We start from the raw sequence: 115,343 nt of genomic DNA, 5'->3' as shown, positions 1-115,343 counted from the left end.
GTCCGCGGATTGTCAAGGGTGCGTTTTCCGACCGGCGTGGACGCTGGCCAGCTATTGTCCTGAATCTGTCAGGTTTCCCGTCTTCTTCGGCGGCCATCGGTGGATCTAGGATCGATTCTCCTGGCGGGAGCGGTGAAGGAGCGGCGGCACGCGTGTACGAGTACGACGTGTTCATCAGCTACCTCCGCACCGCAGGCGACATCTCGGCGTGGATTCGCCACCATTTTCACCCGCGTCTCCAGGAAGTGCTCGACAACAACCGGTACGAAGACGTCCGGATTTTCTTCGACGACCAGGTCCGGGTCGGAGCCAGCTGGCCGGCGGAACTGAGTTCGGCCCTGCAACGCTCACGGGTGCTGGTTCCGGTCTGCTCGCCGAAGTACTTCCGGGACGAATGGTGCCTGGCCGAGTGGGCCTCGATGGAGGAGCGGGAAGCATTGACCGCCGCGCCGCCGAGGATGCGCCGGCGGCCCCTGATCTACCCGGTGATCTTCTGCGATTCCCGGCACTTCCCCGACTGGGCCCACGCGCGGCGCCCGCGTGACCTGCAGCAGTGGAACCACCCCTTCGAGCACTTCCAGACCGCGCCGGCCTACCTCGACTTCAACCAGCAGATCAAGCAGATCGCCGTGGAGCTGGAGGAGCTCATCGACCGGGCGCCGGAGTGGCGGGGCGACTGGCCACTGCGCACCCCGGCCCCGGAACCGCCGCGGCGGGCGCGGATGCCGAGGTTCTGACCGATGCCGGGGACGATCTTCACCTTTTACTCCTACAAGGGCGGCGTCGGCCGGAGTTTCACCCTGGCCAACATCGCCGTGCTGCTCGCCCGCTGGGGCCACCGCGTGCTCTGCCTGGACTGGGACCTCGAAGCCCCCGGGCTCGGCGACTACTTCCGGCCGCAGCTGCCCGCGCCGCCCACCGGGGGTGTGGTCGACCTCGTCGACGACTTCCGGCACGGCCGGTTCGCCCCGGAGGCGCGTATCCAGCGGCTGACCGACGTCGGCTCGCTCGACTTCCTCGCCGCCGGCCGGGACGCGCCCGGTTATGTCACCCAGGTGCAGGAAATCGACTGGGACGGCCTGTACGACGACGGCTTCGGCGAATACCTGGAGAAGTGTCGTGAGCGCTGGGTCGCCCGCTACGACTTCGTCCTCGTCGACAGCCGCACCGGGATCTCCGACATCGGCGGGATCTGCACGGCGCACCTGCCGGACCACCTCGTCCTGCTGTTCACCGCCAACCGGCAGAGCATCCTCGGCGCGGTGGAGGCGGCCCGGCGTGCGGACGCGGCGCGCAACCTCCTGCCGTTCGACCGCGCGCGGCTGACCGTGCTGCCGGTGCTGTCGCGGTTCGACAACCGGGAGGAGTACGACCGGTCCGAGGCCTGGCGCCGCATCGTCGTCGACGAGACGGCCGAGCTGTACCGCACGTGGCTCGACCAGACGGTCGAGCCGGCCACGATGGCCCGCCACCTCACCCTGCCCTACGTGTCCTACTGGAGTTTCGGCGAGCAGCTGCCGGTGCTGTCGGAGCAGACGCCGGGCGCGGACCAGATCGGGTTCGCCCTGGAGACGGTCGCGGCCGTGGTCGCCTGCCGGCTCGACCGGACCGATCTGCTGGCCGAAAACCGCGACGCCTACGTCGCTTCCGTCCGGGCGAGCCGGCAGGAGTTCAAGCACGATCTGCGGGTCAGCGTCCCGCGCACATCCGTCGACACGGCGAATGAGCTGGTCGCCGAACTCGAAAAGCGAGGCGTGCGCGCAGTGAAGTCTCTCTCGGGCGACCGTTCGCTGCTCGCCCGGGCCGAAGACGACGCCCGGCACCTGTGCCTGGTCGTCGACGGCAAGGTCAGCCGCTGGCAGGCGGCCGAGGTCGAGCTGTTCCTGCACCGCACGCTCGGTCAGGACCGCCGGGTGATCCCGATCCTGACCGCGGGCACCGAGGCGTCGTCGCTGCCGGGCTACGTCGGGAACCTCCGCTACCTGCGCCTGAGCGGTGCGCGGGGCCCGGCAGAGGTGGCCCGCGACCTGGTCGGCCAGCTGAGGGGCTTCACCCCGCTGGTCGACACCGACGACGACGCCGACCTCCCGGCGTTGCTCGGCCAGGCCCGCGAATCCCGCCTGCGCCCGTCCCGGTGGGACCTCGTCGACGAGCTGGTCACCGCCCTGCAGACGGCGGTCGGCGCCGGCGACAGCGGCCGCACCCGAGACCTCGCAACGGACCTCGCGGTGGCGGTGAAGCCACACGCCCCCGACGGCGGCGACCACCACCCGGCCCCACCGGAAGTCCGCCGGTCGATCGACTGGCTCCTGCGCACCCTCGACACCCGCGCCCGAACCACGACGCCACATCGGAAGGATCCCGGATGACCGACCGCTTGGGACACAGGCAGACCGCGGCGATGTTCACGCTCATGGTGCTGGGCCGCGAGGTGCCCAACCCGGAGCTGAAGGAACTGGTGGGCTTCACCCTCACCGGCAAGGAACGCACACAGCTGAACGACAGCGGCTACGTCGCCAGCGAGAAGGCGGGCCGCACATTCGTCCACCAGCTGACCGACAGCGGCTGGGCTTGGTGCGAGAAGGAGCTCGGGGCGAAGAAGCCTCCGCCGCCCCGGCCGCAGAGCACTCTCTGCACGGTGCTGTACCTGGTGCTGGGCGGGTTCGACGACTTCCGCCGCAGCCGGAACCTGCGGCTGGCGGATGTCTTCGGGAACTTGGCTTCCCCGGAGCCGGCCGAAGATCTCGAAACCCGGATCCGGGTCGCCTACCGGGAGCTCGTCCGGGAGCCCCGTGGGTGGGTCGCGTTGGTGGACCTGCGCCCGAAGCTCGGCGCATCGGCGGCGGAGGTCGACGTGGTGCTCAAGGAACTGAGCCGCGCCGGCAAGGCGCACCTGGTTCCGGAGGACAACCGCAAGGCGCTCACCGCGGCCGACCACGAGGCGGCGATCCGCATCGGCGGTGAGGACAACCACCTGCTCTCGATCGAGGCGTAGCGATGGACGAGCTGAAAGCACTGGCGACCCTGAGTTTCGACTGGGCGGACACCCCCGACCACGTCTGGCGGGATTCGCCCTACCACGTGGACGGCTTGCATACCGACGCGCTCGCCGCGCTCGACATCGGCATCCGCGAGGCTGTGTCGAGCGACGGACCCAGCCCGATCGGATTGGTCCTGCAGGGGTTGAAGGGGGTCGGCAAGACCCACCTGCTGGGCTTGGTCCGGCGCCGGGTGCACCGGGCGCGCGGGTACTTCTTCCTCGACGATGTGACCGCGGCGGAGGCGTTCTGGGAGAACACGGCCGAGGCTCTGCGCCGCGGGCTGGCCCGGCCGGACGATTCGGGCGAGTCGCAGCTGAGGAAATTCCTTCTCCGGGTTTGCCTGCGCGCCCACGTCGATGCCGAGGTCGAGGCCAGGATCAGGCATGGCCGCGGGCTGACCGTGGACGATGTCGAGGCGTTCGTCGACGGGGTGGAGTCGCTCGACGAGGTGGTCGCCGACGAGTGCGGCGATACGGCCCGGGCCCTCGTGCTCATCGCGAGCAAGGACCGCAGCGCCAAGTACATCGGTGAGGACTACCTCGACGGCGATGCCGAGCTGACCGCGGAAGCCCGCAAGTGGAACGTCTACTCGCGACCGAAACCCTCGCGGATTCTGGTGCAGGAGATCACGCGGCTGCTCGCTCTCACCGGCCCGGTCGTGATCGCGGTGGACCAGCTCGACACCCTCATCGCCCGATCGGTGCAGCGCACCGAGGCGATCGGGGACAGCGCCGAGGAGGATCTGCTCGTGGCGCAGATCGCCGACGGGCTCATGGGGCTGCGGGAAGTCACCCGCAAGACCCTCACCGTGCTGGCCTGCCTGCCCAGCACATGGGAACAGATCAGGACGAAGGCGGCGGGCACCGTAACCGATCGCTTCCGCGAAACGGTGGCACTCGGCCGGATCACGGATGCCCGAGTGGGTCGGGCGCTGGTGGAGAAGCGGCTTGGCGTGGCCTATCGAGCCATGGATTTCACACCGCCGCATCCGACTTGGCCGGTGGCACCCGTGGCGTTCGACGAACCCTGGGATCAGTGGACTCCGCGGCAACTGCTCAAACGCATCGGCGCGCACATCGAACTCTGTCTCCGGAGCGGGCAGGTCAGGGAGCTGACCTCGTTCGACGAAAAGGTCCCGGTACCCGTCGCGCCCACGCGTACCGAGGTGGAGAACGACCGGTTCGCCGAGCTCGATGCCGAGTTCGAGAAGCTGCAAGCGGAAGCGGATCCGGGCGCGCTGCTTGCCGAGAAGACCGTGGACAAGGTCATGCCGGATCTCCTCTCCGCGGCCTTGCGCTGCTGGGTCACCGAGGTGGGGGACGACGAGCTGGAGTGGACGTGCGAACGCCAGAACGGGCGGAGCGAGGTGCACGCCTGGCTGTCCCGGACTCTCGACGAGGCCGCGGATCTGCAGGAGCACTGGGCATTCCGGGCGATCGCGGCCCGTGATCCGCGTGCCGCGCTGAGCCGGTTCCGCAAGGCCCGTTCGGCCGCCGGGCAACTGCACGGGGCCGCCAACCGGCACCTCGTCATCCTCCGGGATGCCTGGGGCCGCGGTGCCAAAACCCGGGAAGAGGTCGAGAAGTTCGCCGCCGCGGGCGGGCGGACGATCCGGCTCTCCGATGCCGACGTGCGGAAGTTCTGGGCGTTGCAGAAGATGCTCGGCAGTGGCGGCCGCGAGCTTCACGAGTGGCTGATCGACCGCCGTCCCGCCAGCAGGTCGGACCTCCTGTCCGCCGTGCTGCCGGACAAGCCGTCCGCCGTCCTTCCCGAAAAGCCGTCCGGACGGCCCGCCGAAGCCACCCACCCCCCACCCGCCGACGGCGAAATCACCCTCGGCACCGTCGTCGGCTCCGGAGAACCCGTCCGCATCGAACTCTCCGCTCTCCGCAAACACGCCGCCGTCTTCGCCGGGTCCGGTTCCGGGAAGACCGTTCTTCTCCGGCGGATCGTCGAGGAATGTGCCCTCCTCGGCGTCTCCGCCATCGTGCTCGATCCGAACAACGACCTCGCGCGGCTCGGGGATCCCTGGCCGGAACCCCCGGACGGCTGGAAGAACGGCGATGCCGAACTCGCCGGGAAATACCTCGCCGACACCGATGTCGTCGTCTGGACGCCCGGGCGGGCCACCGGGCGGCCGCTCGCCTTCCGGCCGCTGCCCGACTTCGGGGGCGTTCTCGACGACACCGACGAGTTCACCGCTGCCGTCGAGGTGGCCGTGGCGACGCTCGCTCCCCAGGCGCGGCTCACCGGGGCTACCGCGAAAGCCAAGATCGGGCTCGCCGTGCTGCGGCAGGCCGTCACCCACCACGCGCGGACCGGGTCGCGCAGCCTGCCGGACCTCATCGAGCTGATGGCCGACTTGCCCGAGGGCGTCAGCAACCTCAACGACGCCAAGCGCATTGCCGCGGACCTGGCCGAAATGCTGAAGGCCGCGATGGTCAACGACCCGCTGTTCGCCGGCGGTGGCGAGCCGGTCGATCCCGGGACGTTGCTCACGCCGAAGCCGGGCAAGCGGGCTCGCGTCTCCGTGATCAGCTTCGTCGGGCTGCCCGCGGAGGAGCAGCGGCAGAACTTCGTCAACCAGCTGCAGATGGAACTGTTCGCCTGGGTCAAGCGCAACCCGGCGGGCGACCGGCCGCTGGGCGCGCTGTTCGTGATGGACGAAGCCCAGACGCTGGCGTCGTCGGGCAGCCTCACGGCGAGCACGCGCAGCACGATCGTGCTGGCTTCGCAGGCGCGCAAGTACGGCCTGGGGCTGCTGTTCGCCACGCAGGCACCCAAGGGCCTGCACAACCAGGTGGTCGGCAACGCCATGACCCAGTTCTTCGGCCGCCTCAACAGCCCGGCCCAGATCGCGGCGGCCAACGAACTCGCCCGCGCGAAGGGCAGCCCGGTCGCGGACATCTCCCGGCTGGAACGGGCGCAGTTCTACGTGGCGGGGGAGGCCTTCGGGTTCCGGCAGGTGGCGACCCCGCTGTGCCTGTCCCACCACCCGGCCAGCCCGTTGCGGCTGGAGGAGGTGATCGCCCGGGCGAAGGAGGACTGAGGGGCGGTCGATCCGGGCGGGGTTCGTTCGACGCAGGGGTAAGCGAACCCGACCCGAGAGGGACTCCCATGATCCGCCTCTACATGACCACGTCCCTCGACGGTTTCGTGGCCGGGCCGGACGACCGCCCCGGCCAGGAACTGGGCCGCGGCGGCGGCCGGTTGTTCGACTGGCTCGACCACCGCCACCGCGACGGCCCCAGCGGGCAGGTCTACCGCGAGGCGCTGGCGACCGGCGCGCTGATCACCGGCCGCCGCACGTTCGAGCTGGCCGGCCGGTGGGGCGGCGACCACCACGACGGCGTGCCGATCCACGTGCTCACCCACCACGTCGATCCCGCCGACACCCCGCCCGGCAGCGCCCGGTTCTTCACCGACGTCACGGCGGCGGCCGAGGAAGCACGCGCCGCGGCCGGCGACCGCGCGGTCATGGTGCACGGCGCCGGGGCCGCGCAGGCACTGCTGGCGGTGGGCCAGCTCGATGAAATCGAGCTCCACGTCGTCCCGGTGCTCCTCGGCGAAGGACGGCGGTTGTTCGCCGGCACGAAGGCCGAGCTCGAACTCGTCCGGCGCCTCGAGGACCGGGACGTGCTCCACCTGCGCTACCGGGTGCGGTGACCGGTCCCGGAGCCCGGGACCGGTCACGCGGATCAGTCCGCTTCCGGGAAGTGGATGTCGGTGACGTGCACGTCCACGACCTCGACGTCGAGGCCGAGGTACTGCTCGACGGCGCCGATCACGGCGACCCGGACCTGCTCGCCCACCGCCTTGACCGCGTGGCCGAACTCGAGCACCAGCGGGATGGTGATCCAGGCGACCTCGTCGGCCAGCTCGACGGTGATCCCGCTTTCGTCGACGCTGTGCACGCCTTCGGTCCGGGCGGCGATCCGGAGCACGATCTTGCCGACCACCCCGTCGGCGACCGTGGTGCTGCCCCGGGTACCCGCGGCCGGACGGCCCGCGGCCGGCGCGTCCTCGGTGACCGCTTCGGCGACGGGTTCGGCTTCGGCGGCCGGTTCGGCCTCCGCGACCGGTTCGTCGGCCGGCTCCTCGGCTTCGGCGACGGGTTCGTCGGCCGGCTTCTCGGCTTCGGCGACCGGTTCGGCTTCGGTCTCGTCCTCGGCGGTGTTGGGGTCCGTGTCGTCGTCTTCGGTGGCGGCAGCGTCTTCGTCGGCGGCGTCGGTGTCCGTCGCGGCTTCGCCGGAGTCCTCGGTCTCGGCGACGGCTTCGGCGTCCTCGTCACCGTCCTCTTCGGAATCGTCCGTCCCGGCCGAGTCGTCTTCAGTCGCGGCTTCGGCGGTTTCCGTGGTGGCTTCCGCCTCCGGTGCGGATTCCGTCTCCTCGGCGACGGCGTCCGCGTCGACGGTCTCGACGGCGGGCGCCTCGGCGACCACCACCGGCTCGGGCTCTACGGTGCCGTAGGCGTACCCGCCGGTGTTTTCGTTCTTGGGACGGCCGAAGATGCTGTTGATGACGTCGGACATGGTTTCCCTTTCCGGGCGCGACGACCTGTGGGGACGAGCAGACGGCGACATACTAGGGGCAGCGCCGTGATCCGCGGCACAGGGCCCCGGCATCGAGACTCGCTTGTGTCCCAACAGGTATCCCGCTATTCGGCGGGAAACGTTTCTTTCACGAAAACAGCCCGAGCGGGACACTCGACCCGAGCGCGCGATATCCCGCCGGGTTGAGGTGCAGGTGGTCGCCGACGTCGTAGGCCGGGAGCAGCTGAGCCGGCGCGGCGGGGTCGCGGGCCACCTTGTCGAAGTCCAGGAGCGCGTCGAAGTGCCCCGGCCCGCGGATCCACGCGTTCACCTTCTGCCGGGCCGCTTCGCGTTCCGGCACGTCGTAGGCCGTGTTGCCGCCGAACGGCGTGATCGTCGCGCCGTAGACGCTGATGTCCTGGGCGTGCGCGCGGACCAGGATCTGGTCGTAGGCGTCGATCAGCTGGTCGGCGACGGCCGCCGCGTCGGCCGGGGCCGCGGTGCCGATGTCGTTCACGCCCTCGAACACGATCGCCCACTCAACCCCGCTCGTCGACAGCAGATCGCGGTCGAGGCGGGCCAGCACGTTCGGGCCCAGCCCGTCCTGCAGGACGCGGTTGCCGCCCGCCGCCTCGTTCACCACGGACACCCCGTGCAACCGGGAAGCCAGCACGTTCGGCCAGCGGTCGTTCCCGTTCGTCGTCGACCCGCGGCCGTCGGAGATCGAGTCGCCGATCACCGCCACCGCGGACGCCGGGGAAAGAACCTCGACGCCACTGAAGAAGTACCAGTGGTCGACCGGGGTCGCGCCCGGCAGCTCGACGTCCGAAACGTGGTTGCCCGCCAGCAGGTACGACGTCGTGCGCGAACCCGGGTGGGAGGTGATCGACGTCGAAGCCTGGCCGTTCGCCAGGTACGCCGTCACCGCGATGTTCTCCAGGGCGCGCACCGGGAAGGGCAGCGGGTCGGACACGACCTGGGCGCCCTGCGGGACCACCGTCGACGGCTTGCCGTGGAACGTCACCCGGACCACGCTGCCCGGGACCACGGCGGATACCCCGGCCGCTCCGGAGAGCGGGCGCGCCACCGAGACCGCGGTCAGCGGCAGGGGCGCCCCGCCGAAGGCGTTGGAGAACCGCAGCCGGATCCGCGGGCCGCCGACGGTCACCTGCGCCGTCTCGCGCACCGACGCGTTGTCGAGCACCCGGTCGGTGCCGGTGAACGGCGCCGGCGGCAGGTTGCCCGGCTCGGTCAGCTGGGGCATCGACGTCCAGGTCGCCACCCAGTGCGACGGCGCGGGACGGCCGGAGGCACCCACGAAGAGGGCGGTCAGCACGACCAGGAAACCGATCACGAGCGGACGCTTCATGACGAGAACTCCGGGGCCAGGACCCGGTCGAAGCCGACGAAGCGGCGCGGCCCGGTCAGCGTGCAGTGCAGGGTGGCGACGATCTGCTCACTCGAGGTCCCCACCCGCAGCTCGACGTCGCCGGGGTCGACCTGGCGGCGGCCGGCCCGGCCGGTGTAGGACGTCAGGTCCGCGTGCAGTGCGATGTCGAGGACCGTCGTCTCGCCCGGCGCGACGGTGACGCGGCGGGCCGCGATCAGCTGGCGCTCGGGGCGGACGACGTCGGCCACCGGGTCGTGCAGGTACACCTGGACGACTTCGGACGTCTCCCGCCGGTGGTCGTTGCGCAGTGTCACCCGGACCCGGCACACGCCGTCGGTCGGCCAGAGCGAGCCGGTCGCGCTGACGTCCAGCCAGGTCACCGGGGCGTAGGACAGCCCGTGGCCGAACGGGAACAGCGCGGTCGGGTCCACTGTGGACACTTCGCTGCGGCGGCCGAGCGGCGCCGCCAGGTAGGTCGACGGCTGGCTCGCGCCGGCCGCCGGGAAGCTCACCGGCAGCCGCCCGGCCGGGTCGATCCGGCCGCTGAGCACGTCCGCCAGCGCGGGCGCGCCCTCCTCGCCGGGGTAGAAGCCGCACACGATCGCGGCCAGCCGGGGGAGCTGCCGGGACAGCTCGTACGGCCGCCCCGAGAGCAGGACGAGCACCACCGGCTTGCCCGTGTCCAGCAGGGCGTCGAGCAGTTCCTCCTGGCGGCCCGGCAGCCGCAGGTCGGGTGCGTCGCAGCCTTCGCCGGACGTCCCGCCGCCGAACAACCCCGCCCGGTCGCCCAGCACGGCCACGCACACCGACGCTTCCGCGCACGCCGCCACCGCCTCCGCGATCCCGTCGTCGTCCCCGCCGGTGACCGGGCAGCCCTCGGCGTAGGTGACGTCGTAGGAGGAACGCAGGGCCTCGAGCACGGTCGGCACCGAGACGCCGAACGGGACGTCGGGGTGGTGGACGCCGACGTGCAGCGGGAACGAGTAGCAGCCGAGCATCGCGCCGGGCGTGTCCGCGCGCGGCCCCACCACGGCGATCCCGGTGCCGGGCGACAGCGGGAGCGTGCCGTCGTTGTGCAGCAGCACGATCGAACGCTCGGCGACTTCGCGGGCCAGGGCTCGCGACTCCGCGTCGTCGAGGTCGATCTCCTCGGGCACCTCGGGTGCCCAGTCCGCGTCGAGCAGGCCCAGTTCGCACTTCTGCCGCAGCACCCGTTCGAGGGCGCGGTCGACGGCGGCGACCTCGACCGCGCCCTCTTCCACCGCGGCGAGCAGCGGCTCGCCGTAGCAGTCCATCGTGGGCAGTTCGACGTCGATGCCCGCGGTGAGGGCCTGCCGGGCGGCGTCGCCGCGGTCGGCCGCGACCCCGTGCAGCCGGTGCAGGAACGCCACCGCGAAGTAGTCGGCGACGACCGTGCCGTCGAAGCCGTAGGTGTCCCGCAGCAGGTCCGTCAGCAGGCTCGGGTCGGCGGCCGACGGGATGCCGTCGGTGTCGGTGTAGGCGTTCATCACCGAGCGGGCGCCCGCGCGCAGGGCCAGCTCGAACGGCGGCAGCAGGACGTCGGCGATCTCCCGCGGTCCGGCCGAAACCGGCGCCAGGTTGCGCCCGGCGCGCGAAGCGGAGTACCCGACGAAGTGCTTGAGCGTGGCGACGATGCCGGCCGACTCCAGGCCCGCGACGTACGCGCTGCCGATCGTCCCGACCAGGTACGGGTCCTCGCCGATGGTCTCCTCGACCCGCCCCCAGCGCAGGTCGCGGGCGACGTCGAGGACCGGCGCGAGACCCTGGTGCACGCCCAAGCCCCGCATGGTCCGCCCGATCTTCGCCGCCATCCGGCGGACCAGGTCCGGGTCGAAGGTCGCGCCCCACGACAGCGGCGCGGGGTAGATCGTCGCCTGCCACGCGGCCAGGCCGGTCAGGCACTCCTCGTGCACGACGGCCGGGATGCCGAACCGGCTGCTGGTCACGATCTGGCGCTGGGTGCGGGCGAGGCTGCGCGCCCCGATCACCGGGTCGACCGGCCGGGTGCCGAACGCGCGGGTCAGCTGCCCGATGCCGTGGCGGACCAGGTCGTCGAGGTCGACCGCGGCGTCGACGAAGTCGTGCTGGTGCGGCGCCATCTCGCCGCCCGAGTCGATGCCGACCCAGACGCCGTAGAGCTGGGCGAGCTTCTCGCGCAGGGTCATCCGCTCCATCAGGACGCGGACTCGCTCGCCCGGGTCGGCCGCGGGGTCGCGCCACGGCTCTCCGGCCGTGGTGGGCTGCGTGGTCAAGGATTTCCGCCCTTCGTCTGGGGAGGCGTGGGAACGGCTCAGGCGATGGCGCGGGTCGAATGCCGCACCACCAGGCCGGTGTCGAGGGTGACGTGGGTCGGCCCGACCTCGTCGCCGTTGATCAGCGCGATGAGCATCCGGATCGCCCGGTGGCCCATCTCGCGGATCGGCTGGTCCACTGTGGTCAGTGGCGGGCTGCAGAGCGCGGACTCGGGCACGTTGTCGAACCCCACCACGGACAGGTCGCCGGGCACGGTGAGCCCGAGCTCACGGGCCGCGCCGACGGTCGCGATGGCCGAAATGTCGTTCGCGGCGAACACCGCGGTCGGCCGGTCCGGCCCGGTCAGCAGGTCGTGGGCCGAGGCGGCGGAGACCTCCGGGTCGTAGGCGCCGATCCGGATCAGGTCCTCGTCCGGGGTGATGCCCGCGGCCGTCAGCGCGCGCAGGTACCCGGTCTTGCGCAGCTCGGCCGACTGCAGGTCGGGGCGGCCGGCGAGGAAGGCGATCCGCCGGTGCCCCAGCTCCAGGAGGTGCTCGGTGGCCAGCTGCGCGCCGCGCAGGTTGTCGGAGTCGATGGTCGGCAGGTGCGACGGCCCGGTGTGCGGGTCGACCGCGACCACCGGCGTGCCGGGCACGGCTTCCAGCGACACGGCCGGGGTGACCAGCACGGCACCGTCGACGAGGGTGCCGCTCAGCCGGGAGAGGTAGCGCTTCTCCCAGCCCACCGGGTCGCCGGTGCGCCCGCCCGCGGAGTAGACGACCAGTTCGAAACCGCTGCCGCGGATGGCGTCCGCGGCCCCCTTCAGCAGCTCGGTCGAGAACGGTTCGAGGTCGGCGACCAGGATCCCGATGACGTTCGTCCGGTGGTTTCTCAGGCTCTGCGCCACGAGGCTCGCCTCGTAGCCGAGTTCTTCGATGACGGCACGGACGCGCGCGAGCGTCGCGGCGGAGACGCCGTAGCGCTCGTTGATCACTTTGGAGACCGTGGCCACCGAGACGCCGGCCCGGGCGGCGACGTCACGGATGGTCACCCTCGAACTGGGCTGCATCGGCTCAGACTAACCATGGAAAACGTTATCGACAACGATTGACATCCCATTTGCCCGGGGAGCAGACTCTTCGCCAACCCGGGCGCAGTCGCCCCGTCCAACTCGGCCGAAGTCGTCAGGAGTGGACCCACGATGTCTCTGAAACACCGGATCCCCGTTCTCGCCGCCCTGGCGGCCGTCGTCCCGCTCGCCCTCGCCGGGTGCAGCGGGAGCGGCGACACCCCCGCTCAGCAGCAGCCGAGCGGCCCGGTCACGCTGACCTGGTGGCACAACGGCACCACCGACCCGATCAAGTCGGTCTGGGCGCAGGTCGTCGCCGACTACCAGAAGGCGCACCCCGAAGTCACGATCAAGGCCCAGCCGCTGCAGAACGAGGACTTCAACACGAAGGTGCCCCTTGCCCTGCAGTCGGCCGAGCCGCCGGACATCTACCAGTCCTGGGGTGCCGGCGACCTGGCCGGGCAGATCACCTCGGGCAAGGTCGCCGACATCACCGGCGACACCAAGGCGTGGATCGAGCAGGCCACCGGCAAGTTCGGCGAGAAGTGGCAGGTCGACGGCAAGCAGTACGGCGTGCCGTTCACGCAGCACTTCGTCGGCTTCTGGTACCGCAAGGACCTGTTCCAGCAAGCGGGCATCACCACCCCGCCGAAGACCATGGACGAGCTGAACACCGCCGTCACGGCGCTGAAGGCCAAGAACATCGCGCCGATCTCGGTCGGCGGCAAGGACCGCTGGCCGGATGCCTTCTACTTCAACTACTTCGCCATCCGCGAATGCTCGACCGCGGTGCTCCAGCAGTCGGTGAAGGCTGTCAAGCTCGAGGACCCGTGCTGGACGAAGGCCGGGCAGGACCTGAAGAACTTCCTGGCCACCCAGCCGTTCCAGACCGGGTTCGCCGGCACGCCCGCCCAGCAGGGAGCGGGCAGTTCCGCCGGTCTCGTCGCCAACGGCAAGGCCGCGATGGAGCTGCAGGGCGACTGGGAGCCCGGCACGATGTCGTCGCTGACCGAGGACAAGGACCTGGACTCGAAGCTCGGCTGGTTCCCGTTCCCGACCGTGGCGGGCGGGCAGGGCGACCCGGCGGCCGCGCTCGGCGGCGGTGACGGTTTCGCCTGCACCACGCGTGCTTCCAAGGCCTGCACGGCCTTCCTGCAGTACCTGGTCAGCGAGCCGGTGCAGACCGAGCTCGCCGCGAAGGGGACCGGCCTGCCCGTGAACGTCGCGGCCGCGAAGTCGCTGAAGACCGACGTGCTCCGGCAGGTCAACGACTACGGCACGAAGGCGCCGTACGTGCAGATGTACTTCGACCGGGCGTTCCCGACGGCGGTCGGCGCCGCGCTGAACGACGCGGTGGCCAACATGTTCGCCGGCCAGGGCACCCCCGAAGGCATCGTGACCGCCGTCAACCAGGCCGCGGCGGGCAACAAGTGACCACGGCGACGACCCCGGCGCGGGCGGCGGCGCGGCCGCCCGCACCGGCGGTCCACGCCCGGGCGAAACGCTCCGGCCTCGGCAAACGGCTGGAGCTGGTGGTGCTGCTCGGGCCGGCCCTGCTGGTGTTCGCCGGGTTCGTCCTGGTGCCGATCGGGATCGCCGCCTTCTACAGCCTGTTCAAGTGGAACGGCTTCGGCGCGCTCGACGACTTCGTGGGCTTCGACAACTACGCCGACGCGTTCAACGGCAAGGTGTTCCAGAGCGCCATCGTGCACAACCTGATCATCGCCGGGTTGTCGATCGTGGTGCAGCTGCCGCTGTCGATCGGGCTGGCGATGCTGCTCAACCGGAAGCTGCGGGGCCGCGCCGTGCTGCGCGCCCTGGTGTTCGCGCCCTACGTGCTGTCCGAGGCGATCACCGCGGTCATCTGGTCGCTCATGCTGCAGCCGGGTGCGTTCGCCGACCAGGTGCTCAAGGCCGTGGGGCTGGGCGGTGCCGTCCACCAGTGGCTGGCCGACCCGGGCATCGTGCTCTACACGATGTTCGCGGTGATCACCTGGAAGTACATCGGCTTCGGCATCATCCTGCTGCTCGCCGGCCTGCAGGGCGTGCCGGCCGAACTGCGCGAAGCCGCGGCACTCGACGGCGCGTCGGCGTGGCAGACCACCCGGCACGTCGTGCTGCCGCTGCTCGGCCCGACGATCCGGATCTGGATCTTCCTGTCGGTGATCGGCTCGCTCCAGCTGTTCGACGTCGTCTGGATCATGACCACCGGCGGCCCGGCGAACGCCTCGACGACGATGGCGACCTACCTGATCGACCACGGCTTCAAGCGCTACGAGTTCGGGTTCGGTTCGGCGGTGGCGGTGATCCTCTTCGTCATCTGCTTCCTGTTCGCCCTGCTGTACCAGCGGTTCGCGCTCCGCCGGGACACCCAGGGCGCCCTGACCAGGATGGTGGGCTGATGCGGTCCGGCAAGTTCGGCCTGTCGATGGGCTACCTCGCGGCGATCGTCATCGTCGGCGTGACGGTCGTGCCGTTGCTGTTCGTGGTGCTCGGCGGGTTCCGCACCAACGCCCAGATCAACACCGACCCGGCCGGGCTGCCCGGCCCGTGGGTGACCGACAACTACGCCTCGGTCCTGGGCTCGAGCGCGTTCTGGACGTTCCTGGGCAACAGCGCACTGATCGCGGTGATCGCGACCGCGCTCGCGGTCGCGCTCGGGTCGATGGCCGGGTACGCCCTCTCGCGGTACCAGTTCAAGGGCCGGGAGGCGTTGTACACGCTGTTCACCATCGGCTTGCTGTTCCCGCTGACGGTGGCGACGCTGCCGCTGTACCTGTGGCTGCGCCAGCTGGGCATGCTCGAAAGCTTCTGGGGGGTGGCGATCCCCGAGGCGGCGTTCTCGCTGCCGGTGACGATCGTGATCCTGCGGCCGTTCATGCACGCGATCCCGGGCGAGATCGAGGACGCGGCCGTGCTCGACGGCGCCACCAGGCTCGGGTTCTTCTGGCGGATCCTGTTGCCGTTGTCGACGCCCGCGCTGACCACGGTCGCCGTGCTGGCCTTCGTGACGAGCTGGAACGCCTACCTGCTGCCGCTGCTGGTGTTCAACGACTCCGGCCACTTCACGCTGCCGCTCGGCGTCGCGATGTTCCAGTCCCAGTTCTCCCAGGACACCGCCCGGGTCCTCGCGTTCACCGCCTTGTCGGCGATTCCGGCGCTGGCGTTCTTCGTGCTCGCCGAACGGCGGATCGTCGGCGGGCTGACCGGATCCGTGAAGGGCTGACTCAGGAGGTCTGCCGTGCCGTCCGAGGTCCATCGTCGTACCTTTCTGCAACTACTCGCTGTGGCCGGTGCGGCGGGGTCCGTAGCCGCGCCGGGCCTCGCCGAGGCCGGGACCGGTTTCCCGTTGGTGTCACGGGGAAAGGCCGCGACGATCGTGGTCGGCTCGGGCGATCTCCCCGGCGTGCGGCGGGTGGTGGGCGACCTGGCGGCCGACGTCGAACGCGTCACGGGCGTGCGGCCCGCGGTGTCGTTCGACGTCGTGCCCGCGCAGGGCCCGGTGGTCGTGGTCGGCACCCTGGGCCACAGCCCGCTGGTCGACGGCCTGGTCGCGGCCGGGAAGCTCGACGTCACCGGGATCGCCGGGAAGTGGGAGACGTCGCTGAGCCAGGTCGTCGACGGGCGGCTGGTGCTCACCGGCAGTGACCAGCGCGGCGTGATCTACGGCGTCTACGAGGTGTCCCGCCGTATCGGCGTTTCGCCCTGGTACTGGTGGGCGGACGTGCCGCCGCGGCGGCAGGCCGAGCTGCACCTGCCGCGTGAGCGGTTCAGCCTCGGCACCCCGCACGTGAAGTACCGCGGGTTCTTCATCAACGACGAAAACCCGGCCCTGGGCACCTGGGCCCCGGCGTACTTCGGGCCGGGCCAGGCACCCGGTTTTCCCAACGGCTTCAACCACCTCTTCTTCGCCAAGGTCTTCGAGACCATGCTGCGGCTGCGGGCCAACTACCTCTGGCCGGCGGTGTGGGGGCGCGCGTTCGCCGAGGACGACCCGCTCAACCACGCCACGGCCAAGGAGTACGGCATCGTCATGGGCACCTCGCACGAGGCGCCGATGATGCGCGGGATCGAGGAGTGGAACCGGCACGCGGTGCCCGCGGTCCGCGACGCGGCCGGGAACATCACGACGCCGGGGCACGACCCGTACGGCGGCACGGGGGAGTGGAGCTTCCGCCGCAACGGCGAGGCGATCAAGGCCTACTGGACCGACGGGATCCGCCGGATGGTCCGCGAGGACTTCGAAGGCGTCGTCACGCTCGGCATGCGCGGCAACGGCGACGTCGGCTTGCCCGACGGCGACGGCATCGAGCTGATGAGCGAGATCATCGCCACCGAGCGCGAAATCCTCGCCCGCGAGACCGGCCGCGACCTCACCACGGTGCCGCAGGTGTGGACGCTCTACAAGGAAGTCCAGCGGTACTGGGCCAAGGGCCTGCGGCCGCCGGACGACGTCATCGTCGTGTTCACCGACGACAACTGGGGCAACATCCGCAAGATGCCCGACCGGTCGCTGCCGCCGCACCCCGGCGGGTACGGGCTGTACTACCACTTCGACTACGTCGGCGGCGGCCGCAACTACAAGTGGGTCGACACCGCGCTGCTGGCGAACACGTGGGAGCAGCTGCACCAGGCGGCTGCCTACGGCAACGACCGGCTGTGGGTGGCGAACGTCGGCGACATGAAGGGCAACGAGCTGCCGCTGCAGTTCTTCCTCGACTACGCCTGGGACCCCGGCGCGCTGCCGGTCGAGCGCCTGTCCACCTGGGAGCGTTCGTTCGCCGAGGAGAACTTCGGTGCGGCCTTGGCGGCGGACATCGCCGGCGTGCTGCACGACTACGGGCGGCTGCAGTCGCGCCGCAAGCCGGAGCTGCTCAACCGCCGGATCACCGTGGACGCCGCCGGGACGATCACCTACGACGACCAGATGACGCCGTTCAGCCTGGTCGACTACCGCGAGCTGGACCGGGTCACCGGCGAGTGGCGCGACCTGGGGGCGCGGGCGGCGAAGATCGCGGTGCGGCTGCCCGCCGGGTACCGCGACAGTTTCTACGAGCTGGTGGGCTACGAGGTCGAGGCAACGGCCAACCTCTACGCGCTGCGACGGGCCGAGTTCACCAACCTGCTGTACGCGGCGCAGGGCCGGGCCTCGGCCAACGGCCTCGCCGCCGTCACGGAGGCCCGCTTCGCCGACGACCTCGCCCTGGCGGAGAAGTACAACACCGGCATCGCCGGCGGCAAGTGGAAGGGCTTCCAGACCCAGCCGCACATCGACTACGGCGACGTCGCCCGGTACGGCCCGAACGCGCCCTGGCAGCAGCCGGAGCTGAACAACGTGGCCCTGCCGGACGTCATCTTCCCGGCGGTGAAACGCCTGGAGCTGCCGGCCGCCGCGGCGCTGGGGGTCGCGGTCGACGGCTCCCCGGACGCGTGGCCGGGTGCCCCGGGGCACCCGGTGCTGCCGGAGTTCAGCCCCTACCAGAGCGCGCCACCCCAGTACGTCGACGTCTTCAACCGCGGCCGGGAACCGTTCCGGTGCACCGTTTCCACCGGTGCGCCGTGGGTGCAGGTGGAGCCACGCGGCGGCCGGGTCACCGAGGAGCTGCGGATGACGGTGCGGATCGACTGGGCCCGGGCGCCGAAGGGCACCACGACGGTCCCGGTCACGGTGACCGGCGCGGGCACGTCGGTGGTGGTGGACGCGGTGGTGCACAACCCGGTGTTGCGGCCCCGCGGGTTCGTCGAGGCCGGCGGGTACGTGTCGGTGGAGGCCGAGCACTGCAGCGCGAACGTCGGCGCGGCGGACGTGGCGTGGCGGCGGATCCCGGACATCGGGCGCACGGGCGCGGGGATGACGCCGTTCCCGGTGACGGCGGCGAGCCGGGCGCCGGGATCGGGGCCGCGGCTGGAGTACCGGATGACGCTGTTCACTACGGGCCCGGTGACGGTGTGGGCGTACCTGTCCCCGCGCAACAACGTGCTGCAGGGCGACGGGCTGCGGTACGCGGTTTCGTTCGACGACGCCGAACCGCAGGTCGTGAACATCACGAAGGCGACCGGAGCCGACGACACCTCGATGAACCGCCAGTGGGAGCGCACGACGTCGGACAACGTGAACCTCACCTCGACCCGGCACGTGGTCGAGGCGGCGGGCCCGCACGTGCTGAAGTTCTGGATGGTGGACCCGGCGGTGATCGTCCAGAAGCTGGTGGTCGACACGGGCGGCCTGCGGGCGAGCTACCTGGGGCCGCCGGAGAGCGTGCGGTGGCCGTGGTGAGCGCGCAGCTGCTCACCGCGGCACGGGGACGGTGGCCGGCGCCGCGCCCGCCGGCCGGTGGTCCCCGTTACTGGCTACCGCCGGCCGCCCGACAGGACGCGGTAGCCCTGGTGGGCCGGGGCCGCCGTGCTGTGGCGGACCACCAGGCTGGTCGCCAGCTCCAGGCGGTGACTCTCCGGATCCACGCCGCGGGCCAGGGAAATCGCCAGGCGGGCTCCGGCCGCCGCCATCTCCTGGAGGGGCTGGCGGACCGTCGTCAGCTCCGGGGTCAGCCAGCGGGCGATCGGCAGGTCGTCGAAACCCACCACCGAAAGGTCGTCCGGGATGCGCAGCCCCGCGTCACGCGCGGCCTCGTACACGCCGAGTGCCTGCAGGTCGCTGCCCGCGAACACCGCCGTCGGCCGGTCGGGGAGGGTGAGCAGTGACGCCAGCTCCCGGTAGCCCGACCGGACGTGGAAGTCGCCGCGGCGGACCAGCGCCGGGTCGAACGCCAGGCCGGCCGTCTCCAGCGCCGTGCGGTAGCCGTCGATCCGGGCCCGGCTGCACAGCACCCCCTCCGGCCCGCCGATCATCGCGATCCGGCGGTGACCCAGCTCGATCAGGTGCCGGGTGGCGGTCAGCCCGCCCTGCCAGTTCGTGGCCCCGATCGAGGGCGTCTCCGGCCCGGGCGCGCCCGCCGGGTCGACCACGACCAGCGGGATGTCCCGCGCGCGGAGTTTCGCCAGCTGCCCGCCGGTGAAGTCGGAGCAGACCGAGACGATGCCCACCGGCCGCCGGGCGAGCACGCTCTCCAGCCAGCTCTGCCCCGGCGTGTGCCGGCCCGACGAGTCGGCCAGCACCACCGCCATTCCGTTTTCGCGGGCGACGCACTCGACGCCGCGGATGATTTCCAGCGCCCAGGTGCTTTCGAGTTCGTGGAACATGAGTTCCAGCAGCCGGGAACGACGGGAGCGTTCGTCGGCCCGGCGCCGGTAACCGTATTTCCCGATGACCGCTTCGACGCGGGCACGGGTGGTTTCGGCGACGTCGGGCCGACCGTTCAGCACTTTCGAAACAGTCGGCACGGAAACACCGGTCTCGGCGGCGATCCGGGCGATGGTCACCCGGGATGCGCTCGGCTCGAGATCGTCGGACTTCGTTGTCATGCAGGAGATTCTAGGTCATCGAAACCTGATTTGAAACGGTTGGAAACTTTCGGAGCTCCATTGTCACGCGGAGGATGAAGATGTCGCGAAGAATTCCTAAGAAAACTGTCCTGATGGCGGTTGTGGCCACGCTGGGTATTGCGGTGTGGCAGGCGCCAGCGGCATCGGCGGGGCCGGCTTCGGTGCCGCTGCAATACACCACGAACCGTTACGTCGGCAGCGCGGTGGCGGCGGCGTACCTGGCTTCGGAAACCGATTACCGGGCGGTGCTCACCCGGGAATTCGACAATGTGACGCCCGAGAACGAGATGAAGTGGGGCACGGTCGAAGCCGTGCGGGGCCAGTACGACTGGTCCGGTGCGGACGCCATCGTCCAGTACGCGCAGACCCACCACAAGACCGTCCGCGGGCACACGCTGGTCTGGCACTCCCAGCTCCCGGACTGGGTCGCCGCGCTGCCCGCCGACGAGCTGCGCCGGGTCCTGCGCGACCACATCACCACGGAAGTCAAGCGGTACAAGGGGAAGATCCGCGCCTGGGACGTCGTCAACGAGATCTTCAACGAGGACGGCACCCGGCGTGACACGGTCTTCCGGCAGAAGCTCGGCGACGGCTTCGTCGCCGACGTGTTCCGCTGGGCGCACGCCGCCGACCCGCACGCGAAGCTGTACCTCAACGACTACAACATCGAAGGGATCAACCCGAAGAGCGACGCGGTCTACGACCTGGTGAAGACGCTGCGGCGGCAGGGCGTGCCGATCGACGGCGTGGGCATTCAGGGGCACCTGTCGATCCAGTACGGCTTCCCGGGCGAGTACCGCGAGAACCTGGCGCGCTTCGCCAAGATCGGCGTGGAGACCGCGGTCACCGAGGCGGACGTCCGGATCCCGACCCCGCCCGACGCGGCGAAGCTCGCCACCCAGGCGAGTTACTTCGGGCAGCTGTGGGACGGCTGCCACGCGGTCCGCAAGTGCGTCGAGTTCACGACGTGGGGCTTCACGGACCGGCACTCGTGGGTCCCGGACGTCTTCCCGGGCGAGGGCGCGGCCTGCCTGTTCGACGAGAACCTGCGCCCGAAGCCGGCGTACTTCGCCCTCAACCCCTGACCGGACCGGGACGCAGCCCGCGTTCGGTGAGCGCGGCGAGGATGCGGGGGACCGCATCGAGGGTGGCCGGGCGGCCTTCGTGCATCAGCACGACGCCGCCCGGCTCCACCTGCCCGGCCGCGGCGACGATCTCGTCGGCGGTGCAGCCGGCCCAGTCGCGGGTGTCGACGCTCCACAGCACCTCGGTGAGCCCGTGGGCGGCGATCGTCGACGCCACCGCGGCGTCCGTGTCGCCGTAGGGCGGCCGGAACAGGGCCGGCCGCAGCCCGGTCAGCCGGGTCAGGAGGTCCTGCGTGCGCCGGACCTCCTGGTCGCGGTCGGGAGCGGGCAGCGTGGTCAGCTGCGGGTGGGTCCACGTGTGGTTGCCGATCGCGTGCCCCGCCGCGGCGATCGCCCGGACCAGGTCCGGGTGCGCCGCGGCGTGCTCGCCCCACAGGAAGAACGTCGCCCGCGTGCCGCCGAGCGCGGCCAGCAGCGCCGGGGTCGTCTCGGGGTGCGGGCCGTCGTCGAACGTGAGCGCGACCGTGTCCATCCGTCCAAGATCACCCGCGCCCGCGGCGGCGGGCAAGGACTTTCGAGCCGTTATCGGGCCAGCGCCGCCAGGCGCTTCGCCGTCGGCCAGCGCACGTTCCACGCCCAGCCCAGCTTCTCGAACGCCCAGATCACCCGGGCGGAGATGTCGATCTGCCCGCGCTGGGCGCCGTGGCGGGCCGAGGTCGGGTCGGCGTGGTGGGTGTTGTGCCAGGACTCGCCCATCGACAGGATGGCCAGCGGCCAGAAGTTCGCCGACCGGTCGCGGCTGGTGAACGGGCGCTCGCCGATCATGTGGCAGATCGAGTTCACCGACCACGTCACGTGGTGCTGGAAGGAGATCCGCGCCAGGCCGGCCCAGAGGAACGCGGTCAGCGCACCCCACCACGAGAGGGTGATCAGGCCGCCCAGCAGCGGCGGGAGCAGCAGGCTCAGCACCACCCACAGGGGGAAGAGCCGGTCGACGACGCGCAGGTCGCGGTCGGCGGCCAGGTCCGGGGCGAACCGGTCGACGTTGGTCTTGTCACGGCCGAAGAGCCAGCCCATGTGCGCGTGCCAGAAGCCGCGGGCCAGGGCCACCGGCGACGTCCCGAACAGCCAGGGCGAGTGCGGGTCGCCCTCCCGGTCGGAGAAGGCGTGGTGACGCCGGTGGTCGGCGACCCAGACGAGCACCGGCCCCTGCGCGGCGAGGCCGCCGGCGATGGCCAGCGCGATCCGCAGCGCCCGCTTCGCCCGGAACGAGCCGTGGGTGAAGTAGCGGTGGTAGCCGACGGTGATGCCGAGCGTCGACACCACGAAGAACGCGCCGCCGAGGGTGAGGTCGAGCCAGCTGACGCCCCAGCCCCAGAACACCGGGACGGCCGCGGCGAGCGCGAGGAACGGGACGAGCAGGAAGGTGCGGATGGTGAGCAGCTCGGCGACGGTCTGCTTGCCGTCGAGCACGGGTTTGGGGGTCGGACGGGCAGCCTTCACAGAGGCGGTCATGCGGTACTCGTTTCGAGGTCGGCACGCGCGGGAGGGGGGCCCGCGCGGCGGCCGGGGAGCGGGAACACCCGGCGGTCAGCGGTCTGCGGGGGCCGGGCTCGTCGCCGCTCCTGCCGGCGATCGGCCTCGACGGCCACGGGCCGAGGGGGAAACCGGCGGGCCGCCGACGTCCGAGGGCCCCTCGACCCCCTCCACGTTACCGGACTGTTGTGAATCCGCAGTGTGGGCGGAACGAGTAAGGCCCCCGCCCCGGGAGGGGGCGAGGGCCTTAGGGTGCCTCGTGGCTCAGATGACGCTCACGCGCTGGGCCTGCGGGCCCTTCTGGCCCTGGCCGATCTCGAACTCCACGCGCTGACCCTCGTCGAGCGACTTGAAGCCGCTGCCCTGGATCTCGGAGTAGTGGACGAACACGTCCGGACCCCCGCCGTCCTGCGCGATGAAGCCGAAGCCCTTTTCGCCGTTGAACCACTTGACACTGCCCTGAGCCATACCCATACCTACTCTTTGTTGTGAGCCTGGATGTCCCGTTCGGACACCCGGTCTCGGCACCATCCTCCCATTACCGGCCCGCAGTGGCCACCCCCGGTGGTCAAACTCCCCAATCGGGGCGCAGCGGCATGCTCATCCCGCCCTCGTTGTCCGTCCGCACCCCGAGGATGTGGTGCAGTTCGATCTCCCGCCGTTCGAACGCCAGCCGGCAGGCCGCGAGGTACAGCGCCCACACGCGGCTGCGCCCGGCCCCGGCTTCGGCGACCGCCTCGTCCCAGTGCTCGTCCAGGTTGGCGCACCACCCGGCCAGGGTCTTCGCGTAGTGCTCGCGCAGGTTCTCCGAGTGCCGCACCTCCAGCCCGGCGTCGTGCATGGCCGTGACCAGCTCACCCGGGGATTCGAGCTCGCCGTCCGGGAAGACGTACCGGTCGATGAACCCGCGCGACCGGTGGGCGACGCTGGAGTCGGGGTTGGTGATGCAGTGGTTCAGCATCCGCCCGTGCGGCTTGAGCTTCGCGGCCAGGAAGCGGAAGTAGCCGGGGACGTTGCGCGCGCCGATGTGCTCGGTGAGCCCGATCGAGGAGATCGCGTCGAACCCCGTTTCGGTGACGTCCCGGTAGTCGAGGTGCCGGATCTCGGCGCGGTCCGCCAGGCCCAGCGCGACGATGTTCTTCTGCGCCCACTGCGCTTGTTCACGCGAAAGGGTGACACCGAGGGCCTCGACGCCGTAGTGCCGGACGGCGTGCGCGACCATCCCGCCCCAGCCGCAGCCGACGTCGAGCAGCCGCATCCCCGGCTGCAGGCCGAGCTTGCGGCAGATCAGGTCGAACTTGTTGGCCTGCGCTTCCTCCAGCGTCGCGTCCTCGGTGGGGAACACCGCGCAGGTGTAGGCCATCGACGGGCCGAGCACCAGTTCGTAGAACCGGTTGGACACGTCGTAGTGGCTGGCGATGGCCTCGCTGTCGCGCTGCTTCGAGTGCCGCAACGCGGTCAGCCCGCGCCGGAACCGGCTCGGGTGCTCCTCGGCCGGCGGCTTGACCGGCCGCAGGTGGCGCGGGCCGAGCTTGCGCAGCAGCCACAGCCGGTCGGCCGGGGTGAGCTGGTCGACCTGGGCCGCCAGCGCGTGCAGCGCCGTGTACAGGTCGCCTTCGACCTCCAGCGCGCCGGCGACGTACGCGCGGGCGAGGCCGAGGTCGCCGGGGGAGGACATCAGGTAGTCCAGCGCCAGCGGGGACCGCACCCGGATGGCCACGGGGGCGTCCGCCGGGCCGCTGCTGCTGCCGTCGTAGGCGGTGATCGACACGGTGGCGCGCGGTCCGAGGAGCCGCTCGAAGACCTCGCCGACCGTGGGGCTGTCCTGGGTCACGTTCGTTCCTTTCACCGGCGGCGGACGCACTTCTCGTAGAGGCCGAGCAGCCGCTCGCCCGGGTCGTAGGCCTGTTTGAGCGCGCGGTAGGCGTCGCCGTTGTAGAGCCGCCAGAACTCGTCCTCGGTGTAGAAGCTGTCCGAGTAGAGGGACTTGTGCCCGCCGAGCCGGGTCACCTCGGCTTCCACCATCCGGTTGTGCACGCCGTCGCGCTCGCCGGGTTCCAGCGGCACGGCCGACCAGAACCCGAAGTTGACGTACAGCTCTTCGGGGTCCAGTTCGTACAGCGGCCAGCGGACGCCGCCGGGCCGTTGCCGCAGCGGGCAGATCCAGACCGGGCTGATCGGGATCTCCCGTTCGAAGAACGCGAGGAACTCCGCGGCGCGGCCGAGCGGGACCTCGATGTCCTGCACGATCGTCTCCTCCGGCGGCAGCCGCCGGAGTTTCAGCAGCCGCTCGGCGATACGGAACCGGCGGTCGAGCGCGACGACCTTCCAGTAGACCGACGACCGGAGCAGGCGGCGGCCGAGCAGCAGCCGCGGCAGCTTGTGCTGGACGCCGAACGCGCGTGAGCACCAGAACCAGTCGGTGTCCCAGCGCCAGAGGTAGTCGCGGACGGTGAGGTGGTCGGTTTCACGCCGCCGGATCGACTTGTAGTAGATGTCGAGCCACGTGTAGTCGCTCGTCGCGGGCGCGGTGGCGGTGAACTTCGCCAGGGTGAGGTAGAGCTCGTCCGGGCCGAAGACGGTGCCGTCGACGAAGTCGTGTTCGCCGCTGTCGCAGGCTTCGCGCAGGGCGGCGAAGTAGGTGTCCCGGTCGTGGTGGCGGACGTGCCGGAGTTCCACGAACGGCTGCACCGGCTCCAGGAGGATCTTCAGCCGCAGGGCGTAGCCGAGGGTGCCGTAGGAGTTGGGGAAGCCGTGGAACAGGTCGCGGTGCTCGTTGTCCGGCGTGGCGACGACGATCCGGCCGTCCCCGGTGAGCACCTCCAGCTCGAGCACCGACTCGTGCGGCATGCCGTTGCGGAAGGACGAGGACTCGATGCCGAGGCCGGTGACCGCGCCGCCGAGCGTGATGGTCTTCAGCTGCGGCACGACCAGCGGCATCAGGCCGTGCGGCAAGGTGGCGTCGACGAGCTGTTCGTAGGTGACCATCCCTTCGACGTCGGCGGTGCGGGTCCCGGGGTCGACGCGCAGCACGTGGGTGAAGCCGGAGACGTCCAGTCCGGGGTGCTTCGCGGCGGCCCGGGAGCGGAACAGGTTGGAGGTCCGCTTCGCGAGCCGGACGGTCGTTTCACCGGCGATCGCGGTGAGCTGCCGTCTCAGTGCGTCGACGCGGGCTTCGTGCGCGGGGAACGGCGGGGCTTCCGGCGCCCCGGCCTGATCGATGGTCACGAGCACGATCCTGCCTCACGCCGCCGACGGGCGCACCGTGCCCACCGGGGCCGGTTTTTCCGGGCGTTCCGGTGGTGGGAACGGTTCAGGCGGCGGCGGGCAGCCGGGGGTCGCCTTCGAGCAGGTCCGCCGCCTCGGCCAGGAACGCGTCGGCCTTGCGCAGCCGGTCGGCCGTGCGCTGCTCGATCGCGGCCAGTCGCTCGGCGCGGCGCCGGGCGTACTCCGTCTCGCGGGCCATCTGTGCCCGGGCGTCCTCGAGTCTTCGAGCTGCCGTTTCCTCCGCTTCGCGGATGATCGCCGCCGCTCGTTCCCGGGCCGTCGCGACGACGCCGTCGGCTTCGGCGTGGGCCAGCTGGAGCAGGTGCCGCACGCGGTCCCCGACGGCGGCCGGGTCGGCGGGGGTCCGGCACAGGCGGTCGGCGCGGGCCCGCAACGCGGCGTTGTCGGAGCGGGCCTGTTCGAGGCGCTGCGCCAGGCTCTCCGCCTCGGCGACCGCGGCGTCGCGGTCGGCCGTGAGCAGGCGGATCTCGGTGAGGAGCTCGTCGATCCGCTCGTCGACCTGCTCGCGGTCGTAGCCGCGGAACGTCAGCGCGAAGCTCTCCGGCAGGGGGATCGTCATGGCCGGCGCAGCAGCGCGGCGAGTTCGCCGGCGTCGCCCGCGGTCCGGAGCGTCACGGGATCGGGCCGTCCCACGGTGTGGTCGTCCTGGTGCAGGGCTTCGACGAACCGGGCGACCCGGTGCGGCGGCGGGGCGACGGCCGGCCCGCCCAGGTAGCGCAGGACGATGAGGTCTTCACCCGAGTGCGTCTCGATCGCCGCCGCCCAGCCGCGGACCTCGTCCCAGAGCAGGGCGACGTCGCGGTCGGGGTAGTGGGGCAGCCGGGTGTCGAGGGCGACGTAGGCGGAGATCGGGCTGTCGTGGTCGAGCGTGCACGACTCGAGGCCGATGCCGAGCTCGGCGGTCACGTCGCGGAGGTAGCCGAGCAGGGCGGGGACGGCGGGGTGCTGGTAACCGGTCGGGAGTTCGATCGATGCGGTCACGGGGGTGGGTCGCCTTTCTCTTCGGTCACCTCGGTTCTAACATGTCATCGGATCGATGACAAGCAAGATGTCGCCGGATAGACGACACCGGTGCCCGGTTCGCCGGGATTGAGGGGCGGCACCCCGGGGTACCCGATCGAGTGATCGCGGAGGATCCCGCGGCGGGACGGGGAAAGCGAGGCGGCGTTGAGCATTCTGATCGACTTCGAGCGCGACACGGAGTTCTCGTTCGAGCGGCGGTTGCGCGGCTACCTGGGTGCGGTGGCCAGGGCCGTGGGGGTGGGACTGGAGTCGTGCACGCTCGACCCGGGCACGCCCGCGGCGGCCTACATCGCGCTGGACTGGCGCTTGTCCCGGTTCCCCGGCCACGACCTGGCCCTGGTGTGGGACGAGGTCCACGGCTGGGCGGCGGCGATCGAAGACGGCACGGCGACGGTCCTCGCCTACCTGGGCGGCGAGGTCCTCCCGGAGCCCCGCGCGGTGGTCCGTTTCCTGGCGGCGGTCCGCGCGGACGACCCGGACGCGGGCACCCCGGAGGCCCCGGTCCTCCGCGAAGCGGGCGACCACGAGCAGCTGCTGAATCTGGTCCCGGAGGTGGCGCCGGCCGGCCGCGGCTAGGCACACTGGGGCGGGTGGGGGAACTGACGGCGGAGGCCGTGGTCGACCAGCTGGTGCCGGCGACGCCGCGCGTGTCCCCGGACGGCCGGTGGGTGGTTTTTTCCAGCGCCCCGGTGGGCCGCGCGGGGCAGCACCCGGTGAGCACCCTGTGGCTCGCCCCGGCCGACGGCGGTGAGCCGCCCCGGGAGTTCGCGCCGAGCCCGGCGGAGGACCGGGAACCGCGCTGGTCGGCGGATGCCGGGCAGGTCTACTTCCTGTCGGACCGCGCCGAACGCGGCACGGCGCAGCTGTACCGGGCGAGCCGCGGGGGTGGCGCGCCGGAGCGGCTGACGGACTGGGGCACGGGTATCCGCGGCTACGTGCTGCTGCCGGACGACGATGCGGTGGTGCTGATCGCGCCGGGGGAGAAGGAGCGGGCGGCCGACCCCCGGGTCCGGGTGGTCGGGGCGGGTCGGACCGGTCCTTCCCAAAGCGGCCCGGTCGACCGAAGCCCCGAACCACCCCCGATCGCCGAACCCGACCCATCTCCTCGACCCATCTGGGACACCGTCGAACAACCCGGCCGGCTCTGGCTCCTCGACCTCCGCACCCTCTCCGTCCGCCCGCTCGGTGACTTCGGCTCGCGGCACGTCGTCGAAGCCGCCGTGCGGCCCGACGGTGCCGCCCTCGCCGTGCTCACCTGGTCCGCCGCCGACCGCGAACCCGGGATCTTCGAACCCGCCCTCCACCTGCTCGATCCCGCCACCGGTGCGCGGCAGGAGCTCGGGGTCCCGGCGCTGGAGGCCGCCTCGCTCACCTGGTGGCACGACGGCACGGGCTGGCGTCTCGCCTACCTCGGCCTCACCCCACCCGGCCTGATCGGCGGCGACGCGATCTTCGACGCCGCCGGTCACCGGAACCTCACCGCCGGGCTCCCCGCCTGCCCGATCGAACTGGCCGGCGACGGCCCGCTGCTGGCGCTGTTCGCCGAAGGCCTCGACACCACGATCCAGCGCTTCGATTCCGGCACCTTCACCGAGCTCACCCGCGCGACCGGCAGTCTCCAGCACCTCCACGCGGGCGGCGGGAAGGTCGCCGTCGTCGCGAGCACCGCCACCGAGCCCGACGCCGTCCACTGTGGACCGGCGAACGGCCCGCTCGCCCGCCTCGGCGAACTCCCGCTGCGCGGGATCCGGTGGGGCACCCAGGAACGCCTGTCCTACCAGGCCGAAGACGGCTTGGAGCTCGACGGCCTCCTGATCCTCCCGCCCGGCCGGACCCGCGCCGACGGGCCCTTCCCGCTCGTCACCCTGGTCCACGGCGGCCCGTACGACCGCTACGCCGACCGGTTCCAGCTCGGCTGGTTCCGCTGCGGCCAGTGGCTGGCCGCCGCCGAGTTCGCGGTGTTCCTCCCGAATCCCCGCGGCGGCCTCGGCCACGGGCACGCCTTCGCCGCGAGCGTCGCCGGGGACGTCGGCGGTGCCGAGTTCACCGACCTCCTCACCGGCATCGACCTGCTCGTGAAGGACGGCGTCGCCGACGAAGACCGGCTCGGGATCGCCGGCGGGAGCCACGGCGGGTTCATGGCCGCCTGGGCCGTCGCGCACACGGACCGCTTCAGGGCGGCCGTCGTCAACGCGGGCGTCATCGACTGGCCCCTGCTCGCCGCCACCGGTGAGCACAGCCGGTTCGAGCTCGCCCTCGGCAGCCGGGAAACCAGCCCGATCACCCACGCGGACCGGATCGCGACCCCCGTCCTCCTCGTGCACGGCGAGGACGACACGAACGTCCCGCTCTCGCAGGCCGAACTCCTGCACCACGCCCTCGGCGACCGCGAGCACGAGTTCGTGGTCTACCCCCGGGAGGGCCACTCCCTCCGCGAACGCGGCCACCAGCTCGACTTCCTGCACCGCACCCGCGCCTGGTTCTCACACCTGCTCGCCTAGCTTGTACTCGGCCCCGCCGGTGAACGAGAACCCGTCGGCGCCGACCGTGACGTCGGCTTCGCGCGGCTCGGCCCGGGCGACGACCGGCTGCACCCCGCCGTCCAGGTCGAGCACCGGTGACGCGTCGGTGTACCAGCTCGGCACCACCGGGTTGCCCCACCAGTCGCGGCGCTGGTTGTCGTGGACGTCCCAGGTGATCACCGGGTTGTCCGGGTCGCCGGTGTAGTAGTCGTGCGTGTAGATCTCGATCCGGTGCCCGTCGGGGTCGCGGACGTACAGGTAGAACGCGTTGGACACGCCGTGGCGGCCCGGGCCGCGTTCGATCGTCCCGGGCTTCCGCAGCGCGCCGAGGTGGTCGCAGATGTGCAGGATCTGGTGCCGCTCGTGCGACGCGAACGCGATGTGGTGCAGCCGGGGGCCGTCGCCGCCGGTCAGTGCCACGTCGTGGACCGTCGGCTTGCGGAACATCCAGGCCGCGTACACCGTGCCCTCGTCGTCCTGGATGTCTTCCGAAACGCGGAAACCCAGGCCCTCGTAGTACTTCCGGGCCGCCGGGACGTCCGGGGTGTCCAGGTTGAAGTGGTCCAGTCGCGACAGCGCGCCGGCGCCGTGGACGTCGTAGCGCTGGGTGAACCGCTCGACGTGCCCGGCCTCGTGGAAGAACTCGACCGGGAACCCGAGCGGGTCGAGCACGCGCACCGCCTCGCCGATGCCCCGCGTCGCGCCGGCCGGCCGTCGTTCGACCCGGCAGCCGAGCCCGTGGTGGTACACCTCGGCCAGGTCGAGGTCGGCCGGCGTGCGCACCCGGTAGGCCAGCACGCCCAGCGCGGGTTCGGGACCTTTTCGCAGCACCAGCGAGTGGTGCAGGTACTCCTCGAAAGCCCTCAGGTACAACGCGGAATCATCTTCGTGGGTGACGACGAGCCCGAGCACGTCGACGTAGAACGCCCGTGACGCGGCCAGGTCGGTGACGACGAGTTCGGCGTAGGCGCAGCGGATGACGTCCGGTGGGGTGGCGGTCATGACTGTCCCTTCCGGCCACTGCCGAACCGGGCCGTGTGCACCGGCCCGAGCGAGACGTGGATGGCCTGCTGGTGGGTGTAGAAGTCGAGCGAGCGGTAGCCGCCTTCGTGGCCGAGGCCGGACGCCTTGACCCCGCCGAACGGCGTCCGCAGGTCGCGGACGTTGTGCGAGTTCAGCCAGACCATCCCGGCTTCGACGGACTGCGCGAAGGTGTGCGCCCGGGCCAGATCGGTCGTCCACAGGTAGGCGGCCAGGCCGTACTTGACGTCGTTCGCCAGCGCGAGGGCCTCGGCTTCGGTGTCGAACGGCGTAAGCGCGACGACCGGGCCGAAGATCTCCTCCTGGAAGATCCGCGCGGTCGAAGGCACGTCGGCGAAGACCGTCGGTGCCACGTAGTTGCCGCTGTCCAGACCGGATGGACGGCCGCCGCCGGCGAGCAGGCGCCCTTCGGTCTTGCCGAGCTCGACGTACCGCATGACCTTGTCGTAGTGCTCGGGATGCACCAGGGCGCCGACCTCGGTGGCCGGGTCGTGCGGGTCGCCGACGACGATGTTCGCCGCCCGTTCCGCGTACCGGGCACAGAATTCGTCGTAGATCGGGCGCTCGACCAGGATCCGGCTGCCGGCGGTGCAGCGCTCGCCGTTGAGCGAGAACACGCCGAACAGCGTCGAGTCGAGGGCGGCGTCGAGGTCGGCGTCGGCGAAGACGATCGCCGGGGACTTGCCGCCCAGTTCCATCGACATGCCCTTGAGGTGGGCCGCGCAGTTGCGGTAGATCGTCTGCCCGGTGGTGGTCTCGCCGGTGAAGGAGATCAGCGGGACGTCCGGGTGCTTGACCAGGGCGTCGCCCGCTTCCTCGCCGTAGCCGTTGACCAGGTTGAACACCCCGTCCGGCAGCCCGGCCCCGGCGAAGATGCCCGCCCACAGGCTCGCCGAGAGCGGCGTGAACTCGGCCGGCTTGAGCACCACCGTGCAGCCCGAGGCCAGCGCGGGCGCGAGCTTCCAGCTCTCCAGCATGAACGGCGTGTTCCACGGCGTGATCAGCCCGGCGACGCCGGCCGGCTTGCGGTGCACGTAGTTCACCTGCCGCCCGGGCACCTGGTAGGTGTCGTCGGCCTGGGCGACGACGAGGTCGGCGAAGAACCGGAAGTTCTCGGCCGCCCGCTGCGCCTGCCCGAGGGCCTGGGTGATGGGCAGGCCGGTGTCGAACGTCTCCAGCTCGGCCAGCCGCCGGTCCTGGGCTTCGACGGCGTCGGCGATCCGGTTCAGGATCCGCGCCCGGGCCCGCGGCAGCATCCGCGGCCACGGGCCCTCGACGAACGCCTGGCGTGCCGCGGCCACCGCGCGGTCGACGTCCTCGGCCTGGCCCGCCGCCGCGGTCGCATAGGGCGTGTTGGACACCGGGTCGAGGACGTCGAACGTCTTGGCGGAGACGCTGCCGACGAGCTCGCCGCCGATGCAGTGCTTCAGCTCGCCCGGCAGTCCTTCCGGGACGTAGTGGGTCATTGCTTTCCTCCCACGGTGAAGCCTTCGGCCGGCGAGAGGTACTTCGCGCCTTCGGCCATGAGGTCCTTGATGCGGGCGACGCCGGATTCGGTCGGCGGGATCAGCGGCGGCCGGACGTGCCCGGAAGCGATCAGCCCGCGCTGCGCCAGCACCCACTTGCCGGGTGCCGGGTTCGTCTCGACGAACAGCAGGTCGACCAGCGGGTGCAGGCCGTAGTGGAGCTCCCGGGCCCGCTCGTGGTCGCCCGCCTGCCACGCGGTGTACATCTCCGCGCAGGCGGCCGGGGCGATGTTGGCCGTCGCGCTGACGAACCCGGCGCCGCCGAGGGCCAGCAGCGGCAGGCAGAGCAGCTCGATCCCGGACCAGACGAGCAGTTCCCGGCCGCAGAGGTGCAGCACGCGGGAGAAGTGTTCGAAGTCCTTCGTCGTCTCCTTGATCCCGACGAAGTTCTCGCACGAGCGGTACAGCCGCAGCACGGTCTCGGGGGCCAGGTCGACCGCGGTCCGGCTCGGCACGTTGTAGGCGACGATCGGCAGGCCGGGGAACTCCCGGCAGACCGTGCGGTACCAGACGAAGAGGGCGTCCTGCGTCGGCCGGGCGTAGTACGGCGTGATGACCAGGGCGGCGTCGATCCCGGCGTCCTCCGCGAGCGCCGTCAGCTCCAGGGTTTCGTCGAGCTTCGCCGAGCCGGTGCCCGGCACGAACGGGACGCGGTCGCCGACCGCCGCGGCCACCGTCCGGATCGCTTCGGCGCGCTCGGCCACCGTCTGGGAGCCGGGCTCGCCGGTGGAGCCGCCGATCGAGATGCCGTGCGTGCCCGAGGCGAGCTGCCAGCGCACGAGGTTCTTCAGCCCGTCGTGGTCGACGGCACCTTCGGCGGTGAACGGCGTCATCAGCGGCGCGATCGACCCGCGGACGGCCTGGGGGTCGGAGCGGAAGCGCATGGGTTTCCCTTCCTGCGTCAGTGGCGGCAGCCTTCGAAGAGCACCGCGTGGAAGCCCCGGTTGAGGCCGGTGAACCGGGCCGGTTCGAAGGGCCCGAGGCAGCCGGCCGGCTCGGTGTCGAGCGCCCGTGCCCGGGCCGGCGCGCCGGAGGTCAGCAGCGGCGCGGCGGCGTAGCCCTCGACGAGCGCGAAGGTCTGCCGGTAGCCGGGGGAGAAGGTGCCGTCGGCGATCCGGCTCCTGATCCACTGGTAGGCGATCCGCGGCTTGCTCAGCGCGGTGCCGGTCACCGTTTCGCGCGCCATGCGGCGTACCTTCCGCGCCAGTGCTCGTCCATCGGGTAGAGCCCTTCGACGCGCTCGCCCGCGGCGACCTGTTCGGCGATGAACGTCTCCTGCCGCTCCTGTTCGATCGCCGCCTCGACGACCTCTTCGACGAGGTCCGGCGGGATGACCAGGACCCCGTCGGCGTCCCCGGCGAGCACGTCACCCGGGCACACCGCCGCACCGCCGCAGGCGATCGCGACGTCGACGTCCCACGGCACGTGCCGCCGGCCGAGCACCGCCGGGTGCGGCCCGGCGTGGTAGGTGGGGATGTCCAAAGCGGACACCGCGGCCAGGTCGCGGACCCCGCCGTCGGTGACGATCCCGGCCGCGCCGCGCACCTGCGCCCGCAGCGCGAGGATGTCGCCGACCGTGCCGGTGCCGCGTTCGCCGCGGGCCTCCACGACGAGGACGTCGCCGGGGCCGAGGCTGTCGATCGCCTGCTTCTGCGCGTTGTAGCCGCCGCCGCGGGCCTTGAACAGGTCTTCGCGGTACGGCAGGTACCGCAGGGTCCGCGCGCGGCCGGTCAGCCGGGTGCCCGGCCGGGTCGAGGTGAGCCCGTCGATCGACACGGCGTCGTACCCGCGCTTGCGCAGCTGGGCGGACAGCGTCGCGGTGCCGACGGATTCGATCTTCTCGCGGAGCTGCGGAGTCAGCTCGAACCCCGGTCCGGCCGTCCCGTACGCGTCCGCGCGCTGCTTCTCGTCGACCCGGGGGAGTGCGCCGTACGGTCCGAACGGGACGGTCCCTTCGGCGATGGTGGTCACCAGGCGGCCGGTGGTGTGGCCGCCGCTGTCGACCTCGACCTCGACGACGTCGCCGGGGACGGCGACCGACGCACCCGCCGGGGTGCCGGTCAGGATGACGTCGCCGGGTTCGAGGGTGATCAGCTGCGAGAGGTCGGCGACCAGCCGCCCGAAGGAGAAGAGCAGGTCACCGGTGGTGTCCTCCTGGACGAGCTCGCCGTTGAGCCAGGTCCGCAGCCGCAGCGCGGCCGGGTCGAGGTCCGCCGCGGGCAGGACGCCCGGGCCGAGCGGGGTGAAGCCGTCGCCGCCCTTCGAACGCAGGTTGCTGCCCTTGTCGGCGTACCGGAGGTCGTAGACGCCGAAGTCGTTGGCCGCGGTGACGCCTTCGACGGACGACCAGCCCGCTTCGGGGGTGACGCGGCGGGCGGTGTGCCCGATGACCAGCGCGATCTCGCCTTCGAACCCCAGCAGCTCGGTGCCGGCCGGGCGCTCGAGCACCGCGCCGCTCGCCGCGACGGACGTCGGCGGCTTGAGGAAGTACGACGGCTGCTGCGGCACCCGGCCGCGCTGGGCGGCGCGGGAGCGGTAGTTCAGGTGCAGCGCGATGATCTTGCCGGGCCGCGCGATGCCGGTCATCGGGGTTCCTGCCTGCCGGAGCGGAAGTGCGGCGTTGTATACGATAACTGATACGATCTTTGGCGACAACAGCCGCCGGCGTGTGAAGCCCGGTCCGATCGGGCATTCCGCGGGCATGACGAGAACCCGCGCCTACCGCGACGGCGTGCTGCACAAGGAAGACTTCCCGCTCGCGGACGTCTCCGACTTCCTCGCCGAGCCCGGTACGGCCGTGTGGGTCGACCTCTGCGAGCCGTCGGAAGCGGACCTGGCGGAGCTGGCCGGAGAACTGGGCCTGCACCGGCTGGCCGTGGAGGACGCCGTTCAGGAGCACCAGCGGCCGAAGCTCGACCGCTACGCCGAGCACGCCTTCCTCACCGCCTACGCGGTGCGGTTCGACGCGGCCGCCGGGGACCTCGCGACCTCCGAGCTGGCGGCGTTCCTCACCGCGCAGGCGCTGGTGACGGTCCGCAAGGACGACGGGTTCGACATCGAGGCGGTGGTCCGCCGCTGGGACGAGAACACCGAGCTGGCGAAGTCCGGCGTGCCGTTCCTGGTGCACGGCCTGCTCGACTTCGTCGTCGACGGCCAGTACGAGGCCGTGCAGGCGCTGGACGAACAGGTCGAAGGACTGGAAGACCTCGTGTTCGACGACCGGCCGGACACCTCGGTGCTGCAGCGGCGCTCGTTCCGGCTGCGCAAGAGCCTGACCCGGCTGCGCAAGGTCGTGCTGCCGATGCGCGAGGTGATCAGCTCGCTGATGCGCCCGGACCTGCGGCTGGCCGACGAGCTGACGCGCCCGTACTTCGAAGACGTCCACGACCACGCCCGGCAGGCGGCCGAGCAGACCGAGTCGTTGCGGGAGCAGGTGACCACGATCCGGGAGACGCAGCTGAACCTGCAGGGCAACCGGCTCAACCTGATCATGAAGAAGGTCACCGGCTGGGCGGCGGTGATCGCGGTGCCCACCGCGGTGACGGGGTTCTACGGCCAGAACGTGCCGTACCCGGGAAACGGCACCCCGGCCGGCTTCTGGACGTCGACGGCCGTGGTGCTCGTGCTGTCGTTCGGGCTGTGGGGGTTGTTCAAGAAGAAGGACTGGCTCTGAACCTCGAAGCTCCACAGTGGAGTGTCCACTGCGGACGCCCGGCTGCGGGCGCGACGAAGCTCCGCGACGTCGGGGAGAGCACGTCGGCGGAACCCGTGCCGCCATTCAGCCGAACGGGTCAGTGTGGCCGGATGGCCTGGCAGGAAAGGAAAGGCTTCGAGGACCGCCTGGGGTGAGCACGCGCGGACACGGGCGCGGCTGGTTGCTCAACCGTTGCCGTCCAGTTTAGTGCAGCTGCACTATGCTGAGCCATCCGGTGTGCAGACAGCGGGGCGGCGCCGAGCGCCGGCAAACCAGGAAACGGGTGGCGGATGGGTGGGGCAATGGTCGAGGGGGCGCGCCCGGGTGCCAACGGGGCAGTCGCCGGAGTGGGCGAGGCCGGCGAGCAGGAGCTGCGCCGGCTGCTGGCCGGCCTGACCGCCGTCCGCGACGGCGACTTCGGCATCCGGCTGCCCGGCGGGGCCGACGGCCTGCTCGGCGAGATCGCCACGGTGTTCAACGGCATGGCCGACCAGCTTTCGCTGTTCACCTCCGAGGTCACCCGCGTCGCCCGCGAGGTCGGCAGCGAGGGGCAGCTCGGCGGCCAGGCGAAGGTCCCCGGCGTGTCCGGCACGTGGAAGGACCTCACCGACTCGGTGAACGCCATGGCCGGCAACCTCACCACCCAGGTGCGTGACATCGCGCAGGTGGCGACCGCGGTGGCGAAGGGCGACCTGTCGCAGAAGATCGACGTCGACGCGCGCGGCGAGATCCTGGAGCTGAAGGACACCGTCAACACGATGGTGGACCAGCTGTCGTCGTTCGCGGACGAGGTCACCCGGGTGGCGCGCGAAGTCGGCAGCGAAGGCCGCCTCGGCGGCCAGGCCCAGGTGCCCGGCGTCGGCGGTGTCTGGCGCGACCTCACCGATTCGGTGAACTTCATGGCCGGCAACCTGACCGACCAGGTCCGCAACATCGCCCAGGTGACGACGGCGGTCGCGAAGGGTGATCTGTCGCAGAAGATCACCGTCGACGCCCGCGGCGAAATCCTCGAACTCAAGAACACCATCAACACGATGGTGGACCAGCTGTCGTCGTTCGCCGACGAGGTCACGCGCGTCGCGCGAGAAGTGGGCACCGAAGGACGGCTGGGCGGCCAGGCCGACGTCAAGGGTGTCTCGGGCACCTGGCGCGACCTCACCGACTCGGTGAACTTCATGGCCGGCAACCTGACCGACCAGGTTCGCAACATCGCCCAGGTCGCCACCGCGGTGGCGAGCGGCGACCTCTCGCAGAAGATCAACGTCACCGCCCGCGGCGAGGTCCTCGAACTCAAGGACACGCTGAACACGATGGTGGATCAGCTGTCCGCGTTCGCGGACGAGGTCACCCGGGTGGCGCGCGAGGTGGGTACCGAGGGCCGGCTGGGCGGCCAGGCCGACGTCAAGGGCGTCTCCGGCACCTGGAAGGACCTCACCGAGTCGGTCAACGTCATGGCCGACAACCTCACCGCGCAGGTCCGGTCGATCGCCCAGGTCACCACCGCGGTCGCCCGCGGTGACCTGTCCCAGAAGATCCGTGTCGACGCCCGCGGCGAAATCCTCGAGCTGAAGGACACCATCAACACGATGGTGGACCAGCTGTCCGCGTTCGCGGACGAGGTCACCCGGGTGGCGCGCGAGGTCGGCACCGAGGGCAACCTGGGTGGCCAGGCGACCGTCCGCGGCGTGTCCGGGACCTGGAAGAACCTGACCGACAACGTCAACGTCATGGCGTCCAACCTGACCGGCCAGGTGCGCTCGATCGCCCAGGTCGCGACCGCGGTCGCCCGCGGTGACCTGTCCCGGAAGATCACCGTCGAGGCCAAGGGCGAGGTCGCGGCCCTGACCGACGTCATCAACACGATGGTCGACACGCTGTCCGCGTTCGCCGACGAGGTCACCCGGGTGGCCCGCGAGGTCGGCACCGAGGGCATGCTCGGCGGCCAGGCCCGGGTGCCGAACGTGGCCGGCACCTGGAAGGACCTCACCGACAACGTCAACTCGATGGCGAACAACCTCACCGGGCAGGTCCGCAACATCGCCCAGGTGACCACCGCCGTCGCCCAGGGTGACCTGACCCGCAAGATCGACGTCGACGCCCGCGGCGAGATCCTCGAGCTCAAGACCACGATCAACACGATGGTCGACCAGCTCTCGGCGTTCGCCGCGGAGGTCACCCGCGTGGCCCGCGAGGTCGGCAGCGAGGGCCGTCTCGGCGGCCAGGCCGAGGTCGAAGGCGTGTCGGGCACCTGGAAGCGGCTGACGGAGAACGTCAACGAGCTGGCCGGGAACCTCACCCGGCAGGTGCGCGCGATCGCCGAGGTCACCAGCGCGGTCGCCGAGGGCGACCTGACCCGGTCGATCACGGTCGACGCCTCCGGCGAGGTCGCCGAGCTGAAGGACAACATCAACTCGATGGTGGAGTCGCTGCGCGAGACGACGCGGGCGAACCAGGAGCAGGACTGGCTGAAGTCCAACCTGGCCACCATCACCGGGCTGATGCAGGGCCGCCGCGACCTCGCCGTCGTCGCGGCCGCGGTGATGGACGAGCTCGTCCCGCTGGTCAACGCCCAGTACGGCGCGTTCTACCTGGCCGACGACACCGCCGAGGTCCCCGAGCTGCGGCTGGTCGGCGCCTACGGCCACCCGGACGACGGCGACGGCCCCGCGGTCCGCTTCAAGGTGGGCCAGTCGCTGGTCGGGCAGGCCGCCCGCAGCCGCCGCGCGATCGCCGTCGACGACGTCCCGCCCGGGTACGCCACCATTTCGTCCGGCCTGGGCAGCACCGCGCCGGCCAACCTGATCGTGCTGCCGATCGTGGTCGAGGACCAGGTGCTCGGCGTGATCGAGCTGGCCTCGGTGCACGGCTTCACCACGGTGCACCGGGCGTTCCTCGAACTGCTGATGGAGCAGATCGGCGTCAACGTCAACAGCATCGTCGCCAACGCCCGCACCGACGAGCTGCTCGGCGAGTCGCAGCGGCTGACCGCGGAGCTGCAGGCCCGGTCCGAAGAACTGCAGGCGCGGCAAGAGGAACTCCAGTCCTCCAACGCCGAGCTGGAGGAGAAGGCGGCGCTGCTGGTCACGCAGAACCGCGACATCGAGACGAAGAACCTGGAGATCGAGCAGGCCCGCCAGGAACTGGAGGCCCGCGCCCAGCAGCTGACCCTGGCGTCGAAGTACAAGTCGGAGTTCCTGGCCAACATGAGCCACGAGCTGCGCACCCCGCTCAACAGCCTGCTGATCCTCGCCCAGCTGCTCGCGCAGAACCCGACCCGCAACCTCACCGCCAAGCAGGTCGAGTACGCGGGCATCATCCACTCCGCGGGCTCGGACCTGCTCCAGCTGATCAACGACATCCTCGACCTGTCGAAGGTCGAGGCCGGCAAGATGGACGTCACGCCGGAGCAGGTGTCGCTGCGCCAGCTCATCGACTACGTCGAGGCGACGTTCCGGCCGATGACGTCGCAGCGCAACCTCGACTTCCGGATCACCGTCGCGCCCGGCTCGCCGACCGAGCTGCTCACCGACGACTCGCGGCTGCGGCAGGTGCTGCGCAACCTGCTGTCCAACGCCGTGAAGTTCACCGAGGTCGGCGGGATCGAGCTGCACATCGAGCCGGTGGACCCGGAACGGCTGCCACGGCCGTTGCGCGTGCACGGGCCCGCTGTCGCGTTCCGGGTCACCGACACCGGCATCGGGATCGCCGAGCACCAGCTCGAATCGATCTTCGGCGCGTTCCAGCAGGCCGACGGCACCACCAGCCGCAAGTACGGCGGCACCGGGCTCGGCCTGTCGATCAGCCGGGAGATCGCCCAGCTCCTCGGCGGCGTCATCACGGCCGAGAGCACGCTGGGCGAGGGCAGCACGTTCACCTTCTCGCTGCCGGTCGCGCGGCCGGACTTCGCGCCGCTGCCGGCCGGGGAGCACCCCGGCACCGCCCTGGTGACGACGGATTCCGGCACCGCCGTGGCGTCCTCGGGCCCGCGGCCGTACCGGCGGCTGCTGGTCGTCGAGGAACGCCAGCACGGCCTGCTCACCCTCGTCGCCGAGAGCGCGGCGGCGGACCTGGCCGACAGCCGCGACATCGGCCTCTCGCCCGCCGACGTCGAAGTCGTGACGGCGGTCGGCACGCAGGAGGCCGCGGCCGCCCTCGCCACCGACGCCTACCACTGCGTGGTGCTCGACCTGGACCTGCCGGACCGGACGGCGTTCACCTTCCTCGACGCGATGCAGGGCGACAGCGCGCTGCGGCTGGTGCCGGTGCTCGCGCACAACAGCCGCCGGCTCGACGTCGAACTCGAACAGCTGGTGCAGTCCCGCGCGGACCGGCAGTCCCTTGAGGTGCTGTCCGGGCTGGACGAACTGCGCGAGCGGATCGCCCTGCACCTGTCGGCCGAAGAGCCCGGCGCGGTGCTGCCGCTGGTCCGCCCGGACGAGCCGGCCGCGCCGGTGCGGCCGGCCGACGTCGACACCACGCTGGCCGGGCGCACGGTGCTGATCGTCGACGACGACCCGCGCAACGTCTACGCGCTGACCGGGATCCTGGAGCTGCACGGCATGCAGGTGCTGCACGCCGAGGACGGCCGCAAGGGCGTCGAAACGGTCGCCGCGCACCCGGGCATCGACCTGATCCTGATGGACGTGATGATGCCGGAGATGGACGGCTACACCGCGACCGCGAAGATCCGCGCGATGCCCGAGCACGCCGGCATCCCGATCGTCGCGGTGACGGCGAAGGCGATGCCGGGGGACCGGGAGAAGAGCCTGGCCTCGGGCGCGACCGACTACGTGACGAAACCGGTGGACGCCGACGATCTGATCACCCGCATCAAGCGGCACGTGACGGCGTGATCGGGTGACGACCGAGAACGAGATCGTCCCCGTGCTGCCGCCGCCCGCCGAGGTGTCGGCCAACCTCGCCCGGCTCGCCGACACCGTCGCGCGGCTGCGCGGCGAGGTCGACCACGCGCACGCCGTCGCCGACGGCCGTGCGCTGATCGAGCTGGCCAAGGGCGTGCTGATGGAACGCCTCCACTGCACGCCGGCGGACGCCGCGAGGCAGCTGGAAACGCTGGCCGAACGCTCCGGCATGACGCCGCTGGCGTTCGCCGCGGACGTCGTCGGCGAGGCGGCCGAGGACCGCATCACCGAGGTGACGCAGGAGTTCCTCGCCCGCGCCGAAGGCGAAGAGTCCGTCGCGGTGCGGTTGCGCACCGCCGAAAGCGGCGTGCTCGCCGCCGGGGACACCCAGCGCGTCGCGGAGTCCATTTTGGAGCACGCGCTGCGGCCGATGGGCGCGACCGCGGTCGCGGTGTGGCTCGCCGGGCCCGACGGCTCGCTGACCCTGGCCGGGTCGGCGGGTTTCTCGGCCGAGGAGGCGGCCCGCTGGCGGTACGTCCCGCCGGGCGTGGCCACGCCCGCCCGCAGCGCGCTGATCGAACGCGACACCGTCTGGTTCCCGACGCTGGCGACGGCCGGGCTGCCGTCGGTCGGGCAGCACACGCTGTCCGGCGGCGGCCGCGTCGCGGTGCCGACCGGCACCGGCGGCCGGATCATCGGCGTCGTCGAGATGTGCTGGCCGGAGCCGCTGCCCGCGGAACCGGGCCGCCAGCGCCGTCAGCTGGAGGCGCTGGCCGAGCTGTGCGCGCACACCCTCGACACGTGGGACGGCGTGATCGCGCCGGTCGCCGCGGACGGCTCCGGGGACTTCCTGAGCGAGCTGGTCGACTTCATCGACGGCCTGCACGACCCGGCCGTGCTGCTGTCGCCGTGCCTGGACGGCGGCGATTACCTGAGCGACTTCCGCATCCACCACGCCAACGTCCGGTTCGCCGACCCGGGCGGGCGGCCGCGCAGCCGGATCGTCGGCACCCGGATGCTGGAGTCCTACCCGCTGGCGGCCGAGGAGAGCGGCCTGCTGGACAAGATCCGGCGCGTCTACGCCACCGGGGAGCCGTTCCGGGCCGACAGCATGGCGATCACCACCCTGGTCGACCAGGTGCCGCTGACCGTGCTCACCGACGTCAACGTCACCCGGTTCGCCGGGAACGTGCTGCTGATCCTGCGCATCCAGGACGACGCGGCGAAGCTCGCCGTGCTGCTGCAGCACGCCCAGCGGCTGGGCCGGATCGGCGGCTTCGAGGAGAACGTCGTCACCGGGGCGATCACCTGGAACACCGAGCTGTTCGCGCTGTACGGCCTGCCGCCGAACGCCACGCCGTTGTCGCTGCACGACCTGGCCGCGAACGCCCACCCCGACGACGCGCCGGCGATCGGCCGGTTCCTGCGGGCAGTGCTGCACCACAAGCGCCCGTCGTCGACGGCGTTCCGGCTGCAGCGCTCCGACGGCGTCGCCCGGCACATCCGGGTGGTCGCCGAGCCGGTGGCCGACGGCCGCGGTGAGCTGGTCGCGGTCCGCGGCGCCTACCAGGACGTTTCGTCGCAGCACTGGACCGAGGTGGCGCTGGCGGCGACGCGGGACAGGCTGGCCGAGACCGAGCAGGAGGCGATGGAGCGCAACCGGCTGGCGCTGCAGCTGCAGCACGCGATCATGCCGCCGGCCAAGGGCCCGATCGACATGCCGGGCCTGCGCGCGGCGGTCCGCTACCGCCCGGCGGAGAAGGAACACCTGGTCGGCGGCGACTGGTACGACGCGGTGGCGTTGCCGACCGGCGAGGTCCTGCTGTGCGTCGGCGACGTGGCCGGCCACGGCATCGACGCGGCGACGGGCATGGTGAGCCTCCGCAACGCCCTGCGCGGCCTCGCGGCGACCGGCGCCGGGCCGGGTCAGCTGCTGACGTGGCTGAACCTGGTGGCCTACCACCTGACCGACCACGTCACGGCGACGGCGGTGGCGGCGGTGTACGACCCGGCCAGCCGCCGGCTGCGCTGGGCCCGGGCGGGGCACCTGCCCCCGATCGTCCGCCACCGCGACGGCACGGCGACGACGTTGCCGCTGATCCGCGGCTCCCTGCTGGGCGCGGTCCGCGACGTGGCCTACCAGGAGGACGATCTGCAGCTGGCCGAGGGCGACATCCTGCTGATCTACACCGACGGCCTGATCGAGCGCCGCGACCGCCCGGTCCAGGATTCGGTGTCCCGCCTGGTCACCCTGGTCGACGGCCACGACGGAGGGCTGGAGCACCAGCTGGACCGGCTGCTGACCTACAGCACGGCGGACACCGACGACGACACCTGCGTGGTCGGCATCGAGGTGATCACCGTCACGGATTGATGGCCAGCACGAGGAAGCCCGCCAGCAGGACCAGGTGCACGCCGCCCTGGAGGCGGGTGGCGCGGCCCGGGACCACCGTCAGGACGCTGACCACCACCGTCAGCGCCAGCAGGACGATCTGCGTCGGACCCAGGCCGAGCAGCAGCTGACCCGGCAGCCACACGGACGCCAGCGCGATCGCCGGGATCGTCAGGCCGATGCTGGCGATCGCCGAGCCGTACGCCAGGTTGAGGCTGATCTGCATCCGGTCGCGCTGGGCCGCGCGGACCGCGGCCAGGGTCTCCGGCAGCAGCACCAGCAGCGCGATCACCACGCCGACGAACGACTGCGGGAAGCCGGCCGCGCGCACGCCCGCCTCGATCGCCGGTGACTCCACCTTCGCCAGCCCCACCACCGCGACCAGCGCGACGAGCAGCAGGACGAGACTGCCCAGGGCCGCCCGGTCGGTCGGCGGGTCGGCGTGGTCGTCCTCCTTGACCGCGCCGTCGGCCGCCACCGGGAGGAAGAAGTCGCGGTGGCGGACCGTCTGCGTCAGCACGAACGTCCCGTACAGCACCAGCGACGCCAGCGCGGCGAACGTCAGCTGGGTGGGGGAGAAGGCCGGCCCGGGCGTGCTGGAGGTGAACGCCGGCAGCACCAGGCTCAGCGTGGCCAGCGTCGCGACCGTCGCCAGCGCGGCGCCGCTGCCCTCGGAATTGAACAGCGTCGAGCCGTAGCGGCGGGCGCCGACGAGCAGCGAGATGCCGACGATGCCGTTGGTGGTGATCATGACGGCCGCGAACACCGTGTCCCGCGCCAGCGAACCGGCGTCCGGGCCGCCGGAGACCATCATCGTGACGATCAGCGCGACCTCGATGACGGTGACCGCGACCGCGAGCACCAGCGAGCCGAACGGTTCCCCGACGCGGTGGGCGACGACCTCCGCGTGGTGCACCGCGGCCAGCACGGTCGCCCCCAGCGCGACGGCGACGACGGCCACGAAGACCGGGCCGAGGTCGCGGCCCCAGGACAGCGCCAGCACGAGCACGCCGAGCACCGGGGTGACGGAGGTCCAGGACAGCAGGAAGGATCTCAGCGCGGCGACCATGTCTCCACCCTGGCACACCGGCGCGGGTTCCGCTGTCCCGTAAGGCACTTCTCACATCGTCCCATGTGGACGGTCGACTTGGACCAGCCGTGGTGCGGCCGTCAGCACGTGCCGGCGGAAGGTTTCGCTCAACGGCGGGAGTTTCCGGCCGGTCGCCCAAGCCAGGCCGATGTCGCGCGCAGCGTCCACATCGGTCAGTTCGAGGTGCGGCGCCGGGAACGCCGCCGTGTGGGGCAGGGGCAGCACCGAAACCCCGAGCCCGGCGGTGACGAGCCCACGCAGCGTTTCGACCTCGTCGCCTTCGAACCCGGTGCGCGGGGCGAACCCGGCCTCGGCGCACAGCCGCTCGGTCGTCTCCCGCAGCGCGTAACCCGGGCGCAGGAGGATGAACGTCTCGTCCGCGACGTCGGCGAGGCGGACCCGGCGGCGTCCCGCGAGCCGGTGCCGCGGCGGGACCGCCAGCCGCAGCGGCTCCACGAGCAGCCGGGACCAGTGCAGCTGCGGGTGCCCGGGGTCGCCGCTGGTGATCACCAGGTCCGCGGTGCCGTCGAGCAGCTCCGCCTCGAGCCCGGCCTCGCCGTGCTGCCGGAGTTCGAAGCGGGCGCCGGGGTGCTCGTGCAGGAAGCCACGCAGCACCTCGGGCACGAGCCAGGTGCCGAACGTGTGCAGGAACGCCAGCGGGACCACCCCGGTGCCCGGCGCGACGATCTCGCCGACCTCGCGCAGGCCCTGGTCGAGCTGGTCGAGCACGAGGTCGACGTGCCGCCGGAAGGCGTGCCCGGCCGGCGTCAGCCGCAGCACCCGCCCGGACCGGCGGAACAGCTCGGCGCCGGCGTCGCGCTCGAGGCGGCGCAGGGCCCGGGACAGCGCGGGCTGGGTCAGGTGTCCCCGGGCCGCGGTCTCGGTGACCGTGGCGCCGGCGGCGACCTCCCGGAACAGCCGCAGCGTCTCGACGTCCATGCATCCAGTGTATGGATTTTCAGCCAATCAGGCATTGGACGCATTGATCGCCGCGGGGCAGGGTGGAGGTATGGCTACCGTGGCAGAACAACTGGTCAGGACCCTGCGGGACGCGGGCGTCGAGCGCATCTACGGCATCGTCGGCGACAGCCTGAACCCGATCGTCGACGCCGTCCGCCGCACCGACGGCATCGACTGGGTGCACGTGCGCCACGAGGAAACCGCCGCCTTCGCCGCGGCGGCCGAGGCGCAGGTCACCGGCAAGCTCGCGGTCTGCGCGGGCAGCTGCGGCCCGGGCAACCTGCACCTGATCAACGGCCTCTTCGACGCGCACCGCTCGGGCGCCCCGGTGCTGGCGATCGCGTCGCACATCCCGTCGAACCAGATCGGCACCGGCTTCTTCCAGGAGACCCACCCGGACCGGCTCTTCGCCGAGTGCAGTCACTTCAGCGAGGTGGTGGCGGACCCGGCGCAGCTGCCGCGGCTGCTGCGGATCGCCACCCAGGCCGCCGTCGGCAAGGGCGGCGTCGCGGTGCTGACCATCCCCGGCGACCTCGCCGACCGCAAGGCCACCGGCCCGCTGACCGAGCGGCTTCCGCTGGTCACGCCGTCGCCCGCGGTGCCTTCGCCGGAGACCGTCCAGGAGCTGGCGGACCTGCTGAACTCCGGCGAGAAGGTGATGCTGTTCGCCGGCGCGGGTGTCCGCGGCGCGCACGACGAGGTCATGGGGCTGGCGGAGAAGCTCGCCGCGCCGGTCGGGCATTCGCTCGGCGGCAAGGAGTGGATCCAGTACGACAACCCGTTCGACGTCGGCATGAGCGGCCTGCTCGGCTACGGCGCCTGCTACGACGCGATGCACGAAGCCGACCGGATCGTGTTGCTGGGCACGGACTTCCCGTACGACAACTTCCTCCCGCAGGCGCGCACGATCCAGCTCGACCACGACGCCTCGCGCCTCGGCCGCCGCACGCCGCTGGAGCTCGCGGTGCACGGCGACGTGAAGGAAACGCTGCGGGCGCTGCTGCCGCTGCTGCGGCCCCGGGCCGACCGGGCGTTCCTCGACCGGATGCTGCGTGAGCACGTGCGGAAGCTGGAGAAGGTCGTCGGCGCGTACACGACGAAGATCGAGCACCGCCGCCCGATCCACCCGGAGTACGTCGCCTCGGTGCTCGACGAGGTCGCCGCCGACGACGCGGTGTTCACCGTCGACACCGGCATGGGCAACGTCTGGGCGGCGCGCTACCTGACCCCGAACGGCCGCCGCCGCGTGCTGGGGTCGTTCCGGCACGGCAGCATGGCGAACGCGCTGCCGCACGCGATCGGCGCGCAGCTGTCCCAGCCGGGCCGCCAGGTGGTGTCGCTGTCGGGCGACGGCGGGCTCGCGATGCTGATGGGCGACCTGCTGACGCTGCCGGCGTACGACGTCCCGGTGAAGGTGGTGGTGTTCAACAACGCCACGCTGGGCATGGTGAAGCTGGAAATGCTGGTGGACGGCCTCCCGGACTTCGGCACCGACCACGCCCCGGTGAACTTCGCGGCGATCGCGGCGGCGTGCGGCGTGTTCGCGGAGCGGGTCGAGGACCCGGCCGACGTCCGCGGCGCGCTGGAGAAGGCGTTCGCCCACCCGGGCCCGGCGGTGGTCGAGGTGGTGACGGACCCGAACGCGCTGTCGATCCCGCCGCGGATCACCGGCGAGATGGTCCGCGGGTTCGCGCTGGGCGCGACGAAGACGGTGCTCAACGGGGGTGTGGGCAAGATGGTCGACCTGGCCCGGGCGAACCTGCGCAACACCCCGCGGCCGTAGTCCGGTCCACAGTGGACGGTTGGTCGGCTACCCACCGTGGTGATCGACCACTCGTTCGGCTGCTGGGACGGAGGCGGGTTGCCTTTTACCTTCGAGGAAGCGCTCGCCGTTTCGTCGTGGGAGGTGTGCCGGCGTGCTCGTGGCTCTCCAGCGCACCGGCCAAGACCGGGTGCTGCCCCCGGCGGTGGGGCATCTGGTGGAGTTGCTCCGTTCGTGGGGGCCGGGCCCGGACCACCTGACGGGCCTGGCGCTGGTGGGGGTCAGTCTGCCGAGCCGCCTGGGCGCCCGGTTCGTGGACGCGCTGGTGTTCACGAGAACCGGAGTGGTGGTGATCGCGGCCCACGCACCGGGACCGGCGGAGTGGCCGGGCCCGGGAGACCGGACCGGAGCAGCGGTGGAGGCGGCGAAGGGCGCGCTCGCCGGGCATGAGGGTGGGCGGTATGTGACGGGGCTGGTCGCGGTGGTGCCCCCGCCGCTCGGCGCCGGGCCCGGCCCGGCGGCAGCGCCGCCCGAGATCCCCGCCCCAGCGTCCGAGCCGCTCGTCACCGGACCCGAGTCTCCAGCACAAGCCATCCCCGGTGTCGCCGTCGTCCTCGCTCATCCCCGCAGCCTGCGGCGGATCATCAGCCAGCACAACCGGTGGCGGACCGTCTGGTCCGCCGACGACATCCTCGACGCCTGCTACGCCCTCTCCCTCGCCCACCTCGCCCCGCCCCGGGCTGCCCTGCTCGCCGATGGCTTTCCCGCGCGGCTTCCCGTCCGCTCGCCGGTGCCCGAACTGCCCGCCGTCGTGCCCATCCCGGCGGAACCGCCGCCCGTGGCCGAAGAGGAACCCGCCTGGATCCCGCCCGTGCGCGGGCCCGGCTCCGCCGTCTTCCCTCGGCCGCGGCCGATCCGGCAGGTTCCGTGGGGCCTGGTCTTCGTGCTCACCGTGCTCGTCGCCGCCGGGGTGGTGGCCGCCGTGTTCGTGGCGCAGGTTTTCCACGGCTCTTGACCCGAACGGATCGCGTCAACTACGCCGTCTGCACCGTTTCCCCGGGCCCTCTGCTGGGCACCTCCCGGTAGATGTGAAAGGGGTTCACGATGCCGCGCACCCGAGCGCTTGTCCTTCTCGCCGTCCTCGCGGGCTCGTCTCTCACCGGGTGCAAGCTCGCCGACGGGCTCGCGACCCAGGCACCCGCGACGGCCGCCGCCCCGCCGGTGTCGCCCACCGAGGCGCGCAGCCAGCTCGCCGCGCTCAAGGTCGCCGTGCGCGGCACCATGGACGGCTACAGCCGCGACGAGTTCCCGCACTGGGACAAGGTCGACGCCAACTGCGACGTCCGGGAACAGGTGCTCAAGCGCGACGGCAAGGACGTCAAGACCGACGCGCAGTGCGCCCCCAAGTCCGGCACCTGGGTCAGCCCCTACGACGGCGAGACCTGGCACAAGGCGTCCGATGTGGACATCGACCACGTCGTGCCGCTCGGGCAGGCGTGGATCAGCGGCGCCAAGTCGTGGACCAGGCAACGGCGTGAGCAGTTCGCCAACGACCTCGTCCGCCCGCAGCTCAAGGCCGTCACCGACAACCTCAACGAGCAGAAGAGCGACAAGGCCCCGGACGCCTGGAAGCCGCCGCTGGTCTCGTACTGGTGCACCTACGCCACGGACTGGATCGTCGTCAAGACCAACTACGGCCTCACGATCACCGTCCCCGAAAAGAAGGCCCTGGAGACCATGCTCGACCACTGCTAGAACGACCGGGCCGTGGCCACCGCCTGGTCCGCATAGGACTGTCCGAACAGGACCGTGTGGACCAGCAGCGGGAACAGCTGGTGCAGCCCGATCCGGTCGCGCCAGCCGTCCGCCAGTGGCGTCGCCTCGTCGTAGGCGGCGATGACGCGCTCGAGGTGCGGGCAGCCGAACAGGTGCAGCATCGCCAGGTCCGTCTCGCGGTGCCCGCCGTGGGCGGCCGGGTCGATCAGCCACGCCTCGCGCCCGTCCCAGAGGACGTTGCCGTTCCACAGGTCGCCGTGCAGCCGCGCGGGCGGCTCGGCCGAGGCCGGGATCCGCGCGCAGGCCCGCTCGAACAACGCCGCTTCGGCCGGGCCGAACGTCCCCGCGTCCACCGCCAGCCGGACGTAGGGCAGCACGCGGTCCGCCGCGTACCAGGCCGCCCAGTCGTCCGCCGGGACGTTGGCCATCGGGGCCCGGCCGATCCACGCGTCCGCCGGCCCGTCCGGCGGCGGCGCGCCGAACGCCGGGGCGCCCGCGCCGTGCAGCCCGGCCAGCCCGCGGCCGAAGCGCTCCGCCGCCTCGGCCGACGGACGCCCCGCCGGGACACGGTCGATCACCAGCTGGCCGGCGTCGTGGCTGCGCACGACCGGCACCGGTACCGTGCCCGCCGCGGCCAGCCAGCGCAGGCCCGCCACCTCGGCCGCCGTCGCGCCGGGCGCGTGGCCCCGCTTGACCACCACGTCGCGGTCGTCTCCGGACTCGGTCATGTCCCGCACGGTACCGGCGCGCTACGGTGGTTGCCGGAGACAGGGGGAGACGACGGTGACGGTGCAGGTCCGGGAATTCGAACAGCTGCTCGGTGCGCTGGCGGAGGTCCAGCGGTCGGAAGCGCGCGACTACTCGTCGTTCAGCGTGCGCGGCAAGCGGTTCGGCTACTTCTGGCCGCGCACCCGGACGGTCGGCCTCAAGCAGACCGTGTCCGAGCAGCTGGCGCTCGTGTCGGAACGCCCGGACGTGTTCGAGGTCCAGTTCACCGCCGGCGGGTTCGGCTGGGTGGTCGTGTACCTCGACGGCATCGACGCCGACGAACTCGCCGAGCTCCTCTACGAAGCCTGGCGGCTGTCGGCCCCGGAGGAACTCGTCGCCGAGGTGCCCTTCACCAGGATCGCCCGCGCGTAGAGCAGGTCGAACCCCTGCCGCTGCGCGTTCTGCTGCGACTTCGACCCCGGTAGCGTGGTGACGATGGCGACGTCGCACCCGGCCGCGGTGGCCGCGGCGAGCCGGGTGCGCAGCAACGCGGTCTGGACGCCGCGGCGGCGGTGGGCGGGCACGGTCGCGGCGCCGGCGAACTGCGCGATCCCGTCGGTGACCCGGAAGCTGGCGCCGCCGGCGAACTCGCCGTTCCGTTCGGCGGTGTACCGCCGGACCCCGGCCATGTCCCGCAGCGCGTTCACGATCGTTTCGGGGGTGAAGTCTTCGTGCGAAGGCAGGCCTTCGGCGTCGGTGACCATGGAGGCGTCGGCGATGGCGGCCAGCCAGGTCTCCAGCTCGTCGTCCCGGCACGGCCGGACCACGCCGCCGGCGGCTTCCACCGGGCCGCCGAGGCGCCGGCCGAGCACGTTCTCGTACGACTCCAGCCGGTAGCCGCGCGCGGTCAGGAACGCCCCGACGGCGGGATCGGCCAGGTGGGACAGCTCGACCTGCACCGGAGAGCCAAGCTGGGCGTAGGCCGCTTCGACCTCGTCGAGGTCCTCGGGCAGGCCGGCGAAGCCGAGGCCCGCGACCTTGTTGAACGGCGAGTCCGCTTCGGCGAAGCTGGCGACGCCCCCGGCGAGCGGACGCGCGAACCCGGCACCGTCCCCGAGCCGCACCCGGGCGGCGTTGCTGCACGCGGCGACGAACTGCGCTTCCGCGCGCTCGATCCGAGCCGCCAGCGCGGTGTCGCAAAACAGCCGTTCCCCGTCCACCTCCCCACAGTGGCGGAAGCGGACGGGGAACTCCAACCGGTTTTTCAGCCCTCCACGCGGTGCGAAGCCCAGAACGACGTCAGGTCGGTCGACCCGGCCGCCGCCTGCGCCGCGGCCTTGAACTCGGCCGTGGTCGACACGCCGTACCAGTGCGACTGCGCGTACGACTTCAGCAGGTTCGCCATCGCCGTGTCGCCGATCAGCCGCCGCAGGTCGTGCAGCGTGCACTTGCCGTAGTTGTAGACCACCGTCGAGTACCGGGACGAATGCGCGTCCCAGTAGGCCATCGAGTTGGTCAGCTTCTCCGCGCTCGACTGCCACGTGATGCCGCAGCCGCTGCCGGTGATCCCGCGGTAGAGGTCGGTGGCGTAGTCGGTGAAGCTCTCGTCCAGCCACGGCGAGTTGTACTCGTCGTCACCGACGATCCCGTAGAACCACTGGTGCGCCAGCTCGTGCGGGAGCGCCACGTTCGACACCAGGTCCATCACGAAGCCCGGGTACTCCATGCCGCCGAACCAGAAGTTGTTGTCCAGCACCACGTCCACCTCGCCGTACGGGTAGTCGCCGAAGCGGCCCGAGTGGACGTCGATGGCGTCGGCGGCCAGCGTCAGCATCTGGTTGGCGCTGCTGGTGGAGATCCCGCTGACCGAGTAGACGTTGACCCGCACGCCCTTGCCGGACGTCGTCGTGATCTTCGCGAACGGCCCGGCGGCCCACGCGAAGTCGCGGACCTTCGCCGCCACCGCGTGGGTGGTGGTCGTGCTGCCGCTGGTCGTCTCGGTCGACGTACCCGTGGCCGGGGTCAGCAGCGACGCCGGGTGCACCAGTGTGACGTCGAAGTCGCTGATCACCGTGTAGAACGACTCGCCGTTGTTCGTGTACGGGTCCAGGTGCCAGCCCGCGCCGTCGCGGACCGCGAGCACCGGCAGCGCGTTGCCGATCATGTTGAACGCGCCGTCGTGGCCGAACCGGTCGGCGCCGCTGGGCACGACGATGCCCAGGTCGAACCCGATGGTCGCCGACTGGCCCTGGGCCAGCGGCGCGGGCAGCGTGATCTTCAGGGCCGTGCAGTTGACGCTCAGCGCGGACGGCGTGCCGCCGGTGACGTTCGTGACGGTGATCGGCGTGCTCGGGCAGCTGCCGTGGTAGTTGTCCCACAGCCGCAGGTACACCTCGGGCAGCGCGGTCGCCGAGCCGTTGGTGAAGCTGACGCTCTGGTGCCCGGTCCAGGTGTCACCCGCGGCGTTCGACGTCAGGTTCACCGTGTAGGCCGGGTTGACCGGCGTGCGCGTCGAGTCCGCCGGGGCGGCCGAGATCGTCCAGGTGAAGGTGGCGCTCCCGCTGTTGCCGGCCGGGTCCTTCGCCGTCACGGTCACCGAGGACGTGCCCGCGGTGGTCGGCGTGCCGGTGATCTTGCCGGTGCTCGCGCCGATCGTCAGGCCCGCGGGCAGGCCGGTGGCGCTGTAGGTGAGCGCGTCGCCCTGCGGGTCGCTCGCCTGGATCTGCAGCGACGCCGCCTGGCCGACGGCGCCGGTCTGCGCGCCCGGCGAGGTGACGACCGGCGACTGCGCGGTCCCGGCGGTGGTCAGCGCGAAGTCGTCGAGGAGGAAGTTGGTGGCCAGGCTGGAATCCTCGGTGCCGGTGATCTTCAGCGTCACCGTCTGGCCGAGGTAGCGCGAGACGTCCACGGTGCGCTGGACGTACCCGGTGTTCTTGTCGAGGTTCGAGTAGCTGGCCAGGGTGTCGGCGCCCGCCTGCACCACCAGCTTGTCGTACTTGGTGGTGGTCGTCGTCTCCTGGGTGTCGATGTGCGACCACCACGAGAGCGTCGCGGACGCGCACCCGGCGGGCAGCGTCAGCGACTGGGACAGGGTGTCGGTGTGCGTGCTGCCGGTGCCGTCGAGCCAGGCGTCCATCGTGCCGCTGTGCGCGGGTTCCGCGGTGGTGGCGGCGGAAATGACCCCGCTGGTCTGGGTCCACGGCGCGGTGCCGCTCTCGAACCCGCCGTTGCCGATGAGCTGGTCACCGCACACCGCGGCGGCCTGGGCCGGCGCGGCGACGGCCACGGTGCCCAGCAGGCCGGTGGCCACGCCGAGCGCGGCAGAAAGCACCCTCGATCTCATGGAGGTCGTCCTTTCCCGGCTCCGCCCCTGGGAGCCAGGAGAAGCGTCCTCTGCGTCCCGGACGGGCGGAACCCGCCATGAGTCGGGTTCGGTGACCGTTTCGCCGTGTATGCAACGGAAAGTCCGGCTGTCCGGCCACGGCCTGCTGACGCTTCAGCCGGTCGATTCCGCGAGAGTGCTCGCCGCCCGGGTTTCCAGGGGCCGGTAGCCCGCCTGGGCGGCGAGCTTGGCCGCGGCTTCGCCGTGGGTGCGCGCGGATTCCACATCACCGACGGCGAGGGCGGCTTCGGCGAGGCCGGTGAGCGCGGCCGCTTCGCACCACGTGAAGCTGGTTTCGCGGGCGATGGCCAGCGCCGCGGTCAGGTGCCCGGCCGCCTCCGCCGGGCGGCCGAGCCGGAGGCACGTTTCGCCCAGAGCCGCCAAAGCCGACGCCTCCGTACCGCGGTCGCCGATGCGCCGGGTCAGCTCCACGCCTTCGGCCGCGTCGGCCAGGGCCCGGGTGGCGTCGCCCGCCCGCGCCTCCATGACCGCGCGGCCCGACAGCGCCGCCGCTTCGCCGTACTGGTAGCCGAGTTCGCGGTTGGCGGCCAGCGCCCGCTCGTAGAACTCGGCCGCGACGGCGTTGCCGAGGTCGCGGTGGACGTGCCCGAGGTCGACCAGCAGCACGGCCACGCTGAACCGGGCGCCGTCGCGTTCGGCGATCTCCAGCGCGCGGCCGAAGTGGCCGAGGGCCGCCTCGAAGTCGCCGACCTGGCCGCAGGCGAACCCGAGGTTGGCCAGCGCCATCGTGATGCCCGGCATGCTGCTCTCTTCGCACAGCCGCAACGCCTCCACGCCGCACGCGATCGCCTCGTGCGCGTCGCCGAGGCGCTGGTGCACCGCGCTCAGGTTGTTGAGCGCTGCGGCGCGCCCGGGGGGCCAGTCCGCCGCCAGCCCGTCGGCCAGGACCGTCGTCAGGTGCGTGCGGGCGTCGGTGTAGCGGCCGCTGTTGACCCCGGCCAGCGCGATGGACAGCCGCATCGCCGCCTGCGCCCGGTCGTCGCCGTCCGCCTGGGCGGCGGCCAGCGCCGTGGTGGCCGTGTCGATCCACTCCGTGTGGTGGCCGCGGTGGTGGAAGAACGCCCGCAGGGCGTCGGCCAGGTGCCAGGCGTACTCGCGTGGGCCCTGTGCGGCCGCGTGCTCGACGGCGGCGGCGAGGTTCGGCCACTCCGTGTCCAGCCACGCCAGCGCGTCCTCGGTGCCCTCGAACGTCTGCTCCGGCTCGGGCCGCGGCAACCGGAGGAAGTGCGGGATGAGCAGGCGGCCCGCCGCGTCGGCCGTCGCGAGGTAGTGCTCGAACAGCCGCCGCCGCGCCGCGTCGCGCTCGCCGGGGGAGTCGTCCGCCTCGACGCGCCCGCCCGCGTAACTGCGCAGCAGGTCGTGGAAGCGGTAGCGGCCGGGCAGGTGCCGTTCGACGAGGTTGGCCGCGGTGAGGGCCTTGAGCTGCTGCCCCGCTCGTCCTTCGGCGACGGCGGCGAGCCGCGCGGCCGCCGGCGCGGTGAACGTCTGGCCCGGCACCAGCGCGAGCCGCCGGAACAGCAGGCGGTGTTCGGCGGGCAGCGCCCGGTAGGACACGGAGAACGCCGTCGTCACGGCGCTTTCCTCGGCGCCGTCCACGCTCAGCCCGGCGAGGGGATCGCCGTCGGCCAGTTCCCGGGCCAGCTCCGCGATCCCGGACACCTCCCCGGCGCCGAGGTTCGCCGCCGCCAGCCGCAGCGCCAGCGGGAGGTGCCCGCACAGCCGGGCCAGCTCCGCCGCGGCGGCCGGTTCGGCGGCGACCGCGGGCGGCCCGAGCACGGTCTCCAGCAGCTGCCGGGAGTCCTCGGCCGGCAGCACGGACAGCGGGACCGCCCGCGCGCCGGTGCGGGCGATGAGGTCGCCGAGCCGCTGCCGGCTGGTGACGAGCACCGTGCCCGACGGCGGCAGCAGCGGCGTCACCTGCGCGCTTTCCCGGGCGTTGTCGAGCAGGACGAGCACCTGCCGGTCGGCCAGCAGCGAGCGCCACAGTGCCGTGCGGCTGTCCGGGTCCGGCGGGATCGCGCGCGGGTCGGTGCCGAGCGCGCGCAGCAGCTGCGCGGCCGCGACGGCCGGGGTGAGCGGCTCGTGGTCGGGGTCGAACCCCCGCAGGTCGAGGTAGAGCTGGCCGTCGGGGAACCGGTCGCGGACGCGGTGCGCCCAGCGGACGGCGAGCGCCGTCTTGCCGACGCCCGCGGTCCCGGTGACCACGCGGATGTCCGCGCCGGGGCCGGCCGGTTCGTCGAGCCGGGCCAGCTCGGCGGCGCGCCCGGTGAAGCCGCGGACGTCGTGCGGCAGCTGGGCGGGGCGCACCGGCTCCGGCGGGGACTCCGGCACGGGATCCAGCGCCGGGTCGGCGGCGAGGATCGCCCCTTCCAGGCGGATCAGCTCCGGCGCGGGGTCGAGCCCGAGCTCGGTGACCAGCCGGGCGCGCAGGCCGCGGAAGGCGGCGAGGGCGGCGTCGGTGCGGCCTTCGCGGTACAGCGCGAGCATCAGCTGGCCGACGAACCGCTGCCGCAACGGGTGCGCGGCGACCAGCGTCGTCAGCTCGGCGAGCACGTCCCGGCCCCGGCCGAGCCGCAGCTGCGCGTCGATGCGGTCCTCCAGGGCGCTCCACCGGGCCTCGGTCAGCCCGGCCAGGAGCCGCCCGGCCACGTCGGCGGAGGCGGCCCCGGCCAGCGCGTCACCCCGCCAGAGCGCGAGGGCCTCGTCGAGCAGGGCGACGGCGGTCTCGTCGTCCGCCGCGCGGGCCCGGCGGACGAGCGTGGTGAAGCGGTGGGCGTCGACGGTCTCCGGGTCGACGCGCAGGACGTACCCGTGCCCCTCGGTGACGAGCTCGGGACCGTCGACGGCGCGGAACGCCGCCCGCAGCCGCGAGATCAGCGCCTGGACGGTGTTGCGCGCGCTCGCCGGGGGATCGTCGGGCCAGAGCAGGTCCACGAGGTGGTCCAGGGCGACCGGGTGCGGGGTCTCCAGGAGCAGGACGGCGAGGACCAGGCGCTGCTTGCGGGAGCCGAGGTCGACCGGGTCACCGTCCGCCGTCGCCTCGACGGCGCCGAGGACGCGGAACTCCACCCGGTCACCTCCACTCACCCGATCGGGGGTTGCAAGCGTACTGCAAGGCCGGTGCAGGGCCGGTCCGCCATCCTGGCGGGGCCGCCGGGCACGCTCCCGACGATGTCCGCGGCCGGCTCGGCCGCCGGTGGGTACCGGCGGATTCGGCTGTCGCTTCACAGGCGGCACGAGCTGGGGGTAGGACCACCACGGCGATCCCTCCACGATCGCCGTGGTGGCCCTTGTGCTGTGGGTTTGTGTGCTTGGGTCGCGGGGGTTTAAAGATTGTCCTCGCCGGACGGGCAGGCTCTGGGATGGCCTTGGGTTTGCTTGTTGTCTTGCCTTTGGCTGGGGGTCGCTGGGTGGTCATCCCGTCGCCTGATCGAGGCCTATCACTTTGAGCCAGGCCCGCAAGGTTGCGTTGTCCTCTTGCGTTTTGCTGTGGGTTGCGGGCCTGGCTCAAAGTGATTTTTGGGCCTCAGGCGACGGGATGACCACCCAGCTCTTCTTGTGGGTGCGGGCGGTGTCCGACCCTCCAGGTACGCGAGTCGTCCCTCTGGGTACGCGAGTCGTCCATTCAGGTACGCGAGTCGTCCGGTGGGGGTCAGGAGCGTGTTGTGTTCTGGGTTGCCCGGATCGTTGCCGTTGCCGTTCCGAGCTTCTCGTGGTGGGCCGTCAGGGTCATTGTCGACGGTGGTCCGGCGAATGGCCTCAGCCACACCGCTGCCGCTCCGCCGGTTGCCCCGAAATCCAACGTCGGGGTGCCGATCAGGTCGCCTGGGCCTGTCAGCTCCAGCGTCACCACGCCCGTTGTCCCCGCGCGCAACGTGCCGAACCGGTCCCTGGCCGCCACCACCACCCGAGTTGCGTCCGTTCCGTCCGCCCGGAGCTCCGGGTCGTCGGGTATGCAGCTCAGCACGTCCGATCCGCGGTCGCCGCTGAACCGGCGGCTGACCACCAGCTTCTCGCCCACGTAGCCGTCGATGCGCAGCTGCGGCCGGCGGCCCTTCGGTACCACCAAGTCGGCCGTGAAGGGTGGGTACCGCAGGTGCGGGAAGTCGCCGCGGCGGGTGCGGGCCTCGCCCGCGGGGCGGTTGTCGAGGAACAGCAGCAGGCGGTCGCAATTGGACCAGATCGTCGACCCTGGGCCGGGCCCGGATGGCTGGGAGGTGAAATCCCAGGCGAAACCGGGCTCTACCACCGCTCGCGCGGCCGGATCGACCTGTGAAGCGTAGAAGGCCGCCGCGGGCTTGGGGATTCGGAAGATGTCCGATACCCCCGCGTACTTCAGGCCGCCGAGTGATCGCTGCCAGCCCGAGGGGTAGTCGAACGCGCACCACGCCAGGAGTCCGCAATACCGGTCGTCGGCGGCGGCCAGGTCGTGGGCCTTGGCGTGCAGCTCCGCCTGTTGCTGCCGGACGCCGGGGGTGTCGGTGCGGCGGTAGGCGCGGGCGCCGGCGAGCGTGCCGATCGTCTCCGTCACCAGGTACGGCAGCCCCGGCCTTGGCGGGCGCAGCTGGAAGGGCGCTCCGCGCCGCGCGGTGTAGTCGTTGTACGCCAGGATCTCGACGTCGTCGCCGGCGTACCGCGCGCCCGTGGTGCTGGCCAGTGCGCCGCTCGTCGGGCGGGATGGGTCGAGCCGGCGGGCCAGCCGGCCCGTCCGGTCGTACATCGCCGTTGTCCCGTTGGCCTCGTTCACGCGCGTGCCCCACACCACGATGCTCGGGTGATTGCGGTCGCGGACGACCATTCCCGCCACGTCGGCCAGGTTCTGCCGCTGCCACGCGTCGTCGCCGACGTGGCCCCAGCCCGGGATCTCCTCCCACACCAGCAGGCCCAGCTCGTCACAGGCGTCGAGGAACGCGGTCGACTGCGGGTAGTGCGAACAGCGGACCATCGTGCAGTTCAGCTCGCGGCGCAGGATCTCCGCGTCCCGCCGCTGCACGCGGTCCGGTAGCGCGCCGCCCGCGAACGGGTACCACTGGTGGCGGTTCAAGCCGAACAGCTTCAGGCGCCTGCCGTTGAGGAAGAAGCCTTCGGGGGTGAACCGGGCGTCGCGGAACCCCGTCCGCACCACGCGCTGGTCGAGGACCCGCAGTCCGGAGCGGACGGTCACGACCACGTCGCACAGCGCCGGATCTTCGACGTCCCAGAGCCGGACCGCGTCGAGGCCGCCGATGTCGAATTCGACGGATTTGCCGCCCACCGGCGCGGCACCGTGGGCCAGCTCGCGGCCCGCCTGGCGCACCGATGCGGTCACCTGCCCGGCCACCGGCGCGTCCAGCGTGCACGTCAGGTGCAGGGACCGGCCGGGGGAGAGGACGTCGACGGGCCGGGCGAAGACGTCGGTCAGCCGGATGCGCGGCACCGCGGCGATCGTGGCCGTGCGGTAGATGCCGGCCGGCTGGTAGAAGTCGATCACCGACGGCCCCGGGCTGCGGGGCAGGTTGGGCGGGATGTCCAGCGCCCACCGCCCGTCGACCACCACGGCCAGGACGTTGTCGCCCGCCACGACGTCCGGCAGCTCGACCTCGAAGGGCAGGTAGCCGCCGTGGTGGGTGGCCACCAGCCTGCCGTTGAGGTGCACCTCGGCGTCGGTCATGACGCCGTCGAAGCGCGCGGTGTGGCGTTCGCCGGCCGAGGCGGTGAAGTGCCTGCGGTAGATCCACCGGTCCTGCCAGGACGCCGGGTCCCAGCCGGTCCAGGAAAGGGGCGCCACGCAGTGGGGCAGCTGCACCGGTGCGAGGTCGAGCTCGTCGAAGCCGAGCTCGGTGCAGCCCTCGTCGTACCGCCCGAACAACCAGAAATCGCCCAGCCGCACCGCTTCCGGGCCGGGAGCCGCGTTGCCCGCCGAGCCGGCGACGGCGGCGCCGAGCAGCGCGGCCCCGCTCGCGGCCAGGAACCCGCGCCGGGACAGCCGCGGTGGCCGGCCGGCCGGCTCGCGATCGGACACAGACGGCCTCCCACTGCTCCGGGCTCACCGGGGTTATCGCTTGCACGCCGTAAGACGTCACAAACGATCAGCCGGTTGCTCAGCGCAGGGTCGAGGTGCGGACGACCAGCTCCGGGGTGAACACGACCTGCCGGTGCTCGTGCCCGGTTTCGGTGGTTTCCGCCAGCAGGAGCTCCGCGGCCGTGCGGCCCAGCCGGCGGCGGGGCTGGCGGACCGACGTCAGCGGGACCGCGGCCGCCGCGGCGAACTCGATGTCGTCGTAGCCGACGATCGCCAGGTCGTCCGGGACGCGCATGCGGAGGTTCGCGCAGGTCTGCAGCAGGCCGAGCGCAACGAGGTCGTTGGCGCAGAACGCGGCGGTCGGGCGGACCGAGGACGGCAGCCCCGCCAGCCGTTCGCCCGCGCCGCGGCCGTCGGCCACCGTCAGCGCCGACGTCGTCAGGTCGACCAGGTGGTCCGGGCCCAGCCCGGCGGCCTCCAGGGCCCGCATCGCGCCGAGCCGCCGGTCGCGGACCTGGCCGACGCTCGGGTGGTTGCCGACGAAGGCGATCCGCTCGTGACCCTGCTCCACCAGGTGCCGCACGGCGATTTCGCCGCCGTAGACGTCGTCGACCGCGACCGAGCAGAGCGTGGTGCCGCCGGGCGTGCGGTCGACGACGACCACCGGCGTGCCGCGGCGCGCGATCTCGTGCAGCACCGGCGCGTCCGGGTCGACCGGCGTGATGAGGATGCCCTGGACGCGCTGCTGCTCGAGCCGGCCGAGGTAGGCCGCTTCCCGCGACGGCTGGTGCGCGCTGTTGCAGAGGAACAGGGAGAGGTCGCCGGCGTCGGCGGCGTCCTCCATGCCCGCGGCGACGTCGGTGAAGAACGGGTTGCTGCCGTCGAGCATGACGTAGGCCAGCACCCGGCTGCGCCCGGCGCGCAGCTGCCGCGCGGACTCGTTGCGCACGAACCGGAGTTCGGCCATCGCGGCCTCGACTTTCGCCCGGGTCGCCGGGCTCACCCGGTCGGGCCGGTTGAGCACGTTGGACACCGTGCCGAGGGAGACGCCGGCGGCCGCCGCGACGTCCTTCATTCCCGCGACCCTCGGCTCGGCCCCGGGCTCCCTGACCACCATGCGACCCCCTCTCGCCGTGGGCGTTGAAACGTAACATCGCCACCAACTACCTGCTGGAGATGCCGTTCGGCCACGGCTGCGCCAATCCATTGACTTCTTCTTCCGCCGCATAGTAGCTTCACCGCACCAGATTTGTGAAACCTTTCAATCCGGAGGTCGCGATGACGCGCCCACGCCCGGGCCGGGCCCCTCTGCTGGAGGTGCGCGGCGTGACGAAGTCGTTCGGCGCCGTCGCGGCCGTCGCCGGTGTGAGCTTCGGGCTGCACGCCGGGGAGGCCCACGCGCTGGTCGGGGAGAACGGCGCCGGCAAGTCCACGATCGTCAAGATGCTGGCCGGGGTGCACAAGCCCGACGACGGCACGCTGCTGCTGGACGGCGAGCCGGTCGAGTTCGGCTCGCCCGCCGACGCGAAGGCGGCCGGCATCGCGGTGATCTACCAGGAACCCACGCTGTTTCCCGACCTGAGCGTCGAGGAGAACATCGTGATGGGCCGCCACCCGCGCAAGAGCCTCGGCCGGATCGACCGGGCGGCGATCCGCGCCGAGGCCGAGCGCCTGTTCGCCCGGCTCGGCGTCCGGATCGACCCCGCCCGGCCCGCCAGGGGGTTGTCGATCGCCGACCAGCAGATCGTCGAGATCGCCAAGGCGCTCAGCGCCGACGCCCGCGTGCTGGTGATGGACGAGCCGACCGCCGCGCTGACCCGGATCGAGGTCGAGCGGCTCTTCAGCGTCGCCCGGGCGCTGCGCCAGGAAGGCGCGGCGATCATGTTCATCTCCCACCGCTTCGAGGAGATCACCGAACTCTGCCAGCGCGTGACGATCATGCGCGACGGCAAGCACGTCTCCAGCGACGCCCTCGAGGACGTCACGGTCGGGGAGATGGTGAAGCGCATGGTCGGCCGCGACCTCGACGCGCTGTTCCCGAAGCAGGACGTCGAACCCGGCGCGGTCGTGCTGGAGGTCGAGGGCCTGGCCCGTGAAGGCGTTTTCCGCGACATCTCCTTCTCCGTGCGCGCCGGCGAAATCGTCGCGTTCGCCGGGCTGGTCGGCTCCGGTCGCTCGGAGGTCGTCCAGGCCGTCTTCGGCGTCGACGAACGGGACGCCGGAATCGTGAAGGTGAGCGGCAAGAAGCTCAAGCCGCACTCCTCCCGGGCCGCGATGGCCGCCGGGATGGCCCTCGTCCCCGAAGACCGGCGGCAGCAGGGCCTGATCATGGACCTTTCGATCGAGCGGAACGTGACGCTGCCGCGTTCGCGGGCGCTGTCGAAGCTAGGCTTCCTGACCGGCGCGAGCGAACGCCAGGAGGCCCGGCGGTGGACCGAACGCCTGCGCACCAAGTACCGCAGGCTCGGCGACCCCGTCGGCACGCTTTCGGGCGGCAACCAGCAGAAGGTCGTGCTGGCCAAGTGGCTGGCGATGGCGCCGAAGGTGCTGATCGTGGACGAGCCGACGCGGGGCATCGACGTCGGCACGAAGGCCGAGGTCCACCGGCTCATGTCGTCGCTGGCCGCCGAAGGCGTCGCCGTCGTCATGGTGTCGTCGGAGCTGCCGGAGGTGCTGGGCATGGCCGACCGCGTGCTGGTGATGCGGGAGGGCCGGATCGTGGCCGAGCTCCCGCGCGCCGAGGCGACCGAGGACTCGGTCATGTTCGCCGCGATGGGGCAGGGGGCCGCCGCGTGACCGCGACGAAGGAGGCCGCCGTGACCGCGCAGCCGACCGTCCACTCCGGACGCTCATGGACCGCGAACGTGCTGAAGGCCCGCGAATCCGGCATCGTCCTCGCCCTGATCGTGCTGGTCGCGTTCACCGCGACGCAGAACTCCCGGTTCCTGTCCGGGCAGAGCATCCGCGACATCCTGCTCGGCACGGCCATCCTGGCGGTGCTCGCCGTCGGGCAGGCGATCGTGATGATCACCCGCAACATCGACCTCTCGGTCGGCTCGGTGCTCGGCCTGTCGGCGTTCGCCGTCGGCACGCTGATGAAGGACAACCCGGGCCTGCCGGTGATCGTCGCGATCCTCGCCGGGCTCGGCGTCGGCGCGGCGTGCGGGCTGGTCAACGGCGTCCTGGTGCGCTTCGGCCAGGTGCCCGCGCTGGTCGTCACGCTCGGCACGCTGTATGCCTACCGCGGCGTCAGTTACTTCTGGGCCGGTGGTCAGCAGATCAACGCCGACAAGCTGCCCAAGTCCTTTTTGGACTTCGGGACCGCGTCGATCCTCGGCGTGCCGTGGCTGGTGCTGATCGCGCTGCTGGTTCTGGTCGCGGCCGGGATCGTGCTGCGGAGCTACCGGGCCGGGCGTGAGCTGTACGCGATGGGGTCGAGCCCGCAGGCCGCGCAGCTGGCGGGCATCAAGGTCGGCCGCAACACCAGCGCGGCGTTTCTGGTCAGCGGTGCCCTCGCCGGACTCGCCGGTGTCCTCTTCGCCGCCCGCTTCGGCACCGTGGACGCGGCCGCCGGCACCGGCTACGAGCTCAACGTCGTCGCCGCGGCCGTCGTCGGCGGGGTCGCGGTGTTCGGCGGCAGCGGCTCGGTCTGGGGCGCGGGCCTCGGCGCCCTGCTGCTGACCGTCATCGGCAGCGCGCTGGCCGTGCTCGACATCAACCAGTTCTGGCAGCAGGCCATCGTCGGCGCGCTGATCCTGCTGGCCATCGGCGCCGACCGGCTCGTGGCCGTCCGGGTCGCGAAGGCACTGAAGAAGAGGGATTCCCATGTCTGACCAGGGAAGCCGGCTCGGCAGGCTGCTCAGCTGGGACGCCGCCGTCGTGCTCGTCACGGTGCTCGTCCTGATCGTCGCCTCCGGCGCCGTCGAGAACTTCGGCACCAGCCGCAACTTCACCTTCCTGCTGCTCGACCTGCTCCCGATCGCGCTGGTCGCGCTGCCGATGACGTTCATCATCGTCACCGGCGAGATCGACCTCTCGGTGGCGAGCACGCTCGGCCTGACCTCGGCGGTGATGGGCTCGCTGTGGGACGCGGGGCTGACGATCGAGACGATCATCCCGCTCTGCATCGTGCTCGGCGCGGTCCTCGGCGCGCTGAACGGCTTCTTCGTGACCGTGCTGAAGCTGCCGTCGCTGGCCGTCACGATCGGCACCCTGGCCCTCTACCGCGGCCTCGCGTTCGTGGTGCTGGGCGACGGCGCGGTCGCCGACTTCCCGCGGGCCTACACGAGCTGGGTCACCGGCACGATCGGCGACGGCCCGATCCCGAACGTGCTGATCCCCCTGGTCGTCGCCGCTCTGATCTTCGGTGTCGTGCTGCACGCGACGCCGATCGGGCGCGGCGTGTTCGCCGCCGGCGCGGGGGAGCAGGCGGCCCGGTTCGCCGGCATCCGCACCGGGCGGCTCAAGTTCTGGCTGTACGTCGTGAGCGGCGCGGTCGCCGGCCTCGCCGGGGTGCTGTGGACGCTGCGGTACTCCAGTGCCCGTGCCGACAACGGCTTCGGTCTCGAACTGGCCGTCGTGGCCGCCGTGCTGCTCGGCGGCGTGTCCATCTTCGGCGGCAAGGGCACGCTGCCCGGCGTGCTCGCCGGAGTGGTCCTGCTTGCTTCGCTGCAGAACGCCCTGCGCCTGCAGGACGTGTCGAACGAAGCCCTCAACATCGTGACCGGCGTGCTCCTGATCGTGTCGGTCCTGCTCCCCAACATCGTGACTGCGGCCCGCACGGCAGTGCGTCGCCGCAGGCAAGCGGTAACTCCGGAAAGGTGACGAAGATGTCCCGACGGTTCCTCACCGGCGCAGTGTCGGCCGGGCTGGTGCTCGTTCTGGCCGCGTGTGGCGGCACGACGAAGAACGACAACGCCGGCTCCGGCGGCCAGCAGTCCACCGCCGCGGCGAACCCGAACGCCGCGGCGAAGGAGGGCGTCAAGATGGCGTTCCTGCCCAAGCAGCTCAACAACCCCTACAGCGACATCGAGGTCAGCGGCGGCAAGGAGGCCCTGGGCGAGCTGAAGGGCGAGTACAAGCTGGTCGGGCCGAACGACGCCAGCGCGTCGTCGCAGGTCAGCTACATCAACACGCTGATCCAGCAGCAGCAGGACGTCATCGGCATCGCCGCCAACGACCCGAACGCGGTGTGCCCCTCGCTCAACCAGGCCCGCAGCGCGGGCATCAAGGTCGTCGCCTTCGACTCCGACGCCGCCAAGGACTGCCGCGACGTCTTTATCAACCAGGCCACCACGCAGGGCATCGGCGAAGCGCTGGCCAAGCAGGCCAAGGACCTCTCCGGCGGCTCCGGCGAGATCGCGGTCCTGTCCGCTACGCCGAACGCGACCAACCAGAACGCCTGGATCGACGTCCTGAAGAAGGAACTGGCCAAGCCGGAGTACGCGGGGCTGAAGCTGGACAAGATCGCCTACGGCAACGACGACGACCAGAAGTCGTTCCAGGAGGCCCAGGGCCTGCTGCAGTCGTTCCCGAACCTCAAGGTGATCGTCTCGCCGACCACCGTGGGAATCGCGGCGGCCGCGCGGTACGTCAGCTCGTCGAGCTACAAGGGCAAGGTCGCGGTGACCGGGCTGGGCACGCCGAACCAGATGCGCGCGTTCGTCAAGGACGGCACGGTCAAGCAGTTCGCGCTGTGGAACCCGGCCGACATCGGCTACCTCGCCGCGTACGCGGGTGTCGCGCTCAAGTCGGGGCAGATCACCGGCAAGCAGGGCGAGAAGTTCAAGGCGGGCAAGCTCGGCGAGTACACGATCGGCGAGAACGGCGAGATCGTGCTCGGCCCGCCGACGACGTTCGACGCGAACAACATCGACAAGTTCAACTTCTGATGCCCCGGTACTGCTTCTGCCTCCAGGTCAGGCCCGACCGGAAAGCCGAGTACGCCGAGCGGCACCGGGCGGTGTGGCCCGAGATGCGGCAGGCCCTGCACGACACCGGCTGGCGCAACTATTCGCTGTTCCTCCGCGACGACGGCCTGCTGGTCGGGTACGTCGAGGCGGACGACCTCGAAGCCGCACAGGCCGCCATGGCGAAGACCGACGTCAACACCCGCTGGCAGGCGGAAATGGCGGAGTTCTTCACCGGCCTCGACGGCCGGCCGCCGGATGAAGGGTTCCAGCTGCTCGACGAGGTCTTCCACCTCGACCTCGACGTCCGGGAAGGACAGTGATCGCCGTGGATGTCAAAGCGGCCTTGCGGGCCCAGCGCATCGAGACGCCGTCGTGGGCGTATGCGAACTCGGGCACCCGGTTCAAGGTGTTCCCGCAACCGGGTGTGCCGCGCACCCCCGAGGAGAAGATCGCCGACGCGGCGATGGTGCACAAGCTCACCGGCGTGGCGCCGAGCGTCGCGCTGCACATCCCGTGGGACAAGGTCGGCGACTATGCCGCCCTGACCGCGTATGCGCGGGACCTCGGGGTCGAGATCGGCGCTATCAACACCAACGTCTTCCAGGACGAGGACTACAAGCTCGGCTCGGTCACCAACCCGGACCCGGGCATCCGCCGCAAGGCCACCGACCACCTCCTCGAAGCCATCGACATCATGGACGCGACGGGCTCGCGCGACCTGAAGCTGTGGTTCTCCGACGGCATCAACTACCCGGGCCAGGACGACATCCGCGACCGGCAGGACCGGCTGGCGGCGGCCCTTCGCGAGACGTATGACCGGCTGGGGCCGCAGCAGCGGATGCTGCTGGAGTACAAGCTGTTCGAGCCGGCGTTCTACGCGACCGACGTCCCGGACTGGGGCACGTCCTACGCCCACTGCCTGGAGCTGGGGGAGCGGGCCACGGTGTGCATCGACACCGGCCACCACGCCCCGGGGACGAACATCGAGTTCATCGTGGCGTTCCTGCTGCGGGCCGGGAAACTGGGCGCGTTCGACTTCAACTCCCGCTTCTACGCCGACGACGACCTGATGGTCGGGGCGGCGGACCCGTTCCAGCTGTTCCGGATCATGTACGAGATCGTCCGCGCCGACGCCCTGGACCCGTCGTACGGGATCGCCTTCATGCTCGACCAGTGCCACAACATCGAGGCCAAGATCCCGGCGATCATCCGGTCGGTGATGAACGTCCAGGAGGCCACTGCGAAGGCGCTGCTGGTGGACCGCCCGGCGTTGCGGGCCGCGCAACAGGCCGGTGACGTGCTCGGCGCGAACGCCGTGCTGATGGACGCCTACAACACCGACGTCCGGCCGCTGCTGGCCGAGCTGCGCGAGGACGCCGGGCTCGACCCGGACCCGATCGCGGCGTATGCCCGCAGCGGGTACCAGGAGAAGATCGTGGCCGAGCGCGCCGGCGGCACGCAGGCCGGATGGGGAGCATGAGGATGACCGTGCCGGAGCAGCTCATCGCGCGCAGCAACGCGCTCGGGGCCGACCCGCGCAACACCAACTACGCCGGCGGCAACACCTCCGCCAAGGGTTCGGTGACCGACCCGGTCACCGGCTCGCCCACCGACGTCCTGTGGGTCAAGGGCTCCGGCGGCGACCTCGGCACGCTGACCGAAGCCGGGCTGGCGGTCCTGCGCCTGGACCGGTTGCGTTCCTTGGTGGACGTGTACCCGGGCGTCGAGCGCGAGGACGAGATGGTCGCCGCGTTCGACTACTGCCTGCACGGGCGGGGCGGCGCGGCACCGTCGATCGACACGGCGATGCACGGTCTCGTCGAGGCCCCGCACGTCGACCACCTGCACCCCGATTCGGGCATCGCGCTGGCCACGGCGGCCGACGGCCCGGCGCTGACCAAGGAATGCTTCGGCGACCGGGTGGCGTGGGTGGATTGGCGGCGGCCGGGGTTCCAGCTGGGCCTGGACATCGCCGCGGTGAAGGCCGCGAACCCGCAGGCCATCGGCGTGATCCTCGGCGGGCACGGCATCACCGCGTGGGGCGCGACTTCCGAGGAGTGTGAGCGGAACTCCCTGGAGATCATCCGCACGGCCGAGGAGTTCCTCGCGTCCCGGGGTGCTCCGGAGCCGTTCGGCCCGGTCGTCCCGGGTTTCGAAGCCCTGCCCGAGCCCGAGCGCCGGGCGCGCGCCGCGGCTCTGGCGCCGGTGATCCGCGGCCTGGCCGCCACCGACCAGCGGGTGGTGGGGCACTACACCGACAGCGAAGTGGTCCTGGAGTTCCTGTCCCGGGAGAAGCTGCAGCCGCTGGCCGCGCTGGGTACGTCGTGCCCGGACCACTTCCTGCGCACCAAGGTCCGCCCCCTGGTGGTGGATCTCCCGGCGACCGCGCCTCTCGAGGACGTCGTCGCGCGGTTGAAGGAGCTGCACGCGGAGTACCGCGACTCCTACCGCGCCTACTACGAACGGCACGCCACTCCGGACTCGCCCGCGATGCGCGGGGCGGATCCGGCGATCGTGCTCGTTCCGGGGGTGGGGATGTTCTCCTTCGGCAAGGACAAGCAGACCGCGCGGGTGGCGGGGGAGTTCTACGTCAACGCCATCAACGTGATGCGCGGCGCCGAAGCCGTCTCGACCTACGCGCCGATCCCGGAGAGCGAGAAGTTCCGGATCGAGTACTGGGCCCTGGAAGAGGCGAAGCTGCAGCGGATGCCGAAGCCCAAGCCGCTGGCCGGGCGGATCGCCCTGGTCACGGGGGCGGGTTCGGGCATCGGGAAGGCCATCGCGCAGCGGCTCGCCGCCGAGGGCGCGTGCGTGACGATCGCCGACCTGAACGGGGACGCGGCGGCGGAGGTCGCGGCGGAGATCGGCGGTACTGCCGTCACCGCCGACGTCACCGATGCCGCGGCGGTCCAGGCCGCGATCGACGCGACCGTGCTTGCGTACGGCGGGATCGACCTGGTGGTCAACAACGCCGGGCTGTCCATCTCCAAGCCCTTGCTGGAGACCACCGAACGCGACTGGGACCTACAGCACGACGTCATGGCCAAGGGGTCGTTCCTGGTGTCGCGGGCCGCGGCCAAGGCGATGATCGACCAGGGCATCGGCGGGGACATCGTCTACATCTCGTCCAAGAACTCGGTGTTCGCGGGCCCGAACAACGTCGCCTACGGCGCCGCGAAGGCCGATCAGGCCCACCAGGTCCGGCTCCTGGCGGCCGAGCTCGGCGGACACGGCATCCGCGTCAACGGCGTCAACCCCGACGGAGTCGTCCAGGGCTCCGGCATCTTCGCCGGCGGCTGGGGCGCCCAGCGGGCCGCGGTCTACGGCGTCGAGGAGTCGAAGCTCGGCGAGTTCTACGCCCAGCGCACCATCCTCAAGCGCGAGGTGCTGCCCGAGCACGTCGCGGCCGCCGTGTTCGCCCTCACCGGCGGCGAGCTCACCCACACCACCGGCCTGCACGTGCCGGTGGACGCCGGGGTGGCCGCCGCGTTCCTGCGTTGACGGAGGACCGATGACCTTGGATCGCATCACCCCGCGCCGCACCCGCGTCGGCCTCGTCTCCGGCGGGCTCGGCGCGTACTGGCCGCAGTTCCCGTCCCTGCTGCCCCAGCTGCAGGCTTCGGCCCGGCGCGTCACCGAGCGTTTGTCCACCATGGACTGCGAGGTGATCGACGCCGGGTTCGTCTCGGACGCCCAGGAAGGCGCGGCCGCGGCGGAGAAGCTGCGGGTGGCCGGGTGCGACCTGATCATCGGCTTCCTCACGACGTACCTGACCTCCAGCATGCTGGCCCCGGTCGCGCAGCGCTCGGGCGCGCCGGTGCTGCTGCTGAACCTGCAGCCCACCGAGGCGATGGACCACGAGTCCTTCGACACCGGCGCGTGGCTGGCCTACTGCGGCGCCTGCCCGCTGCCGGAGATGGCCAATGCGTTCCGCCGCCTCGGCGTCGAATTCCGCTCGGTGTCCGGGTATCTGGAAGACGAGCGGGCGTGGACGCGGATTTCCCGCTGGATCAAGGCCGCCGGCGTCCGGGCGGCGCTGCGGCACGGGCGCCACGGCCTGCTCGGGCACCTCTACCCGGGCATGATGGACGTCTCCACCGACCCGACGCTGGTGTCGGCCCAGCTCGGCGGGCACGTCGAGATCCTGGAGGTCGACGACCTGCGGGTCCGCGTGGAGAAGGTCACCGACGACGAAACCGCCGCGCGGGTGGCGCTGGCCCGCGAAGTGTTCACTGTGGACGAGTCCGTTGTGGACGAGGACTTCGCTTGGGGCGCCCGGGTTTCGGTCGCCCTGGACCGGCTGGTTTCCGATTTCTCGCTGGACTCCCTGGCCTACTACCACCGCGGCCTCGACGGCGAGACGCACGAGCGCGTCGGCGCCGGGTTCATCCTCGGCGCGTCCCTGCTCACCGCCCGCGGCATCCCGGCGGTCGGCGAGTACGAGCTGCGGACGTCCCTGGCCATGCTGGTCATGGACCGCCTCGGCGCAGGTGGCTCGTTCACCGAGCTGCAGGCGCTGAACTTCCGCGACGGCGTGGTCGAAATGGGCCACGACGGCCCGGCGCACCTCGGGATCAGCGCCCGCAAGCCGTTGCTGCGCGGCCTGGGCGTCTACCACGGCAAGCGCGGCTGGGGCGTGTCGGTGGAGTTCGACGTCAAGCACGGGCCGGTGACGCTGTGCGGGCTCGGCCAGCGCCGCGACGGGACGTTCACCTTGATCGCGTCCGAGGGCACGGTGGTGCCGGGGCCGCTGCTGCGCATCGGCAACACGACGTCCCGGGTCGACTTCGGTGGCGACCCGGGCGAGTGGACCGACGCGTGGTCGGCGAGCGGGATCGCCCACCACTGGGCGCTCGGCACCGGCCACCGCATCCCCGAGCTGACGGCGGTCGCGGACCTGCTCGGCCTGGAGCTGACCGTGGTGCGCGCGTGAAGCGAGTCGCGGCCGTCGACCTCGGCGCGTCCAGCGGGCGGGTGATGGCGGGGACGGTCGGACCGTCACGCCTGGCCGTCGACGAGGTCCGGCGCTTCCCGAACGGCGGCGTCCGCGCGGGGCCGGCGTTGTACTGGGACATCCTCGGCCTGTACCGCGAAACTCTGGCCGGAATCCGCGAAGCCGGGGAGCTGGATGGCGTCGGCATCGACTCCTGGGCGGTCGACTACGGGCTCCTGGACGACCGCGGCGCGCTGCTCGGCAACCCCGTCCACTACCGCGATTCCCGCACCGAGGGCGTGCCGGCTTCGGTTTCCGCTGTGCTCTCCGCACGCTCCCTCTACGACGTGACGGGCTTGCAGCAGTTGCCGTTCAACACCCTGTACCAGCTGGTTTCCGAAGGCGACCGCCTCGACTCGGCGTCGACGATGCTCCTCATCCCCGACCTGCTGAACTACTGGCTGACCGGGTCGATCGGCGCCGAGCGCACGAACGCGTCGACGACCCAGCTGTACGACGTCCGCGCCCGGACATGGGCCACGTCGCTGGCTTCCCGCGTCGGCATCCCACCGCGCCTGCTGCCCCCACTGCGCGACCCCGGCACGGTGGTGGGCCCGGCGGAGGAGCTGGGCGGCGTCCCGGTGGTGGCGGTGGGCTCCCACGACACGGCGTCGGCGGTGGTGGCGGTCCCGGCGGCCCCCGGGGTGAACTTCGCCTACATCTCGTCGGGCACGTGGTCGCTGGCCGGCCTCGAACTGTCCACACCGATCCTGAGCGACGAGGCATTGGCGGCGAACTTCACGAACGAAGGCGGCGTCGACGGCACGATCCGCTTCCTGCGCAACGTGATGGGCCTGTGGGTGCTGTCGGAGACGTTGCGCACGTGGTCCACTTCGGACCTCACCACCCTCCTCCGGGCGGCGGCGGCTTCCCCGCCTTTGGCCGCGGTGGTGGACATCGACGACCCGGCATTCCTGCCCCCGGGCGACATGCCGTCCCGCATTTCCTCAGCCTGCCGCGCAACGGGCCAGCGCCCCCCATCCGACCGCGCGGCAATGGTCCGGTGCATAGTGGACAGCCTGGCATTGGCCCACCGCCGCACAATCCACGAGGCGGCTCGGCTCGCGGGCCACCAGGTCGACATCATCCACCTGGTCGGCGGCGGAGCCCGCAACGAGCTCCTGTGCCAGTCGACGGCGGACGCGTGCGGAGTCCCGGTTTTGGCGGGCCCGGTCGAGGCGGCGGCGCTGGGCAACGTGCTGGTGCAGGCCCGGGCGTTGGGGGAGGACCTACCGGACTTGGCGGCGATGCGGTCGTTGGTGCGCGAGACGCAGGAGATCCGCCGTTACGAGCCATCGGGAACGGCGGACTGGGCGGCCGCGGAGGCACGTTTATTCGGCTGACGGCTCCAGTTCGCGTTGATTTCGTTTAGGAGATCCCGCGCTTCCTGGCGGCACAGGGCACTGAGGAAGGCGAGCCCGCGAGCGGCATCCGCCCGGATGTGACACGGGACGCTGTCGTCGTGCGCCAGTTCGCGGCAGACGAGGGCGGCCGCCTCGCGGTGGTCCCGGTGCAGGGTGGCCAGCCGGTCGGCGCTGTACAGCCTGACCAGCGGCTCGAGGGCCGGGTCTTCGGCCATGGCCCGCAGGGCGAGCGCGGCCTCTTCCGGCTCGTGCCGGCCGATGGCTTCGAGCACCTGGAACCGGACGGCGGGACCGGCGGTGGCCTGAAGGCGGCGGAGGAGGGCCAGGACGTCACCGCGCAGATCGGGCCGGATGTCGCCGAGCACCCGCGCGGAGTCCGTCCGCACCAGGATGGGCAGCGCCTCGTCCGTCATGATCGCCCGCAGCCGCTGCGCGGCAAGCTTCCGGCCGTGTGAGCCGAAGCCTGTCAGATCCTCGGCCGCTCGCCAGCGCAAGGCCGGCCGGGTCGCCGGATCCCCGGCGATGGCGTCGAGAATCCGGGCGCCGCGCTCCCGGTCTTCACATGCGAAGTCTCGCATCCAGCGTGCGGCGACCCAGCGCGTCGCCGTGCGGCCCCGGTCGTCGTCGCGAAGGGCCCGGATGTCGTCGAACCGCCTGAGCGCGGAGAGCAGCTCGATGCGGACCTGGTCGGCGAGGCGATCGTCGCGGAGCAGCCGGGCGAGCCGGGTGTGGTCGGCTTCCTGCAGCGGTGCGGGAGCGAGTTCGACGAACAGCCTCGCGGTCTCGATCTTCTGCCGCCATGCCTGGTCGTCGCCGTCGAGAGCCACGCGCGCTTCGCCGAGTATGCGCATCCGCCATGCCGGATCCAGTTCGGCCAGCGCCAGGAGGCGTTGCCGTCGGAGATGGCCGCTTCCGCCGAACCCCGTCAGGAGGGCGACCGCTTCCGGGACGAGCCGAGGGGAGAGCCGGCCGAGCGCGGCCGCGGCGGAGATCCGGCTGCCCAGCGGGGTCTCGGCGCCCGTGAGCAGGTCCCGGAGGGCCTCCTGGAGCTCACGTGCGAGGGCCCAGTTGTCCCAGTAACCGGCTGTCGTTTCCGACCAGCAGGCGACCGGCGCGGTTCCGTCGGCGAGAGTGGCCCGCGAGACCGCCCGATACTCGGCCGCCGGCAGCCAGCGGGCGGTCCCCTGCCGAACGGCAGGGGACGTCGCCGGGTCGTGGACGACGGCCCGGACGAGCGGCAGGAGATCCACCGGAGGCAGGTTGCCCCAGGTGAGCCATTGCAAGGCGTTCGCGCGTTCGGTGTCGTACAGCCCGGAGCCGGTGGCCAGCCGCCGGAGTACGGCCAGGGCGGCGTCGTGGTGCGCGGGATCGAGGCTCACCAGCTGTTTCGCGGCCTCGCCGCGGTGGAAAACCCGTTCGGTTTCGTCCTCGAGCACTTTCCGGTGGAACTCGATGGCGTCGTCCACCGTGGCCGGGTCGAGCTTCGCGAGGTGCATGACGGCTTCGGTTCGCCACGTGAACTCGAGGTGATCGTCGTCGGCTTGCGAGCGAAGCTCGGCCAACGCCTCGGGCAGCAGTTCGGGACGGCATTCGCGCACCAAGCCGGCGCACAGCTGGCGCAGCCACATGTCGGCGTCCGGGGCGGACACGATCGTCCGTATTTCCCCGGGCAGTTTCGCGCCGAGCCCGACGAGCTCCCGGACATGACCGGTCCAGGTGTGCGGATTGAGCGCGTGCTGCAGCAGCAGCACCACGTCGAGCGCGGCCGGGACGTCCGCCCGCTGCCTCCGTGCCAGGATCATGGCGGCGCGGGCGCGGTGATTTTCCGCGGCCGACGAGTCGGACCGCAGCGCGCGCAAGGCCACGTCGATCCGGGGATCGGACACATCCAGCCTTTCCAACGCCTCGGCCGTTTCACAGACGAGTTCGGCCGAGGTGCGCCCGGTTACCCTGGCGGCCAGCACCCCGCCCAGTTCGGCTCGCCGCGTGGCACTCAGGTCGGAGAAGCCGCTGACAGCGCGCCCGAGTTCGGCGACAGGTATCTCGTTCCGGCCGAGCAGCTCGATGAACCCGGCGACCGCCTGAGCGTGGTGGTGGCGCCCGAGGTCCACCAGGCTGCGGGCGGCGGCCACCCGATGTCGTACGCACCGTTCCGGATCGTGCAGCACCGCGGTGAGCGCACCTGCTGCGGCCTGCGGATCGATGTCCTCCCGGAACAAATAGAATTCGGACTTGTGCGCTTCCCACGCACGCGCCTCCTCCGGCCCCAGGAGCTCGACGAGTGCGGCCGACGCCTGATGGTGGAAGTCGGTCCCCAACGGCCGGAGGGCCCGCCAGGCCGACATCCGCAGTTGAGGATCGGCCGCGCGGCTCGAAGCGATCTCCAGAAGGTGCCGGGCCGTCTCGGTGTGGAACTCCGGCCCGAGCCGGACCAGCTCGCGGCCGGCCTCGACGCGGAGGTCGGAGTCGGCGCTGCGGTTCGCCAGATCGCCGCGCAGCGCGAGAACAGCCGCCCCGCGGTGAGGTTCCCCGAGACCGGCGAGCTTGCCCAACGCCGTGGTGCGCTCGAAGTGCGCGGCATAGGGATGGTCCGCTATCCGGGTGAGCTCGCGTGCGGCCTCCGGGTGGAACTCCGGACCGAAATCGGCAATGTGGTCGGCCGCCCACAGCAGCGCATTGATGTCGACCGGCTGGTCGGTGGAAACACCCCGTAGGAGAGCGAGGACAGGGTCACGGAACTCGGGTACGAGTCTTCCGAGCATGCCGGCGACGCTCACCCGGGAGGACGCGGCCACGCCCGGGCGGGATGCCAACGCGAGCAACATTTCCCCGACCGCCAGCCGATGCTCGGGGCCCAGTTCGGCGAGCACACGGGCCGGGGACAGGCGGAGGCGGTTCGGCCGCTGGCCGGCGAGTTGTGCCTTCAGCATGGCCACGGCTTCCGCGAGGTGGTCGGGACCCAGCGAAGCCAAGGCCGAAACCACGTCCCCCAAGTAGAGCGTGGTGCCTTCTCGCCTGGCCAGGACAGCTCGGAACAGCTCGGCGCACCTGTCCTCGTAGCCGGCACTGATCTCGAGCAACCCCATGGCCGCCTGGACCAGGTCGTCCTCGGGTGCTTCGGGGTCGTCTAGCAGCCCGGTCAACGCGTCGATCGCCCAGGCACGGGGTTCCGGCCCCAAACCGGCCAGCACAATCGCCGCGTTCCGGCACTGCAGCGCGGTCGCCGCCCGGTCCGCCAGCACCGACAGCAGTCCGGACACGGCCGTGGCCCGTTGTTCCGCGCCGCACTCGGCCAGCGCCTTGGCCGCCTCGAACCGGAACTCGACCGAGATCGCCTCGTCCTCGACCACCGACCGCAGCATCGCCACCGCATCGACGCGTTCGGGACCGTACAACCGGGCCGCCAGCGCCCGGCCCGCCTCGATCCGGGATTCCCACGGGGCCTTTCCGTCGCGCATCAGGCCGAGGAGCCACCCCGCCAGCGCCGGGTGGTGGGCGGCGCGGCTCACCTGGGTGAGGATCGCCTGCGCGGGGTACTGGGTGGTCATCGCCCACGACCTGGCGGTGGCCAGGAAGGCGTCTGTGACCTCCGGGCTCACCGGTGCGTGCCAGGCGAGCAGACGCGCCGCCAGCACCTGCATCGCCGGGTTGCCGGCGTGCAGGTGCCCGAGCAGGCGGTCGGTTTCGGCCTGCCGCAACCGCGTGTAGTGCAACAGGACGCGCCGGGCGTGCCGGCCGCGTTCGCCCGGGCGCGCGGTGTGGAAGAGCTGGACGAAGCCCTCGGCTTCCGGGTCGAACCGGTCGGGGAGCCGGAGGGCGTGCGCGGTGGCCGCGAGGTGTTCGGCGAAGCTGTGGTGCAGGAACTGGAGCTCGCCGGCGCGGGAAACGAACAGGCCGACGGTGGTGAGGTACGTCGTCAGCTGCTCGCGCCAGTTCGTGGCGACGCAGGCGTGGGGCACGGTGGCGGCCGCCCATTCGCAGGCCGCTGTCAGGAGCGACGTGTCCTTCTCCAGGCGCACGCAGCCCAGGTGCTCGAAGAGGCGTTCGCGATACTCGTCCCAAGGCGAGGCCGCGATCGACCGTGCCGCCTGCAGGTACGCCAGGTAGCTCTCGTAAAGCTCGTACCGGTTGTCCGGCAGCCGCCGGTCGCGGTCCTGCTCGAACATGATCGCCGCGATCGTGGCCAGCAACGGCACCCGGACCAGCTCGTCCAGGTTCGCGTCGTGCACCTGCCGGACGAACCGTTCGGCCGTGTCACCCTCGGCGAACCAGTTGGCCGCGAAGTGGCGCAGCGCCTCCTCGTCGAACGGCAGGAGTTCGTACCGCGCCGCACCGGCTCCGTGGAACGGCGCCAGCGCGGCCCCGGCGATCGGCCGCGTGGTCAGCATGATCCGGTAGTGCGCCGACGCCTCCTGCGAAGCCCGCGTGGCCAGCACCTTGATCAACCGGTCGCGCTGGACGAGGTCGGCGACCTCGTCCAGGCCGTCGACCAGGAGCAGCCAGCGGCAACCCGCCACGCGCCTGGCCAGCGTGCCGGCCTCGATCGAGAAATCCAGCAGAGCGCCGTATTCGGCCTGGATGCTCTCGGCCAGGGCCTGGAAGAACGGCACAGTGAGCCGGGTGGCGAGTTCCCGGGCGGGCAGGCGCAGCGGGATCACCGGTTCGGCGAGCGGCGCTTCGCCGGTACCGCCGGCCCAGTGGGTGGCGATGTCCGCGGCCAGCCGGAGCGACAGCGTCGACTTCCCCTGGCCGGGCCCGCCGGTGACGAGCAGGTGATCGTCGTCGTCGAGGGCCGCCCGGACCGTGCGGGACGGCGGCCGCACCACCAGCCGCGGTACCGGCCGGACGGGCAGGTCGATCCGCTGCCCTCGGCCGTCGAGCACCGGACGCGGGCGCGTCGGCTCGGCCGGCCCGCTGTCGGTCTCGGTGCTGATCTCCTGCCGCACGTAGACGGCCGCGAGCGACGTCTGCCGGGCGCCGGGCAGCTGGTACGGCAGGTCCTCCGCGGTGTCGATCTGGACCTGCAGCAGATTCCGGATCGCCGGCGGCAGCTCCGGCCGGTCGTCCCACCCGCTCGGGGGCGCGGCCTCCGGCTCGGGCGCCGCCGCGTTCCCATGGACGTTCACCACGCCGTACACCGCGCCGAACTGCGCCACGGTGCGGGCGTCGCCGGTGAACTGGTTGTCCGCCACAGCTCAGAGGTTGATGTTGCCGTGCACGTCCCGCAGCTGCACGACCTTCCCGCTGACCTTCCCGGTCACCGTGTTGTGCACATCCCCTTGTGACACCCGGCTCTCCGGCAGCTTCCCCCACTCCTCCCGCAACGCCTCCGAGAACTCGGCGTCCTCCACCTCCGCCTCGGACAACCGCTCGGCCAGGGCGGCGATGGGCCGGGCGTCCTCCGGGGCCGACGAGGCCGCGTCCAGGAGCGCGACGGCCGCGGGGTCCTTGGCGAACTTGCGTTTGACCAGGTCGTAGAGGCCGGTCGCACCCTTCGCCGCCAGGGCGGCGGCGATGGAGATCAGGATCGGTTCGGGCATGCCTCCCAACCTACTGGCGCACCTGCGCCGCGAGCTACAGCCAGCCGCGCTCGTCGGCGATCCGCACCGCTTCGATCCGGTTGCGCGCTCCCGTCTTGGTGATCGCCGCCGAGACGTAGTTGCGGACCGTTCCCTCCGACAGGTAGAGGCGGCCGGCGATCTCGGCGATCGTCGCGCCGGTCCGGGCCGTGATGAGGACGTCGCGTTCGCGTGCCGTCAGGGGCGATCCGCCCGCCGCCAAGGTTGCGACCGCGAGCGCCGGGTCCACCACGCGCTCGCCGGCCCGGACCCGGCGGATCGCCCCGGCCAGCACGTCGGCCGGGGCGTCCTTCACCACGAACCCGGCCGCGCCCGCCTCCATCGCCCGCCGCAGGTAGCCGGCGCGCCCGAACGTCGTGAGCATGATGACGCGGCAGTCCGGCACCTGCGCGGTCAGCACCGCCGCGGCCGCCAGCCCGTCCAGGCCCGGCATCTCGATGTCGAGCAATGCCACGTCGGGCCGGTGCTCGCGGGCCGCCGCGACGACCTCGTCGCCACGGCCGACCGCCGCGACCACCTCGAAGTCGTCCTCGAGCGACAGCAGCGCGCACAGCGCCTCGCGGACCAGCGCCTGGTCGTCGGCGAGCAGCAACCGGATCGTCACAGCGTCACCCGCAGCCGCCAGCCGTTCGGGTGCAGCGGACCGGCGGACAACGACCCGCCGGCCGCCTCGACGCGCTCGCGCAGTCCGTCGAGGCCCGAACCGCTGCTCGCCGGCCCGCCCACGCCGTCGTCGGCGACCGACACCGACGCGGCCGAAAGGGTGACCGTGCACCGGGTGGCGCGGGCGTGGCGCGCGACGTTCGTGAGGCCCTCCCGCACCACCCAGCCGAAGAGCTCCTGGCGGTCCGGGGCGACGACGTCGGTGGCCGTCGGCAGGTCCGCGGCCACCCCGCACGCGCGCAGCAGCTCGCGGCCACGGGCGAGTTCGCCGGCCAGCGTCACCTCGCGGTAGCCCGACACGGCCGCGCGCACGTCGGTCAAGGCCTGCCTCGCGAGCGTCTCGACGGCCGACATCTCTTCTCCCGCCCGCGCGGCCTCGGTGGTGACGAGCCGCCGGGCGAGGGTGCTCTTGACCGTGATCGCGGTCAGCGAGTGGCCGAGCAGGTCGTGCAGGTCGCGGGCGATCCGGGCGCGTTCGGCCTCCGACGCCAGCCGCGCGACCTCGGCGCGGGCCTCGACGAGCGCGGTGTTGGCGCGGATCGCTTCGGCGAACGCCGAAACCATGAGGACGGTGAACACGAGCGCGACCGCCTGCGTCCAGCCCGGCCCGCTCTGCCACGGCCGCACGGCCCACGGCACGGCGATGGCGGCGACGGCGGAGGCCGCGACCAGTGCGGCGGCGGCCCGCCGGGGGAGCCGCGGGGCGGCCAGGGACAGGACGACGGCGGCGAGGAAGAACGCGTCGGCGCGGGCGAAGGGGAGTGCGGCGGCGAACAGCACCGCGCAGCCGCCCACCAGCAGCCAGAACGGCCGGGTGGCCCGGCGGGCCGCGGCGGCCGCGGCGAGCAGGTAGCCCGCGGCGAACGCGGCGACGACCCCGCAGCCCAGCACCGCGGCGCTGCCGGAGGAGTGCTGCAGCACGGCCGCCACCGTCACGGCCGGGTAGACGAGCATGCCCGCGTCGAGCAGCCGCAGCCGCCAGCCGCGCACCCAGCGCTGCACGTCCCTCGTCCCGTCCACCGAGCGCACGCTACCGCGCCCGCAGCCGCCGGCCGTTGACCAGCAGGGTGACACCGAGCAGCAGCAGCCCGCAGGCGGCCTGCTCGATCCGCAGCCACAGCGGGAACAACCCCGGCAGCACGACGATGACGGCGATCGCCACGAGCATCACGGCCGAGACGATCCGCAGGCGCAGCAGGCCCTTCCGCGAGCCCCGGGCGGCGCTGCGGGCGAAGGCGAACGTCAGCAGCGAACTGGCGACGACGAGGGTGGCGCGCACCCAGACCGCGTCCGTCACCATCGCGGGGTGGTCCCGGAACACGACGATGACGACGAAGGTGAGCAGGGACAACCCGGCGTACGCGCCGGTGAGCAGGAGCACCGGGCGGAAGCCGGCGACTTCGGTTCTGGTCATGCCGGAAATGCTCGCCGCGGGGGCGGCCCGCGGGGCAGTGCCGTCCCGCACCGGCCCACCATGACATTTGTCAGCGGCGCGGCACTGGGAGAGCGCTCTCACGGCGTGCTACAAAAGATGGTGTGACGACGCAGCCGCCCACCCTGGAGGACGTCGCGCGGGTCGCCGGCGTCTCGCGCGCCACGGTGTCCCGCGTGGTGAACAGCGTGCGCAACGTCGACCCGAAGCTGCGTGAGACGGTCGAACGCGCGATCGCGGACACCGGGTACGTCCCGAACCGGGCGGCGCGCTCCCTGGTCACCCGGCGCACCGGCGGGATCGCGCTGGTGGTGTCCGAGCCGGAACGGCACGTCGAGGCGTTCACCGGGGGCGTGTTCGGCGACCCGTTCTTCGGCCGGGTCGTCGAAGGGGTGGTCGCGCACCTGCGCCCGCACGGCCTGCACCCGCTGCTGATGCTCGTCGACAGCGACGAAGAACGCGCGAAACTGGTGCCGAAGCTGCGCCAGGAGCAGGTGAGCGGGGTGCTGCTGATTTCGCTGCACCCCGCGGAGGACCCGCTGCCGCGCGCGCTGACCGACGCGGGGGTCCCGACGGCGCTGTTCGCGCGGCCCGCGCGCCCGGCGCCGGTCTGCTACGTCGACGTCGCCCACCAGGACGGCGCCCGGCTCGCGGCGGACCGGCTCGTCGCGCGCGGCTGCCACCGCGTCGCCACGATCGCCGGCCCGGCGGGCACGCCGGCGGGGCAGGACCGGCTGGCCGGGTTCCGCGACGCGATGGCCCGCCACGGCCACGCGTACGTCGCGGTCGCCGAGGGCGACTTCACCGAGCGCGGCGGCGAACGGGCGATGGAAAGCCTGCTCGCGGAGGAGCCCGCGCTGGACGGGCTCTTCGTGGCGAACGACCTGATGGCGTACGGCGCGCTGACGGTGCTGCGCGAAGCGGGCCGGCGCGTCCCGGACGACGTGGCGGTGATCGGTTTCGACGACAGCCCGGTCGCCCTGAGCTGCCGCCCGCGCCTGACGACGGTCCGCCAGCCGGTCGAGGAGATGGGCGCGGCGATGGCCCGGATGGTCCTCGAGCGGATGGCCGAGCCGGACCTGCGCGCGGAAGCGGTGATCTTCGAGCCGCAGCTGGTGGTCCGCGACTCGGCCTGAGCGCTAGGTTCCCAGGCATGTTCGAGACCCAGCGGAAGCCCGTTCCGCGCAACGACGGCGGCGAACTCGACACCGCGACGGCGTTCCTGTCCTTCGCCCGCGAGTGCGTGCTCAAGAAGACCGACGGCCTGACCGAGGAGCAGCTTCGCCGGGTCCTGGTCGGCTCGGGCACCACGCTGCTCGGCCTCGTCCACCACCTGACCTTCGCCGAGCGCGTCTGGTTCGGCCACCACCTGGCGGGCGGCCCGAACCCCGGTGACGCCGGAATGGAGGTCCCGGACGGGCTCACCGCCCCCGAAGTCCTGGCCGGCTACCGCGCGGCGATCGAAGAGAGCGACGCGGCGATCCGGGCCGCCGGGCACCCGGACACCCCGCTGGCGGTGCCGATCGACGGCACGTTCCACACCCTGCGGTGGGCGCTGGCGCACATGACGAGCGAGACCGCCCGCCACGCGGGCCACGCCGACATCCTGCGGGAACAGATCGACGGCGTCACCGGCCGCTGATCTGTCCGGGACAAGTTCCGCCCGGTGGTCTGGACATCGGCCGATCCGCCGTGCTCAGATTTCCAACGTTGTAACGCCGCCGAGTCCCCTTCACCGGAACGGAGTTCCGCCGTGCGGACCAGAACCGCCAGAACCATCCGGCGGGCGTGCGCGCTCGCCGTCGCCGGGGTCGCCGCCGCGGGGGTGACGGTCGCGACGCCCGCCGTGGCCGGGCCCGCGGGCCAGACCGTCACCGCCGGGAACGCCCGCTTCCAGGTGCTGTCCCCGACCCTGATCCGCACCGAGTACGCCGGCGACGGCCGGTTCACCGACGCCGCCACCTTCAACGCGGTCGGCCGCGGCGCCTTCACGCCGACGTCGTACACCAGCAGCGTTTCCGGCGGCGTCCTCACGATCAAGACCAGCGCGACGACCCTGACCTACCTGCTGAACTCGGGCCCGTTCGACGGCGGCAACCTCGAAATCCGCACGACCGCCGGCGCGACCCCGGTGCTCGCCGCGCCGTGGCACCACCTGACCTGCGCGGCCGGGGCGCTCTGCGAAGCCGAAGACCTCACCGCCGACGGCCTCGGCGTGGCGACGGACCACTCCGGCTACACCGGCGAAGGCTTCCTCGCCGGCTTCGAAAGCACGGGCAACTCGGTGACGGCGGACGTCCTCGCGCCCACCGCCGGGACGTACTCCCTGACCGCCCGCTACGCCAACGGCACCGGCGGCGACGGCCAGCACGTCACGCGCACGCTCAGCGTGAGTGTCGACGGGGGAGCGGCGCAGAAGCTGACCCTGCCCGCGACGGCCGACTGGAACGCCTGGGCGCTCGCCTCGGTCCCGGTCACCCTGGGCGCCGGCCACCACAGCGTCCGTCTCGAACGGACGGCGGCCGACTCCGGCAACGTCAACCTCGACGCCCTGGCCGTGCTGACCAGCGGCGCGGCCTTCCCGCCCGCGTCGGCCCGCGCGTTCACCGGCTGCCCGGCCGGGGTGAGCTGCGAGGCCGAAGCGGGGCTCCGCTCGGGTTCCGCCGTCGTGGCCACCGACCACACCGGGTACGCCGGGCGCGGCTTCGTCGCCGAGCTCAACCGCGGCGCGACGCTGACCCACCGCGTCGCGGACGTCCCGGCCGACGGCTCCTACCTGCTGCATGTCCGCTACGCCAACGGCACCGGCGGCGACGGCAGGCACGAAACGCGCACCGCCGCCGTCACCGCGAACGGCGTCACCCGCACGCTGACCCTGCCGGTCACCGACAACTGGGACGCGTGGAAGAGCGCGTCCGTGCCGGTCGACCTGAAGGCGGGCACGAACGACGTCGTCCTCGGCTGCCCCGACGACACCAGCTGCCACGTCAACATCGACACCGTCGCCATCACGCCGTCCGGGGGCGCCGCGCCGCCGCCGCACCTCGCGCTCGGTGGCTACCGGCGCGGCCTCGACGGCGTCAACGGCGACAACGGCACGCCGTCGACCACCGAAGGCCTGCTGCACCAGGATGGCTGGTACCTGCTCGACGACACCCCCTCCGCGCTGTACGACACCCGCACGCGCGCGGTGACGCAGCGGCCGTCGCACGGCGGAAACCCCTACCAGGACGGCTACGTCTTCGCCTTCGGTCACGACTACAAGACCGGGCTGCGCGACCTGGCGACCCTGACCGGGCCGCCGCAGCTGCTGCCGCGCTGGGCCTACGGCGTCTGGTACTCGGAGTACATCGACCGCACCGCGGCCGACTACCGCGACCGGATCCTGCCGCGGTTCCGCAGCGAAGGCGTCCCGCTGGACGTCCTGGTGACCGACACGGACTTCAAGGCCCCGGACACCTGGAACGGCTGGCAGTTCGACACCGCGAAGTTCCCCGACCCGGCCGGTTTCTTCGCCTGGTCGAAGGCCCAGGGCCTGCACAACAACCTCAACATCCACCCGAGCATCATGGGTTCGGACCCGCAGTTCGCCCGCGCCCAGGCGACCGCGAAGGGCAAGCTGGCCAAGTCGGGCTGCGGCACCGACTGCTACGTCTTCGACTGGGGCGACCCGGACCAGCTCAAGGCCTACCTGGACCTGCACGCCGGGATGATGCAGCAGGGCAACGACTTCTGGTGGCTCGACTGGTGCTGCGACGCCTCGCGCTCGAGCCTGCCCGGCGTCACCCCGGACGCCTGGATCAACCAGCAGTACGCCGACCTCGCGGCGCCCGCGACCGGCCGCGGGTTCGTCATCTCGCGGGCGTACGGCTCGCTGCAGGCGGGCGGCTACGGCGGCCCGACGGGGCTGGCGACCGGGCCGTGGGCGGACAAGCGCAGCACGCTCCACTTCACCGGCGACACCTCGTCGACGTGGGGCACGCTGCGGATGGAGGTCGGCATCACCCCGGCGGAGTCGGCCGCGACCGGCATGTCGGCGATCAGCCACGACATCGGCGGTCACAACGACACGACCGGCCTGCGCGGCAGCGAGACCTACACCTCGGGCGGCCAGCAGCGCCAGACGGCCAAGCTGCCGGACGACATGTACGCGCGCTGGGTGCAGCTGGGCACGTTCCAGCCGATCGACCGGCTGCACAGCAACCACAGCGACCGGTTGCCCTGGCAGTACGGCGACGCGGCGAAGGCGTCGGCGACGAAGTTCCTGAATCTGCGCGAAAACCTGGTGCCGTACACCTACACGCTGGCCCAGGAAGCCGCGACGACGGGCGTCCCGGTGGTGCGGCCGACGTACCTGGAGTACCCGGACGAGCCGGCCGCGTACCCGGCAGCCCAGAGCGAGTACTTCTACGGGCCGGACATGCTGGTGGCGCCGGTGACGTCGCCGGGCACATCCGCGACGACGTCGGTCTGGTTCCCGCCGGGCCAGTGGACGGACTACTTCAGCGGCAAGACGTACGCGGGCGGGACGACCCAGCAGGTGACGTCCGACCTGGGCACGATGCCGGTCTTCCTCCGCGCGGGCGGCATCACGGCCACCCGGACGGCGGACGTCGCCAACGACGTCCAGAACCCGCTGAACCGGGTGACGGTGACGGTGGCGCCGGGCGGCTCGGGCACGTTCTCGCTGTATGAGGACAACGGGACGTCGTCGTCGCGCTCGGCCACGACGAAGATCACCTACAGTGAGCGCTTCGGGACGCACACGGTCACGGTGGCGCCCACGCAGGGCTCGCTCCGGGTGGCGCCGCGCGAGTGGACGGTGAAGTTCCTCGGCGTGTCGTCGGCCCCGAACCGGGTCAAGGTGGGCAACGGCTGGGCGCCGTCGTCGGCGTGGAAGTGGGACGCGGCGGCGCAGACGCTGACGGTGACCGCGCCGGCGCACCCGGGATGGGCGCCGGTGACCGTCACGTACTGAGCGCCCGGCGGGCGGAGCCGGAAGGCCGCCGGGGTCACGGGTTGCCGTGGCCCCGGCGGCCTGCTCATGCCGCCTTCGCGAGCAACGCGCTTTCGCGTGTTCCTTCGGCACCGGTCTGCCGCGCCAGCTCGCGAGTCTCCGCGTCCTGGCCGGAAGCCTGTTCGCCGCCGGCCAGGACGACGAGCTGCGCGGCGTGCGCCCGCAGCAGGGCGACGAGCCGCCGGTCGAACGCGGCATCCCGATCGCCGCGCAGGGCCACCAGATCGGCCGCCGTGACCATGCCCGGCATCCGGTGTCCACTGTGGACGTCGTTGGCCGGCAGCCCGGCGCGGTCGCGGGCCGCCCGCAGGCGGGCCAGCAGCCGTTCCTGTGGTCCGGTGATGGCCTCGGCCGCCGAGCGGACCGCCGCGCCGGCGGTGTGTTCCGGCGCCAGGCGGGCCGCCGCCAGTGCGTTCTCCGTCATCGGCACCACCAGTTGCAGCCACGCCACGTCCGTCGGGTTGAAGGGCGTGGGGGCGGGGGCGGTGGTGGTGGCGCAACCGCCCATGATCAGCGCCACCACCGCCGCCCCCAGGAGCCGCCGTCTCACGGACGGCCGGGCAGCCGGTAGTTCGGCCCGAGCACGGTGCCGCGGTCGGGCTTGTACAGGTCGAACCCGCGCGGATCGCACTGCAGGCCGCCGTTGATGCAGTGCTTCACCAGCGCCGCCAGGGTTTCCGGGTCCCACGCGTTGAAGAAGTCGTAGTGCCACGAATACCCGCGCCCGCTGGCCAGGTGCACGCCGGACATGTCGCCGCTGACCGGGAACGCCATCTTGAACTCCAGCATCGGCACGGCCACCGGGTGATCGGCCGGGCACGTCAGCGTCGCCCGGTCCGGGTAGGCCAGGTGGCTCTTGTGGTCGGCGGAATCCAGGTGGACGCCGTCCCAGCAGCTCGGCGCCTGGTACCGGATGTTGAGCTGGCTGCCGGCCACGCAGTTCACCGGGATGTCCCAGTTGTGGAAGCTGTCCCCGCACTCCCAGCCCTCGATCGCGCCGGGGGCGTGCTGGAATTCGTCCTGCGTCGCGGTGACGCTCCCGGCCACGTACCGCAGGCCGGGCGGGAACGGCACCACCTTCGTGTAGTCGAGGATGCCGGACTTGTAGTAGACGACCTGCGCGAAGTTCGGCAGCACCACCTGGTTGCCGTTGTACACCGTCGGGAACCAGTACGCGGACAGGTCGTCCGGTGCCAGGCAGGTCGTGTTGCCGACGCCCGCGGCCTGCAGCGACTGCAGGGTGGTGCCCGCGTTCGTCGTCTTGTTGCCGAGGAACGTGTGGTCGTGGGACGCGCCGGGCAGCCCGGGGAAGACGATCGGGTCGTCCGGCTGGTGGTGGCTCGGGGAGCAGTTGACCTGGAACTCGTGGTGGGTCACCAGGTCGTCGGCCCCGGCGGGCGACCAGGTGGCCGCGGTCAGGAAGGCGCCTGCCAGCACGGTGGCGGCGGTGCAGGCGAGGAGCGCGGCTTTCGTTGCCAAGGGTCCTCCACGGTGAGGGTGCCTGGATGGGAGAGCGCTCTCCCACAGGATGCGCAGCTCGTGGTGGCCCTGTCAAGAAGTGCCCGATCCGCCCACCGGACAGTCATTGTCGGGTTCCCGGCCGGTTCTTGACAGCAGCGGTGGCCGTGGCGAACCATCGGCGGTCCGGGAGAGCGCTCTCCGGCCTTCCCTCGTTCCTGTTGTCCTGCCGTACGGGAGTCATCGTGGACCGACCGTCGCTCCTCCGTGCCGTCCCGGCGCTGGTAGCCCTGCTGGTGCTGGGGCTGCTCGCCGGCCCGTCCCCGGCGCAGGCCGCCACCGTGCTGTCGCAAGGAAGACCGGCGACCGCGTCGAGCACCGAAGGCGCGGGCACGCCGGCGTCGGCGGCCGTCGACGGCGATCCCGGCACGCGCTGGGCGAGCGCCTGGAGCGACCCGCAGTGGCTGCAGGTCGACCTCGGCGCGCCCGCCGACATCACGCAGGTCACCCTCGACTGGGAGGCCGCCTACGCGACGGCCTACGAAATCCAGGTTTCTGCCGACGGCGCGGCTTGGCAGACTGTATACAGTACGACGTCGGCAGTCGGCGGGAGACAGGATCTTGCCGTCACCGGGCACGGCCGGTACGTCCGCCTCTACGGCACCCACCGCGCCGGCGGTTACGGTTATTCGTTGTGGGAGTTCCAGGTCAGCGGCACCCAGGCGGCGCAGGACGGCCCCGGCGTCACGCGGGTCGCCGGCACCCAGGGGAACTGGCAGCTGACGGTCGACGGTATCCCGTGGACCGTCAAGGGTCTGACCTGGGGCCCGCCGGTCGGCGAGGCGGCCGCGCGGATGCCCGAGCTGCATGCGATCGGCGTCAACACCGTCCGGACGTGGGGCACGGACGGCACGACCCAGCCGTTGCTCGACGCGGCCGCGGCCAACGGCATCAAGGTGATCAGCGGTTTCTGGCTGCAACCCGGCGGCGGACCGGGCAGCGGCGGCTGCGTGGACTACACCACGGACACGAACTACAAGAACACCATGCTCGCCGAGATCCAGAAGTGGGTCACTGCCTACAAAACCCACCGCGGCGTGCTCATGTGGAACGTCGGCAACGAGTCGATCCTCGGCATGCAGAACTGCTACTCCGGCACGCAGCTGGAGCAGGAGCGGATCGCCTACACGCGGTTCGTCGACCAGGCCGCGCAGGCGATCCACGCGATCGACGCGAACCACCCGGTCACCTCGACCGACGCGTGGACCGGCGCCTGGCCGTACTACAAGGCGTACGCGCCGAACCTCGACCTGTACTCCGTGAACTCCTACGCGCACGTCTGCCAGGTGAAGCAGGACTGGCTCGCGGGCGGATACGCGAAGCCGTACATCGTCACCGAGACCGGCCCCGCCGGCGAGTGGGAAGTCCCGAACGACGCGAACGGCGTCCCCGCCGAACCGACGGACCAGCAGAAGCGCGACGGGTACGTGAACGCGTGGAACTGCATCCTGGCGCACCCGGGCGTGGCCCTCGGCGCGACACTCTTCCACTACGGCACCGAAGGCGACTTCGGCGGCGTCTGGTTCAACATCACCACCGGCAACGAGAAACGGCTTTCCTGGTACGCCGTCCGTAAGCTCTACAGTGGACAGACGAGTGGCAACACGCCGCCGGTCATCTCGTCGATGAACCTCAGCCGCAGCACCGACGTCCCGGCGGGCGGCACGTTCACCGTGACGGCGGCGGTGTCCGATCCGGACGGTGACCCGATCGCCTACACCATGGGCTACAACAGCAAGTACATCAACAACGCGGGCGGCCTGATCCCGGCGCAGTTCACCGGCAGCGGCACGTTCACCGTCACCGCACCGCAGCAGCTCGGCGTCTGGAAGCTCTACCTCTACGCCCGCGACGGCCACGGCAACGTCGGCATCGAAACCCGCTCGCTGCGCGTGGTCGCGCCGCCGGTGCCGGGCACGAACCTGGCCCGCGGCGCCGCGACCACGGCGTCGACGTACCAGGCCGACGGCCCCGGCGCGCCCTACCCGCCGCAGGCCGCCACCGACGGGAACACGGCGACTCGCTGGGCGAGCGCCTGGGCCGATCCGCAGTGGCTGCAGGTGGACCTGGGCCGTAGCCAGGCGTTCGACCACGTCCAGCTGGTGTGGGAAGCGGCGTTCGGGAAGGCGTACGAGATCCAGGTCAGCGACGACGCGGCGAACTGGCGCGCGGTGTACACGACGACATCCGGGGACGGCGGCGCGGACGACATCGCCGTTTCGGCGACCGCGCGGTACGTGCGCGTGTACGCCACCCAGCGCGGCAGCGGATACGGCTACTCGCTCTACGAGTTGGGCGTGTACCGCTCATGACGCCGTGGCGCCGACCGCGAGTTCTGCGGGCACGGCGGCTCCCGGCAGGACAGCTCGGCATCGCCTGCCGCACAACATGAAACATGGAGGGGCGGCGCGCGGCGGGCAGGATTAGGCGCGTGGCCACCCCCAGCGGCCACGTGAGTCACCCCGCGGCCGCAGCGCCGCCCCGGGCCGGGTGTCACGTTTCCGAAACACCAGACGGGAGTATCGTAGTCTTTCCGGCACAGGATGTGTCAAGTTTTCGGAACAGCTAGGCTGACCGGTGTCACGTTTTCATGGCGGCAGGTGGTGTGTGGTGAGCGAAGAGCGCAGTTTCGCCGAACGGCTGGCGCACCTGATCGCGACCGTGCACCCGCCGGACCGCAAGCCGTACTCGTACCGCGAGATCGCGCACGGCGTCGCCGAGCAGACCGGCGTGACGATGTCGGCGACGCACGTGCAGCAGCTGGCCGTGGGCGCGCGCAAGGACCCGAAGCGTTCGCACATCCAGGCGCTCGCCCAGTTCTTCGGCGTGCCCGTGACGTACTTCTTCGACGACGAGGTCGCCGGCCGGGTCGACCGGCAGGTCGAGGACGTCGTCGCCTGGCGCGACAACGAGGCGCGCACCCTCGCCCAGCGAGCCATGCGCCTGTCGCCGCGGGACCGCGAAACCGTGACCGCCCTGCTGGATCAGCTCAGCAGCTACGACGACACCCGGAGCCGCGCGGGCCGGCGGCGGAAGCCGGAGTGACCACGGGCGTCTCGGCTACGATGACCTCGTCCGTGATCGCGCCCCGGTGCACCCGGCTGGCGCCCGGTGACCGGGGAGGACCCATCGACGAGCGCGGCCTGCCGGACCTGCGTGACCGGGCGCGCGAGCGCGTGCGGGCGGTGCTGGCCGCCGTCCCGCTGCCGCGGCCGTGGTCGATGAACGCCTGGGTCGACGGCCTCGAAGCGTGGCGGGGGCGCGAGATCGACCTCGTCCCGATCGCGTACCGGCCCGGTCAGCCGTCCGGCGCCTGGCAGGCCCGTCCGGGCTACGACCTGATCGCCTACACCGAGCACACGTCGGCGCTGCACCAGGACCACATCATCGCCCACGAGCTGGCGCACATGCTGTGCGCGCACACCGGGACCTGCCTGATGTCGGAGTCCGAGGCCGCCGAGCTCGCCCCGGACCTGGCGCCGCGGGCGTTGTCGCACCTGCTGACCCGCGTCACGACCAGCACGGACGAGTACGAGGCCGAGCTGATCGCGGTCCTGCTGATGAGCGCGGCGACGAGCGAGCCACCGGCCGTTCAGCCGGGCGCGTCCGGCCGGGCGGCCGATCAGGCCAGGCGGCTGGCAGCACTCCTGGGATAGTTCCGTCCCGTGATCGACATACTTTTCGTCGCCGTCGGGGCGTTCGCCCTCTTCGCGGGGATCTGGCGGGCCGTCCGCGCGCGACGCACCGGCGCCGGCGTGGGCCTGGCCGTCTCGCTGATCGCGCTGGGGGCGGCGTTCTGCTTCCTGTCGAACCGCGCGCAGCAGTTCGAGAGCGAGCTCTACCCGAGCCTCGGCCGGCTGCTGTCGAACCTGGCGACGATGGTCGCGGCGTACGGCATCGGCCTGACGGTCGCGGAGATCAGCGGAACCCGCGACCGCGGCCGCCGCACCCGCCTGGGGGCGCTCGGCGTCGCCCTGGCGGTCCTGGTCGTCACGTTCTTCAGCACGTCGGGGCTGCCCCGCGGGGTCGGCGTGTTCGACGAGCTGTACGGAACGCACCCGACGCTGGTGGTCTACGTCTTCACGTACACGGTGTACCTGGGCTTCGCGGTCATCGACATCGGCATCGTGGCCGCGGTGACGATCCGCGCCAGCGGCGGCGCCCTGCGCGCGGGCCTGGCGTTGCTGCTGCTGGCGTCGGCGTTCGCGGTCGCCTACCTGGCGGGCAAGGTCGTGGCGACGATCCACGCGCTGCAGGCCGAGCACCCGGTGAAGGCGTTGTGCCGCGGGCCGTTCTCGACGCTGCCGTGCACGCTGGACGTGGGGTTCCCGGCGGTGTCGGTGCTGCTTATCGTCGTGGGACTGACGATCCCGGCGGTCCCGGGCTTGGCGGCGTCCCGGCGTGACGCGCGCACGCTTCGCTTGCTGCGGCCGTTGCGCGCGCATCTGACGCGCCGGTTCCCGGAGATAACCCGCATCGACCCCGGGGGTCCGTCCCGCCGCGAGCGGTTGCTGACGGCGATGAGCGAGACGAACGACGGCCTGATGCTGGCCGGCGCGACCCCGGACATGCCACCCCCGGCGGCGGCGAGGCTGGTGCGCGACCTGCCGGACGAGCCGGACGAGACGGAGCCGTCCACCGCCACGGGGGAGCCGTTCGCCGCGGACGTGGCCCGGTTGAGGGCGATCGCCCGCGCCTACCGGAGGCTGGAGGAAACGGCAACGCCCAGCCCGCGGAGGTGAGCGGTCATTCGCCCAGCGGAGCCTCCAGGAGCGGCTCCCACCCGCGTTCCGTCAGCGCCACCAGCCGCAGGACCTCCGCCCGATCGACCAGGGGCAGCAGCGGCCGGACCTCCCGGCCGACCCGCTCCAGGGTGTCCTCGGACCCGCCCATGGCCACGGTCAGGTGCGCGGCCGGCCGGGGACCGAACCGGCCACCGTAGGGCTGGACCTCCGGCCACCGGGCACAGACAGCATCGGCAACGGCCTGCAGCTCCGGAGCCGGGATCGCCGCAAAACCGGGCGCGGTGACGATCTCGGTGAGCCGGACGTCCGTCGGCGCGAGATCCGCCGCGAGCGACCGGACCGCAGCCAGATCCGCATTGTCGAGCGAATCGGCCGGCCGGAACGGGTACAACGCGGTCACATGAGCGGGCAGCCCGGGCCGGACGAGGGCGGGATCGACCCGCCGGGCCGCGGCCAGCACCGGCTCGGCGGCGGGCAGCAGGATGACCAGCGCGGTGGTTCCGAGTTCGGGCACCCCCGCATCATGGCAGTGGGGCAGCAAGGCTTCGGGAACCGCCCAGAGCGGGCACGGGCGAGGTCGGCGCAGGATGGGCAATCAGGCGCAGCACTCTCGGACAAGCGCCCGGGCAGGCCAAGGCGAGGGACCGCCGGGCAGTCAGGCGGCCGCGCTCTCCGGGAACCGCCCCGACCGCGCCAGCGCCAGGCTCCGCCGGCACAGCTCCACCAGCTCCTGGTTCGCCCGGCTGCGCGGAACCCGGCCGCACAACCCGCAGCGGATCGTCACTTCCCCGGCCAGCTCGTCGACCGCCACCAGGGCCTGGTGGTCGCAACGGCGGCACCAGCGGTAGCCCACCGCCGGGTTCGTGTGCACCGGTGAGGCCACGCATTCGTGGAGCCAGCGGCGGTGCGTCCGGCACGTCACGCGGTCGGTCGGGTCCAGTCCGTCGGCGTCCTCCGCGAGGTCTTCGCGGGCCAGGGTGGCGGCCAGCAGCGGCTGGCGGGCCGCCGCCGGCCGGTCGTCCTGGCTCGGTGTGGCCCACGCGTGGTGGTCGCCGCAGCGGCACTTGTCGGTCATGTCGCCCCCAGTGTCGGGTCGTTCGATCCGTCGAGTGTGAGCGGGGGCACACGGCACCGACAACCGGAAAAGGGCGCACTTTCGTCCGGCGGCCGGTCACCCGCGGCGGGCGGATGAGCGGACTTCGGCGCGCCCGTATGCGAACATGTGTTCTATGACCGACGAGGGGCCCATCCTGCACGCCGACCTCGATTCCTTCTACGCCTCGGTCGAGCAGCGGGACGATCCGGCGCTGAAGGGACGGCCGGTGATCGTCGGCGGCGGGGTCGTCCTGGCCGCGAGTTACGAGGCCAAGGCCTATGGCGTGCGCACCGCGATGGGCGGCACGCAGGCGCGGCGGCTGTGCCCGCACGCCGTCGTCGTGCCCCCGCGGATGTCGGCGTACCTGGCCGCCAGCCGGCTGGTCTTCGACGTCTTCCGCGACACGACGCCGTGGGTGGAAGGCATCTCGGTCGACGAGGCGTTCCTCGACGTCGGCGGGTTGGCCAGGATCGCCGGGCGGCCGAGCCAGATCGCCGAACGGCTGCGCGCCGCCGTCGCCGAGCGGGCCGGGCTGCCGATCACCGTCGGGGTGGCGCGGACGAAGTTCCTCGCCAAGGTCGCCAGCCGGGTGGCCAAGCCCGACGGCCTGCTCGTCGTCCCGCACGACGCCGAGCTGGAGTTCCTGCACCCGCTGCCGGTCACCGCGCTCTGGGGCGTCGGCAAGATCACCGCCGAGAAGCTGCGAGTCCGGGGGATCACCACCGTCGGGCAGCTGGCCGCGTCCGAGCAGGTGGACCTCGTCGGCCTGCTCGGCCGGGTCGCCGGCGCGCACCTGCACGACCTGGCGCACAACGAAGACCCGCGGCGCGTGGAGCTCGGGGTACGGCGGCGCTCGATCGGCGCCCAGCGGGCCCTCGGGCGCGGCAGGCGGACCCCGGCCGAGCTCGACGTCGTGCTGGTGGCGCTGATCGACCGGATCGCCCGGCGGCTGCGCGCGGCCCACCGCGTCTGCCGGACGGTGACGATCCGCCTGCGCTTCGCCGACTTCTCCCGCGCGACCCGCTCGCACACGCTGACCGACCCGACCGCCGGCACCGGGGTGCTGCTCGCCGCGGCGCGGGAGCTGCTCGTCGCCGCGCTCCCGCTGATCGCCGACCGCGGGCTCACCCTGCTGGGCGCCGCGCTGTCCAACCTGGCCGACGACAACCCCTTCCAGCCGACCCTGCCGTTCGAGCGGGAGCGGGCGACCGAGCTCGACACCGCGCTGGACGCGGTGCGCGACCGGTTCGGGAAGACGGCGGTCACCCGGGCGGTCCTGCTCGGCCGCCCGGACGACCTCGAAGTGCCGATGCTGCCCGACTGACCGGGAAACCGCGGCCCGGCCGGAAAGCGGTCAGCGCCCGGGCATTCCGGGCCGGTGCGGAATACGCGCGTGCGTCAACGCGGAAAGCGCGGCCGGCCGCAGCGCGTCCGTGCGGCGCCACAGCTGCGAGGCGACACTCCGCCGTTGCCCCACCTGCTCGAGGACTTCGAAACCCGCGTCCCGCAGCATCCCGGACAGCGCCGCGGGGGAGAGGAACGTGAGCCACGGCTCACCCTGTTCGGCGGCCACCGGCCCGACGGCTTCGGCGTAGGCGTTCCCGGCCGCGTCCCGCAGTTCCGCGGGCAGCAGGTGGTCGGTCACGATTTCCGATCCCGGGGCGAATCCGCCGAGATCCGTCAATGCGGCGGCAATCGCCGCCCGGGTCAGGTACATCGTGACGCCGAGCCAGCTCACGAACACGGGGCGGAACGGGTCGAGTCCACTCTGGACGAGCCGTTCCCGGAGCGGCTCGGCTTCGAAGTCGACCGGGACGAAGGTGACCGACGCCGGTTCGGCGACGCCGGCGGCGGCCAGCAGTTCCCGTTTGGCCGCCTGGGTCGACGGGTGGTCGACCTCGAAGACGCGGAATCGTCGTGCCGGGGATCGATACGCGAACGAATCGAGCCCGGCCCCCAGAATCACATACTGGTCTATACCGGAATTGCCGCGCGTCAGCCGGTCTTCGGTGAACCGGCTCCGGCACACCGCTTCGGTGCGGGCGCCGGCCAGTACCGGATGTGTGGTATGCATCCGGTGGTAGGCCAGAAGTTCCTCGGCGCGGTCGCCGAGGAGGGCGGCGGCGAGGGTGTCGGAGAAGATGACGGGCTCGGTGTCGACGAGCAAATGTGCCGCGCGTGCGGCGGCGGCCGTGAAGGCGGTGCCGCTGGGGTGGGGAGCATTATGGCTAACGTCGGCGGTCTTCATCCCGCCACGGTAACGATTTGATTTCGAGCATATCACAAAATTATTTTTTGGACAAGGTTACGAGCATTTCGGCTCGGTTGCGGTCACTCTGGACGCGGGCGACCCGCTCGCCCGAGCGGCCATTGTGGACGCTTCAGGGTGTCGCGCGTGCTGGACGTGATTCGACAGGTTAGGGTCTGTCCGACCGTGTTCTGGAGAAGATGAGGAACGACGAACCATGGCGCAACGGGTGCAGGTCCAGATGGTGGACGACCTCGACGGGAGCGAGGCTTCGCAGACCGTCCCCTTCAGCCTCGACGGGGTGACGTACGAGATCGACCTGTCCGAGGAGAACGCCTCCGCGCTGCGGGACGAGCTCGCCCGGTACGTCGCGGCCGCGCGGCGCATCGGCGGCCGCAAGGTGCGCCTGGCGACCGGGCAGTCGCTGTCCGGCCCGTCCGGCTCGGGCACCGACCGCGAACGCAACCGGCAGATCCGCGAATGGGCGCAGGCCAACGGCTACGAGGTCGCCGAGCGCGGCCGCCTCTCCAGCGAGATCATCGCCGGGTTCGAGGCGGAGCAGGCGGCGGCGGCCGAGCCGGCCGACGCCAAGCCGGCGCGCAAGCGAGCGTCTCGCCGGAAGTCTTGAGTTTCTGTTGCTCGGCCACGTGCGCTGACGAAGCCACACTGGAAGTCCTGAGGCTTCGTTGCTCGTCAACACGCGCTGACGAAGCCGCATCCGTGGGTGTGGCTTCGTCAGCCGGCGGCCCGTCGAGGGCGCCGGCGCGCTGATGTCTGCTGCTGGACGCCCAGGTGGCGTTCAGTGCTTTTTTCGCGCCTCGCCGTCACTTTTCGTGGCCGCGGCCCGCGCCGGATGGTTCGTTGTGGACAAAGCCCGGCCGGGTGGATGGCGAAAGCTTGTCTGAGGGCGGCTCCGATCGCCACACTGTCAGTGCTCCGCGCGGCCGGTACCGCGACGGGGCACCGGTCCGGTGGCCGCCTCCTCCCTCGATGGCCACCGGGCCGCCTCCTCTCTTCCCCTTGGAATTCCCCTCCGGTGGACATTCGACCCGGTTTGGCGCACACTCAGCCTACTCCATACTGCATACAATCTTCAGTGTGAGGAGGCGGTCGCCATGGCGGAGGTCCGCGAGCTGCGGGACGTCTACGGACGGCGGTACCGCGTCGGTGAGAGCGACCGGGACCTGCTCGGCCGGCCGCGGACGTGGATCACCTGGCTCGCCGCGGCGGCCATGCTCGCCGCCGGGGTGCAGCAGTACGGGTTCGGCGCGATCGTGCCGTCGCTGAGCCGGACACCCGGCTGGACGTCCGGCGGGATCGTCCTCTCGCTCGCGGTGTGGGCGATCTGCCAGGCCGGAGCCGCGTTCCCGGCGGCGTGGCTGCGCGAACGCGGCCTGCTCCCGGCCCCGGCGGCCCTGGCCACCGGCGCGGTGCTGTGCGCCACCGGGCTCGTGACGCTCGGCCACGCGACCGGCCTCGCCGCCGTCTTCCTCGGGTACTCCGTGCTCGGCGGGCTCGGCACCGGCCTGGTCTACGCCACGTGCGTCGGCGCGGTGCTCGCCTGGTTCCCCGACCGCACCGGGTCCCGGGCCGGCATCGTGAGTGGCGCGTTCGCCTACGGCAGCGTTCCCTTCGTCGTGCTCGCCGCCGCGCTGCCGGCCGCGCGGCCGGTGCTGCTGGACGCCACCGCCGCCGTCGTGCTCACCGTCATCGCCGGCTGCGCGGCACTGCTGCGGTACCCGCCGCGGCACTGGTGGCCCGCCACGCCCGAGCCCCGGACGTGGGCGCTGGACCGCGCGCACAACCGGCGTCCGGCGGTCCGGCACTACCGGCCGGCCGAGCTGTTCCGGTGCCGCACGACGCTTTCGCTGTACCTCGTGGTCGCCCTCGCGGCCGCCGTGCTGCTGTTCGACCTGGCCTACCTCGCGACGTTCGTCGCCGCGCGCAGCGGGCCCGGGCTCGCCGCGGCCGCATTGGCGTCGCTCGCGGCGGCCACCGGCAGCGGCCGTGTCCTCATCGGACGCCTCGCCGACCGGCTCGGCCGGCACCGGATCCTGCGGCTCGCGCTGCTCGCCGGCGGTGTCGCGCAGTTCGTGCTGTGCTATTCCGGCGAACACCGGCACGCCGTCGGCCTGCTGCTGGGCGCCGCGCTGGCCGGGCTCGGCAACGGCTGCTGCTACACGCTGCTCGTCGGGCTGGTGCGCGAGTACTTCGGCGAAGAGTCGGCGGCGCAGAACTTCGGGATCCTGTACAGCGCCAAGGCCGTCGGCGCGGCGGTGGGGATCGGGCCGGCGGCGATCGTCGTGACCACACACGGGTTCGTGGGCGCGTTCACCGCGGCCGGGGTGCTGAGCGTGGCCGCGGCGGTGCTGTCCGGGCGGCTGACCCAGCCGGGCCGGCCCGAGTCGCTGCTGCCGACGGCGTGAGGTGGGGCGGACGACCGCCCGGCGGCGGGTGCTGCGCGTCCACGACGGTGCGCACACCACGCGGCCGGACACGCTGACCGTCGAGGAACCGCTCGAGATCCGGGTCGCCGGAAAGCCGCTGACGATCACGATGCGCACCCCGGGCGACGACTTCGACCTGGCCGCGGGCTTCCTGGTCGGCGAAGGCGTGGTCCGCGCGGCGAACGACATCCGGTCGATCCGCTACTGCGCCGGCGCCACCGCGGACGGCGGCAACACGTACAACGTCCTCGACGTCGTCCTCGCCGACGGGGTCGCCCCGCCGGACGCCTCGGTGGCGCGGAACTTCTACACGACGTCGTCGTGCGGGCTGTGCGGCAAAGCCAGCCTGGACGCGGTGCGCACGACGGTCACCTGGCCGCTGGACGGCGACCCGTTCGCCACGGACCCGGCGACACTGGCCGGGATGCCGGAGGAACTCCGTGCGGCACAACGGGTCTTCGACCGGACCGGCGGCCTCCACGCGGCGGGGCTGTTCGACGCCGACGGGAAGCTGCGGTGCCTGCGCGAGGACGTCGGACGGCACAACGCGGTGGACAAGGTGGTGGGCTGGGCGACCCGGGACGGCGGGCTGCCGCTGTCGGGGACGGCCCTGATGGTGAGCGGACGGGCGTCGTTCGAGCTGGTGCAGAAGGCGGCGATGGCCGGGATCCCGTTGCTGGCCGCGGTTTCCGCGCCCTCGTCGCTGGCGGTGGACCTGGCGGCGGAGCTGGGTATCACGCTGGTGGGCTTCCTGCGCGGAACGTCGATGAACGTCTACACGCGACCGGACCGCCTGGGGTTTCAGCCGAGCTGACCGAGCAAGGCGGCCACGGCGGGCGTGACATCCCCGCGGTGCACGGCGGCGAGCTGCCACGGCGGAGGCCGTTCGAACCGCCGGACGGCGAGCCCGGGAAACCGCGCGGCGGCGGAGGCGGGGAGAACACAGGCGCCCAGCCCGGCCTCGACGAGCCCGGCGGCGACGGCGAGATCATCGACCTCGAAGGTGACGCGGCGGCCGGGGAAGGTCCGATCGACGGCCTGGCGGATGGCCCAGCCGGGCGGGAAGCCGACGAGAGGGAGCGAAGAGAGCTCGGCGGGGCCGGAAGGGGCGCCGCCGGGGGCGGCGAGGACGAGTTCTTCCGGCGGGAGGGGTGAGACAACGGCATCGGGGGAAAGGGGCAAGCCGCTCGGCGGGCGGGGTGTGACAGCCGCGCCGGAGGAAGCAGGCAAGCCACTCGGCGGCCGGGGTGTCACAGCCGCGCCGGGGGAACGAGGCGAGTCGCTCGGCGGGCGGGATGTGACAACGGTATCGGGGGAAGGAGGCAAGTCGCTCGGCGGGCGAGGTGTGACAGCCGCATCGGGGGAAAGGGGCAAGCCGCTCGGCGGGCGGGCGACCGCGCCTTCGATGTCTGGCAGATCACCGGCCGCGGCATCCTCCGATGTGCCGCCGAAGGCGAGAGCCACAGCCTGATCCGCCGACGTCAGCACCACGTCCACATCGGACTCCCGGCATCCGCAGCCCAGCTGCCGCACCTCCACCGCCACCCCCGGATGCGCCTGCCGCAACCCCGCCAGCACCCGCGGCACGTCCGCCAGCAACCCCGGGCACACTCCCCACCGGACCGTGCCGCTCACCGGGGACACCGCCGCGCGTGCCCGTTCCGCGGCCCGGAGAGCCGCGCGGGCGGCCGGGACGAACGCCTCGCCCGCGGGGGTCAGGACCACCCGGTGGGTCGTCCGGTGGAACAACGGGGTGCCCAGGTCGCGCTCCAGGGCCCGGACCACCGTCGACACCGTCGACTGCACCGTCCGCAGGCGCTGGGCGGCCGCCGTGAAGCCGCCCTCCTCGGCGACCGCCACCACCACCGCCAGCTGGCGGAGCTCCATCAGCCGAGCATCTCGCGGACCAGCGCCGCCGTCTCGCTCGGCGTGCGCCCGACCCGGATGCCCGCCGCCTCCAACGCCTCCTTCTTCGCCGCCGCGGTGCCCGCCGATCCCGACACGATCGCGCCCGCGTGGCCCATCGTCCGGCCTTCCGGGGCCGTGAAGCCGGCCACGTACCCGACGACCGGCTTCGACACGTTGGCGCGCACGAACTCCGCCGCCCGCTCCTCGGCGTCGCCGCCGATCTCGCCGATCAGCACGATCAGGTCGGTCTCCGGGTCCTTTTCGAACGCCTCCACCGCGTCGATGTGCGTCGTCCCGATGATCGGGTCGCCGCCGATGCCGATACACGTCGAAAAGCCGATGTCGCGCAGTTCGTGCATGAGCTGGTACGTCAGCGTCCCCGACTTCGACACCAGGCCGATCCGGCCGGGGCCGGTGATGTCCGCCGGGATGATGCCGGCGTTCGACCGGCCGGGGGAGATGAGGCCCGGACAGTTCGGGCCGATGATCCGGGTCCGTCCGCCCGCCGCCACGGCGTGCGCCCACAACCGCGCGGTGTCGTGCACCGGGACGCCTTCGGTGATCACCACCGCGAGGCCGATCCCGGCGTCCACCGCCTCGATCACCGCGTCCGCGACGAACGGCGGCGGCACGAACAGCACGCAGACGTCCGCGCCGGTCGACGCCATGGACTCCGCCACACTGCCGAACACCGGCAGCGGACGACCGGAAATCTCCACGTGCTGCCCGGCCTTGCGCGGATTCACTCCGCCCACGACGTTCGTCCCGGCGGCCAGCATCCGCCGCGTGTGCTTCGCGCCCTCGGAGCCGGTGATGCCGGAGACGACGATCCGGCTGTTCTCGTCCAGGAAGACGGCCATGGTTCAGACCTCCGCGATCGCGAGCTTCGCCGCCTCGCGGGCGGCATCGTCCATGGTGGCCACCACGGTGACCAGCGGGTGCGCGGCCTCGGCGAGGATCCGCCTGCCCTCGGTGACGTTGTTGCCGTCGAGCCGGACGACCAGCGGCTTGGCCGCCCGTGAACCCAGGACCGCCAGTGACCGCACGATCCCGGCCGCCACCGCGTCGCACGCGGTGATCCCGCCGAAGACGTTGACGAACACGCTGCGCACCTGCGGATCGCCGAGGATCACCGTCAGGCCGTCGACCATCACCTGTGCCGACGCCCCGCCGCCGATGTCGAGGAAGTTCGCCGGCCCGCGGGCGCCCGCCTCGGCCGCGGCGGCCGCCACCACGTCCAATGTGGACATGACCAGGCCGGCGCCGTTGCCGATCACGCCGATGTCGCCGTCGAGCTTGACGTAGTTCAGGCCCTTCGCGCGGGCGGAACGTTCCAGCGGATCGCCGTCGGCGGACTCGTCGTAAGCCGTGGAACGGCGGAAGGCCGCGTTGTCGTCCAGGGTGATCTTGCCGTCGAGGGCGACGATCCCGGCCGACGTGCTCGCGAGGGGATTCACCTCGACCAGCGTGCAGTCCTCGGCAACGAACACCTCCCACAGCTTCTCGACGACCCCGGCCACTTCCGCCCGGACGTCGGCGGGGAACGCGGCCGCGACAGCCGCGGCGTCAACGCCTGTCAGGGGGTTCACCGGCACCCGGACCAGGGCGTCCGGCCGGGAAGCCGCGACCTCCTCGATCTCCACCCCGCCTTCGGTCGACGCCATGGCGAGGAACGTCCGGCCGGCGCGGTCGAGCAGGAACGACACGTAGTACTCGTCGGCGATGTCGCTCGCCTCGGTCACCAGGACGCGGTGCACGGTGTGGCCCTTGATGTCCATGCCGAGGATGTCTTCGGCGGCCTGCTCGGCGTCATCGGCTGTGGACACCACGCGGACACCGCCCGCCTTGCCGCGGCCGCCGGTCTTCACCTGGGCCTTGACCACCACGGGGCCGCCGAGGTCCGCGGCCGCCGAGCGGGCCGCGGCCGGATCGGCGGCCACCCGGCCGCGGGGGACCGGTACGCCGTGTTTCTCGAAGAGGTCACGGGCTTCGTGTTCGAAGAGGTCCATGCGGGAGCGTCCTTTCCGCGACGGGGCAGGGCGGGAAAACCGCCGTGTCCGGGCGTGGGGTGATGGTCCGCGGGGGCCGGATCCGGGTCCGGGAAAAACCCTGCGGATGGCCCTGGACACGGGCTGCTCGAAGGGTGACTATATGCCTACCCCATACGGTATGCAATCTACAGTCTGCCGCGAAGGGGCCGCTGACCTCGGACTCAGCTGACTGAAGAAGTGGCAGACACGCACCGCCGGACAAGAGAGATCCGGTGGCGGACCAGAGGAGTTGAGCCATGGCGCTGACCACGACCGGCACCACCGCGGGGGAGGGTGCCGCGGCGACGAACGGCGCCGAGCCCGCGCCCGCCGAGATCTCCGGCGGCCACCTGGTGGCCAAGGCGCTGAAGGCCGAAGGGGTCGACACGATCTTCACCCTGTGCGGCGGCCACATCATCGACATCTACGACGGCTGCGTCGACGAAGGCATCGAGGTCATCGACGTCCGCCACGAACAGGTCGCGGCGCACGCCGCGGACGGCTACGCGCGGATCACCGGCAAGCCCGGCTGCGCGGTGGTCACCGCCGGGCCGGGCACCACCGACGCCGTCACCGGGGTCGCCAACGCCCTGCGCGCCGAGAGCCCGATGCTGCTCATCGGCGGCCAGGGCGCGCTGACCCAGCACAAGATGGGGTCCCTGCAGGACCTCCCGCACGTGGACATGATGACGCCGATCACCAAGTTCGCCGCCACCGTCCCGCACACCGCGCGCGTGGCCGACCTCGTGAGCATGGCCTTCCGCGAGGCGTACGCCGGCGCGCCCGGACCGTCCTTCCTGGAGATCCCGCGTGACGTCCTCGACGCGCGCGTGCCGCTGCAGAACGCCCGGATCCCCGAAGCTGGCCGCTACCGGGCGTCGACGAAGAACGCCGGCGACCCCGCGGACGTCGAGAAGCTCGCCGACCTCCTGGTGCACGCGAAGAAGCCGGCCATCCTGCTCGGCAGCCAGGTCTGGACCACCCGGGCCACCGGCCCGGCCACCGAGCTCGTGCGCACGCTCAACATCCCGGCGTACATGAACGGCGCCGGCCGCGGCACGCTGCCGCCGGGCGACCCGCACCACTTCCAGCTTTCGCGCCGCTACGCCTTCGACAACGCCGACGTGATCGTCATCGTCGGCACGCCGTTCGACTTCCGGATGGGCTACGGCAAGCGGCTGTCGAAGGACGCCACCGTCGTCCAGATCGACCTCGACTACCGCACGGTCGGCAAGAACCGCGATGTCGACCTCGGCATCGTCGGCGACGCCGGCCAGGTGCTGGCCGCCGTCGCCGCGGCCGCGTCCGGACGCACCGACAACGGCGCCACCGGCCGCAAGGCGTGGCTCGAAGAACTCCAGGCCGTGGAGGACAAGGCGAAGCAGAAGCGCCTGCCGCTGCAGCACTCCGATGCGAGCCCGATCCACCCGTACCGGCTGGTCCACGAGATCAACGAGTTCCTCACCGAGGACTCGATCTACATCGGCGACGGCGGCGACATCGTCACCTTCTCCGGTCAGGTCGTGCAGCCGAAGTCGCCCGGTCACTGGATGGACCCCGGTCCACTCGGGACACTCGGCGTCGGCATCCCGTTCGTCCTGGCCGCCAAGCACGCGCGGCCGGACAAGGAGGTGGTCGCGCTCTTCGGCGACGGCGCCTTCAGCCTCACCGGCTGGGACTTCGAGACGCTGGTGCGGTTCGACCTGCCGTTCGTCGGGATCGTCGGCAACAACTCCTCGATGAACCAGATCCGCTACGGCCAGGCCGCGAAGTACGGCCTGCCGCGTGAGCGCGTGGGCAACACCCTCGGCGACGTCCGCTACGACGAGTTCGCCCGGATGCTCGGCGGCCACGGCGAAGAGGTCCGCGATCCGGCCGACATCGGGCCGGCGCTGCTGCGGGCCCGGGAGTCCGGCAAGCCGTCGCTGATCAACGTCTGGGTCGATCCCGACGTGTACGCCCCCGGAACCATGAACCAGACCATGTACAAGTGAGCGGAGGCCAAGGCATGGGTAAGGCACTGGAGGGCGTCCGCGTCCTCGACATGACGCACGTGCAGTCCGGTCCGTCGTCGACGCAGCTGCTCGCCTGGCTCGGCGCGGACGTCATCAAGCTGGAAACGCCCGGCCGCGGCGACATCACCCGCGGGCAGCTGCGCGACCTGCCCGGTGTGGACAGTCTCTACTTCACGATGCTGAACGCCAACAAGCGCAGCATCACGCTCAACATGAAGAGTGACGAAGGCAAGGGTGTCTTCGAGAAGCTCGTGTCCGGAGTGGACGTCCTGGTGGAGAACTTCGGCCCGGGCGTGGTCGACCGGTTCGGCTACCCGTGGGACAGGCTCGCCGCGCTCAACCCGCGGCTGATCTACGCTTCCATCAAGGGGTTCGGCCCCGGCCGCTACGCCGACTTCAAGGCGTACGAGGTGATCGCGCAGGCCATGGGCGGTGCGATGAGCACCACCGGCTTCGAGGACGGGCCGCCGATCGCGACCGGCGCGCAGATCGGCGACTCCGGCACCGGCATCCACCTGGTGGCCGCCATCCTCGCCGCGCTGTACCAGCGGACGTCCACCGGCCGCGGCCAGCGCGTCCAGGTCGCCATGCAGGACGCCGTGCTCAACCTGTGCCGCGTCAAGCTGCGCGACCAGCAGCGGCTGGCGCACGGCCCGCTGGGGGAGTACCCGAACGACCAGTTCGGCGAAGAGGTTCCGCGCTCGGGCAACGCCTCCGGCGGCGGCCAGCCCGGCTGGGCGGTGAAGTGCGCGCCCGGCGGGCCGAACGACTACATCTACGTGATCGTCCAGCCGCCCGGCTGGGCCCCGCTCGCCCGGCTGATCGGCAAGGCGGAACTGGCCGAGGACCCGGCGTGGGCCACCCCCGAGGTCCGGCTGTCCAAACTGGATAAGATGTTCGCGCTCGTCGAGGAGTGGACCGAGAAGCACACCAAGTGGGAGGTGATGGAGCAGCTCAACGCCTGCAACATCCCGTGCGGCCCGATCCTGTCCACCAAGGAGCTGATCGAAGACGAGACGCTCGCCGAGCTCGGCTCGGTCGTCGAGGTCCCGCACCCGGAGCGCGGTACCTTCAAGACCGTCGGCTGCCCGCTCAAGCTGTCCGACTCGCCGGTGGAGATCGAACGGTCCCCGCTGCTCGGCGAGCACAACGACGAGGTGCTGACCGAACTCGGCTACAGCGAAGCGGAACTCGCCGAGTTCCGCGCGGCGGGGGTGATCTGACGTGGCGGATCGCGCGGCGGTCGAGAAGATCCTGGAGCGGGCGGCGGCCGAGGGCCGGTCGTCGCTGACCGCGCCCGAGGGGCGTGCGGTCTGCGAGGCATACGGTATCCCGACCCCGGCCGAGCGGCTGGCGACCACGGCGGAGGAGGCCGTGGCCCACGCCGAAGCCATCGGGCTGCCGGTCGTGCTCAAGATCGTCTCGCCGGACATCCTGCACAAGACCGAGGCCGGCGGCGTGCTCGTCGGGTTGTCGGACGTGGATGCGGTGTCCACGGGATTCGGGCAGATCGTCGACAACGCCCGGGCGTACCGCGCCGACGCGGAGATCCTCGGCGTGCAAGTCCAGCAGATGCTCACCGAAGGCCAGGAAGTGATCGTCGGCTCGGTCACCGATCCGACGTTCGGCAAGATCGTCGCCTTCGGCCTCGGCGGCGTGCTGGTCGAGGTGCTCAAGGACGTCACCTTCCGGCTCGCGCCGACCTCGGCCGAAGAGGCACTGTCGATGGTCGACGGTATCCAAGCGGCCGAAATCCTCCGGGGCGTCCGCGGGTCGGATCCGGTCGACCGTGACGCGCTCGCGGCCGTGATCACCGGCCTCGGCGAGCTGGTCACCGACTTCCCCCAGCTGTCGGAAGTGGACCTCAACCCGGTGCTCGCGACGGCACGAGGGGCCACCGCGGTCGACGTCCGCATCCTCGTCGACCCGGAGGCCGCGAAGGAGCCGCACCGGTTCACCCAGGACGAGATCCTCGCGTCGATGAACCGGATCATGAAACCGGCGGCGGTCGCGGTGATCGGCGCGTCGGCCGAAGCCGGGAAGATCGGCAACTCGGTGATGAAGAACCTGGTCGACGGCGGCTACGCGGGGGAGATTTACCCGATCAACCCCAAGGCCGTGGAGATCCTCGACCGCAAGGCCCACCCGAGCATCGCCGACGTCCCCGGCGACGTCGACGTGGCGGTGTTCGCCATCCCGGCGAAGTTCGTCCCGGCGGCGCTGGAGGAGGCCGGGAAGAAGGGCGTGGCCGGGGCGATCCTCATCCCGTCCGGCTTCGGGGAGACCGGCAACATCGCGTTGCAGGACGAAGTCGTCGCCATCGCCCGCAAGCACGGCGTCCGCATCCTCGGGCCGAACATCTACGGTTACTACTACACGCCGGAAAACCTGTCGGCGACCTTCTGCACACCGTATGACGTCAAGGGTGGCGTGGCGCTGTCCTCGCAGAGCGGCGGAATCGGGATGGCCATCCTCGGCTTCAGCCGGTCGGCGAAGATGGGGGTCTCCTCGATCGTCGGCGTCGGCAACAAGGCCGACATCGACGAGGACGACCTGCTCACCTTCTTCGAGCAGGACGACAACACCCAGCTCGTCGCCATGCACCTGGAGGACCTCAAGGACGGGCGGGCGTTCGCGGAGACGGCGAAACGGGTGTCGAAGCGCAAGCCGGTCGTCGTGCTCAAGGCCGGCCGGACGGCCCAGGGCGCCAGGGCAGCGAGCTCGCACACCGGCGCGCTGGCCGGCAACGACCGGGTCTACGACGACATCCTCCGCCAGAGCGGCGTGATCCGGGCCCCCGGGCTGAACGACATGCTCGAGTACGCCCGCGGCATCCCGCTGCTGCCCACGCCGCAGGGCGAGAACGTCGTCATCATCACCGGGGCCGGCGGCTCGGGCGTGCTGCTGTCGGACGCCTGCGTCGACAACGGGCTGAGCCTGATGGCGATCCCGCCGGACCTCGACACGGCGTTCCGGAAGTTCATCCCGCCCTTCGGCGCGGCCGGCAACCCGGTCGACATCACCGGCGGCGAGCCCCCCTCGACCTACCGCAACACCATCGCGCTGGGCCTCGAGGACGACCGCATCCACGCCCTGATCCTGGGCTACTGGCACACCATCGTCACCCCGCCGATGGTGTTCGCGGAACTGGTCGCCGAAGTGGTCGGGGAGTACCGCGCCAGGGGCATCCACAAGCCCGTCGTCGCGTCGCTGTCCGGCGACGTCGAAGTCGAGGAGGCGAGCGACTACCTGTACGACCGCGGGATCGTCGCGTACCCGTACACGACCGAGAAGCCCGTGGCGGTGCTCGGCGCGAAGTACCGCTGGGCGCGGGCCGCCGGCCTGCTTTCGAACCTGAGTCAACGGTGACGAAGGAGAACCCTCATGACTGCAGCCACTTACCAGGAGATCACTGACGAAAACGGAAGAGTTTACCGGGTAGGCGAGTCCCCGCACGACATCATGGGGCGCTCGCGCAGCTGGATGGTCTGGCTGCCCTGGATCGCCATGATGGCGGTCAGCGTGTTCGAATACGGCTGGGGCGCCGTCGAAGGCACCCTGGAAGAGAAGTACGGCTGGACGCTGTCGGACGCGTTCTGGCTGGCCAGCATCTGGGCGGTGTTCCAGGCCGGCGTCGCCTTCCCGGCGGGCCGGCTCCGGGAACGCAACGTCGTCTCGGCCAAGACGGCGATGCTGCTCGGTGCCGTGTTCAGCGGCATCGGCTACTTCACCATCGCGCACAGCGGGAACCTGACGCTGGCGTTCGTCGGGTACTCCGTCCTCGGCGGCACCGGCGCCGGGCTCGTGTACGCGACCTGCATCAACATGGTCGGCAAGTGGTACCCGGAGAAGCGCGGCGCGCGCACCGGGTTCGTCAACGGCGGGTTCGCCTACGGGTCGGTGCCGTTCATCTACCTGTTCAGCGCGTTCCTCGGGCACGAGAACGTCACCGGCGTGCTGGACGGCATCGGCCTGTACATGCTGATCGTCGTCGGCGTCTGCGGGTTCCTCTTCAAGGACCCGCCGAAGAGCTGGTGGCCGAAGGAGGTCGACCCGATCTCCTGGGCGAAGGGCAAGGCCGGCGTGCAGAGCCTGGCCAAGAACCCGCCCGCGGTCCGGCAGTTCACGCCGATGGAGGCGATCCGGACCGGCATGCTCCCGCTGATGTGGGTGTGCCTGGTGATCATCGGCGGGGTTTCGCTGTTCGGCATCAACTTCCAGGTCCCGTTCGCCAAGGAGAGCCACTTCGGCGCGTTCGTCGCGGCATCCTCGGCCGGCGTGCTGGCCATCGTGAACGGCACCGGCCGCGCGGTCGTCGGCTGGGCGTCGGACAAGTTGGGGCGTCGTCAAACGCTGACAATCGTGCTGCTGATCGCCGGCGGCGCGCAGTTCGGCGTGCTGTACGCCGGGAACACGCACAACCTGGTGCTGTTCATGGTGTTCGCGTTCCTGACCGGGTTCGGCGGCGGGGCCTTCTACCCGCTGTTCGCGGCGCTCGTGCCGGACTACTTCGGCGAGAACAACAACGCGTCGAACTACGGCCTGGTCTACAGCGCGAAACTGGTCGGCGGCGTCGGTGGCGGCGGCCTGGCTGCCGGGGTCATCAGCGCGTGGGGTTACACCGGTGCGTACGTCCTGGCCGGGTGCATCGCGGTGCTTTCGGCCGTGCTGACGCTGTTCCTGCGCCAGCCGGGCCGGCCGCGTCACCAGCTCGCCGAAACCGAGCTGGTGACGCGGCCGTCCGCCGCCGCGGGCGGCTGATCCGGCCGCCGCTCCCCGGTCCTGCCGAAATCAGGATCGGGGAGCCGGCGGTGCCTGCCCCCGGCGGGGTCCTGGCGCCCGGAAGACACGGTCAGGACTGGGGTGCCTCCGGGCGTTCGTGGTAGGCCTGGCGGGTCCGTTCGGTGTGCTTGGCCATGATCTTTTCGGCCGCGTCGGCGTCCTGGGCGGCGATGGCCCGGATCAGTTCTTCGTGCTCGTTCCAGGCGTCGCGCCCGCGGGGCCGGGCGATCGGCGTGTAGTACCAGCGGACCCGGCGGTCCACCAGGCCGATCAGCTCCGCGAGCACCGCGTTCCCGGACAGTTCGGTGATGAACGCGTGGAGGGCGGCGTTGGCCGCGACCAGTCCCTCGGTGTCTTCTTTGGCCAGTGCCTTGAGACCGGTCTGCTGCAGGTGGTGCAGGTGGAAGATGTCCTCCGGCTTCGCGTTGCCGGCGGCGAGCTTCGCCGAGTGGGTCTCCAGCACGCTGCGGACGCTCAGCAGCTGGTCGGCCTCCTCGTCGGTGGGCAGGTGCACGAAGGCGCCCTGGGCGGGGCGGAGGTCGACCCAGCCTTCGCTCTGCAGCCGCTGCAGGGCCTCGCGGACGGGCTGCCTGCTGACGCCGAGGTACTCGGCGAGGTCGGCTTCGACCAGGTGCTGGCCGGGTTCGAGGGTGCGGTTGATGATCAGCTCGGCGAGGGCCTCGTAGACGACCTGGCGCAGCGGGGCCGGCCGTTCGACGCGCTTGGCGGCGGTCGAGCTGAGCGAGCCCTTGGCCGTGCGGCGGCCGGCCGGGCCGCGGCCGGGGAGCGGGGAAGCGGGCTGGCTCACGGGACACCTCGAAGGGGGAGTGGAAGGGATGATCGGCCTCCAGGATACAGGTTTTGGTATGCAAAATCCCGGCTTCTCACCCGAGGTCGGCGGTTTCACCCGATGTGGATCAACGTCCTGACGCAAAGTGTCCGTTTTGCCGGACTTACTGCGCCGCCAGGGTTGCGCGGCCGCTTCCGATGCCGTCACCTCTGGTTTGCCGACCGAATTCAGGATACTGTATGCAATCACGCGCTGGATCAGGGAGGCAGATCATGAAGGTGGCTGTTCTCGGGGCCGGGGCGATCGGTGCCTACGTCGGGGCCGCGCTGCACCGCGGCGGGACCGAGGTGCACCTGATCGCCCGCCGGGCCCACCTCGCCGCGATGCGCGAACACGGCGTCCGCGTGCTCAGCCCCCGCGGTGACTTCACCGCGCACCCCCACGTCACCGACGACCCCGCCGACGTCGGCGAGGTCGACTACGTGTTCCTCGGCCTGAAAGCCAACTCCTACGCCACGTGCGGCCCCCTGCTGGCCCCGCTGCTCGGCCCCGAGACGGCGATCGTGGCCGCGCAGAACGGCATCCCGTGGTGGTACTTCCACGGCCTGCACGGACACCCGCTCGAAGGACGGCGGGTCGAGACCGTCGACCCCGGCGGTTCGGTGACCGCGGTGCTCGAACTCCGGCGGGCGATCGGCTGCGTCGTCTACTGCTCGACGGTGATCGAGGAGCCGGGCGTCGTCCGGCACCTGGAAGGCACCCGGTTCTCCCTCGGCGAGCCGGACGGTGAGATTTCGGCGCGGGCCAAGGTGCTCAGCGCGGCGCTGATCGCCGGCGGCCTCAAGGCACCGGTCGAAACCGACCTGCGCAACGACATCTGGATCAAGCTGATGGGCAACGTCGCCTTCAACCCGCTCTCGGCGCTGACCCGGGCGACCATGGCCCAGATGTGCGAGCACGACGACACCCGCGAGCTCGTCGCCACCATGATGACCGAAACGCTGGCGATCGCCCGCGCCGCGGGCAGCGACCCGGGCGTCTCGGTCGAGAAGCGCATCGACGGCGCCTGGCGGGTCGGCCACCACAAGACGTCGATGCTGCAGGACCTCGAAGCGGGCAAGCCCCTCGAGATCGACGCGATCATCGGCGCGGTCGTCGAGCTGGCCGGCCTCACCGGGGTGCCCGCGCCGGCCCTGCGGTACGTCCACGCCGCCGTTTCCCTGCTCGACCACACCAGCAAAGTCCCCGTCGGGTCGCACTGACCGGAGGTCCGGAGTGAAACGCAGAAAGACCGAGCCGTACGTCCGGCTCACCCAGCCCCTGGTCCGCGATTCCGGCGTGCTGCGGCCGGCGACCTGGGAGGAAGCCCTCGACCGGGCCGCCGCCGGGATCCGCCGGACCCTGGAGTCCAAGGGGCCCGAAGCGTTCGGCATGTTTTCGTGCGCCCGCGCGACCAACGAGATGAACTTCGTCGCGCAGAAGTTCACCCGCGCGGTGATCGGCACGAACAACGTCGACTCGTGCAACCGCACCTGCCACGCGCCCAGCGTCGCCGGGCTGGCCCGCGTGTTCGGCAGCGGCGGCGGCACGTCGTCCTACCAGGAGATCGAAGACGCCGACGTCATCGTGATCTGGGGCGGCAATCCCCGCGAGGCGCACCCGATCTTCTTCCACCACGTGCTCAAGGCCGTCCACAAGGGAGCGAAGCTGTTCGTCGTCGACCCGCGGCGGACCAGCACCGGGAGCTGGGCGCACCGGCAGCTGCAGCTCGAGGTCGGCACCGACATCCCGCTCGCCCACGCCATCGCGCGGGAGATCATCCACTCCGGACTGGCCAACACGACGTTCGTCGAGCGGGCGACCGAGGGGTTCGCCGAGTTCGCCGCGTCGGTCGAGCCGTGGACCCTCGAGGTCGCCGAGAAGACCACCGGAGTACCGGCCGGGCTGATCCGCGAGCTCGCCCACGCCTACGCCCGCGCCGACCGCGCGCAGCTGTCCTGGACCCTCGGCATCACCGAGCACCACAACGGCACCGACAACGTCCTGGCCCTGATCAACCTGGCGCTGCTCGCCGGGCAGGTCGGCCGCTACGGTGCCGGGCTGAACCCGCTGCGCGGGCAGAACAACGTCCAGGGCGGCGGCGACATGGGAGCCATCCCGGACCGGCTCCCGGGTTTCCAGGACGTCCTCGACGCGGACGTCCGCGCGAAGTTCGACGCGGCGTGGGGCTCGGCGATCCCGCCGCACCGGGGCCTCAACCTGACCCAGATGCTCGACGCGATGGAACGCGGCGACCTGACCTGCGTGTACGTCATCGGCGAGAACCCCGTCCAGTCCGAAGCGGACTGCGAGCACACCATCAAGCGATTGTCCAATGTGGACCACCTGATCGTGCAGGACATCTTCCTCACGAAGACCGCGCAGCTGGCCGACGTCGTGCTGCCGGCGACGGCGGCCTGGTGCGAGAGCGACGGCACCTTCACCAACTCCGAACGCCGGGTGCAGCGCGTCCGCAAGGCCCTCGAACCGCCCGAGGGCGCCCGCGACGACATCGAGCTGCTCGCCGAACTGGCCCGGCGGCTCGGGCACGACTGGCACTGCACCGGCGGCGAAGAGGTCTGGGACGAGCTGCGTTCCCTGTCGCCGATGCACGCCGGGATGTCCTACGCCCGGCTCGAAGAACTCGGCGGCATCCAGTGGCCGTGCTACTCGGAAGACACGCTCGAACCGACGTTCCTGCACGCCCGGTTGTGGGCCGAGGACCCGGCCGGGCGCGGCCGCCCGGCGCCGTTCACCGTCATCGAGCACAGCCCGCCGGTCGATCTGCTCACCGAGGAGTTCCCGATCCGGCTCACCACCGGACGGCGGCTGGACTCCTACAACACCGGCGTGCAGTCCGGCGGGTTCCCGTCGCCGCTGCGGCAGGGCGAGACCCTCGACCTGTGCCCGGAGGACGCGCGGTCCCTCGGCGTCGAACCCGACGAGCTGGTCCGGATCTCCTCGCGGCGTGGCGAAATCGTCGCTCCGGTCCGGCTGGACGAGGGCCTGAAGCCCGGGCTGGCGTTCATGACCTTCCACTTCCCGGACGAGGTCGACGTCAACGTCATCACCATCGAGGCCACCTGCCCGGTCGCCGGGACGGCCGAGTACAAAGCCGCGGCCATCCGCGTCGACAAGCTGCCGGCGGAGGTCTGAAGTGGACCTCAAGCTGCTGGACGCCGTCGCGTCGCGGGAGGAACGGGAGGCGGTCGCCGGGTTCGCCGGCGGCGGCCGTGACCAGCTGCTGCCCGCCCTGCACGCGGTCAACGACCGGGTCGGCTGGATCAGCCAGGGCGCGCTGAACCTCATCTGCGAGACGCTGCACGTCCCGCCGGCCGACGCGTACGGCGTGGCGAGCTTCTACTCGCTGTTCGCGCTGGAGGAACGCCCGGAACGGGTCGTGCACGTGTGCACCGACCTGGCCTGCCGGCTCACCGGCGCGGATACTGTCTGCGATGTCCTCACCGAGCACGTCGGCGCCGCGGGGAAGGCGCGCGGCGGGGTCACGTGGCTGCGCAGCCCGTGCCTCGGCGTCTGCGAACGAGCCCCCGCGGCGCTGACGTTCCAGGCCGGCGTCCCGGCCACCACCGAACTGCTCGCCCCGGCGACCGGCGCGTCGGCCGTCCTCGCCGCCGGGCGCCCGCCCGCGGGAGAAGGCACGCCGCCGGTGCTCCACCAGCAGAACGGGTTGCGGCTGCTGCGCCGGGTCGGTGTGGTCGATCCGTCCAGTTTGGACGCCTACCGCGCCACCGGCGGCTACGCCGCGCTGCGCAACGCCTTCCGGATGGGGCAGGCCGCGGTGATCCGCGAGGTCACCGACTCCGGCCTGCTCGGCCGCGGCGGGGCCGCGTTCCCGACCGGCCGCAAGTGGGCGGCCACGGCCGCGCAACCCGCCGCGCCGCACTACCTGGTGTGCAACGCCGACGAGAGCGAACCCGGCACGTTCAAGGACCGCGTGCTGCTGGAAGGCGACCCGTTCGCCCTGGTCGAGGCGATGACGATCGCGGCGTACGCGATCGGCGCGCGCCAGGGGTACGTCTACCTGCGCGGCGAATACCCGCGGGCGCTGCGGCTGCTGCGCAACGCTCTGGACGTCTGCCGCGAACGCGGGTTCCTCGGCGTGGACGTCATGGGCCAGGAAGGGTTCTCGTTCGACATCGAGATCCGCCGCGGCGCGGGCGCGTACATCTGCGGCGAGGAAACGGCGATCTTCAACTCGATCGAGGGGTTCCGCGGCGAGCCCCGCACGAAGCCGCCGTTCCCGGTCGAACAGGGGTTGTTCGGCAAGCCGACCGTGGTGAACAACGTCGAGACCCTCGTCAACGTGCCGCTGATCCTCACCGAAGGGGCGGCGGCCTACCGGGCGATCGGCACGGAGGCGTCGGCCGGGCCGAAGCTGTTCTGCCTGTCCGGGAACGTCGAACGGCCCGGTGTCTACGAAGTACCGTTCGGGACGATGTTGCGAGAGCTGCTCGCGATGGCCGGGGGAGTACCCGAGGGCCGCTCGCTGCGCGCGATCCTGCTGGGCGGCGCGGCCGGCGGATTCGTCCGGCCCGACGAGCTGGATCTGCCGCTCACGTTCGAGGACGCGCGGGCGGCGAAGACGACGCTCGGCTCGGGTGTCGTCCTGGTCCTGGACGACCTCGCCGACCTCGGCGGGTTCCTGCTGCGGATCGCGGAGTTCTTCCGCGACGAGTCGTGCGGCCAGTGCGTCCCCTGCCGGATCGGGACGGTCCGGCAGGAGGAGGCGATCCGCCGGGCGCTGACCGGGGCGGACGAGCGGCCGCTGCTCCGGGAAGTGGGCGGCGTCATGCGCGACTCGTCGATCTGCGGCCTCGGCCAGACCGCCTGGAACGCCATCGAATCCGCCATCGACCGGCTGGGAGCGTTGCAATGACCACTGTGGACATCGGTATCCCGCGCCGGCTGGTCGAGTTCACCGTGGACGGTGAGACCGTCCGCGTCCCCGAAGGATCGACCATCCTCGACGCGTGCACGGCGTCGGGCAAGGAGATCCCGACCCTCTGCTACGGCGACACCCTGGAACCCGCGAACGCCTGCCGCGTCTGCATGGTCGAGGTCGAGGGATCCCGGACGCTGGTGCCGTCGTGCTCCCGGAAGGCCGAGCCGGGCATGGTGGTGCACACCGATTCGGTGCGCACGCGCACGAGCCGCAAGGTGGTCCTCGAGCTCTTGGCGTCGGCGACGGACCTGTCGACGACGCCGGGGGCCGCGGAGTGGCTGGCAGAGACCGGCGCCGATCCCGGCCGCTTCGGCCCGGACGCCGCCACCGTGGCGCAGCCGGCCATTGTGGACAATGAACTGTACGTCCGGGACTACGGCAAGTGCATCCTCTGCTACAAGTGCGTCGACGCGTGCGGCGACCAGTGGCAGAACTCGTTCGCGATCACCGTCGCCGGCCGCGGCTTCGACGCCCGGATCTCGACGGAGTTCTCGAACCCGCTGCCGGACAGCGCCTGCGTGTACTGCGGCAACTGCGTCGAGGTCTGCCCGACCGGGGCCCTGAGCTTCAAGCGCGAGTACGACAAGCGCGAAAACGGCACCTGGGACGAGGAAAGGCAGACGCAGACCACGACGGTCTGCACGTTCTGCGGGGTCGGCTGCAACCTGACGCTGCACGTCCAGGACAACGAGATCGTCAAGGTGACCTCCCCGCACGACAGCTCGGTGACCCACGGGAACCTCTGCATCAAGGGCCGCTTCGGCTGGCAGCACGTCCAGAACCGGTGACCGGACGCCGACCGGAGGCGCCGCGGCTCGTCGAGCCGCGGCGCCTCCGTCGTCGGTGCCCGTCGACCCGTCTCAGGCGAACCGGACGGTGAACCGCTGCTCCGGCGGATGCGCCGCGTCGCTCTCCATCACCTTGACCAGGAGCGCGGCGATGCGTCCGTACAGCTCCTCGCCGAGGTGCTCGGCACTGGCAGCGGCGTCTTCCCACACCAGCTCGACGGGCCGGGGCACGTCCCGGTAGAGCCGGTCCCAGAGGGCGTCGAGGTTCCGGCCGTAGTACGGGCCGAAGTCGAGCGGACCGGCCAGCCGGTCGTGCAGGTCCCGCTCGGACCGGACGGTCTTCCCGTCGAGGACGACGCGCATCGCTCACTTCCCGTCGGCGGCCGGACCGGTCGAACCTACCGCAGAGGCAGCCGTCCGCCGTTGACCCCGATGCAGGTCAGCAGCTATTCTCGATATGCGAAAGAAAAATTCCGGATAGCGAAATACGAGGTCGCGATGCCTGAAGAGGGGCACTCCCTGCCGTACGTCGCCAACCTGTCGATCCTGTTCAAGGAGGTGCCCTTGCTCGAGCGGGCCGCCGCCGCGCGGGACGCCGGGTTCACCGACGTCGAGTTCTGGTGGCCGTTCGGCACCGCGGTCCCCGCCCGCGAGGACGTGGACGCGTTCGTCGCGAGCCTCGACGGGGTGCGGCTGCGCGGGCTGAACTTCTACGCCGGCGACATGGCGGCGGGCGAGCGGGGCCTGGTGAGCTGGCCCGGCCGCGAAACCGAGTTCGCCGACAGCCTCGTCGTCGCCCTCGCGATCGCCGAACGCACCGGCTGCCGCAGCTTCAACGCCCTCTACGGCAACCGGCTCGACGGCGAGGACCCGGCCAAGCAGGACGACCTGGCCCGCGTGCACCTGGACAAGGCCGCCGACGCCGCCGCGCGGATCGGCGCGCAGCTGGTCCTCGAGCCGCTCTCCGGCGCGGACCGCTATCCGCTCAAGACCGCCGCGGACGCCGTGGCCGTGCTCGACGACCTCGGGCGCGACAACGTGCGGCTGCTGGCCGACCTCTACCACCTGGCAGTCAACGGCGACGACCTGGACACGCTGGCGACGCGGCACATCGCCCGGATCGGGCACGTGCAGATCGCCGACGCGCCCGGGCGCCACCAGCCCGGCACCGGCTCCCTCGACATCGACGGGCACCTCGCGAAGCTGCAGAAGGCGGGGTACGCGGGGTTCGTCGGGATCGAGTATGTCCCGGAGCCCGACACCGTCACGTCGCTGGACTGGCTGCCGATCACCCGAAGGGGACGAGCATGAAACTGGGATTCATCGGACTGGGCGTGATGGGCGCCCCGATGGCCGGGCACCTCGTCGCGGCCGGGCACGACGTCAGCGGCTACGACGTCAGCCCGGCCGCGAGGGAGAAGCTGGCCGCCGCCGGCGGACGCGCGGCGACCGGCGTGGCCGACGTGGTGACCGGGGCGGACGTCGTCATCACGATGCTGCCGGACCACCCGCACGTCGAAGAGGTGGTGCTGGCCGCGGGCGGTGTCCTGGACACCGCCGAGCCCGGCACGCTCCTGATCGACATGAGCACCATCCGGCCGGAGACGTCGATCGCGATCGCCGAAGCCGCGCAGGACAAGAAAATTCGCGTGCTCGACGCCCCCGTCTCGGGCGGGCAGGCCGGCGCCGAGCAGGCGGCACTGTCCATCATGGTCGGTGGCGACGAGGCTGACTTCGCGGCCGCGAAGCCGGTGCTCGACGCGCTCGGCAAGACGATCGTGCACGTCGGCCCGCACGGCGCCGGCCAGGTCGTCAAGGCAGCCAACCAGCTCGTCGTGGGCGGGATCTACGGCCTGGTCGCCGAGGCGATCGTGCTCCTGGAAGCGTCCGGTGTGGACGCCGCCACCGGCCTCGACGTGCTCGCGGGCGGCTTGGCGGGCAGCCGGATCCTGGAGCTCAAGCGCCGGTCCATGGTGGACCGGGAGTTCGCGCCCGGCTTCCGGATCGACCTGCACCACAAGGACATGGGGATCGCGCTGGCCGCCGCCCGCCGGTCCGGCGTCGCGCTCCCGCTCACCGGGCTGGTCGCCCAGCTCGTCGCCGCCGGCCGTGCCATGGGGTACGGCTCCCTGGACCACTCGGCCTTGCTGAAGGTCGTCGAACAGTTGTCGGGCCGTGTCCCGGCGGAGGTGTGACATGCCCCGGATCCCCGCGATGCAAGCGGTCGTCGACGTCCTGGAGAGCGAGGGCGTCGACACCGTCTTCGGCTGTCCCGGCGCAGCCATCCTCCCGCTGTATAACGCCCTACAGGGCCGGGCGATCGAGCACCTGATCGTCCGCCACGAAGAGGGCGCGACGCACATGGCCGACGGCTGGGCGAGGACGAACGGCAACGTCGGCGTCGCCATCGGCACCTCCGGCCCGGCCGGGACCAACATGATCACCGGGCTCTACACCGCGCACGCGGACTCGATCCCGATCATCTGCATCACCGGCCAGGCGGCGACCACCAAGCTGCACCAGGAAGCCTTCCAGGCCGTCGACATCGTCGAGATCGCCAAGCCGGTGACGAAGTGGGCGGTGCAGGTCAAGGAGGCCGCGCAGCTGCCGTGGATCT

The 115,343-nt window shown here is 71.7% G+C and carries 90 protein-coding genes; 50 read left to right on the top strand and 40 right to left on the bottom strand.

What is annotated here, in order from left to right; translation table 11 throughout:
• The first annotated feature begins 152 nt into the window (after positions 1–152).
• The 5 genes from AB0J55_RS18380 (at position 153) to AB0J55_RS18360 (ending at position 6,707) form a co-directional block, all read left to right on the top strand.
• Positions 153–737, top strand: coding sequence for a TIR domain-containing protein (locus AB0J55_RS18380; protein ID WP_364249282.1), 585 nt, complete (start codon positions 153–155; stop codon positions 735–737).
• Positions 738–740: 3 nt separating this feature from the next.
• Positions 741–2,369 (top strand): CATRA system-associated protein, encoded by a 1,629-nt coding sequence (locus AB0J55_RS18375; RefSeq protein WP_364249280.1) that lies wholly within the window; start codon positions 741–743, stop codon positions 2,367–2,369.
• Positions 2,366–2,995 carry a hypothetical protein gene (locus AB0J55_RS18370; RefSeq protein WP_364249278.1) on the top strand — a complete coding sequence of 210 codons (630 nt, stop codon included), beginning with the start codon at positions 2,366–2,368 and terminating at the stop codon, positions 2,993–2,995. Before AB0J55_RS18375 ends, AB0J55_RS18370 begins: the two co-directional genes overlap by 4 nt.
• 2 nt (positions 2,996–2,997) lie before the next feature.
• Positions 2,998–6,090, top strand: coding sequence for a DUF87 domain-containing protein (locus AB0J55_RS18365; RefSeq protein ID WP_364249276.1), 3,093 nt, complete (start codon positions 2,998–3,000; stop codon positions 6,088–6,090).
• Positions 6,091–6,158: 68 nt separating this feature from the next.
• Entirely contained in the window at positions 6,159–6,707 is a 549-nt protein-coding gene (locus AB0J55_RS18360; RefSeq protein WP_364249274.1) for a dihydrofolate reductase family protein, read from the top strand.
• Positions 6,708–6,739: 32 nt separating this feature from the next.
• Here the strand turns inward: AB0J55_RS18360 and AB0J55_RS18355 are convergent, their stop codons facing one another.
• From AB0J55_RS18355 to AB0J55_RS18340, 4 genes are all read right to left on the bottom strand, one after another.
• Positions 6,740–7,573: an Asp23/Gls24 family envelope stress response protein gene (locus AB0J55_RS18355; RefSeq protein ID WP_364249272.1), complete on the bottom strand. Its 834-nt coding sequence runs from the start codon at positions 7,571–7,573 to the stop codon at positions 6,740–6,742.
• Between the two features lie 148 nt (positions 7,574–7,721).
• Positions 7,722–8,942: an SGNH/GDSL hydrolase family protein gene (locus tag AB0J55_RS18350; protein WP_364249270.1), complete on the bottom strand. Its 1,221-nt coding sequence runs from the start codon at positions 8,940–8,942 to the stop codon at positions 7,722–7,724.
• Positions 8,939–11,236 (bottom strand): glycoside hydrolase family 3 N-terminal domain-containing protein, encoded by a 2,298-nt coding sequence (locus tag AB0J55_RS18345; protein ID WP_364249268.1) that lies wholly within the window; start codon positions 11,234–11,236, stop codon positions 8,939–8,941. The genes AB0J55_RS18350 and AB0J55_RS18345 overlap by 4 nt, the downstream gene beginning before the upstream one ends.
• A gap of 38 nt (positions 11,237–11,274) precedes the next feature.
• Positions 11,275–12,285: a LacI family DNA-binding transcriptional regulator gene (locus AB0J55_RS18340; RefSeq protein ID WP_364249266.1), complete on the bottom strand. Its 1,011-nt coding sequence runs from the start codon at positions 12,283–12,285 to the stop codon at positions 11,275–11,277.
• Positions 12,286–12,417: 132 nt separating this feature from the next.
• On the opposite strand from AB0J55_RS18340, the gene AB0J55_RS18335 reads away from it, so the two are divergent.
• The 4 genes from AB0J55_RS18335 (at position 12,418) to AB0J55_RS18320 (ending at position 18,562) form a co-directional block, all read left to right on the top strand.
• Entirely contained in the window at positions 12,418–13,719 is a 1,302-nt protein-coding gene (locus AB0J55_RS18335) for an extracellular solute-binding protein (protein ID WP_364249264.1), read from the top strand.
• Complete coding sequence (locus AB0J55_RS18330) at positions 13,716–14,687, top strand: sugar ABC transporter permease (protein ID WP_364249262.1); 972 nt, start codon at positions 13,716–13,718, stop codon at positions 14,685–14,687. The genes AB0J55_RS18335 and AB0J55_RS18330 overlap by 4 nt, the downstream gene beginning before the upstream one ends.
• Positions 14,687–15,511, top strand: coding sequence for a carbohydrate ABC transporter permease (locus tag AB0J55_RS18325; protein WP_191309490.1), 825 nt, complete (start codon positions 14,687–14,689; stop codon positions 15,509–15,511). Before AB0J55_RS18330 ends, AB0J55_RS18325 begins: the two co-directional genes overlap by 1 nt.
• Before the next feature lie 126 nt (positions 15,512–15,637).
• Positions 15,638–18,562, top strand: coding sequence for a glycosyl hydrolase 115 family protein (locus AB0J55_RS18320; protein WP_364249260.1), 2,925 nt, complete (start codon positions 15,638–15,640; stop codon positions 18,560–18,562).
• Between the two features lie 74 nt (positions 18,563–18,636).
• On the opposite strand, the gene AB0J55_RS18315 is transcribed toward AB0J55_RS18320, so the two are convergent.
• Positions 18,637–19,707: a LacI family DNA-binding transcriptional regulator gene (locus tag AB0J55_RS18315; protein WP_364249258.1), complete on the bottom strand. Its 1,071-nt coding sequence runs from the start codon at positions 19,705–19,707 to the stop codon at positions 18,637–18,639.
• 113 nt (positions 19,708–19,820) lie between these two features.
• Between AB0J55_RS18315 and AB0J55_RS18310 the strand changes: the two genes are divergently transcribed.
• Positions 19,821–20,813, top strand: coding sequence for an endo-1,4-beta-xylanase (locus AB0J55_RS18310; RefSeq protein ID WP_364249256.1), 993 nt, complete (start codon positions 19,821–19,823; stop codon positions 20,811–20,813).
• Here the strand turns inward: AB0J55_RS18310 and AB0J55_RS18305 are convergent.
• The 7 genes from AB0J55_RS18305 to AB0J55_RS18275 all read right to left on the bottom strand — a co-directional run bounded on the left by AB0J55_RS18305 (position 20,803) and on the right by AB0J55_RS18275 (position 26,618).
• On the bottom strand, positions 20,803–21,345 hold the full coding sequence (locus AB0J55_RS18305; RefSeq protein ID WP_364249254.1) for a polysaccharide deacetylase family protein: 543 nt from the start codon (positions 21,343–21,345) through the stop codon (positions 20,803–20,805). The genes AB0J55_RS18310 and AB0J55_RS18305 overlap by 11 nt on opposite strands.
• A 50-nt stretch (positions 21,346–21,395) precedes the next feature.
• Positions 21,396–22,328 (bottom strand): acyl-CoA desaturase, encoded by a 933-nt coding sequence (locus AB0J55_RS18300; RefSeq protein ID WP_364249252.1) that lies wholly within the window; start codon positions 22,326–22,328, stop codon positions 21,396–21,398.
• Positions 22,329–22,613: 285 nt separating this feature from the next.
• On the bottom strand, positions 22,614–22,817 hold the full coding sequence (locus AB0J55_RS18295; RefSeq protein WP_004558414.1) for a cold-shock protein: 204 nt from the start codon (positions 22,815–22,817) through the stop codon (positions 22,614–22,616).
• 100 nt (positions 22,818–22,917) lie between these two features.
• Entirely contained in the window at positions 22,918–24,183 is a 1,266-nt protein-coding gene (locus AB0J55_RS18290; RefSeq protein WP_364249250.1) for a class I SAM-dependent methyltransferase, read from the bottom strand.
• Between the two features lie 11 nt (positions 24,184–24,194).
• Positions 24,195–25,577 (bottom strand): FAD-binding oxidoreductase, encoded by a 1,383-nt coding sequence (locus AB0J55_RS18285; RefSeq protein ID WP_364249248.1) that lies wholly within the window; start codon positions 25,575–25,577, stop codon positions 24,195–24,197.
• A gap of 85 nt (positions 25,578–25,662) precedes the next feature.
• Positions 25,663–26,196, bottom strand: coding sequence for a hypothetical protein (locus AB0J55_RS18280; RefSeq protein WP_364249246.1), 534 nt, complete (start codon positions 26,194–26,196; stop codon positions 25,663–25,665).
• Positions 26,193–26,618, bottom strand: a complete 426-nt coding sequence (locus AB0J55_RS18275) for a DUF6292 family protein (protein ID WP_364249244.1) — start codon at positions 26,616–26,618, stop codon at positions 26,193–26,195. Before AB0J55_RS18275 ends, AB0J55_RS18280 begins: the two co-directional genes overlap by 4 nt.
• 186 nt (positions 26,619–26,804) lie before the next feature.
• Here AB0J55_RS18275 and AB0J55_RS18270 point away from each other — a divergent pair, with 186 nt between their 5' ends.
• Positions 26,805–27,236 (top strand): DUF6292 family protein, encoded by a 432-nt coding sequence (locus AB0J55_RS18270; protein WP_364249242.1) that lies wholly within the window; start codon positions 26,805–26,807, stop codon positions 27,234–27,236.
• A 14-nt stretch (positions 27,237–27,250) separates the two neighbouring features.
• Entirely contained in the window at positions 27,251–29,161 is a 1,911-nt protein-coding gene (locus tag AB0J55_RS18265) for a S9 family peptidase (RefSeq protein ID WP_364249240.1), read from the top strand.
• Here AB0J55_RS18265 and hpaD read toward each other — a convergent pair.
• From hpaD to AB0J55_RS18240, 5 genes are read right to left on the bottom strand one after another with little or no spacing between them, the layout of a single operon-like run.
• Positions 29,144–30,184 carry a 3,4-dihydroxyphenylacetate 2,3-dioxygenase gene (gene hpaD, locus AB0J55_RS18260; protein ID WP_364249238.1) on the bottom strand — a complete coding sequence of 347 codons (1,041 nt, stop codon included), beginning with the start codon at positions 30,182–30,184 and terminating at the stop codon, positions 29,144–29,146. The two genes, AB0J55_RS18265 and hpaD, sit on opposite strands and share 18 nt — an antisense overlap.
• Positions 30,181–31,689: a 5-carboxymethyl-2-hydroxymuconate semialdehyde dehydrogenase gene (hpaE, locus tag AB0J55_RS18255; RefSeq protein WP_364249236.1), complete on the bottom strand. Its 1,509-nt coding sequence runs from the start codon at positions 31,687–31,689 to the stop codon at positions 30,181–30,183. The genes hpaD and hpaE overlap by 4 nt, the downstream gene beginning before the upstream one ends.
• Positions 31,686–32,633: a 4-hydroxy-tetrahydrodipicolinate synthase gene (gene dapA, locus AB0J55_RS18250; protein WP_364249234.1), complete on the bottom strand. Its 948-nt coding sequence runs from the start codon at positions 32,631–32,633 to the stop codon at positions 31,686–31,688. Before dapA ends, hpaE begins: the two co-directional genes overlap by 4 nt.
• Positions 32,634–32,650: 17 nt before the next feature.
• Positions 32,651–32,935, bottom strand: coding sequence for a hypothetical protein (locus tag AB0J55_RS18245; protein WP_364249232.1), 285 nt, complete (start codon positions 32,933–32,935; stop codon positions 32,651–32,653).
• Positions 32,917–34,335 (bottom strand): fumarylacetoacetate hydrolase family protein, encoded by a 1,419-nt coding sequence (locus tag AB0J55_RS18240; protein WP_364249230.1) that lies wholly within the window; start codon positions 34,333–34,335, stop codon positions 32,917–32,919. Before AB0J55_RS18240 ends, AB0J55_RS18245 begins: the two co-directional genes overlap by 19 nt.
• A 115-nt stretch (positions 34,336–34,450) precedes the next feature.
• Between AB0J55_RS18240 and AB0J55_RS18235 the strand changes: the two genes are divergently transcribed.
• The 3 genes from AB0J55_RS18235 to AB0J55_RS18225 all read left to right on the top strand — a co-directional run bounded on the left by AB0J55_RS18235 (position 34,451) and on the right by AB0J55_RS18225 (position 42,679).
• On the top strand, positions 34,451–35,422 hold the full coding sequence (locus AB0J55_RS18235; protein WP_364249228.1) for a magnesium transporter CorA family protein: 972 nt from the start codon (positions 34,451–34,453) through the stop codon (positions 35,420–35,422).
• Between the two features lie 323 nt (positions 35,423–35,745).
• A complete protein-coding gene (locus AB0J55_RS18230; RefSeq protein WP_364249226.1) occupies positions 35,746–40,296 on the top strand; it encodes a HAMP domain-containing protein in 4,551 nt (1,516 codons plus the stop codon).
• A gap of 4 nt (positions 40,297–40,300) precedes the next feature.
• On the top strand, positions 40,301–42,679 hold the full coding sequence (locus tag AB0J55_RS18225) for a SpoIIE family protein phosphatase (protein ID WP_364249224.1): 2,379 nt from the start codon (positions 40,301–40,303) through the stop codon (positions 42,677–42,679).
• Here the strand turns inward: AB0J55_RS18225 and AB0J55_RS18220 are convergent.
• Positions 42,669–43,766: an ionic transporter y4hA gene (locus AB0J55_RS18220; protein ID WP_364249222.1), complete on the bottom strand. Its 1,098-nt coding sequence runs from the start codon at positions 43,764–43,766 to the stop codon at positions 42,669–42,671. The genes AB0J55_RS18225 and AB0J55_RS18220 overlap by 11 nt on opposite strands.
• 51 nt (positions 43,767–43,817) lie before the next feature.
• Positions 43,818–44,726, bottom strand: coding sequence for a LysR family transcriptional regulator (locus AB0J55_RS18215; protein WP_364249220.1), 909 nt, complete (start codon positions 44,724–44,726; stop codon positions 43,818–43,820).
• 70 nt (positions 44,727–44,796) lie between these two features.
• Between AB0J55_RS18215 and AB0J55_RS18210 the strand changes: the two genes are divergently transcribed.
• From AB0J55_RS18210 to AB0J55_RS18200, 3 genes are all read left to right on the top strand, one after another.
• Positions 44,797–46,530, top strand: a complete 1,734-nt coding sequence (locus AB0J55_RS18210) for a pyruvate dehydrogenase (protein ID WP_364249218.1) — start codon at positions 44,797–44,799, stop codon at positions 46,528–46,530.
• Between the two features lie 133 nt (positions 46,531–46,663).
• Complete coding sequence (locus AB0J55_RS18205; RefSeq protein ID WP_364249216.1) at positions 46,664–47,524, top strand: hypothetical protein; 861 nt, start codon at positions 46,664–46,666, stop codon at positions 47,522–47,524.
• A gap of 89 nt (positions 47,525–47,613) precedes the next feature.
• Entirely contained in the window at positions 47,614–48,264 is a 651-nt protein-coding gene (locus AB0J55_RS18200) for an HNH endonuclease family protein (RefSeq protein ID WP_364249214.1), read from the top strand.
• Here the strand turns inward: AB0J55_RS18200 and AB0J55_RS18195 are convergent.
• Complete coding sequence (locus tag AB0J55_RS18195) at positions 48,261–49,013, bottom strand: fructosamine kinase family protein (RefSeq protein WP_364249212.1); 753 nt, start codon at positions 49,011–49,013, stop codon at positions 48,261–48,263. The genes AB0J55_RS18200 and AB0J55_RS18195 overlap by 4 nt on opposite strands.
• A gap of 55 nt (positions 49,014–49,068) precedes the next feature.
• Here AB0J55_RS18195 and AB0J55_RS18190 point away from each other — a divergent pair, with 55 nt between their 5' ends.
• A complete protein-coding gene (locus AB0J55_RS18190) occupies positions 49,069–49,425 on the top strand; it encodes an MmcQ/YjbR family DNA-binding protein (RefSeq protein WP_364249210.1) in 357 nt (118 codons plus the stop codon).
• On the opposite strand, the gene AB0J55_RS18185 is transcribed toward AB0J55_RS18190, so the two are convergent.
• The 5 genes from AB0J55_RS18185 to AB0J55_RS18165 form a co-directional block, all read right to left on the bottom strand.
• Complete coding sequence (locus tag AB0J55_RS18185; protein ID WP_364249208.1) at positions 49,350–50,213, bottom strand: GNAT family N-acetyltransferase; 864 nt, start codon at positions 50,211–50,213, stop codon at positions 49,350–49,352. The two genes, AB0J55_RS18190 and AB0J55_RS18185, sit on opposite strands and share 76 nt — an antisense overlap.
• A 44-nt stretch (positions 50,214–50,257) precedes the next feature.
• Entirely contained in the window at positions 50,258–52,324 is a 2,067-nt protein-coding gene (locus AB0J55_RS18180; RefSeq protein WP_364249555.1) for a putative Ig domain-containing protein, read from the bottom strand.
• A 165-nt stretch (positions 52,325–52,489) separates the two neighbouring features.
• On the bottom strand, positions 52,490–55,465 hold the full coding sequence (locus AB0J55_RS18175; protein WP_364249206.1) for a BTAD domain-containing putative transcriptional regulator: 2,976 nt from the start codon (positions 55,463–55,465) through the stop codon (positions 52,490–52,492).
• 583 nt (positions 55,466–56,048) lie between these two features.
• Complete coding sequence (locus AB0J55_RS18170) at positions 56,049–58,397, bottom strand: glycoside hydrolase family 2 TIM barrel-domain containing protein (protein WP_364249204.1); 2,349 nt, start codon at positions 58,395–58,397, stop codon at positions 56,049–56,051.
• A 79-nt stretch (positions 58,398–58,476) separates the two neighbouring features.
• Positions 58,477–59,514: a LacI family DNA-binding transcriptional regulator gene (locus AB0J55_RS18165; protein ID WP_364249202.1), complete on the bottom strand. Its 1,038-nt coding sequence runs from the start codon at positions 59,512–59,514 to the stop codon at positions 58,477–58,479.
• Between the two features lie 161 nt (positions 59,515–59,675).
• Between AB0J55_RS18165 and AB0J55_RS18160 the strand changes: the two genes are divergently transcribed.
• The 9 genes from AB0J55_RS18160 to AB0J55_RS18120 are packed head-to-tail and all read left to right on the top strand — an operon-like array spanning position 59,676 to position 70,645.
• Positions 59,676–61,193, top strand: a complete 1,518-nt coding sequence (locus AB0J55_RS18160) for a sugar ABC transporter ATP-binding protein (RefSeq protein WP_364249200.1) — start codon at positions 59,676–59,678, stop codon at positions 61,191–61,193.
• Entirely contained in the window at positions 61,190–62,230 is a 1,041-nt protein-coding gene (locus tag AB0J55_RS18155) for an ABC transporter permease (RefSeq protein ID WP_364249198.1), read from the top strand. The genes AB0J55_RS18160 and AB0J55_RS18155 overlap by 4 nt, the downstream gene beginning before the upstream one ends.
• On the top strand, positions 62,223–63,221 hold the full coding sequence (locus AB0J55_RS18150) for an ABC transporter permease (RefSeq protein ID WP_364249196.1): 999 nt from the start codon (positions 62,223–62,225) through the stop codon (positions 63,219–63,221). The genes AB0J55_RS18155 and AB0J55_RS18150 overlap by 8 nt, the downstream gene beginning before the upstream one ends.
• Before the next feature lie 5 nt (positions 63,222–63,226).
• Entirely contained in the window at positions 63,227–64,288 is a 1,062-nt protein-coding gene (rhaS, locus tag AB0J55_RS18145; RefSeq protein ID WP_364249194.1) for a rhamnose ABC transporter substrate-binding protein, read from the top strand.
• Complete coding sequence (locus AB0J55_RS18140; protein WP_364249192.1) at positions 64,288–64,629, top strand: L-rhamnose mutarotase; 342 nt, start codon at positions 64,288–64,290, stop codon at positions 64,627–64,629. The genes rhaS and AB0J55_RS18140 overlap by 1 nt, the downstream gene beginning before the upstream one ends.
• Entirely contained in the window at positions 64,626–65,789 is a 1,164-nt protein-coding gene (gene rhaI, locus AB0J55_RS18135) for an L-rhamnose isomerase (protein WP_364249190.1), read from the top strand. The genes AB0J55_RS18140 and rhaI overlap by 4 nt, the downstream gene beginning before the upstream one ends.
• Before the next feature lie 2 nt (positions 65,790–65,791).
• Positions 65,792–67,810, top strand: a complete 2,019-nt coding sequence (locus tag AB0J55_RS18130; protein ID WP_364249188.1) for a bifunctional aldolase/short-chain dehydrogenase — start codon at positions 65,792–65,794, stop codon at positions 67,808–67,810.
• A 10-nt stretch (positions 67,811–67,820) separates the two neighbouring features.
• Positions 67,821–69,242, top strand: a complete 1,422-nt coding sequence (locus tag AB0J55_RS18125; RefSeq protein WP_364249186.1) for an L-fucose/L-arabinose isomerase family protein — start codon at positions 67,821–67,823, stop codon at positions 69,240–69,242.
• A gap of 44 nt (positions 69,243–69,286) precedes the next feature.
• On the top strand, positions 69,287–70,645 hold the full coding sequence (locus AB0J55_RS18120) for a rhamnulokinase family protein (RefSeq protein ID WP_364249552.1): 1,359 nt from the start codon (positions 69,287–69,289) through the stop codon (positions 70,643–70,645).
• Here the strand turns inward: AB0J55_RS18120 and AB0J55_RS18115 are convergent.
• Genes AB0J55_RS18115 through AB0J55_RS18095 form a run of 5 tightly spaced genes read right to left on the bottom strand, consistent with a single transcriptional unit; the run spans position 70,588 to position 78,322 of the window.
• Positions 70,588–75,858: an NACHT domain-containing protein gene (locus tag AB0J55_RS18115; RefSeq protein WP_364249184.1), complete on the bottom strand. Its 5,271-nt coding sequence runs from the start codon at positions 75,856–75,858 to the stop codon at positions 70,588–70,590. The genes AB0J55_RS18120 and AB0J55_RS18115 overlap by 58 nt on opposite strands.
• A 3-nt stretch (positions 75,859–75,861) precedes the next feature.
• Positions 75,862–76,206, bottom strand: coding sequence for a hypothetical protein (locus AB0J55_RS18110; protein ID WP_364249182.1), 345 nt, complete (start codon positions 76,204–76,206; stop codon positions 75,862–75,864).
• 34 nt (positions 76,207–76,240) lie between these two features.
• A complete protein-coding gene (locus AB0J55_RS18105; protein ID WP_364249180.1) occupies positions 76,241–76,849 on the bottom strand; it encodes a response regulator transcription factor in 609 nt (202 codons plus the stop codon).
• Positions 76,846–77,928, bottom strand: a complete 1,083-nt coding sequence (locus tag AB0J55_RS18100; RefSeq protein ID WP_364249178.1) for a sensor histidine kinase — start codon at positions 77,926–77,928, stop codon at positions 76,846–76,848. Before AB0J55_RS18100 ends, AB0J55_RS18105 begins: the two co-directional genes overlap by 4 nt.
• A gap of 10 nt (positions 77,929–77,938) precedes the next feature.
• On the bottom strand, positions 77,939–78,322 hold the full coding sequence (locus AB0J55_RS18095) for a hypothetical protein (protein WP_364249176.1): 384 nt from the start codon (positions 78,320–78,322) through the stop codon (positions 77,939–77,941).
• Positions 78,323–78,444: 122 nt separating this feature from the next.
• On the opposite strand from AB0J55_RS18095, the gene AB0J55_RS18090 reads away from it, so the two are divergent.
• The 3 genes from AB0J55_RS18090 (at position 78,445) to AB0J55_RS18080 (ending at position 83,318) form a co-directional block, all read left to right on the top strand.
• A complete protein-coding gene (locus tag AB0J55_RS18090) occupies positions 78,445–79,476 on the top strand; it encodes a LacI family DNA-binding transcriptional regulator (RefSeq protein ID WP_364249174.1) in 1,032 nt (343 codons plus the stop codon).
• Between the two features lie 17 nt (positions 79,477–79,493).
• A complete protein-coding gene (locus tag AB0J55_RS18085; protein ID WP_364249172.1) occupies positions 79,494–79,982 on the top strand; it encodes a DinB family protein in 489 nt (162 codons plus the stop codon).
• A gap of 111 nt (positions 79,983–80,093) precedes the next feature.
• A complete protein-coding gene (locus AB0J55_RS18080) occupies positions 80,094–83,318 on the top strand; it encodes a TIM-barrel domain-containing protein (RefSeq protein ID WP_364249170.1) in 3,225 nt (1,074 codons plus the stop codon).
• A gap of 64 nt (positions 83,319–83,382) precedes the next feature.
• Here the strand turns inward: AB0J55_RS18080 and AB0J55_RS18075 are convergent, their stop codons facing one another.
• Both AB0J55_RS18075 and AB0J55_RS18070 read right to left on the bottom strand, forming a co-directional pair.
• A complete protein-coding gene (locus tag AB0J55_RS18075; RefSeq protein ID WP_364249168.1) occupies positions 83,383–83,907 on the bottom strand; it encodes a DUF305 domain-containing protein in 525 nt (174 codons plus the stop codon).
• Complete coding sequence (locus tag AB0J55_RS18070) at positions 83,904–84,836, bottom strand: DUF1996 domain-containing protein (protein ID WP_364249166.1); 933 nt, start codon at positions 84,834–84,836, stop codon at positions 83,904–83,906. Before AB0J55_RS18070 ends, AB0J55_RS18075 begins: the two co-directional genes overlap by 4 nt.
• A gap of 224 nt (positions 84,837–85,060) precedes the next feature.
• On the opposite strand from AB0J55_RS18070, the gene AB0J55_RS18065 reads away from it, so the two are divergent.
• The 4 genes from AB0J55_RS18065 (at position 85,061) to AB0J55_RS18050 (ending at position 89,617) form a co-directional block, all read left to right on the top strand.
• Positions 85,061–87,187, top strand: coding sequence for a discoidin domain-containing protein (locus AB0J55_RS18065; RefSeq protein ID WP_364249164.1), 2,127 nt, complete (start codon positions 85,061–85,063; stop codon positions 87,185–87,187).
• 298 nt (positions 87,188–87,485) lie between these two features.
• Entirely contained in the window at positions 87,486–87,920 is a 435-nt protein-coding gene (locus AB0J55_RS18060) for an XRE family transcriptional regulator (protein ID WP_364249162.1), read from the top strand.
• 32 nt (positions 87,921–87,952) lie between these two features.
• Positions 87,953–88,531 carry a hypothetical protein gene (locus tag AB0J55_RS18055; protein ID WP_364249160.1) on the top strand — a complete coding sequence of 193 codons (579 nt, stop codon included), beginning with the start codon at positions 87,953–87,955 and terminating at the stop codon, positions 88,529–88,531.
• Positions 88,532–88,540: 9 nt separating this feature from the next.
• Positions 88,541–89,617, top strand: a complete 1,077-nt coding sequence (locus tag AB0J55_RS18050) for a hypothetical protein (RefSeq protein WP_364249158.1) — start codon at positions 88,541–88,543, stop codon at positions 89,615–89,617.
• 4 nt (positions 89,618–89,621) lie between these two features.
• On the opposite strand, the gene AB0J55_RS18045 is transcribed toward AB0J55_RS18050, so the two are convergent.
• Together AB0J55_RS18045 and AB0J55_RS18040 are read right to left on the bottom strand one after the other, a co-directional pair.
• Positions 89,622–90,134, bottom strand: coding sequence for a 2'-5' RNA ligase family protein (locus tag AB0J55_RS18045; RefSeq protein WP_364249156.1), 513 nt, complete (start codon positions 90,132–90,134; stop codon positions 89,622–89,624).
• A gap of 141 nt (positions 90,135–90,275) precedes the next feature.
• On the bottom strand, positions 90,276–90,695 hold the full coding sequence (locus AB0J55_RS18040; RefSeq protein ID WP_364249154.1) for a hypothetical protein: 420 nt from the start codon (positions 90,693–90,695) through the stop codon (positions 90,276–90,278).
• 154 nt (positions 90,696–90,849) lie between these two features.
• Here AB0J55_RS18040 and dinB point away from each other — a divergent pair, with 154 nt between their 5' ends.
• Positions 90,850–92,040, top strand: a complete 1,191-nt coding sequence (gene dinB / locus AB0J55_RS18035) for a DNA polymerase IV (protein WP_364249152.1) — start codon at positions 90,850–90,852, stop codon at positions 92,038–92,040.
• Positions 92,041–92,070: 30 nt separating this feature from the next.
• Here dinB and AB0J55_RS18030 read toward each other — a convergent pair whose 3' ends face one another.
• The gene (locus AB0J55_RS18030; protein ID WP_364249150.1) at positions 92,071–93,000 is read right to left on the bottom strand and encodes an SAM-dependent methyltransferase; all 930 of its coding nucleotides are present in this window, start codon (positions 92,998–93,000) and stop codon (positions 92,071–92,073) included.
• A 181-nt stretch (positions 93,001–93,181) separates the two neighbouring features.
• Between AB0J55_RS18030 and AB0J55_RS18025 the strand changes: the two genes are divergently transcribed.
• The 3 genes from AB0J55_RS18025 to fdhD all read left to right on the top strand — a co-directional run bounded on the left by AB0J55_RS18025 (position 93,182) and on the right by fdhD (position 96,225).
• Positions 93,182–93,592, top strand: coding sequence for an Lsr2 family protein (locus tag AB0J55_RS18025; protein WP_103354325.1), 411 nt, complete (start codon positions 93,182–93,184; stop codon positions 93,590–93,592).
• Positions 93,593–94,079: 487 nt separating this feature from the next.
• Positions 94,080–95,390 (top strand): OFA family MFS transporter, encoded by a 1,311-nt coding sequence (locus AB0J55_RS18020; RefSeq protein ID WP_364249148.1) that lies wholly within the window; start codon positions 94,080–94,082, stop codon positions 95,388–95,390.
• A gap of 1 nt (position 95,391) precedes the next feature.
• Entirely contained in the window at positions 95,392–96,225 is an 834-nt protein-coding gene (gene fdhD, locus AB0J55_RS18015; protein ID WP_364249146.1) for a formate dehydrogenase accessory sulfurtransferase FdhD, read from the top strand.
• Here the strand turns inward: fdhD and AB0J55_RS18010 are convergent.
• From AB0J55_RS18010 to sucC, 3 genes are read right to left on the bottom strand one after another with little or no spacing between them, the layout of a single operon-like run.
• Positions 96,213–97,298: a LysR family transcriptional regulator gene (locus AB0J55_RS18010; RefSeq protein ID WP_364249144.1), complete on the bottom strand. Its 1,086-nt coding sequence runs from the start codon at positions 97,296–97,298 to the stop codon at positions 96,213–96,215. The genes fdhD and AB0J55_RS18010 overlap by 13 nt on opposite strands.
• A complete protein-coding gene (gene sucD, locus AB0J55_RS18005; RefSeq protein ID WP_364249142.1) occupies positions 97,298–98,179 on the bottom strand; it encodes a succinate--CoA ligase subunit alpha in 882 nt (293 codons plus the stop codon). The genes AB0J55_RS18010 and sucD overlap by 1 nt, the downstream gene beginning before the upstream one ends.
• Positions 98,180–98,182: 3 nt before the next feature.
• Positions 98,183–99,328, bottom strand: a complete 1,146-nt coding sequence (gene sucC / locus AB0J55_RS18000; protein WP_364249140.1) for an ADP-forming succinate--CoA ligase subunit beta — start codon at positions 99,326–99,328, stop codon at positions 98,183–98,185.
• A 278-nt stretch (positions 99,329–99,606) separates the two neighbouring features.
• Between sucC and AB0J55_RS17995 the strand changes: the two genes are divergently transcribed.
• From AB0J55_RS17995 to AB0J55_RS17980, 4 genes are read left to right on the top strand one after another with little or no spacing between them, the layout of a single operon-like run.
• Positions 99,607–101,343: a thiamine pyrophosphate-binding protein gene (locus tag AB0J55_RS17995; protein ID WP_364249138.1), complete on the top strand. Its 1,737-nt coding sequence runs from the start codon at positions 99,607–99,609 to the stop codon at positions 101,341–101,343.
• Positions 101,344–101,357: 14 nt separating this feature from the next.
• Positions 101,358–102,587: a formyl-CoA transferase gene (gene frc / locus AB0J55_RS17990; protein ID WP_364249136.1), complete on the top strand. Its 1,230-nt coding sequence runs from the start codon at positions 101,358–101,360 to the stop codon at positions 102,585–102,587.
• Position 102,588: 1 nt separating this feature from the next.
• A complete protein-coding gene (locus AB0J55_RS17985; protein WP_364249134.1) occupies positions 102,589–104,733 on the top strand; it encodes an acetate--CoA ligase family protein in 2,145 nt (714 codons plus the stop codon).
• A gap of 15 nt (positions 104,734–104,748) precedes the next feature.
• The gene (locus AB0J55_RS17980; RefSeq protein WP_364249132.1) at positions 104,749–106,125 is read left to right on the top strand and encodes an OFA family MFS transporter; all 1,377 of its coding nucleotides are present in this window, start codon (positions 104,749–104,751) and stop codon (positions 106,123–106,125) included.
• Positions 106,126–106,216: 91 nt separating this feature from the next.
• On the opposite strand, the gene AB0J55_RS17975 is transcribed toward AB0J55_RS17980, so the two are convergent.
• Positions 106,217–106,954 carry a GntR family transcriptional regulator gene (locus AB0J55_RS17975; protein ID WP_364249130.1) on the bottom strand — a complete coding sequence of 246 codons (738 nt, stop codon included), beginning with the start codon at positions 106,952–106,954 and terminating at the stop codon, positions 106,217–106,219.
• 254 nt (positions 106,955–107,208) lie between these two features.
• Between AB0J55_RS17975 and AB0J55_RS17970 the strand changes: the two genes are divergently transcribed.
• The 4 genes from AB0J55_RS17970 to AB0J55_RS17955 are packed head-to-tail and all read left to right on the top strand — an operon-like array spanning position 107,209 to position 112,726.
• A complete protein-coding gene (locus tag AB0J55_RS17970; RefSeq protein ID WP_364249128.1) occupies positions 107,209–108,198 on the top strand; it encodes a 2-dehydropantoate 2-reductase in 990 nt (329 codons plus the stop codon).
• Between the two features lie 13 nt (positions 108,199–108,211).
• Positions 108,212–110,131, top strand: a complete 1,920-nt coding sequence (locus AB0J55_RS17965; RefSeq protein ID WP_364249126.1) for a molybdopterin-dependent oxidoreductase — start codon at positions 108,212–108,214, stop codon at positions 110,129–110,131.
• Between the two features lies 1 nt (position 110,132).
• On the top strand, positions 110,133–111,872 hold the full coding sequence (locus AB0J55_RS17960; RefSeq protein ID WP_364249124.1) for an NAD(P)H-dependent oxidoreductase subunit E: 1,740 nt from the start codon (positions 110,133–110,135) through the stop codon (positions 111,870–111,872).
• On the top strand, positions 111,869–112,726 hold the full coding sequence (locus AB0J55_RS17955) for a 2Fe-2S iron-sulfur cluster-binding protein (protein ID WP_364249122.1): 858 nt from the start codon (positions 111,869–111,871) through the stop codon (positions 112,724–112,726). The genes AB0J55_RS17960 and AB0J55_RS17955 overlap by 4 nt, the downstream gene beginning before the upstream one ends.
• Positions 112,727–112,798: 72 nt before the next feature.
• On the opposite strand, the gene AB0J55_RS17950 is transcribed toward AB0J55_RS17955, so the two are convergent.
• On the bottom strand, positions 112,799–113,089 hold the full coding sequence (locus AB0J55_RS17950; protein ID WP_364249120.1) for a barstar family protein: 291 nt from the start codon (positions 113,087–113,089) through the stop codon (positions 112,799–112,801).
• A 135-nt stretch (positions 113,090–113,224) separates the two neighbouring features.
• On the opposite strand from AB0J55_RS17950, the gene AB0J55_RS17945 reads away from it, so the two are divergent.
• From AB0J55_RS17945 to AB0J55_RS17935, 3 genes are all read left to right on the top strand, one after another.
• Complete coding sequence (locus AB0J55_RS17945) at positions 113,225–114,037, top strand: TIM barrel protein (protein ID WP_364249118.1); 813 nt, start codon at positions 113,225–113,227, stop codon at positions 114,035–114,037.
• The gene (locus tag AB0J55_RS17940) at positions 114,034–114,921 is read left to right on the top strand and encodes a 2-hydroxy-3-oxopropionate reductase (protein WP_364249116.1); all 888 of its coding nucleotides are present in this window, start codon (positions 114,034–114,036) and stop codon (positions 114,919–114,921) included. The genes AB0J55_RS17945 and AB0J55_RS17940 overlap by 4 nt, the downstream gene beginning before the upstream one ends.
• Position 114,922: 1 nt before the next feature.
• Positions 114,923–115,343 (top strand): thiamine pyrophosphate-binding protein (locus AB0J55_RS17935; RefSeq protein WP_364249114.1); only part of this gene is annotated, 421 nt, incomplete at its 3' end.

The organism is Amycolatopsis sp. NPDC049688, from assembly GCF_040674975.1.
Lineage (GTDB): Bacteria > Actinomycetota > Actinomycetes > Mycobacteriales > Pseudonocardiaceae > Amycolatopsis.
Note: the sequence above shows the minus strand (reverse complement) of the source record. Positions and strands in the feature narration are given on the sequence as shown.

What these genes read in the sequence shown, in the direction of transcription:
- AB0J55_RS18295 (WP_004558414.1), bottom strand. Translation starts at nt 22,817, where the DNA reads ATGGCTCAGGGCAGTGTCAAGTGGTTCAACGGCGAAAAGGGCTTCGGC.
- dapA (WP_364249234.1), bottom strand. Translation starts at nt 32,633, where the DNA reads ATGCGCTTCCGCTCCGACCCCCAGGCCGTCCGCGGGTCGATCGCGCCG.
- AB0J55_RS18120 (WP_364249552.1), top strand. Translation starts at nt 69,287, where the DNA reads ATGGCGGGGACGGTCGGACCGTCACGCCTGGCCGTCGACGAGGTCCGG.
- AB0J55_RS18130 (WP_364249188.1), top strand. Translation starts at nt 65,792, where the DNA reads ATGACCGTGCCGGAGCAGCTCATCGCGCGCAGCAACGCGCTCGGGGCC.
- hpaD (WP_364249238.1), bottom strand. Translation starts at nt 30,184, where the DNA reads ATGACCGCCACCCCACCGGACGTCATCCGCTGCGCCTACGCCGAACTC.
- AB0J55_RS18125 (WP_364249186.1), top strand. Translation starts at nt 67,821, where the DNA reads ATGACCTTGGATCGCATCACCCCGCGCCGCACCCGCGTCGGCCTCGTC.
- AB0J55_RS18160 (WP_364249200.1), top strand. Translation starts at nt 59,676, where the DNA reads ATGACGCGCCCACGCCCGGGCCGGGCCCCTCTGCTGGAGGTGCGCGGC.
- AB0J55_RS18220 (WP_364249222.1), bottom strand. Translation starts at nt 43,766, where the DNA reads ATGGTCGCCGCGCTGAGATCCTTCCTGCTGTCCTGGACCTCCGTCACC.
- AB0J55_RS18150 (WP_364249196.1), top strand. Translation starts at nt 62,223, where the DNA reads ATGTCTGACCAGGGAAGCCGGCTCGGCAGGCTGCTCAGCTGGGACGCC.
- AB0J55_RS18040 (WP_364249154.1), bottom strand. Translation starts at nt 90,695, where the DNA reads ATGACCGACAAGTGCCGCTGCGGCGACCACCACGCGTGGGCCACACCG.
- AB0J55_RS18020 (WP_364249148.1), top strand. Translation starts at nt 94,080, where the DNA reads ATGGCGGAGGTCCGCGAGCTGCGGGACGTCTACGGACGGCGGTACCGC.
- AB0J55_RS18375 (WP_364249280.1), top strand. Translation starts at nt 741, where the DNA reads ATGCCGGGGACGATCTTCACCTTTTACTCCTACAAGGGCGGCGTCGGC.
- AB0J55_RS18110 (WP_364249182.1), bottom strand. Translation starts at nt 76,206, where the DNA reads ATGCCCGAACCGATCCTGATCTCCATCGCCGCCGCCCTGGCGGCGAAG.
- AB0J55_RS18215 (WP_364249220.1), bottom strand. Translation starts at nt 44,726, where the DNA reads ATGGACGTCGAGACGCTGCGGCTGTTCCGGGAGGTCGCCGCCGGCGCC.
- AB0J55_RS18360 (WP_364249274.1), top strand. Translation starts at nt 6,159, where the DNA reads ATGATCCGCCTCTACATGACCACGTCCCTCGACGGTTTCGTGGCCGGG.
- rhaS (WP_364249194.1), top strand. Translation starts at nt 63,227, where the DNA reads ATGTCCCGACGGTTCCTCACCGGCGCAGTGTCGGCCGGGCTGGTGCTC.
- AB0J55_RS18340 (WP_364249266.1), bottom strand. Translation starts at nt 12,285, where the DNA reads ATGCAGCCCAGTTCGAGGGTGACCATCCGTGACGTCGCCGCCCGGGCC.
- AB0J55_RS18350 (WP_364249270.1), bottom strand. Translation starts at nt 8,942, where the DNA reads ATGAAGCGTCCGCTCGTGATCGGTTTCCTGGTCGTGCTGACCGCCCTC.
- AB0J55_RS17995 (WP_364249138.1), top strand. Translation starts at nt 99,607, where the DNA reads ATGGCGCTGACCACGACCGGCACCACCGCGGGGGAGGGTGCCGCGGCG.
- AB0J55_RS17980 (WP_364249132.1), top strand. Translation starts at nt 104,749, where the DNA reads ATGACTGCAGCCACTTACCAGGAGATCACTGACGAAAACGGAAGAGTT.
- AB0J55_RS17950 (WP_364249120.1), bottom strand. Translation starts at nt 113,089, where the DNA reads ATGCGCGTCGTCCTCGACGGGAAGACCGTCCGGTCCGAGCGGGACCTG.
- AB0J55_RS17970 (WP_364249128.1), top strand. Translation starts at nt 107,209, where the DNA reads ATGAAGGTGGCTGTTCTCGGGGCCGGGGCGATCGGTGCCTACGTCGGG.
- AB0J55_RS18370 (WP_364249278.1), top strand. Translation starts at nt 2,366, where the DNA reads ATGACCGACCGCTTGGGACACAGGCAGACCGCGGCGATGTTCACGCTC.
- AB0J55_RS18010 (WP_364249144.1), bottom strand. Translation starts at nt 97,298, where the DNA reads ATGGAGCTCCGCCAGCTGGCGGTGGTGGTGGCGGTCGCCGAGGAGGGC.
- AB0J55_RS18140 (WP_364249192.1), top strand. Translation starts at nt 64,288, where the DNA reads ATGCCCCGGTACTGCTTCTGCCTCCAGGTCAGGCCCGACCGGAAAGCC.
- AB0J55_RS18230 (WP_364249226.1), top strand. Translation starts at nt 35,746, where the DNA reads ATGGTCGAGGGGGCGCGCCCGGGTGCCAACGGGGCAGTCGCCGGAGTG.
- AB0J55_RS18365 (WP_364249276.1), top strand. Translation starts at nt 2,998, where the DNA reads ATGGACGAGCTGAAAGCACTGGCGACCCTGAGTTTCGACTGGGCGGAC.
- sucC (WP_364249140.1), bottom strand. Translation starts at nt 99,328, where the DNA reads ATGGACCTCTTCGAACACGAAGCCCGTGACCTCTTCGAGAAACACGGC.
- AB0J55_RS18195 (WP_364249212.1), bottom strand. Translation starts at nt 49,013, where the DNA reads ATGACCGAGTCCGGAGACGACCGCGACGTGGTGGTCAAGCGGGGCCAC.
- AB0J55_RS18095 (WP_364249176.1), bottom strand. Translation starts at nt 78,322, where the DNA reads ATGACCAGAACCGAAGTCGCCGGCTTCCGCCCGGTGCTCCTGCTCACC.
- AB0J55_RS18325 (WP_191309490.1), top strand. Translation starts at nt 14,687, where the DNA reads ATGCGGTCCGGCAAGTTCGGCCTGTCGATGGGCTACCTCGCGGCGATC.
- sucD (WP_364249142.1), bottom strand. Translation starts at nt 98,179, where the DNA reads ATGGCCGTCTTCCTGGACGAGAACAGCCGGATCGTCGTCTCCGGCATC.
- AB0J55_RS18235 (WP_364249228.1), top strand. Translation starts at nt 34,451, where the DNA reads ATGACGAGAACCCGCGCCTACCGCGACGGCGTGCTGCACAAGGAAGAC.
- AB0J55_RS17945 (WP_364249118.1), top strand. Translation starts at nt 113,225, where the DNA reads ATGCCTGAAGAGGGGCACTCCCTGCCGTACGTCGCCAACCTGTCGATC.
- AB0J55_RS18200 (WP_364249214.1), top strand. Translation starts at nt 47,614, where the DNA reads ATGCCGCGCACCCGAGCGCTTGTCCTTCTCGCCGTCCTCGCGGGCTCG.
- AB0J55_RS18310 (WP_364249256.1), top strand. Translation starts at nt 19,821, where the DNA reads ATGGCGGTTGTGGCCACGCTGGGTATTGCGGTGTGGCAGGCGCCAGCG.
- AB0J55_RS18025 (WP_103354325.1), top strand. Translation starts at nt 93,182, where the DNA reads ATGGCGCAACGGGTGCAGGTCCAGATGGTGGACGACCTCGACGGGAGC.
- AB0J55_RS18300 (WP_364249252.1), bottom strand. Translation starts at nt 22,328, where the DNA reads ATGACCGCCTCTGTGAAGGCTGCCCGTCCGACCCCCAAACCCGTGCTC.
- AB0J55_RS18210 (WP_364249218.1), top strand. Translation starts at nt 44,797, where the DNA reads ATGGCTACCGTGGCAGAACAACTGGTCAGGACCCTGCGGGACGCGGGC.
- AB0J55_RS18165 (WP_364249202.1), bottom strand. Translation starts at nt 59,514, where the DNA reads ATGGTGGTCAGGGAGCCCGGGGCCGAGCCGAGGGTCGCGGGAATGAAG.
- AB0J55_RS18355 (WP_364249272.1), bottom strand. Translation starts at nt 7,573, where the DNA reads ATGTCCGACGTCATCAACAGCATCTTCGGCCGTCCCAAGAACGAAAAC.
- AB0J55_RS18085 (WP_364249172.1), top strand. Translation starts at nt 79,494, where the DNA reads ATGTTCGAGACCCAGCGGAAGCCCGTTCCGCGCAACGACGGCGGCGAA.
- AB0J55_RS18280 (WP_364249246.1), bottom strand. Translation starts at nt 26,196, where the DNA reads ATGACGATCCCCCTGCCGGAGAGCTTCGCGCTGACGTTCCGCGGCTAC.
- hpaE (WP_364249236.1), bottom strand. Translation starts at nt 31,689, where the DNA reads ATGACCCACTACGTCCCGGAAGGACTGCCGGGCGAGCTGAAGCACTGC.
- AB0J55_RS18335 (WP_364249264.1), top strand. Translation starts at nt 12,418, where the DNA reads ATGTCTCTGAAACACCGGATCCCCGTTCTCGCCGCCCTGGCGGCCGTC.
- AB0J55_RS17940 (WP_364249116.1), top strand. Translation starts at nt 114,034, where the DNA reads ATGAAACTGGGATTCATCGGACTGGGCGTGATGGGCGCCCCGATGGCC.
- AB0J55_RS18315 (WP_364249258.1), bottom strand. Translation starts at nt 19,707, where the DNA reads ATGACAACGAAGTCCGACGATCTCGAGCCGAGCGCATCCCGGGTGACC.
- AB0J55_RS18240 (WP_364249230.1), bottom strand. Translation starts at nt 34,335, where the DNA reads ATGACCGGCATCGCGCGGCCCGGCAAGATCATCGCGCTGCACCTGAAC.
- AB0J55_RS17955 (WP_364249122.1), top strand. Translation starts at nt 111,869, where the DNA reads ATGACCACTGTGGACATCGGTATCCCGCGCCGGCTGGTCGAGTTCACC.
- dinB (WP_364249152.1), top strand. Translation starts at nt 90,850, where the DNA reads ATGACCGACGAGGGGCCCATCCTGCACGCCGACCTCGATTCCTTCTAC.
- frc (WP_364249136.1), top strand. Translation starts at nt 101,358, where the DNA reads ATGGGTAAGGCACTGGAGGGCGTCCGCGTCCTCGACATGACGCACGTG.
- AB0J55_RS18245 (WP_364249232.1), bottom strand. Translation starts at nt 32,935, where the DNA reads ATGGCGCGCGAAACGGTGACCGGCACCGCGCTGAGCAAGCCGCGGATC.
- AB0J55_RS18305 (WP_364249254.1), bottom strand. Translation starts at nt 21,345, where the DNA reads ATGGACACGGTCGCGCTCACGTTCGACGACGGCCCGCACCCCGAGACG.